This is a genomic window from Micromonospora fluostatini (assembly GCF_050410825.1).
In the GTDB taxonomy this organism is placed as follows: domain Bacteria; phylum Actinomycetota; class Actinomycetes; order Mycobacteriales; family Micromonosporaceae; genus Micromonospora; species Micromonospora rosaria.
Genome location: NZ_CP191251.1, coordinates 6,637,582 through 6,749,946 on the forward strand (window position 1 = coordinate 6,637,582; position 112,365 = coordinate 6,749,946).

Annotated in this window: 112 protein-coding genes, 4 tRNA genes, 1 pseudogene and 1 riboswitch (2 of these 118 cut by a window edge); of the genes and pseudogenes, 93 read left to right on the forward strand and 24 right to left on the reverse strand. The window is 72.3% G+C overall.

From position 1 onward, the window contains the following. Positions 1-430 carry the 3' portion of a hypothetical protein gene (locus tag ACQUFX_RS29650; RefSeq protein WP_428963474.1) on the forward strand. The gene continues 548 nt to the left of window position 1, outside the view, so the window shows 430 of its 978 coding nt (coding positions 549-978); its start codon lies beyond the left edge, outside the window; its stop codon occupies positions 428-430. On the opposite strand, the gene ACQUFX_RS29655 is transcribed toward ACQUFX_RS29650, so the two are convergent. Further along, positions 411-863, reverse strand: coding sequence for a helix-turn-helix domain-containing protein (locus tag ACQUFX_RS29655; RefSeq protein WP_067363892.1), 453 nt, complete (start codon positions 861-863; stop codon positions 411-413). The two genes, ACQUFX_RS29650 and ACQUFX_RS29655, sit on opposite strands and share 20 nt — an antisense overlap. Before the next feature lie 242 nt (positions 864-1,105). On the opposite strand from ACQUFX_RS29655, the gene ACQUFX_RS29660 reads away from it, so the two are divergent. After that, entirely contained in the window at positions 1,106-1,531 is a 426-nt protein-coding gene (locus ACQUFX_RS29660; RefSeq protein ID WP_428963475.1) for a hypothetical protein, read from the forward strand. Here the strand turns inward: ACQUFX_RS29660 and ACQUFX_RS29665 are convergent. The 4 genes from ACQUFX_RS29665 to ACQUFX_RS29680 form a co-directional block, all read right to left on the reverse strand. Beyond that, positions 1,528-2,688: a class I SAM-dependent methyltransferase gene (locus tag ACQUFX_RS29665; RefSeq protein ID WP_428963476.1), complete on the reverse strand. Its 1,161-nt coding sequence runs from the start codon at positions 2,686-2,688 to the stop codon at positions 1,528-1,530. The two genes, ACQUFX_RS29660 and ACQUFX_RS29665, sit on opposite strands and share 4 nt — an antisense overlap. Positions 2,689-2,813: 125 nt before the next feature. Then, positions 2,814-4,481, reverse strand: a complete 1,668-nt coding sequence (locus ACQUFX_RS29670; protein WP_428963477.1) for a DEAD/DEAH box helicase — start codon at positions 4,479-4,481, stop codon at positions 2,814-2,816. 780 nt (positions 4,482-5,261) lie between these two features. Then, on the reverse strand, positions 5,262-5,486 hold the full coding sequence (locus tag ACQUFX_RS29675) for a DUF3107 domain-containing protein (protein WP_067363904.1): 225 nt from the start codon (positions 5,484-5,486) through the stop codon (positions 5,262-5,264). 65 nt (positions 5,487-5,551) lie between these two features. Then, entirely contained in the window at positions 5,552-6,211 is a 660-nt protein-coding gene (locus tag ACQUFX_RS29680) for a TetR/AcrR family transcriptional regulator (protein ID WP_067363907.1), read from the reverse strand. A gap of 147 nt (positions 6,212-6,358) precedes the next feature. Between ACQUFX_RS29680 and ACQUFX_RS29685 the strand changes: the two genes are divergently transcribed. From ACQUFX_RS29685 to ACQUFX_RS29710, 6 genes are all read left to right on the forward strand, one after another. Next, positions 6,359-9,760 (forward strand): hypothetical protein, encoded by a 3,402-nt coding sequence (locus ACQUFX_RS29685; RefSeq protein WP_428963478.1) that lies wholly within the window; start codon positions 6,359-6,361, stop codon positions 9,758-9,760. A gap of 25 nt (positions 9,761-9,785) precedes the next feature. Continuing rightward, positions 9,786-10,760 carry an alpha/beta fold hydrolase gene (locus ACQUFX_RS29690; RefSeq protein WP_428963479.1) on the forward strand — a complete coding sequence of 325 codons (975 nt, stop codon included), beginning with the start codon at positions 9,786-9,788 and terminating at the stop codon, positions 10,758-10,760. Between the two features lie 70 nt (positions 10,761-10,830). Next, on the forward strand, positions 10,831-11,805 hold the full coding sequence (locus ACQUFX_RS29695; protein ID WP_428963480.1) for a DUF3152 domain-containing protein: 975 nt from the start codon (positions 10,831-10,833) through the stop codon (positions 11,803-11,805). 97 nt (positions 11,806-11,902) lie between these two features. Next, positions 11,903-12,763, forward strand: a complete 861-nt coding sequence (locus ACQUFX_RS29700) for a DUF3152 domain-containing protein (protein WP_428963481.1) — start codon at positions 11,903-11,905, stop codon at positions 12,761-12,763. 91 nt (positions 12,764-12,854) lie between these two features. After that, the gene (gene moeZ, locus ACQUFX_RS29705; protein WP_428963482.1) at positions 12,855-14,075 is read left to right on the forward strand and encodes an adenylyltransferase/sulfurtransferase MoeZ; all 1,221 of its coding nucleotides are present in this window, start codon (positions 12,855-12,857) and stop codon (positions 14,073-14,075) included. A 106-nt stretch (positions 14,076-14,181) separates the two neighbouring features. After that, complete coding sequence (locus tag ACQUFX_RS29710; RefSeq protein ID WP_428963483.1) at positions 14,182-15,003, forward strand: prenyltransferase/squalene oxidase repeat-containing protein; 822 nt, start codon at positions 14,182-14,184, stop codon at positions 15,001-15,003. A gap of 89 nt (positions 15,004-15,092) precedes the next feature. Here ACQUFX_RS29710 and ACQUFX_RS29715 read toward each other — a convergent pair whose 3' ends face one another. The 3 genes from ACQUFX_RS29715 to proB form a co-directional block, all read right to left on the reverse strand. Beyond that, positions 15,093-16,109 carry a methyltransferase gene (locus ACQUFX_RS29715; protein WP_428963484.1) on the reverse strand — a complete coding sequence of 339 codons (1,017 nt, stop codon included), beginning with the start codon at positions 16,107-16,109 and terminating at the stop codon, positions 15,093-15,095. A gap of 161 nt (positions 16,110-16,270) precedes the next feature. Further along, a complete protein-coding gene (locus tag ACQUFX_RS29720) occupies positions 16,271-17,515 on the reverse strand; it encodes a glutamate-5-semialdehyde dehydrogenase (protein ID WP_428963485.1) in 1,245 nt (414 codons plus the stop codon). A gap of 85 nt (positions 17,516-17,600) precedes the next feature. Further along, entirely contained in the window at positions 17,601-18,710 is a 1,110-nt protein-coding gene (proB, locus tag ACQUFX_RS29725; RefSeq protein WP_428963486.1) for a glutamate 5-kinase, read from the reverse strand. A gap of 61 nt (positions 18,711-18,771) precedes the next feature. On the opposite strand from proB, the gene ACQUFX_RS29730 reads away from it, so the two are divergent. From ACQUFX_RS29730 to ACQUFX_RS29745, 4 genes are all read left to right on the forward strand, one after another. Next, positions 18,772-19,104, forward strand: a complete 333-nt coding sequence (locus tag ACQUFX_RS29730) for an MGMT family protein (RefSeq protein ID WP_428963487.1) — start codon at positions 18,772-18,774, stop codon at positions 19,102-19,104. 15 nt (positions 19,105-19,119) lie between these two features. Next, positions 19,120-20,511, forward strand: a complete 1,392-nt coding sequence (locus tag ACQUFX_RS29735; protein WP_428963488.1) for an MFS transporter — start codon at positions 19,120-19,122, stop codon at positions 20,509-20,511. Further along, a complete protein-coding gene (locus ACQUFX_RS29740) occupies positions 20,508-22,043 on the forward strand; it encodes a pyridoxal phosphate-dependent decarboxylase family protein (RefSeq protein WP_428963489.1) in 1,536 nt (511 codons plus the stop codon). Before ACQUFX_RS29735 ends, ACQUFX_RS29740 begins: the two co-directional genes overlap by 4 nt. A 69-nt stretch (positions 22,044-22,112) precedes the next feature. Next, positions 22,113-22,691: an NADH-quinone oxidoreductase subunit B gene (locus ACQUFX_RS29745; protein WP_428963490.1), complete on the forward strand. Its 579-nt coding sequence runs from the start codon at positions 22,113-22,115 to the stop codon at positions 22,689-22,691. A gap of 326 nt (positions 22,692-23,017) precedes the next feature. Here ACQUFX_RS29745 and ACQUFX_RS29750 read toward each other — a convergent pair whose 3' ends face one another. After that, positions 23,018-23,227 (reverse strand): helix-turn-helix transcriptional regulator, encoded by a 210-nt coding sequence (locus ACQUFX_RS29750; RefSeq protein WP_083978156.1) that lies wholly within the window; start codon positions 23,225-23,227, stop codon positions 23,018-23,020. Positions 23,228-23,500: 273 nt separating this feature from the next. On the opposite strand from ACQUFX_RS29750, the gene ACQUFX_RS29755 reads away from it, so the two are divergent. From ACQUFX_RS29755 to ACQUFX_RS29765, 3 genes are read left to right on the forward strand one after another with little or no spacing between them, the layout of a single operon-like run. Then, positions 23,501-23,794, forward strand: a complete 294-nt coding sequence (locus ACQUFX_RS29755; RefSeq protein WP_428963491.1) for a hypothetical protein — start codon at positions 23,501-23,503, stop codon at positions 23,792-23,794. Next, complete coding sequence (locus ACQUFX_RS29760; RefSeq protein ID WP_428963492.1) at positions 23,791-24,036, forward strand: flavin reductase; 246 nt, start codon at positions 23,791-23,793, stop codon at positions 24,034-24,036. Before ACQUFX_RS29755 ends, ACQUFX_RS29760 begins: the two co-directional genes overlap by 4 nt. Before the next feature lie 60 nt (positions 24,037-24,096). Continuing rightward, positions 24,097-25,413, forward strand: coding sequence for a DUF2252 domain-containing protein (locus ACQUFX_RS29765; RefSeq protein ID WP_428963493.1), 1,317 nt, complete (start codon positions 24,097-24,099; stop codon positions 25,411-25,413). A 74-nt stretch (positions 25,414-25,487) separates the two neighbouring features. Here ACQUFX_RS29765 and ACQUFX_RS29770 read toward each other — a convergent pair whose 3' ends face one another. The 3 genes from ACQUFX_RS29770 to ACQUFX_RS29780 are packed head-to-tail and all read right to left on the reverse strand — an operon-like array spanning position 25,488 to position 28,126. Next, positions 25,488-26,489: a hypothetical protein gene (locus ACQUFX_RS29770; RefSeq protein ID WP_428963494.1), complete on the reverse strand. Its 1,002-nt coding sequence runs from the start codon at positions 26,487-26,489 to the stop codon at positions 25,488-25,490. Further along, the gene (locus ACQUFX_RS29775) at positions 26,486-27,019 is read right to left on the reverse strand and encodes an RNA polymerase sigma factor (RefSeq protein ID WP_428963495.1); all 534 of its coding nucleotides are present in this window, start codon (positions 27,017-27,019) and stop codon (positions 26,486-26,488) included. The genes ACQUFX_RS29770 and ACQUFX_RS29775 overlap by 4 nt, the downstream gene beginning before the upstream one ends. Before the next feature lie 60 nt (positions 27,020-27,079). Then, complete coding sequence (locus ACQUFX_RS29780; protein WP_428963496.1) at positions 27,080-28,126, reverse strand: glucose 1-dehydrogenase; 1,047 nt, start codon at positions 28,124-28,126, stop codon at positions 27,080-27,082. A 456-nt stretch (positions 28,127-28,582) separates the two neighbouring features. On the opposite strand from ACQUFX_RS29780, the gene ACQUFX_RS29785 reads away from it, so the two are divergent. Beyond that, a complete protein-coding gene (locus tag ACQUFX_RS29785) occupies positions 28,583-29,269 on the forward strand; it encodes an NADH-quinone oxidoreductase subunit C (RefSeq protein WP_428963497.1) in 687 nt (228 codons plus the stop codon). Then, positions 29,269-30,234, forward strand: a complete 966-nt coding sequence (locus ACQUFX_RS29790; RefSeq protein WP_428963498.1) for a complex I subunit 1/NuoH family protein — start codon at positions 29,269-29,271, stop codon at positions 30,232-30,234. Before ACQUFX_RS29785 ends, ACQUFX_RS29790 begins: the two co-directional genes overlap by 1 nt. 112 nt (positions 30,235-30,346) lie before the next feature. Here ACQUFX_RS29790 and ACQUFX_RS29795 read toward each other — a convergent pair whose 3' ends face one another. From ACQUFX_RS29795 to ACQUFX_RS29805, 3 genes are all read right to left on the reverse strand, one after another. Next, positions 30,347-31,573, reverse strand: a complete 1,227-nt coding sequence (locus ACQUFX_RS29795; protein WP_428963499.1) for a S8 family peptidase — start codon at positions 31,571-31,573, stop codon at positions 30,347-30,349. A gap of 343 nt (positions 31,574-31,916) precedes the next feature. Beyond that, positions 31,917-32,957 (reverse strand): glutathione S-transferase family protein, encoded by a 1,041-nt coding sequence (locus ACQUFX_RS29800; RefSeq protein ID WP_428963500.1) that lies wholly within the window; start codon positions 32,955-32,957, stop codon positions 31,917-31,919. 82 nt (positions 32,958-33,039) lie between these two features. Then, positions 33,040-33,753, reverse strand: a complete 714-nt coding sequence (locus tag ACQUFX_RS29805; protein WP_428963501.1) for a CPBP family intramembrane glutamic endopeptidase — start codon at positions 33,751-33,753, stop codon at positions 33,040-33,042. Positions 33,754-33,814: 61 nt separating this feature from the next. Here ACQUFX_RS29805 and ACQUFX_RS29810 point away from each other — a divergent pair, with 61 nt between their 5' ends. Beyond that, positions 33,815-34,405, forward strand: coding sequence for a TetR/AcrR family transcriptional regulator (locus ACQUFX_RS29810; protein WP_428963502.1), 591 nt, complete (start codon positions 33,815-33,817; stop codon positions 34,403-34,405). Between the two features lie 66 nt (positions 34,406-34,471). Here the strand turns inward: ACQUFX_RS29810 and ACQUFX_RS29815 are convergent, their stop codons facing one another. Then, positions 34,472-35,047: a Uma2 family endonuclease gene (locus ACQUFX_RS29815; protein WP_428963503.1), complete on the reverse strand. Its 576-nt coding sequence runs from the start codon at positions 35,045-35,047 to the stop codon at positions 34,472-34,474. Between the two features lie 111 nt (positions 35,048-35,158). Between ACQUFX_RS29815 and ACQUFX_RS29820 the strand changes: the two genes are divergently transcribed. The 8 genes from ACQUFX_RS29820 (at position 35,159) to ACQUFX_RS29855 (ending at position 44,288) form a co-directional block, all read left to right on the forward strand. Then, on the forward strand, positions 35,159-35,905 hold the full coding sequence (locus ACQUFX_RS29820; protein WP_428963504.1) for a NuoI/complex I 23 kDa subunit family protein: 747 nt from the start codon (positions 35,159-35,161) through the stop codon (positions 35,903-35,905). After that, a complete protein-coding gene (locus ACQUFX_RS29825) occupies positions 35,902-36,519 on the forward strand; it encodes an NADH-quinone oxidoreductase subunit J family protein (RefSeq protein WP_428963505.1) in 618 nt (205 codons plus the stop codon). Before ACQUFX_RS29820 ends, ACQUFX_RS29825 begins: the two co-directional genes overlap by 4 nt. 1 nt (position 36,520) lies before the next feature. Next, positions 36,521-36,925 carry an NADH-quinone oxidoreductase subunit NuoK gene (nuoK, locus tag ACQUFX_RS29830; protein WP_428963506.1) on the forward strand — a complete coding sequence of 135 codons (405 nt, stop codon included), beginning with the start codon at positions 36,521-36,523 and terminating at the stop codon, positions 36,923-36,925. Beyond that, positions 36,922-38,862 carry an NADH-quinone oxidoreductase subunit 5 family protein gene (locus ACQUFX_RS29835; protein ID WP_428963507.1) on the forward strand — a complete coding sequence of 647 codons (1,941 nt, stop codon included), beginning with the start codon at positions 36,922-36,924 and terminating at the stop codon, positions 38,860-38,862. The genes nuoK and ACQUFX_RS29835 overlap by 4 nt, the downstream gene beginning before the upstream one ends. Further along, entirely contained in the window at positions 38,859-40,394 is a 1,536-nt protein-coding gene (locus ACQUFX_RS29840) for a complex I subunit 4 family protein (RefSeq protein ID WP_428963508.1), read from the forward strand. The genes ACQUFX_RS29835 and ACQUFX_RS29840 overlap by 4 nt, the downstream gene beginning before the upstream one ends. Next, positions 40,391-41,893, forward strand: coding sequence for an NADH-quinone oxidoreductase subunit N (locus tag ACQUFX_RS29845; protein WP_428963509.1), 1,503 nt, complete (start codon positions 40,391-40,393; stop codon positions 41,891-41,893). The genes ACQUFX_RS29840 and ACQUFX_RS29845 overlap by 4 nt, the downstream gene beginning before the upstream one ends. Positions 41,894-41,983: 90 nt before the next feature. Then, positions 41,984-42,859, forward strand: a complete 876-nt coding sequence (gene htpX / locus ACQUFX_RS29850; protein WP_067359589.1) for a zinc metalloprotease HtpX — start codon at positions 41,984-41,986, stop codon at positions 42,857-42,859. Between the two features lie 154 nt (positions 42,860-43,013). Beyond that, complete coding sequence (locus ACQUFX_RS29855) at positions 43,014-44,288, forward strand: MFS transporter (protein WP_428963510.1); 1,275 nt, start codon at positions 43,014-43,016, stop codon at positions 44,286-44,288. A gap of 86 nt (positions 44,289-44,374) precedes the next feature. Here the strand turns inward: ACQUFX_RS29855 and ACQUFX_RS29860 are convergent, their stop codons facing one another. Both ACQUFX_RS29860 and ACQUFX_RS29865 read right to left on the reverse strand, forming a co-directional pair. Continuing rightward, the gene (locus ACQUFX_RS29860) at positions 44,375-44,908 is read right to left on the reverse strand and encodes an AAA family ATPase (protein WP_428963511.1); all 534 of its coding nucleotides are present in this window, start codon (positions 44,906-44,908) and stop codon (positions 44,375-44,377) included. Between the two features lie 181 nt (positions 44,909-45,089). Next, the gene (locus ACQUFX_RS29865; protein WP_428963512.1) at positions 45,090-45,584 is read right to left on the reverse strand and encodes a YajQ family cyclic di-GMP-binding protein; all 495 of its coding nucleotides are present in this window, start codon (positions 45,582-45,584) and stop codon (positions 45,090-45,092) included. A 149-nt stretch (positions 45,585-45,733) separates the two neighbouring features. On the opposite strand from ACQUFX_RS29865, the gene ACQUFX_RS29870 reads away from it, so the two are divergent. Then, positions 45,734-45,817, forward strand: a tRNA-Tyr gene (locus tag ACQUFX_RS29870). Between the two features lie 321 nt (positions 45,818-46,138). Here the strand turns inward: ACQUFX_RS29870 and ACQUFX_RS29875 are convergent. After that, entirely contained in the window at positions 46,139-46,492 is a 354-nt protein-coding gene (locus ACQUFX_RS29875; RefSeq protein WP_428963513.1) for a hypothetical protein, read from the reverse strand. Between the two features lie 120 nt (positions 46,493-46,612). Between ACQUFX_RS29875 and ACQUFX_RS29880 the strand changes: the two genes are divergently transcribed. From ACQUFX_RS29880 to truA, 55 genes are all read left to right on the forward strand, one after another. Then, positions 46,613-47,092: a hypothetical protein gene (locus ACQUFX_RS29880; RefSeq protein ID WP_428963514.1), complete on the forward strand. Its 480-nt coding sequence runs from the start codon at positions 46,613-46,615 to the stop codon at positions 47,090-47,092. Positions 47,093-47,901: 809 nt separating this feature from the next. After that, positions 47,902-50,430: a putative bifunctional diguanylate cyclase/phosphodiesterase gene (locus ACQUFX_RS29885; protein ID WP_428963515.1), complete on the forward strand. Its 2,529-nt coding sequence runs from the start codon at positions 47,902-47,904 to the stop codon at positions 50,428-50,430. Positions 50,431-50,799: 369 nt separating this feature from the next. Continuing rightward, a tRNA-Thr gene (locus ACQUFX_RS29890) sits at positions 50,800-50,872 on the forward strand. A gap of 26 nt (positions 50,873-50,898) precedes the next feature. Further along, positions 50,899-50,971, forward strand: a tRNA-Met gene (locus ACQUFX_RS29895). A 132-nt stretch (positions 50,972-51,103) separates the two neighbouring features. Further along, a complete protein-coding gene (gene rpmG, locus ACQUFX_RS29900) occupies positions 51,104-51,271 on the forward strand; it encodes a 50S ribosomal protein L33 (protein WP_046567246.1) in 168 nt (55 codons plus the stop codon). Between the two features lie 195 nt (positions 51,272-51,466). Further along, on the forward strand, positions 51,467-51,913 hold the full coding sequence (locus tag ACQUFX_RS29905) for an FAS1-like dehydratase domain-containing protein (protein WP_428963516.1): 447 nt from the start codon (positions 51,467-51,469) through the stop codon (positions 51,911-51,913). Between the two features lies 1 nt (position 51,914). Then, complete coding sequence (locus tag ACQUFX_RS29910) at positions 51,915-52,307, forward strand: MaoC family dehydratase (protein ID WP_067359598.1); 393 nt, start codon at positions 51,915-51,917, stop codon at positions 52,305-52,307. Positions 52,308-52,438: 131 nt separating this feature from the next. Then, a tRNA-Trp gene (locus ACQUFX_RS29915) sits at positions 52,439-52,511 on the forward strand. A 210-nt stretch (positions 52,512-52,721) separates the two neighbouring features. Continuing rightward, the gene (gene secE, locus ACQUFX_RS29920) at positions 52,722-53,138 is read left to right on the forward strand and encodes a preprotein translocase subunit SecE (RefSeq protein ID WP_428967125.1); all 417 of its coding nucleotides are present in this window, start codon (positions 52,722-52,724) and stop codon (positions 53,136-53,138) included. Positions 53,139-53,176: 38 nt separating this feature from the next. Continuing rightward, positions 53,177-53,899: a transcription termination/antitermination protein NusG gene (gene nusG / locus ACQUFX_RS29925; protein ID WP_428963517.1), complete on the forward strand. Its 723-nt coding sequence runs from the start codon at positions 53,177-53,179 to the stop codon at positions 53,897-53,899. Between the two features lie 210 nt (positions 53,900-54,109). After that, entirely contained in the window at positions 54,110-54,541 is a 432-nt protein-coding gene (gene rplK, locus ACQUFX_RS29930; RefSeq protein ID WP_067359601.1) for a 50S ribosomal protein L11, read from the forward strand. An 82-nt stretch (positions 54,542-54,623) separates the two neighbouring features. After that, positions 54,624-55,340 (forward strand): 50S ribosomal protein L1, encoded by a 717-nt coding sequence (gene rplA, locus ACQUFX_RS29935; protein ID WP_067359602.1) that lies wholly within the window; start codon positions 54,624-54,626, stop codon positions 55,338-55,340. Positions 55,341-55,769: 429 nt separating this feature from the next. Next, positions 55,770-56,318 carry a 50S ribosomal protein L10 gene (gene rplJ / locus ACQUFX_RS29940; RefSeq protein WP_428963518.1) on the forward strand — a complete coding sequence of 183 codons (549 nt, stop codon included), beginning with the start codon at positions 55,770-55,772 and terminating at the stop codon, positions 56,316-56,318. A gap of 54 nt (positions 56,319-56,372) precedes the next feature. Next, the gene (gene rplL, locus ACQUFX_RS29945; RefSeq protein WP_428963519.1) at positions 56,373-56,759 is read left to right on the forward strand and encodes a 50S ribosomal protein L7/L12; all 387 of its coding nucleotides are present in this window, start codon (positions 56,373-56,375) and stop codon (positions 56,757-56,759) included. A gap of 572 nt (positions 56,760-57,331) precedes the next feature. Beyond that, a complete protein-coding gene (locus ACQUFX_RS29950) occupies positions 57,332-60,772 on the forward strand; it encodes a DNA-directed RNA polymerase subunit beta (RefSeq protein ID WP_428963520.1) in 3,441 nt (1,146 codons plus the stop codon). Positions 60,773-60,860: 88 nt separating this feature from the next. Further along, positions 60,861-64,748 carry a DNA-directed RNA polymerase subunit beta' gene (locus tag ACQUFX_RS29955; RefSeq protein ID WP_067359606.1) on the forward strand — a complete coding sequence of 1,296 codons (3,888 nt, stop codon included), beginning with the start codon at positions 60,861-60,863 and terminating at the stop codon, positions 64,746-64,748. 135 nt (positions 64,749-64,883) lie between these two features. Beyond that, entirely contained in the window at positions 64,884-65,252 is a 369-nt protein-coding gene (locus ACQUFX_RS29960) for a hypothetical protein (protein ID WP_428963521.1), read from the forward strand. A gap of 655 nt (positions 65,253-65,907) precedes the next feature. Next, positions 65,908-66,258 carry a hypothetical protein gene (locus tag ACQUFX_RS29965; protein WP_428967126.1) on the forward strand — a complete coding sequence of 117 codons (351 nt, stop codon included), beginning with the start codon at positions 65,908-65,910 and terminating at the stop codon, positions 66,256-66,258. A 549-nt stretch (positions 66,259-66,807) separates the two neighbouring features. Then, positions 66,808-67,182, forward strand: coding sequence for a 30S ribosomal protein S12 (gene rpsL / locus ACQUFX_RS29970; protein ID WP_007465318.1), 375 nt, complete (start codon positions 66,808-66,810; stop codon positions 67,180-67,182). 1 nt (position 67,183) lies between these two features. Then, the gene (rpsG, locus tag ACQUFX_RS29975) at positions 67,184-67,654 is read left to right on the forward strand and encodes a 30S ribosomal protein S7 (protein WP_067359608.1); all 471 of its coding nucleotides are present in this window, start codon (positions 67,184-67,186) and stop codon (positions 67,652-67,654) included. A gap of 73 nt (positions 67,655-67,727) precedes the next feature. Beyond that, positions 67,728-69,824 (forward strand): elongation factor G, encoded by a 2,097-nt coding sequence (fusA, locus tag ACQUFX_RS29980; protein ID WP_067359609.1) that lies wholly within the window; start codon positions 67,728-67,730, stop codon positions 69,822-69,824. 223 nt (positions 69,825-70,047) lie between these two features. After that, positions 70,048-71,241 carry an elongation factor Tu gene (gene tuf, locus ACQUFX_RS29985; RefSeq protein ID WP_067359610.1) on the forward strand — a complete coding sequence of 398 codons (1,194 nt, stop codon included), beginning with the start codon at positions 70,048-70,050 and terminating at the stop codon, positions 71,239-71,241. 350 nt (positions 71,242-71,591) lie between these two features. Further along, positions 71,592-71,900, forward strand: a complete 309-nt coding sequence (gene rpsJ, locus ACQUFX_RS29990; protein ID WP_007073037.1) for a 30S ribosomal protein S10 — start codon at positions 71,592-71,594, stop codon at positions 71,898-71,900. A gap of 11 nt (positions 71,901-71,911) precedes the next feature. Next, positions 71,912-72,577, forward strand: coding sequence for a 50S ribosomal protein L3 (gene rplC / locus ACQUFX_RS29995; protein WP_428963522.1), 666 nt, complete (start codon positions 71,912-71,914; stop codon positions 72,575-72,577). Next, positions 72,574-73,224: a 50S ribosomal protein L4 gene (rplD, locus tag ACQUFX_RS30000; RefSeq protein ID WP_067359612.1), complete on the forward strand. Its 651-nt coding sequence runs from the start codon at positions 72,574-72,576 to the stop codon at positions 73,222-73,224. Before rplC ends, rplD begins: the two co-directional genes overlap by 4 nt. After that, positions 73,221-73,523 (forward strand): 50S ribosomal protein L23, encoded by a 303-nt coding sequence (gene rplW / locus ACQUFX_RS30005; RefSeq protein ID WP_428963523.1) that lies wholly within the window; start codon positions 73,221-73,223, stop codon positions 73,521-73,523. The genes rplD and rplW overlap by 4 nt, the downstream gene beginning before the upstream one ends. A 12-nt stretch (positions 73,524-73,535) precedes the next feature. Next, positions 73,536-74,375, forward strand: a complete 840-nt coding sequence (gene rplB, locus ACQUFX_RS30010) for a 50S ribosomal protein L2 (RefSeq protein ID WP_067359614.1) — start codon at positions 73,536-73,538, stop codon at positions 74,373-74,375. A gap of 12 nt (positions 74,376-74,387) precedes the next feature. Further along, on the forward strand, positions 74,388-74,669 hold the full coding sequence (rpsS, locus tag ACQUFX_RS30015; RefSeq protein WP_067359615.1) for a 30S ribosomal protein S19: 282 nt from the start codon (positions 74,388-74,390) through the stop codon (positions 74,667-74,669). A 40-nt stretch (positions 74,670-74,709) separates the two neighbouring features. Further along, positions 74,710-75,168 (forward strand): 50S ribosomal protein L22, encoded by a 459-nt coding sequence (gene rplV / locus ACQUFX_RS30020; protein ID WP_067359616.1) that lies wholly within the window; start codon positions 74,710-74,712, stop codon positions 75,166-75,168. Then, on the forward strand, positions 75,168-76,049 hold the full coding sequence (gene rpsC / locus ACQUFX_RS30025; protein WP_428963524.1) for a 30S ribosomal protein S3: 882 nt from the start codon (positions 75,168-75,170) through the stop codon (positions 76,047-76,049). The genes rplV and rpsC overlap by 1 nt, the downstream gene beginning before the upstream one ends. A gap of 3 nt (positions 76,050-76,052) precedes the next feature. Next, positions 76,053-76,478, forward strand: coding sequence for a 50S ribosomal protein L16 (rplP, locus tag ACQUFX_RS30030; RefSeq protein WP_067359618.1), 426 nt, complete (start codon positions 76,053-76,055; stop codon positions 76,476-76,478). Next, a complete protein-coding gene (rpmC, locus tag ACQUFX_RS30035; RefSeq protein WP_067359619.1) occupies positions 76,478-76,714 on the forward strand; it encodes a 50S ribosomal protein L29 in 237 nt (78 codons plus the stop codon). The genes rplP and rpmC overlap by 1 nt, the downstream gene beginning before the upstream one ends. Next, on the forward strand, positions 76,711-76,995 hold the full coding sequence (gene rpsQ, locus ACQUFX_RS30040; RefSeq protein ID WP_067359620.1) for a 30S ribosomal protein S17: 285 nt from the start codon (positions 76,711-76,713) through the stop codon (positions 76,993-76,995). The genes rpmC and rpsQ overlap by 4 nt, the downstream gene beginning before the upstream one ends. Positions 76,996-77,093: 98 nt before the next feature. Beyond that, positions 77,094-77,462, forward strand: coding sequence for a 50S ribosomal protein L14 (gene rplN, locus ACQUFX_RS30045; RefSeq protein ID WP_007073026.1), 369 nt, complete (start codon positions 77,094-77,096; stop codon positions 77,460-77,462). Then, positions 77,459-77,779, forward strand: a complete 321-nt coding sequence (rplX, locus tag ACQUFX_RS30050; RefSeq protein ID WP_175649074.1) for a 50S ribosomal protein L24 — start codon at positions 77,459-77,461, stop codon at positions 77,777-77,779. Before rplN ends, rplX begins: the two co-directional genes overlap by 4 nt. Continuing rightward, the gene (gene rplE, locus ACQUFX_RS30055; RefSeq protein ID WP_067359621.1) at positions 77,779-78,348 is read left to right on the forward strand and encodes a 50S ribosomal protein L5; all 570 of its coding nucleotides are present in this window, start codon (positions 77,779-77,781) and stop codon (positions 78,346-78,348) included. The genes rplX and rplE overlap by 1 nt, the downstream gene beginning before the upstream one ends. A gap of 1 nt (position 78,349) precedes the next feature. After that, positions 78,350-78,535: a type Z 30S ribosomal protein S14 gene (locus tag ACQUFX_RS30060; protein WP_007073023.1), complete on the forward strand. Its 186-nt coding sequence runs from the start codon at positions 78,350-78,352 to the stop codon at positions 78,533-78,535. A 115-nt stretch (positions 78,536-78,650) separates the two neighbouring features. Beyond that, positions 78,651-79,058, forward strand: a complete 408-nt coding sequence (gene rpsH, locus ACQUFX_RS30065) for a 30S ribosomal protein S8 (RefSeq protein ID WP_018784557.1) — start codon at positions 78,651-78,653, stop codon at positions 79,056-79,058. 16 nt (positions 79,059-79,074) lie between these two features. Next, positions 79,075-79,617 carry a 50S ribosomal protein L6 gene (gene rplF / locus ACQUFX_RS30070; protein WP_067359622.1) on the forward strand — a complete coding sequence of 181 codons (543 nt, stop codon included), beginning with the start codon at positions 79,075-79,077 and terminating at the stop codon, positions 79,615-79,617. A 67-nt stretch (positions 79,618-79,684) separates the two neighbouring features. After that, positions 79,685-80,074: a 50S ribosomal protein L18 gene (rplR, locus tag ACQUFX_RS30075; protein WP_428963525.1), complete on the forward strand. Its 390-nt coding sequence runs from the start codon at positions 79,685-79,687 to the stop codon at positions 80,072-80,074. Between the two features lie 34 nt (positions 80,075-80,108). Further along, positions 80,109-80,723, forward strand: a complete 615-nt coding sequence (gene rpsE, locus ACQUFX_RS30080; protein ID WP_067359624.1) for a 30S ribosomal protein S5 — start codon at positions 80,109-80,111, stop codon at positions 80,721-80,723. Beyond that, on the forward strand, positions 80,723-80,905 hold the full coding sequence (gene rpmD / locus ACQUFX_RS30085) for a 50S ribosomal protein L30 (RefSeq protein ID WP_067359625.1): 183 nt from the start codon (positions 80,723-80,725) through the stop codon (positions 80,903-80,905). Before rpsE ends, rpmD begins: the two co-directional genes overlap by 1 nt. Beyond that, positions 80,905-81,348 carry a 50S ribosomal protein L15 gene (rplO, locus tag ACQUFX_RS30090; protein WP_428963526.1) on the forward strand — a complete coding sequence of 148 codons (444 nt, stop codon included), beginning with the start codon at positions 80,905-80,907 and terminating at the stop codon, positions 81,346-81,348. Before rpmD ends, rplO begins: the two co-directional genes overlap by 1 nt. A 237-nt stretch (positions 81,349-81,585) precedes the next feature. Beyond that, positions 81,586-82,914, forward strand: coding sequence for a preprotein translocase subunit SecY (secY, locus tag ACQUFX_RS30095; RefSeq protein ID WP_428963527.1), 1,329 nt, complete (start codon positions 81,586-81,588; stop codon positions 82,912-82,914). Beyond that, a complete protein-coding gene (locus ACQUFX_RS30100; RefSeq protein WP_428963528.1) occupies positions 82,915-83,568 on the forward strand; it encodes an adenylate kinase in 654 nt (217 codons plus the stop codon). 92 nt (positions 83,569-83,660) lie between these two features. Beyond that, complete coding sequence (gene map, locus ACQUFX_RS30105; RefSeq protein ID WP_067359629.1) at positions 83,661-84,512, forward strand: type I methionyl aminopeptidase; 852 nt, start codon at positions 83,661-83,663, stop codon at positions 84,510-84,512. 77 nt (positions 84,513-84,589) lie between these two features. Further along, positions 84,590-85,537, forward strand: a complete 948-nt coding sequence (locus ACQUFX_RS30110) for a DUF1707 SHOCT-like domain-containing protein (protein WP_428963529.1) — start codon at positions 84,590-84,592, stop codon at positions 85,535-85,537. A 268-nt stretch (positions 85,538-85,805) separates the two neighbouring features. Continuing rightward, the gene (infA, locus tag ACQUFX_RS30115; protein ID WP_007073013.1) at positions 85,806-86,027 is read left to right on the forward strand and encodes a translation initiation factor IF-1; all 222 of its coding nucleotides are present in this window, start codon (positions 85,806-85,808) and stop codon (positions 86,025-86,027) included. A 98-nt stretch (positions 86,028-86,125) separates the two neighbouring features. After that, positions 86,126-86,239: a 50S ribosomal protein L36 gene (gene rpmJ, locus ACQUFX_RS30120; RefSeq protein WP_012184307.1), complete on the forward strand. Its 114-nt coding sequence runs from the start codon at positions 86,126-86,128 to the stop codon at positions 86,237-86,239. A gap of 263 nt (positions 86,240-86,502) precedes the next feature. Then, on the forward strand, positions 86,503-86,883 hold the full coding sequence (rpsM, locus tag ACQUFX_RS30125) for a 30S ribosomal protein S13 (protein WP_007073012.1): 381 nt from the start codon (positions 86,503-86,505) through the stop codon (positions 86,881-86,883). A gap of 18 nt (positions 86,884-86,901) precedes the next feature. Then, the gene (rpsK, locus tag ACQUFX_RS30130) at positions 86,902-87,309 is read left to right on the forward strand and encodes a 30S ribosomal protein S11 (protein WP_007073011.1); all 408 of its coding nucleotides are present in this window, start codon (positions 86,902-86,904) and stop codon (positions 87,307-87,309) included. A gap of 14 nt (positions 87,310-87,323) precedes the next feature. Next, the gene (rpsD, locus tag ACQUFX_RS30135) at positions 87,324-87,950 is read left to right on the forward strand and encodes a 30S ribosomal protein S4 (protein WP_067359631.1); all 627 of its coding nucleotides are present in this window, start codon (positions 87,324-87,326) and stop codon (positions 87,948-87,950) included. A gap of 98 nt (positions 87,951-88,048) precedes the next feature. Next, a complete protein-coding gene (locus ACQUFX_RS30140; protein WP_013735931.1) occupies positions 88,049-89,071 on the forward strand; it encodes a DNA-directed RNA polymerase subunit alpha in 1,023 nt (340 codons plus the stop codon). A 34-nt stretch (positions 89,072-89,105) separates the two neighbouring features. Further along, a complete protein-coding gene (gene rplQ / locus ACQUFX_RS30145) occupies positions 89,106-89,663 on the forward strand; it encodes a 50S ribosomal protein L17 (protein WP_428963530.1) in 558 nt (185 codons plus the stop codon). A gap of 73 nt (positions 89,664-89,736) precedes the next feature. Then, a complete protein-coding gene (gene truA / locus ACQUFX_RS30150) occupies positions 89,737-90,564 on the forward strand; it encodes a tRNA pseudouridine(38-40) synthase TruA (protein WP_428963531.1) in 828 nt (275 codons plus the stop codon). Between the two features lie 30 nt (positions 90,565-90,594). Here the strand turns inward: truA and ACQUFX_RS30155 are convergent, their stop codons facing one another. Then, positions 90,595-91,752: a hypothetical protein gene (locus ACQUFX_RS30155; RefSeq protein WP_428963532.1), complete on the reverse strand. Its 1,158-nt coding sequence runs from the start codon at positions 91,750-91,752 to the stop codon at positions 90,595-90,597. A 307-nt stretch (positions 91,753-92,059) separates the two neighbouring features. Between ACQUFX_RS30155 and ACQUFX_RS30160 the strand changes: the two genes are divergently transcribed. The 3 genes from ACQUFX_RS30160 to ACQUFX_RS30170 all read left to right on the forward strand — a co-directional run bounded on the left by ACQUFX_RS30160 (position 92,060) and on the right by ACQUFX_RS30170 (position 95,407). Next, entirely contained in the window at positions 92,060-92,665 is a 606-nt protein-coding gene (locus ACQUFX_RS30160) for a class I SAM-dependent methyltransferase (RefSeq protein WP_428963533.1), read from the forward strand. Between the two features lie 41 nt (positions 92,666-92,706). Continuing rightward, the gene (locus ACQUFX_RS30165; protein WP_428963534.1) at positions 92,707-94,383 is read left to right on the forward strand and encodes an ATP-binding cassette domain-containing protein; all 1,677 of its coding nucleotides are present in this window, start codon (positions 92,707-92,709) and stop codon (positions 94,381-94,383) included. Positions 94,384-94,462: 79 nt separating this feature from the next. Continuing rightward, on the forward strand, positions 94,463-95,407 hold the full coding sequence (locus ACQUFX_RS30170) for an aldo/keto reductase (RefSeq protein WP_428967127.1): 945 nt from the start codon (positions 94,463-94,465) through the stop codon (positions 95,405-95,407). Positions 95,408-95,546: 139 nt separating this feature from the next. On the opposite strand, the gene ACQUFX_RS30175 is transcribed toward ACQUFX_RS30170, so the two are convergent. Further along, positions 95,547-101,420, reverse strand: a complete 5,874-nt coding sequence (locus tag ACQUFX_RS30175; RefSeq protein WP_428963535.1) for a ThuA domain-containing protein — start codon at positions 101,418-101,420, stop codon at positions 95,547-95,549. Positions 101,421-101,835: 415 nt separating this feature from the next. Beyond that, a riboswitch (TPP riboswitch) is annotated at positions 101,836-101,945 on the forward strand. Between ACQUFX_RS30175 and thiE the strand changes: the two genes are divergently transcribed. From thiE to thiC, 7 genes and pseudogenes are all read left to right on the forward strand, one after another. Beyond that, positions 101,940-102,566, forward strand: coding sequence for a thiamine phosphate synthase (gene thiE / locus ACQUFX_RS30180; RefSeq protein WP_428963536.1), 627 nt, complete (start codon positions 101,940-101,942; stop codon positions 102,564-102,566). (Overlaps the previous riboswitch by 6 nt.) Next, entirely contained in the window at positions 102,560-103,741 is a 1,182-nt protein-coding gene (thiO, locus tag ACQUFX_RS30185; RefSeq protein WP_428963537.1) for a glycine oxidase ThiO, read from the forward strand. Before thiE ends, thiO begins: the two co-directional genes overlap by 7 nt. Further along, positions 103,732-103,932, forward strand: coding sequence for a sulfur carrier protein ThiS (thiS, locus tag ACQUFX_RS30190; RefSeq protein ID WP_067359640.1), 201 nt, complete (start codon positions 103,732-103,734; stop codon positions 103,930-103,932). The genes thiO and thiS overlap by 10 nt, the downstream gene beginning before the upstream one ends. Before the next feature lie 5 nt (positions 103,933-103,937). Continuing rightward, a complete protein-coding gene (locus tag ACQUFX_RS30195) occupies positions 103,938-104,729 on the forward strand; it encodes a thiazole synthase (RefSeq protein WP_428963538.1) in 792 nt (263 codons plus the stop codon). Between the two features lie 44 nt (positions 104,730-104,773). Next, positions 104,774-105,328 (forward strand): annotated as a pseudogene (locus tag ACQUFX_RS30200) (thiamine phosphate synthase); the annotation flags it as partial. A gap of 137 nt (positions 105,329-105,465) precedes the next feature. After that, positions 105,466-106,284, forward strand: coding sequence for a bifunctional hydroxymethylpyrimidine kinase/phosphomethylpyrimidine kinase (gene thiD, locus ACQUFX_RS30205; protein ID WP_428963539.1), 819 nt, complete (start codon positions 105,466-105,468; stop codon positions 106,282-106,284). A 17-nt stretch (positions 106,285-106,301) separates the two neighbouring features. After that, on the forward strand, positions 106,302-107,894 hold the full coding sequence (gene thiC / locus ACQUFX_RS30210; protein ID WP_428963540.1) for a phosphomethylpyrimidine synthase ThiC: 1,593 nt from the start codon (positions 106,302-106,304) through the stop codon (positions 107,892-107,894). 64 nt (positions 107,895-107,958) lie between these two features. Here the strand turns inward: thiC and ACQUFX_RS30215 are convergent, their stop codons facing one another. From ACQUFX_RS30215 to ACQUFX_RS30225, 3 genes are all read right to left on the reverse strand, one after another. After that, complete coding sequence (locus ACQUFX_RS30215) at positions 107,959-110,034, reverse strand: hypothetical protein (protein WP_428963541.1); 2,076 nt, start codon at positions 110,032-110,034, stop codon at positions 107,959-107,961. Positions 110,035-110,249: 215 nt separating this feature from the next. Then, positions 110,250-111,200: an LLM class F420-dependent oxidoreductase gene (locus ACQUFX_RS30220; RefSeq protein WP_428963542.1), complete on the reverse strand. Its 951-nt coding sequence runs from the start codon at positions 111,198-111,200 to the stop codon at positions 110,250-110,252. A gap of 4 nt (positions 111,201-111,204) precedes the next feature. Then, on the reverse strand, positions 111,205-112,026 hold the full coding sequence (locus ACQUFX_RS30225; RefSeq protein ID WP_428963543.1) for an ABC transporter ATP-binding protein: 822 nt from the start codon (positions 112,024-112,026) through the stop codon (positions 111,205-111,207). Between the two features lie 280 nt (positions 112,027-112,306). Between ACQUFX_RS30225 and ACQUFX_RS30230 the strand changes: the two genes are divergently transcribed. After that, a protein-coding gene (locus tag ACQUFX_RS30230; protein ID WP_428963544.1) for an ABC transporter substrate-binding protein crosses the window boundary here: on the forward strand, positions 112,307-112,365 show its 5' portion. The gene runs 973 nt beyond the window's last position; 59 of the gene's 1,032 nt are visible here — the first part of the coding sequence; it begins with the start codon at positions 112,307-112,309; the stop codon falls past the right edge of the window.

Here is a 112,365-nt window from a genome sequence, read left to right on the forward strand (position 1 = left end):
CGCGGACTTCACCGCCCTGGCCGACGACGGCTCGCAGACGGCGGTGACCCTCGGGGTGGACCTGGTCGCGCCCGGCGACTACACGCCCCGCCCCCTGCCCGAGGCGGCCCGGCAGGCCACCGTCGACGGGTTCACCGTCGGGTACGAGGGCGAGCCGACCCCGGGTACGTCCGTGCCGCTGCTGTTCCGGATCCGGGGCGCGGACGGCGGGGCGCCGACGGTGGAGCGCTACCTCGGCGCGTACGGGCACCTGGTGGCGCTGCGCGAGGGGGACCTCGGGTACCTGCACGTGCACCCCGAGCCCCAGCTCGACGGGGACGCGGTGAAGTTCTGGCTGACCGTGCCCGCCCCCGGCCGGTACCGGCTCTACCTGGACTTCCAGGTCGCCGGTGAGGTGCGGACCGCCGAGTTCACGCTGACCGTGGGGTGAGGCCCTCGTCCCGCCCGACGCCGGCCCGCCGGACCGGGCGGTGCGCGAGGTAGCGCAGCAGGTCCCGGATGTGGTGCTTCTCCTCGGCCGGGATGCCGGGGTCGGCCAGCCGCTCCAGGATCACCCGGACGTCCGCCTCCACCGGCGTGTCCTCGCCGCGCCGCCGCCCCACCGGGCCGGCGTCGGGCAGCCCGAGCGCCCGGAACGCCGCGGTGACCGGGAGGTCCAGCGCGGCGCAGAAGCCCCGCACCTTGGCCAGTTCGGGATAGTCCTGCCAGTCGCCGGCCAGCCAGCGGAACACCGTGGACCGGCCTACGCCGGTGTGGTGCGCCAGGTCGGTGACGGTCCAGCCGCGTGTCTCGCGAGCGTCGTCGATGGCACGACGGACGAACCGCGCGAACGCGCTCTGCGGCGAAACCTGTACGGAACCCATCCCTGCGGCGTCTTCCTTCCGGCCGGAGCACCGGACGGTGCGTCTTTCGAGCGTAGTACGGGCCGAAGCCGGGACAACTGACCGATCGAACCTATTGCTCGGGGCGCAGGACACGCTCCTGGTTGCCCGTGGGGGCAGCGGTGGGTAGTTGTGTCGAACCGCCGGGTGACCGCAGGATGGCACCCGACAGGACGCCGGGGCCACCACCAGGCCGGGCGGCGCACACCTGGAAAAGGAGCGAGATGCCCGAGCAGGACCGTTCGCCGCACCGTCCCGGTGCGGTCAGCCTCTTCTTCGTCGCCAAGGCCGGGGTCTTCGCCGCCGGCTTCTGGATCTGGTTGCTGGTGCTGGTGTTGACCCAGGACGGGGCCACCGGCGCGCAGGTGCTCGCCGCCGCCGGGGCGACCACCACCACCCTGGTCGGGGTCGTCCTCGGCGCCCGGCTCGCCCTGCAACGCAACGCCGCGCTCCGACACGCCGACCTCAAGCGGCTGCTGGTCGACATCTCCTGGAACGCCTTCGCGGCGGCCGGGAACGCCGAGACGACCGGGCCGGGGACCGTGGTGCCCTTCCCGACCAGGCCCGGGGAGCACGAGCGGGGGACGGGCCGTGGCCCCGGCGACCGGGTGCCGGTGCGGGACCGCCGCGACGACGATCGCCGCTCCTAGACGCCGCCCCCGTCGGCGGCGGCCAGGAGCGTCGCCAGCCGGGGCGTGAGCTGCCACTGGGCCACCAGGTCGCGGTACTCAGCCCGCTGGGCGGGGGTCGGCCCGGCCCCGGTCCGGCGGGCCCGGATCAGCAGGTTGCGGGGGGTGTGCTGGGAGTCCACGAACTCCACCACCTCGGCCCGGTAGCCGTACTCCCGCAGCAGGCCGGCCCGCAGGGCGTCGGTGAGCACGTCGGCGAAGCGTTCCCGCAGGATGCCCTGCCGGGTCAGCAGGTCGTACGGGTGGGGGGCGGGCCGGGCCCGCAACTGGGCGGCCACGTCGTGGTGGCAGCACGGGGCGGCGAGCACCCAGCGGGCATCCCACCGGACCGCCCGCGCCAGCGCCTCGTCGGTGGCGGTGTCGCAGGCGTGCAGGGCGAGCACCAGGTCGGGAGCGGGTTCCACGACGGCGTCGGCGATCGTACCGGCGACGAAGCTGACCCGGTCGGCCCAGCCGAGGCGCTCGGCCAGGTCGGTGTTGCGGCGGCGCTGGTCCTCCCGGACGTCCACCCCGACCAGCGCCACGTCGAGGCCCCGCCCGGTCAGGTACCGGTACGCGGCGAAGGTCAGGTACGCGTTGCCGCAGCCAAGGTCGACCACGCGCAGCGGACCGGTCAGGTCGTCGGGGAGGGTGGCGGCGAGCGCCCGCAGGAAGGCGTCCACCTGCCGGCGCTTCGCCGCCGAGCCACCGATCTCGGCGAAGATCGGGTCACCGGGGTCGAGCAGGTACTCCTTGACCCGGTCGTGCCCGGCCGGCGCGGTCGCCGTCCGGGTCGCCCCCGCCCGGTGCACCTGCGCCTCGCCGGACTTGGTCACCCGGAGCTGGAGCGTGGCGTCGGTGGTCTCCACGTGCCAGTTGCCGAACGGCTCGGCCAGCAGTGCGTCCACCGCCGCGTCCGCCTCCGGGCCGGGCGCGACGTTGCGGGTGTGCGGCCGGTCCCCGTCGGAGGTGGCGATCTGCAACCGGGGCCCCGCCTTGAGGGTGACCGGTCGCAGCTCGGCGCGGACCACGGCGGGGCGGTGGCCCCGGCGACGGCCGGCGGCGACCGCCCGGGTCAACGCGGGGTCCAACAACAGCGCCCGGACCTCGGTCAGGGCGGCGTCCAACGGTTCCGGCATGGCTCCATCATCCTCGTCCGCCGGTCGGCGTCCGCCGGCCGGGGCTGCGGCGTGTACCCGGTGTCGGGGCACAACGGCGACGTCCCCGTGCCGGGCGGCACGGGGACGTCGGGGTACGGGTGCGGTCAGTCGGCGGTCGCCTCGGCCGGCGTACCGCCGGTGGCGGCGCCACTGCGGCGGCGGCGACGCCGGCGGGGCTTCACCGCGCCCTCGGCGGGCGGCTGGCCGGCGCCGTCGGCGGTGACCACCGGGGCCGACGTACCGCTGTCACCGGTCGCCGCTTCGCCGGCGACCAGCTCACCGGCGCGGCGACGCCGCCGCCGGCGCGGGGTCCGGGTGCCCTCCTCGGCTGAGGAGGTGTCGTCGGTGGCGGTGGTCTCCGGCGCGGTGGACGCGTCGGCGCCACCGCGCCGCCGCCGGCCGCGACCCTCGGCGGGCCGCCGGGACCGACCCCCGTCGCCGCTGCGTCGCCGCCCGCCGCCGAGGTCCTCCTCGACCTCGGCGGAGAGCCCGGCCCGGGTCCGCTCGGCGGTCGGCAGCGTGCCGCTGACCTCGCGGGAGATGTCCAGGTCGGTGTAGAGGTGCGGGGAGGTGTGGTACGTCTCCGGCGGCTCGGGCATGTCCAGCCCGAGGGTCTTGTCGATGATCCGCCAGCGGGGCATGTCGTCCCAGTCGACGAAGGTCACCGCCACCCCGGTCGCGCCGGCCCGGCCGGTCCGCCCGATCCGGTGCGTGTAGGTGTCCTGGTCCTCGGGGCAGTCGTAGTTGACGACGTGGGTGACCCCGCTGACGTCGATGCCCCGCGCCGCCACGTCGGTGGCGACCAGCGTGTCGATCTTGCCGGCGCGGAACGCGCGCAGCGCCCGCTCCCGGGCGCCCTGGCCGAGGTCGCCGTGGACGGCGGCGACGGCGAAGCCCCGGAAGTCGAGGTCCTCGGCGACCCGGTCGGCGGCCCGCTTGGTCCGGGTGAAGATCATGGTCAGCCCGCGTCCCTCCGCCTGGAGGATGCGCGCCACGATCTCGATCTTGTTCATCGAGTGGGTGCGGTAGGCCAGCTGCTTGGTCTGCGGGTTCGGGCCGGTCTCGGCGGTGTGCCCGGCGTGGATGGTCACCGGGTGGCGCAGGAAGCGCCGGGACAGGGCGACGATCGGGTCCGGCATGGTCGCCGAGAAGAGCATCGTCTGCCGGTCCTCCGGCAGCATCGCCAGGATCTTCTCGACGTCGTCGAGGAAGCCCAGGTCGAGCATCCGGTCGGCCTCGTCCAGCACCAGCGCGTGCACCCGGTCCAGCCGGAGGTGCTTCTGCTTGGCGAGGTCGAGCAGCCGGCCCGGGGTGCCGACGAGGATCTCGACGCCCTTGCGCAGCGCCTCGATCTGCGGCTCGTACGCGACGCCGCCGTAGATCGGCAGCACCCGCACGCCCCGGGTCCGCCCGGCGGTGTCGAGGTCCTTGGCGACCTGGAGGCCCAGCTCACGGGTGGGTACGACGACCAGCGCCTGGGGCACGCCGTCGCCCCCCTCGTCGGGGGCGAAGACCCGCTCCAGCAGCGGTACGCCGAAGCCGAGGGTCTTGCCGGTGCCGGTCGGCGCCTGCCCGATCAGGTCGGTGCCGCGCATCGCGATCGGCAGCGCGTACTCCTGGATGGCGAAGGCGCGGGTGATGCCGGCGGCGGCCAGTGCCTCGACCGTCTCCTGGCGGGCGCCGAGCGCCGCGAAGGTCGGCGCCTCGGGGCGCACGGGTACGACGGGAGACAGGTCCTGCCCGTCTGTGTGATCTTGGTTCTGTTCGTTCATGTGGATGTCGGGGTGCCCTCTCGTGGTGCGCCCCGTTCTGTCCTCAGGGCGCTTCGGTGTGGCGCGGGCCACACGGTCGGGGGCCAGAAGTGCCGAACCGGACCGGGCCGCACGCGCGCCGTAGGCAGGACTTCGATCGCATCGGCGCCCACGGCAACTCCTCCATACTACCTGAGCCGCCCGGATCTGGCCTTATCCATGCTGACAAGTCCTTGCGCGCCAAATGAATGTGATACAGCTCACATCAACAGCGCCCGATCCCTCTCCCCATGCCCGCGTACCAGCCCTCCCCTCCATCCCCCGGGGCGCTCCTGCCCCCGCAGCAACCCTGCTCTCACGCGATCTTGCACTTGCGGCCCCTACATGTGCCGCATAAGCCCCCTCTCGGGGGCCGAAAGTGCAAGATCGTCGGGGCGGGGCGGGGCGGGGCGGGGCGGGGCGGGGCGGGGCTCGGTGAGGGGTGGTCGGGGCGCGTGGGTCGGGTGGGCCGCTGCGAGGCGGGGCGGACCTGCGGCACGGCGGGCCGTGGCGGGACTGAACCGGGGGCCGGGTGGGCGGTGGTGGGACGTCGCCCGGGGCCGGGTGGGCCGTGACCCGGCCGGGTCGCGGGGGACTGGGCGCGGCGGGCCGGGGAACGGCAGTCCTGGGCATGGCGGGCCGGGCGGGGCGGGCCGGGCCGGGCGGGGCCCGGAGCGCGGCGGGCGTGTGGGGTGCCGGCGGTTCCGGGTTTTGTTGCGGGTGGGGCGTCGGGGATCGGGGCCCTTGCCGGGCCCCGATCGGTCAACGGACGGTGAACCCCACGGCGCGGGGGGCCGCCTCGGCGATCTCGACGTAGGCGACCTTGCTGACCGGAACGATGATCCGCCGGCCCTTCTCGTCGGTCAGGGACAGCGTTCCGTCGCTCGCGATGGCGTCGGTGACGATCCGCTCGATCTCGGCCGGAGACTGCGCGCTCTCCAGCACCAACTCGCGCGGTGCGTACTGCACGCCGATCTTGACCTCCACTGTGCCTCCTCAACTGGGGCGAAAGAGCCGCCGGAGGAAGGCTATCCGATCCGCGCAGCCGATGTTCAGGCTGACTCACCCTGGGGTCCGGCCGACTCCCCCTGCAAGGGGAAGCTCGCGATCCCCCGCCAGGAGAGCGCGGCGACCAGCGCCTCGGCTTCCGCCTTGGGCAGTTGCCGGCCACGGGCCAGCCAGAACTGGGCGGCGGTCTCGGCCGCGCCGACCAGGCCGGAGGCGAGCAGCTCGGCGTGGGCCCGGCTGACCCCGGTGTCGGAGATGATGGTGTCGGTGATCGCGGCGATGCAGCCCTGCTCGACCCGTTCCACCCGCTGGCGTACGGCCGGGTCGTTGCGCAGGTCCGACTCGAAGACCAGACGGAACGCCTCGCTCTCGTGGTCCACGAAGTCGAAGTACGCCCGGACCGACGCGGAGACCCGCTCCTTGTTGTCGTTCGTCCCCGTCATCGCGTCCTGCACCTTCGCCACGATCGCGTCGCAGTGCGTGTCCAGCAGCGCCAGGTACAGCTCCATCTTGCCGGGGAAGTGCTGGTAGAGCACGGGCTTGGAGACCCCGGCCCGCTCGGCGATGTCGTCCATCGCCGCGGCGTGGTACCCCTGCGCGACGAACACCTCCTGCGCCGCCGCGAGCAGTTGCTTGCGGCGCGCCGAGCGTGGCAGACGCGTGGGTCGGCCGGCCGTCTGGGCACCGTTCCCCAACGCGGTCATGGGAACCTCCGTGTTTCTTCGTACGAGCCGGCATCAATCACCCGAACCGGGCGGGGGTCTGACCCGTCCCGGAATTGGCCCGCCGCTGTAACTTATCGCCACTGTCACCACACGGTAGCCTCAGCGAGGGCGACCAAGGAGCGCGCGGTGAGTGAAACAGGTCAACCCGGTGCCGCCACCCCGGGAGAGCACGGTGACGGGACGGGTCAGCACGACGACCTGGCCCGTTCCGGCGGTGGCTGGGCATCTCCCGCCGCCGCCTGGTCCTCCGGTGGGGGTGCGTCGGGGGTCCGGGAGCCCGCGCCCCGGTGGCAGTCCGAGCCGCCGTCGGGCTGGGCCGCGTCCTCGCCCCGGCACGGTGACCTGCCCGCCCCGCTCTCCGGCCACCCCGACGACGAGCCTCCGGTCGCCCGGGTCAACGGGCACCGGGTGAACGGCCACGACCCGGCCGGACCGGCCGGCCGGCAGGCGCCGGTCAGCGCGCCGCCCGGCACCCGGCAGATGCCGGTGAGCGCCCCGCCGGCCGGTCGGCAGGTGCCGGTGAGCGCCCCGCCCGGACTCCGTGCCGAGCCGCGCCGGGACACCGACGGTGACCGACTGCTCGTGCCGCTCCAGCGGCCCGCGCCGCGGACGGAGCAGCCCGCCACGCCCCCGACCACCCCCGACGAGGAGGACCCCGCGAACGCCCGCCACTCCTCGGACGACGACCTGCCCACCTCCCGGTCGAGCCGCTGGGCGGAGGGCGGACGACCTGCCTCGGCGCCCCCGGTGCCGGGTACGCCGCCCGCCGGGACCGGCCCCGACGATCCGCCTCCGGGCTACGACGGCGCGCCGCACGGTTACGAGGCTGCGGCCCCCGGCTACGACGGGCGGTCCACCGGCTACGACGCACCAGCCGGCGGTTACGGCGCACCGAACGCCGGCTACGACGCACCGGCCCCCGGCTACGAGCCGTCAGGGACCGGTTACGACGCGCCGAACGCCGGCCCCGGCCACGACGGGGCTGGTCCGGGCTACGACGGGCCGGGCGCCGGCCGTGTCGAGTCGGCCGGCGGGGAGGCCGGGTCGCCGGCCAGGTCGGAGCCGCCCCGCTGGGGCGACCCGGGTGCCGACTTCCCGCCCGACCTGCCCGCCGACCGGCGGTCCGGGCAGCCGGGCCGGGGTGGCTCCCCGGAGCGTGACGAGAGTCCCCGGCCGGGGGTCCGGCGGGCCGGACCGGCAGCCGGCGGCCAGCACCCCGAGGCGACGGAACCGTCGACCGAGCCGACGCCGGTCCGCCGGTCCGCCGGTCCGTTGGCAGAGGGCCGGCCGGCCGGGTCGTCCCCGGCCGACGGGAGCGCCGGTCGCGCCGAGGACGACGAACCGAACTGGCCCGGTCCCAACTGGAACCGGCCGAGCTGGAGCGAGGGTTGGGCCCCGCCGTGGGCGCGGGAGGCCGAGGAGCCGGTCAGCCGGCGGGCGCGGGACGCCCGGACCCGGTCGGACCGGCCCGACTGGGCCCCGGACCCGGACCGGTCGCATCCGGCGGGGCCGGAGGCAGAGCGGGCGTACCCGGCGGGGCCGGAGGCAGAGCGGGCGTACCCGGCCGCTGACGGGGACCGCCCCGGTGCCGACGGCCGGCCGGGCCGGGCGTACGAGCACCCGGGCGCGGGACCCTACGAGCCGGCGGCCACCGAGGCGCACCGCCCGTACGAGCAGCCGGCGGAGCCGCCCCGGGCGTACGAGCCGGCGGCGACCGAGACGCACCGTCCCTACGAGCCGGTGCCGGCCGAGGCGCCCCGCCCGTACCAGCCGGCGCGCTCCGAGCCGCCCCGCCCGTACGACCCGCCCAGGTCGGAGTCGGAGCCCTGGTCCGGGTACCCGTCCCTGGCCTCGCGGCTGCGTTCGGTGGAGACCCCGCCGGAGCGGCCGTCCTGGGCGGCCGGTGGGTCGCCGGAGGCCCCGGCCGGGTCGCCGCCCACCGCCGCCACCGACCGGGGGCCGGCCGTCGACCGGCCGGTCCGGCCGTTCCGGCTCCGCCCGGTACCCGACGATCCGGAACCCCTGCCCAGCCGGGACGAGGACCACGCCCCGCGCGGCGAGGACCGCCGTCTGCGCGACGAGCCCGCCCGGCGGCCCGCCGGTGCCGGGCCGGACCTGCGCCCGGTGGGCGCGGAGCCGGGACCGGTCCCCGGCGAGTCCCGGCCACCCGCCGGGGACGCGGCGGGACCGTCCACGACCGAGACGCCGGAGCGCGCGCCGAATTCGGCCGGCCCGGTGGCCGCCCCCGCCACGAGCGGGATCGGGCGCCTCGACCGCACCCTGTCCGCGCCCGCCCCGGCGAGCGCACCCCCCTACGCGGCCCGTCGATCCGCCCCCGAACCGGCACCCGCGGCCCCCCCGGCCGCCGAGGACCGTACGACGGCGATCCTGCCGCAGCGCGTCCCCGCCGAACCGGACGTGCCCGTCGTGCCGGAGCCGCCTGTCGTGGAGCCCACCGAATCCCCCGAACTCGCCCGGATCGCCACCCACCTGCGGCGCGACGACGAGCCCGCCCCGCCCCGGGACCGGCCGGAGGGGTTCGACGTCAACGCGATCCTCGACGCGGTACGCGGCGTCGCCGGGGTCCGTGACGCGTCGCTGCGCCGTACCCCGGCGGGAGCGCACAGCCTGCGTCTCGACCTCTCCGACGGGGCGGACGCGGCCGAGGTGAGCCGGCACGTGGCCCGCCTGCTCCAGGAACGGATGGGGCTGGCCGCCGCCCCGCAGAACGTCCCGGGAATGCCGGGAACGCCGACCGGTCCGCCGCCCCCGGCGGTCCGGCGGCGCACCGCCGAGCCCCGGTCGCCCGAGGGGCGGGCCACCGCCCGTACCCCGGACGCCCGCCGCCCGGTCGGACGCGCCGAGGCCGGCGTGGCACAGGGCGGCGTGGCACAGGGCGGCGTGGCACAGGGCGGCGAGCCGGTCGGCCTCGACCAGCCGCGCCGCCGCCGGCAGACCACCGCCCGCGGCCGGGCCGGGGTGGAGGAGTCCGCCTCGGTCTCCCCGGCGCTCGGCGGCCCGGCCACCGGGAGCCCGGCCACGGTGGGCGCGTCGTACTCCGGTGGGCAGATGACCACGACGGAGACCGCGCCGTCACGGCCCCTGGACACCGGTGGGGTGCCGGGGCCCCGGGTGGTCATCGACCACGTCCAGGTGAGCACCTTCGGCCTCGACGCCACCGTGGAGGTACGCCTGCTCGCGGCCGGCGCGAGCGCGGCCGGCCACGCCACCGGCCCGGCGGTGGACGGGTACGTGCTGCGGTTGTGCGCGGTGGCCGCCGCCGCCGCGGTGGACGAGTTGCTGCGCGGCGACGACCGGACCGCCGACCGGGGCCGGTGCTTCGTCGAGCACGCGGCGGTGGTGCCGTTCGGCAACTGCGAGGTCGCCACCGTGGTCGTGCTGCTGGTCTGCGACGGCTGGGTCGAGCAGCTCGCCGGCTCGGCGCTGGTCTCCGGTGACCCCCGGCAGGCGGTGGTGCGGGCCACCCTCGCCGCCGTCAACCGTCGGCTGGAGGCCCTGCTGGCCTGACCGGTCGCGGGGCAGACTGGATGGCATGAAGCGTGCCACCCTCTGGCCTGACGACCGGCTGCCCGCACACCGGCCCCCGCCGCCGTGGCCCGGCCGCCCGGTACGCCTCGACGGCACGGTGACGTACGTCCGGGAGACCCCGGCCACCGGGCCCGACGCCGAACCGGCGCTGTACCTGCACGGGCTCGGCGGGTCCTCGCAGAACTGGACGGACCTGGCCGGGCTGCTGGCGGACCGGCTCGACGGGCAGGCCATCGACCTGCCCGGGTTCGGGCGCAGCGAGCCGGGGCGGCGGTACACCGTCGCGTCCTTCGCCGACCTGACGGTGCGCTGGATCGAGCACACCGACCGGGGGCCGGTGCACCTGTTCGGCAACTCGCTGGGCGGTGCGGTCGCGGTGCGGGTGGCGGCGCTGCGGCCGGACCTGGTACGCACCCTGACGTTGATCTCCCCGGCGCTGCCCTTCCTCGACTTCCGCCGCTCGTTGCAGGGGCGGATGCTGCCGGTGCTGGCCATCCCGCGCGGGGAGCGGCTGGTCGCCTGGCGGCTGGCCCAACTCGCCCCCGAGGTGATGGCGGAGCAGGTGATGGCGGCGTGCGTGGCCGACCTGAGCCGGATCAGCGAGCAGCGGCGGGCGGAGGCGCTGGAGGAGATCCGGGTCCGGTACGAGGCGGACCACTACGCCGCCGCGTACGTCCGGACGTTCCGGGGCCTGGTCTCCAGTTTCCTGCGGTCGTACCTGCCCGGCCCGGACTCGCTGTGGCGGTTGGCCGGCGCGGTGACCGCGCCGACGCTGGTGGTCGGCGGCCGGCAGGACCGGCTGGTCGATGTCCGGGTGGCCCCGCAGGCGGCCCGGGCCATCCCGGACAGTCGGCTGTTGATGCTCGACGGCGTCGGTCACGTGGCGCAGTTGGAGGTGCCGCGTACGGTCGCCCGCGCGGTCCTGGGGCTGCTCGGCGAGTCGCAGCGGACGAACGGCCGGTCCGACGTGGCACCCTGACCGGGTGCTCTCCGTCACCCGACGTTCCCCCGCTGAACCCGCTCCGACCAGCGGTTCCGGCGCTGGACCGGTGCCGACCGGCGGTTCCGTCCCGGCCCGGCGGAACCGCCGGGCGTTCGCGCCCGTGCGGCTGGTCGGCCTGGCCCTGGCGCTCGGGGCGGCGGTCCTGGTGGTCGTGGACCGGCCCGTGCCGGGTGCCGGGTCGGCGGCGCCCCGCACCGCGACGCCGGACACCGCTGTCGGGTCACCCACGGCGGCGCTGCCCCGCCTGCTCTCGGCACCGCTGCCGCCGCCCGCCGCCCCCGGTCCGTCGGGCGGCGATCTCTCCGGCCCGGCCAGCGGGCGTCCCGCCGGCCCGTCGGAGGGCGGGGTCACCCCGGGCGGGCCGGGCGCGGGGGCGGCACCGGGGTTCGTCGCCGCCCAGGACGCCGGGCCCGTGCTGCGGCTGCCCGGCGCGGCGCCCTCGGCCGGGCGGGGCACCTTCGGGTACGACGGGCGGACCGGGCCGGTGCTCGGCCGCGCCGGTGACCTGCGGCGGTACCGGGTGGCGGTGGAGCGCGGGTCCGGCGAGGAGGTGACCGCCTTCGCCGACGCCGTGCACGCGGCGCTGGCCGGGCCGGGTAGCTGGGTGGACGGTGGCCGGCTGCGGCTGCGGCAGGTCCCCGGCTCCGGCCCGTACGACTTCACGGTGTACCTGGCCACCGCGCGGACCGCCGGCCGGATGTGCGCGGCGGGAGGGGTGGACATCCGGGTGGGTGGCCGCCCGTACACGTCCTGCCGGGCGGTCGGCAGGGTGATCATCAACCTGGACCGGTGGCGGACGTCGGTGCCGCACTACGTCCGGGCCGAGGTGCCGCTCGCGGTGTACCGGACGTACGTGGTCAACCACGAGGTGGGGCACGAGCTGGGGTACCGGCACGAACGCTGCCCCGGTGCCGGCCGTCCGGCCCCGGTGATGATGCAGCAGACGCTCTTCCTGCGGGGCTGTGTCGCCAACCCCTGGCCGTACCGGGACGGGCGACGGTACGCCGGCCCCCGGCTCTGAGGCCGGAACCGGGACGCCGTCCCGGGATAGCCGAACCTTTTTCACGCTTTCGAGGAGATGGAGGCTCGGCGTCCGAAAGGCGTGTGATGCTGGCGTTGTGGATGACACGTCCCCTTCTGTTGGTCCGGCCGGCCGGCGTCGCCGGTGGCGGTTCGCGATCCTGTCCGGGGCGGTGCTGCTCGCGGCGGTGGTGCTCACCGGCCCGTTCGGTGGCCCCGACCACCTCGGGTCGGCCGACCCGACGCCGGAGCACCGCACGGGGCGTGGCCACGGGGGCGGTGCCCGGGACAGCCAGGGTGAGCAGGGCGGCCAGGGGGAACGGGACGGCCGGGGGGAACGGGACGGCCGGGGCGACCAGGGGGAGCGGAGCCCACCGCCGGTGACGCCGACCGCCGGGGCCGGCGGCTTCGTCACCGCCGGGGGCGAGTCGCCGGTGCGGGGTGGCGACGGCCCGGTCCACCGGTACCGGGTGGCCGTCGAGCAGGGCACGGGCCAGGACGTCGCGGCCTTCGCCGCCACGGTCGACGCGGTGCTGGGTGACCCACGGAGCTGGATCGCCTCGGGCACCCTGCGGGTGCAGCGGGTCGCCGACGCGGCCGAGGCGGACTTCACCGTCTACCTGGCCACCCCGGTCACCTCGGAACGGATGTGCGCGCTCGGCGGGCTGAGCACCGAGCGGTACACCTCCTGCCGGCTCCCCGGGCAGGTGATCGTCAACCTGGCCCGCTGGCAGGAGGCGGTACCGGACTACGGTGCCCCGCTGGCGGCCTACCGGGCGTACGTGGTCAACCACGAGGTGGGGCACGAGTTCGGGCTCGGGCACGAGACCTGCCCGGGGCCGGGCCGCCCGGCGCCGGTGATGCAGCAGCAGACGTACGGGCTGGACGGGTGCGTCGCGAACGCCTGGCCGTACCTCGACGGGGCGCGGTACGCCGGTGCCCCGGTACCCGGTATCTGAGCCGGCCGGACGGGCCCGGCGGTTATTCCCGCTCCCGCATGTCGGGCGACGTGTCCCTGCTCATGGCCGAGCCCCGCCCCGGCGAGCAACAATGGCGCGGCACACCCACGCCGATCCCGGGGAGTCCACCGTGTCGTTGCCCCCGCTCGTCGAGCCCGCCGCCGAGCTGACCGTTGACGAGATCCAGCGCTACTCGCGCCACCTGATCATCCCGGATGTCGGGGTGGTGGGGCAGAAGCGGCTGAAGAACGCCCGGGTGCTCTGTGTGGGCGCGGGCGGTCTCGGCTCGCCGGCGCTGCTGTACCTGGCCGCCGCCGGGGTCGGGACGCTCGGCATCATCGACTTCGACACCGTCGACGAGTCCAACCTCCAGCGGCAGATCATCCACGGCGTCTCCGACGTCGGCCGGTCCAAGGCCGAGTCGGCCGCCGCGTCGATCCGCGAGATCAACCCGCTGGTCACCGTCGAGATCCACAACACCGCGCTGGACCGGGAGAACGTCCGGGAGATCTTCTCCCGGTACGACCTGATCGTGGACGGCACCGACAACTTCGCCACCCGGTACATGGTCAACGACGCGGCGGTGCTGCTCGGCAAGCCGTACGTCTGGGGGTCGATCTACCGGTTCGACGGCCAGGCGTCGGTGTTCTGGGCCGAGCACGGCCCCTGCTACCGCTGCCTGTACCCGGAGCCCCCGCCGCCCGGCATGGTCCCCTCCTGCGCCGAGGGCGGCGTGCTCGGCGTGCTCTGCGCCTCCATCGGCTCGATCCAGGTCAACGAGGCGATCAAGCTGCTGGCCGGCATCGGTGAGCCGCTGGTCGGCCGGCTGATGGTCTACGACGCCCTGGAGATGAGCTACCGCAAGATCAAGGTTCGGAAGGACCCGAACTGCGTGCTCTGCGGGGAGAACGCCACCCTGACCGACCTGCTGGAGGACTACGAGGACTTCTGCGGCGCGGTCTCGGTGGAGGCCCAGGAGGCGACGGTCGACTCGACCATCACCGTGGCGGAGCTGAAGGAGTGGCAGGACGCCGGGAAGGACGTCTTCCTGGTCGACGTCCGGGAGCCGAACGAGTACGAGATCGTCTCGATCCCCGGCGCCACGCTGATCCCCAAGGGCGAGATCCTCTCCGGCGAGGCGCTGGCCCGGATCCCGCAGGACAAGCAGGTCGTCCTGCACTGCAAGTCCGGCATCCGGTCCGCCGAGGCGCTCGCCGCGCTGAAGGCCGCCGGGTTCCGGGACGCGGTGCACGTCCAGGGCGGCATCCTGTCCTGGATCAAGCAGGTCGATCCGTCCCTGCCCACGTACTGAGACCGGTAGCGGGGCCCGTTCACCGTCGTCGATCCGGTGAACGGGCCTTTGCCGTTCCCACGAGCTACCGAGGCGTGATCACGTTTGCGCCGGTAGCGTGGCCGGCGTGGTCGACTTGAACGCCGCAGTGGGGTTCGTCGTGGCGCACGGGGACGTGGTGGACCGTGCCCGGCTCTCCTGGCTGCGCACCGGCACCGCCCCGCCACCGGACCTGCTCGACAGCGCGGAGACCGGCCAGCTCCCCGAGGGAGGCTGGCCGGCGGTACGCGACGGGGCCACCGCCTCGGTGGAGGCGACCTGCTTCCGGCTGACCGAACTGGACGACCTCGGCGCGCTCGGCCGTCCGGCCGCCCGCCGGGCACTGGACTGGCTGGTCGCCCGGCAACTGCCCGACGGCTGCTGGGAGGAGGATCCGGCGCTGGCCGACGCCGCCCCCGAGTGGGCCCGGCCGGGCGATCCCGAGGCCCGGCTCTACCTCACCGCCGACGCCGCCTTCTGGCTGACCGTGGCCGGGCTGGACGCGCGGGCCGCCGGGCCGCTCGACGACCGGGTCGGCGGCGCGTACGCCGGGGTGGTGCAGGCCGCCGCCCAGGCCCTCGCCGGCCGGCTCGCGCCCGACGGAAGCTGGCCGTCCTACCTGGCCGCCGGCTGGCTCAGCGCGGCCGTGCTGCACCGCCAACGGATGGTCGACGAGGCGGCCCGGATCCGGGCGGCGCTCGCGGAACGGCTGCCGGAGATGTCCCCGGCCGACGTCGCCTGGATGGCCGCCACCCTGCGCCGGGTCGGCCTGGACGACCTGGACTGGCTGCTGGTCGCGGCCCGCCGCCGGCTCGGCGAGACCCAGCGCGCCGACGGTGGCTGGGAGAGCGACGACGGCCACCACTTCGACGTGCACACCACCCTGGCCGTCCTCCGCGCCTGCCGCTGACCGGGCCGGGGGCGTGCCGGTGCGGGCCGTCCGGGGCCCGGTGAGAAGGACCGGACCCCGGACGGGTGCTCACCGGCGTGCCGGGTGGCTCACGGGCGGCGGGCCACCACCGCGCCGTTGGCCCCCGGCGCGTCGAACGCGATCGTGCGGACGTCGGTGAAGCCGGCGTCGGTCAGCCACGCGCCGTACTCGGCGCCGGAGTAGTTCCGGCCCCCCTCCGTCTCGACCAGCATGTTCAGCCCCATCAGGGCGGCTGACGCCGGCCCGGTCCGCTCGTCGTTGAGCAGCAGTTCGGAGATGACGATCGCCCCGCCGGAGGGCAGGGCGGCGTGGCACTTGGCGAGGATCGACCGGTTCTGCGCCTCGTCCCAGTCGTGCAGGATCATGCTGAGCAGGATCACGTCGTGGCCGTCCGGCAGCGCCGGGTCGGTGAGGAAGTTCCCGCCGGCGGTACCGATCCGGTCGGCGAGGCCGGCTGCGGAGATCTTGGCCTCGGCGAGCGCGCCGACGTGCGGCAGGTCGAAGATGGTCGCCCGGAGCTGCGGGTACCGCCGGCACAGCTCGATCGGGAAGGCGCCCGCGCCGCCGCCCACGTCGAGCAGCCGCCGGTGCGCGCCGAAGTCGTACGCCTCGCCGAGCGCCCGCGCGGTGAAGCTGGAGGTGGAGTACATCGCCTCCCAGAACAGCGTGAGCATGCCCTCGTCGACGTCGCTGAACAGGGAGTCCTGGCTGGCCGGGTCCCAGGTGAGCGGCTTGTCGCTGCGCAGCGCCTCGGTGATCCGGTGCCAGGGCAGGTAGGTGCGCTCGTCGCAGTAGCGCACCTGCCCGCCGAAGTAGTGCGGCTGCCCGGGGACGAGGAAGCGTTCGGCCAGTTCGGTGTTGCGGTACCCGTCGCCGGACCGCTCCAGCAGGCCCAGCGAGGCGCACGCGGCGAGCAGCAGGTCGGCGGGGCGCTCCGGGATGCCGAGTTCCTTCTCGGCCTGCTGGCGGGTGATCACACGTTGCCCGGCGAGGCGGCCGAAGAGGTCGAGTTCCACGGCGGCGGCGAGTGTCTTGAAGGCCCAGTAACCGGTCACGATGCCCATGAGGGGCGTGGGGGTGATCATCGCCATATTTGATCATCAAATGCCGCGAAAAGGTGTCGGCGAATTGACAGCGCTCGGGCCGTGATTCGGGTAGTGGCGCGCCGGGCGGGGGTGGCGTCGGAGGGCTGCGTCGGGAGGGGGCGGCGTCGAAGGGCCGCGCCGCCCCGCCCGGCTGCCGCGGCTCAGCCGCGCAGGTGGCCGTCGCCGGTGACGACGTACTTGGTGCTGGTCAGCTCGGGCAGGCCCATCGGCCCCCGGGCGTGCAGCTTCTGCGTGGAGATGCCGATCTCGGCGCCGAAGCCGAACTCCCCGCCGTCGGTGAACCGGGTCGAGGCGTTCACCATCACCGCCGCCGAGTCGACCCGGGCCACGAACTCCCGGGCCGCCGACTGCGAGTCGGTGACGATCGCCTCGGTGTGCCCGGTGCCGTACCGGTTGACGTGGGCGATGGCGGCGTCGAGCGAGTCGACGACGGCGACCGCGATGTCGGCCGAGAGGTACTCGGTGCCGTAGTCCTCCTCGGTGGCGGCGACCACCGCGTCGGAGTGCGCGGCCACCCGCTCGTCGCCGTGCACGGTGACCCCGGCATCGGCGAACGCGGCCAGCACCGCCGGCAGGAAGGCGTCGGCGACGTCGGCGTGCACCAGCAGCGACTCGGCGGTGTTGCAGGTCGACAGCCGCTGGGTCTTGGCGTTCAGGGTGATCGCGACCGCCTTGGCCAGGTCGGCGGCGGCGTCCACGTACACGTGGCAGTTGCCCACCCCGGTCTCGATCACCGGCACCGTGGACTCCTCGACCACGGTCCTGATCAGCGACGCCCCGCCGCGCGGGATCAGCACGTCGACCAGGCCCCGGGCCCGCATCAGCTCCTTGACCGAGTCCCGGCTGGAGGCGTCGAGCAACTGCACCGCGTCGGCCGGCAGCCCGGCCCCGGCGACCGCGTCGCGCAGCACCGCGACCAGCGCCGCGTTCGAGTGCGCCGCCGAGGAGGAGCCGCGCAGCAGCGCCGCGTTGCCCGACTTGAGGCAGATCCCGGCGGCGTCCACCGTCACGTTCGGGCGGGCCTCGTAGATGATCCCGACCACCCCGAACGGCACCCGGATCTGCCGCAGCTCCAACCCGTTGGGCAGGGTCGAGCCCCGGACCACCTCGCCGACCGGGTCGGGCAGGGCGGCCATCTGCCGCAGCGCCTCGGCGATCCCGGCGACCCGGCCCTCGTCCAGCTTCAGCCGGTCCAGGATGGCCGCGGAGAGGCCGGCCTCGTGCCCGGCCACCAGGTCCGCCGCGTTCGCGGTCAGGATCTCCGGGGTACGCGCCACCAGGGCGTCGGCCATCGCGTGCAGCGCGGCGTCCTTGGCGGTACGCGTCGCGACGGCCAGCGCGCCGGCCGCCTCCCGGGCCCGCCGGGCCTGCTCCGTGACGCTCATCCTGCAACTCCTCAACGTGTTCATCGGGGACGGGTGTTAGGAAGGGGCCCCTGTACAACAGAATGCGTTAACAGGGGGCCCTTCCTTACAGCAGTACCAGGTCGTCGCGGTGGACGACCTCGCGCTCGTACGCCGGGCCGAGGGCGGCGGCGAGGTCGGCGGTGGAGCGGCCGAGCAGGCCGGGCAACTCGATCGCGTCGTAGTTGACCAGGCCCCGGGCGACCGGGGCGCCGGAGGTGTCCACCAGGTCGACCGGGTCGCCGGCGGTGAACGCCCCGTCCACGGCGGTGATCCCGGCGGGCAGCAGCGACTTGCGCCGGCCGACCACGGCCTGCACCGCCCCCGGGTCCAGGTGCAGCCGGCCCCGGGGACTGGTGGCGTGGGCCAGCCAGAAGAGGCGGGCGGTGGGGCGCCGGCGGACCGGGTGGAAGAGGGTGCCGACCGGCTCACCGGCCAGCGCGGCCGGGGCCAGCGGCGCGGCGGTGAGCACCACCGGGATGCCGAAGCCGGTGGCGATCCGGGCCGCCTCGACCTTGGTGACCATGCCGCCGGTGCCGACGCCGGCCCGGCCCGCGCCGCCGACGCTGACCCCGGCCAGGTCCCGCTCGTCGCGGACCTCGGCGATCCGGGTCGACTCGGGCCGGCTCGGGTCGCCGGTCCAGAGGGCGTCGACGTCGGAGAGGAGCACCAGCAGGTCGGCGTGGACCAGGGCGGCGACCAGGGCGGCCAGCCGGTCGTTGTCGCCGAAGCGGATCTCCTCGGTGGCGACCGTGTCGTTCTCGTTGACGATCGGCACCGCCCGCAGGTCGAGCAGCTTGCGCAGGGTCCGGTACGCGTTGCGGTAGTGCGCCCGCCGGGTCACGTCGTCGACGGTGAGCAGCACCTGGCCGACGGTCAGCCCGTGCCGGGCGAAGCTGGCCGCGTACCGGCCGATCAGCAGGCCCTGCCCGACGCTGGCGGCGGCCTGCTGGGTGGCCAGGTCACGCGGGCGGCGGGGCAGGCCGAGCGGGGCGAGCCCGGCGGCGATCGCGCCGGAGGAGACCAGGACCACCTCGCGCCCCTGCGCGGCCCGCCCGCCGAGCGCGTCGACCAGGGCCTCCACCCGGTCGTCGGCCAGCCCGCCCGACGCCGTGGTCAACGAGGATGATCCGATCTTGACGACGATCCGCCGGGCCGTCGTGACTGCTTCCCGCACCCGCCCATTCTGCGTGTTGGCTGTCGGCGCGCCGGCTCGGGCTCCCATATCCTGGCCGGTCGTGACCCCTGAGGAGTACGTGGAGGCGGTGCTCGACCTCGTCGAGCGGATCCCGCCGGGACGGGTGATGTCCTACGGCGCGGTGGCCGACGCCCTCGCCGACCGGTCCGGGCGGAACTCGGCCCGACTGGTCGGCTCGATCATGGCCCGGTACGGCAGCGCGGTGTCCTGGCACCGGGTGGTCACCTCAACGGGGCGGCTGCCGCCGGGTCACGAGGTGCGGGCGCGGGCCCTGCTGCGGGCGGAGCACACCCCGCTGCGCGGGGACCGGGTGGACATCGCGGTGGCCGGCTGGACGCCCGATCCGGAGGATGTGACGCAGCCCATAACATGAGTAAGATTCGGGACCATGCATGCGCCGCCGGTCCGATCCGGCCCACCCGCCGCACCCCCCGGCGCGGGGCCGCTGCCCCGGCAGGTGCACGCCGGGTACGCCCTCGGCTCACTGGCCACCGGCGCCTTCGGCACGGTCCCGGGCCTGCTCCTGCTGCCGTACCTGACCGACACCCTGGGCATCGCGGCCGGCGTGGCCGCCCTGCTGGTGCTCGGGCCGAAGGCGTGGGACGTGCTGCTCAACCCGGTGGTCGGGCGGCTCAGCGACCGGACCCGCTCCCGCTGGGGCGCCCGCCGGCCGTACCTGCTGGTCGGTGGACTGGCGCTGGCGCTCTGCTTCGCCGCGATCTTCGCCGGGCCGTTCGGCACCGGCCCGGCCGCCGGGGCGTACGTGGCGCTGGCGTTCCTCGCCACCGCCACCGCGTTCGCCTTCTTCCAGGTGCCGTACGTGGCGATGCCGGCCGAGCTGACCGGCGACTACGCCGAACGTACCCGGCTGATGACCTGGCGGATCGCGGTCCTCGCGCTGGCCATCCTGGTCTCCGGCGCGCTCGCCCCGATGGTGGTCACCGCCGGCGGCGACGGGCTGGCCGGGTACCGCTGGATGGGGCTCTTCGTCGCCGGCCTGATCGCGGTCGGCGCCCTCGGCGCGTTCGTCGGCACCCGGTCCGCCCCGACCGGCGCCGTCGCGGAGAGCGAGCCGACGCTGCGCGCCCAACTGGCGGTGGCCGGCCAGGCCCGTGCGTTCCGGGCGCTGCTGCTCTGCTTCGTGATCCAGTCCGTCGGGGTGGCGACCATCCTGGCCGGGGTCAACTACTTCGCCGGGCACATCCTGCGCGACCCGGACACCGGGCCCACCGTCCTGTTCGCCTGCTTCGTCGGCCCGGCGCTGCTGGTCATGCCGCTGTGGAGCCGGGTGGGCGCCCGGCTGGGCAAGCTCACCGGCCTGGTCCTCGCCTCGCTGATCTTCGCGGTGGGGGCGTTCGCGCTGGTCGCCGCGCCGGTGCTGCCGGCGGTGGCGACCTACGCGGTGGTCGCGCTGATCGGCTGCGGGTACGCCGGCCAGCAGGTCTTCGCGCTGGCCATGCTCCCCGACTGCATCGCGTACGACACCGCGCGCACCGGGCGGCGGCAGGCCGGCGTCTTCACCGGCCTGTGGACGGCGGGGGAGACCCTGGGCCTGGCCCTCGGCCCCGGCCTGTACGGCCTGGTGCTCCAGGTCTCCGGGTACGTGTCGTCGTCCACCGGCCCGGTGGCGCAGTCCGACCCGGCCCGCCTCGGCATCCTGCTCGGCTTCACCGTGCTCCCCGCGCTCCTGGTCGGCCCGGCCGTCCTCCTGCTGCGGGGTTACCACCTCACCCCGGCCGACGTTGAGCAGGCGGCCGGCCACGGGAAGGGCGACAGATGAGCGAGCGGAGGGGGGCGGTGCGCGGCCCGGTCGGGCCGACGACGGGCGACGGGGAGCGGTCGGCGCTGCCGGCGCACGGGCTGCCCGCCGACCGCGTGCTGGCCGAGGTACGCGCGCTGCGCACGGCGGACCGGGCCACCCACGGCGGTCGGCTCTTCGCCTACGTCTACGACCCGGCGGTACCCGGGCTGGACGACCTGGCCGCCGCCGCGCACGCGGCCAGCGCACACGTCAACGGCCTCGACCCGACCGCCTTCCCGTCCCTGCTGACGATGGAGAACGCGCTGGTCGGCGCGGCGGCCCGACTGCTCGGCGGCGGCCCCGGCACGACCGCTCCGGACGTCGTCGGCAGCGTCACCAGCGGCGGCACCGAGTCGCTGGTCCTGGCCGTGAAGGCGGCCCGGGACGCCCGGTCCGACGTGGCCGCGCCCCGGCTGCTGGTGCCGGTCACCGCGCACGCCGCGTTCGCCAAGGCGGCGCACTACCTGCGGCTGGCGCTGGACACGGTGCCGGTGTCGCCGCGGACGCTGCGCCCGGACCCGGCCGACGTGGCCGCCGCGATCCGCCCGGAGACCGTCCTGGTGGCCTGCTCCGCCCCCTCGTACGCGCACGGCGTCGTCGACCCGGTCGGGGCGGTCGCCGCGGTCGCCGCACAGCGGGGGGTGCGCTGCCACGTGGACGCCTGCTTCGGCGGCTGGACCCTGCCGTACCTGCGCCGCCTCGGCGCGCCGGTGCCCCCGTTCGACTTCGGCGTCGACGGGGTCACCTCGATCTCGGTCGACCTGCACAAGTACGCGTACGCCCCGAAGGGGGTCTCCGTGCTGCTGCACCGCGACGCGGCGCTGCGCGCCCCGCAGTACTTCGCCTTCGCCGGCTGGCCCGGGTACACCATGGTCAACCCGGTGATCTCCTCCACCCGCTCCGGCGGCCCGATCGCCGCCGCGTACGCCACCCTGCGCCACCTCGGCGACGACGGGTACCTGGCGCTCGCGGAGCGGACCCGCACGGCGGTGGCCGGGCTGGCCGACGCGGTCCGGGGCGTCGACGGGCTGCGGCTGCTGGCCGAGCCGGAGTCCACCGTCGTCTGCTTCACCAGCACCGACCCGGAGGTGGACCTGTTCACCCTGGTCGACGAGCTGACCGCGCGCGGCTGGCACACCCAACCCCAGTTCCGGTACGGCGACCTGCCGGCCAGCGTCCACCTGACGGTCACCGCGGCGGTGGCCCCGACGGTGCCCGCGTTCGGCCCGGACCTGGCCGACGCGGTGGCGGCGACGCGGGCCGCCGGCCCGGTCCGGCTCCCCGCCGACCTGCTCGCCCTCGTCGGCACGCTCACCCCGGACGCCCTCACCCCCGACCTGCTCGCCGGCCTCGCCGCCGGCCTCGGACTCGGCGGTGACGCGGGCGGGGCCGGGCCGGTCCTGCCGGAGCGGATGGCCACGGTGAACACGCTGTTGGACGCGGCCCCGCCCGCGCTGCGGGAACGGCTCCTGGCCGGCTTCGTCGGCCTGCTGCAACGCCCCACCTACTGACCGCGTCGGTCTACTGGCCGCGTCGGTTGTGGTTCACTGTCGGGCGGGGACAGCAGAGGGGGTGGGTCCGTGCAACTGCCGCAGGTGCTCGGCGAGCCGATCCGGTTCGTGCTGAACTGGGGTCGCCGCTACTCGCTCTGGGTGTTCAACTTCGGCCTGGCCTGCTGCGCCATCGAGTTTATCGCGACCAGCATGGGCCGCCACGACTTCATCCGGCTCGGCGTGATCCCGTTCGCCCACGGCCCCCGCCAGGCCGACCTGATGGTGGTCTCCGGGACGGTCACCGACAAGATGGCCCCGGCGATCAAGCGGCTCTACGACCAGATGCCCGAGCCGAAGTACGTCATCTCGTTCGGCGCCTGCTCCAACTGCGGCGGCCCCTACTGGGACTCGTACTCGGTGACCAAGGGCGTCGACCAGCTCATCCCGGTGGACGTCTACGTCCCCGGCTGCCCGCCCCGGCCGGAGGCGCTGCTGCACGGCATCCTCCGCCTCCAGGAAAAGATCGCCGCCGAGCAGTCCGGCCTCGGCGGGGTCTCCCGCCCCGACCAGCTCGCCCCGACGGCCGACGTCAGCGCGGTCGAGGCGGCCCCGCCCCGCCCGGTCGACTCCCTCACCGCCCCACCGGTCCGCCCCCCGACGAGCTAGCGGCTGTGACGCTGAGCGGCGTCCAGCGTCCCCTCCCGTCACCACTGTGGGCGCAACTTCAGGGAAATCGTCCCCACCAACACCTCTCGAGACCACCACAACAACGAAGCAGCCCTCGCCAACGCCTGTACGTCTGCGGGCCGGGTGACCCTGCACAGGGGTGAATGCGGTCATATCAGCGCAATGCGCCCCTCGCTGGCCCGCCCAGATCGCCTCAGTAGAAGACCTTGGAAGATTTCGGCCCCCGGAGGGGCCGTTTCGTTCCAAGATCTCTCAGAGCCGACCTCAACCCGCCCGATGCGCCCCAAAAGTCGCCACTTCGTGGGTCAGGTGTCGCCTTCGGTGTCGGCGAGTTCGCGGCGGTGTTCGGTGATCCAGCGCTCGACGTCGTCCGCGAGCCACACCTTGCCCTGTGCCAGTTCGGCGACCGGCTCGGGGAAGTTTCGGCGCATCGTCAACTCGTAGACGCGCTGCCGGCTGATGCCGCCCAGGCGCACGCGGATCTCGTGCGTGCCCATCAGTCGAAGCCGCGTCATGGCCTGACGTTAGAAAGACGACCACCGGTCGCGTGTCAACTGGTCAAGCGACCACTCGTCCCGGGTACTTGACGCACGACTGGTCCTAGCTGATGCTGAGGTCATGCGAACGAACCAACACTCACCACTCGTACCGATCGGTCCCGCCCGCCGGCGGACGTGGCGGTCGTTCTGGCGGCGCTGCTCGTGTGGCCTGCTGGCGCCGTGCCCGGATCGGTTCAGCTCGCGATCGGCCGGGCGGGTGTCGGGCCGGCCCCGGAACGGGGGTCGCTGGTGACGACAGAGCGCCCGATCAGGGCCGGCGACCTGCTGCACCTGACCCGCGCCGCGAGCGTGCAGTTCGTCCGGCCGATCGTGGTACGGGTGATCCGGCACCTGGCCGACCGGCACACGTACCACGGTTGGACCTGGATCGAGGGGTACGAGCTGGACGTCCGGGGCGAGGCGGTCGCCAAGCGCGAGCTGTACGTGCGGCGCGAGGGGTTGCGGTGGGTCACGCCCGGCCCACCCGTCCCGGCTACCCGCCGCCCGGCCCGACGCCCCCGTGGCGCGAAGCTGTCGGTATGAGGGGGCGGGAGCATCTGCCGAGCCGGCCCACCTGGCGTTGCCGGGTCTGCGGGATCGCCTGGCCGTGTTCGGCGGCGAAGCTGCGGCTGCTCGGCGAGTACCGGAGCGACCGGGCGGCGTTGACGAGTCACCTGGCCGCGCTCCAGGTCGAGGCCGCCGAGCACCTCGCCCAGCTCGACGGGGATGTGCCGCCGGTCGACCTGACCGAGCGCTTCGTCGGCTGGACCCACCCCCGGGGCTGAGGGGCGCGCGAGGGCGCGGTTGACGGGTGGGATGGCGCGCAGGGGCTAATCTTGCCGGCCATGAACCACTCAGTTGATCAACGGTCCGCCCACATCATCGACGTCCTCACCGAGGAATTCGGTACGTCGATGGCGCTCGATCCGGCGGCGTTCCGGCGCAAGTTCCGGAAGATGGCCGCCTCCCCGTTCGCGTTCTACCGGGGCAGTGCCGCGCTCTTCTACGCCGACCAGCGTGGCGACTTCGCCGACGACCGGTTCCTCGACGACCGGACCAGCCGGGTGTGGATCCACGGCGACCTGCACGCGGAGAACTTCGGCACGTACATGAACGCCGACGGGCACCTGGTCTTCAACGTCAACGACTTCGACGAGGCGTACGTCGGGCCGTTCACCTGGGATCTGAAGCGGTTCGCCGCCAGCGTGGCCCTGATCGGGTACGCCAAGGCGCTCTCCGACCAGGCGATCAGCGACCTGGTCGCCGGGTTCGCCGAGGCGTACCTGACCGAGTTGGGGGCCATCGCGCGCGGCGGGGACGACGCGATCGGCTCGATCACCCTGGACAACGCCGACGGCGTGCTGCGCCGGGTGCTCCAGGAGGCCCGGCTCAACACCCGGGTCGACCTGCTCAAGCAGCAGACCACGATTGACAACTACGAGCGCCGGTTCGCGCTGCGCGACGGGGTCTTCGAGATCGACGCGGACACCCGCAAGAAGGTCTGCGCGGCCTTCGAGGACTACCTCGGCACGCTGCCCCCCTCCAGCGCCCAGCTCCGCCCGGTCGCCACCCACATCAAGGACGTGGTGCTGCGCAAGGGCGTGGGCATCGGCTCGGCCGGGCTGCCCTCGTACAACCTCCTGCTGGAGGGGCACACCGAGGCGCTGGAGAACGACGTCGTCATCTACATGAAGCAGGCCCAGGTGCCCGCCGTGGCCCGGCACGTCACCGACCAGGGCGTCCGCGAGTACTTCCGGCACCAGGGCCACCGGACGGCCGAGTCGCAGCGCGCGTTGCAGGCGCACGCCGACCCGTGGCTGGGCTACACCGAACTGGACGGGGTGGGCCAACTCGTCGCCGAGGTCTCCCCGTACGCGGCCGACCTGGACTGGGCCGACGTCAACGAGCCCGAGGAACTGGCCGGGGTGCTGGCCGACCTCGGTCGGGCGGTGGCCCGGATGCACTCGGTCGCCGACGACGAGTCCAGCCACGACCTGGTCGACTACTCGACCGAGGAGGCGATCGTGGCGGCGGTGGAGGCCGACCACGCCGGCTTCGTCGGGCACCTGGTGGAGTTCGCCCACGCGTACGGCCTGCGGGCCCGCGAGGACCACCAGCTCTTCGTCGACGTCTTCCGCAACGGCCGTCTCCCCGGCATCTGACCCCGGTGCAAGGAAGGGCCCCTCTTAACGCTTTCTGTTGTACAAGGGGCCCTTCCTCACACCTGTGCCGGGCGTCAGCCGAGCGTGTCCGTGCGGGCTCGGTCGAGGTAGCGGGTCGACCAGTCCACGGCCCCGGTGGGACCGGCCTGGCCGCCGGCGGCCAGCAGCTCGCCGGTCTCCGGCTCGAAGAGCAGGTACTCGCGACCGTGGTCGCCGGGGCTCGGCCGGGGGCCCCGACCCCGGTCGGCCGAGACCACGACGCCGGTCCGGCCCGCCGGGTCCGTCTGCTCACCCCGGCACACCGTTCCGTCCGTCGCGGCGAGCAACCGCAGGACGGCGACCCGGTGCGCGGCGTCCAGGATCCACTGCCGGTTCAGGTCGGCGACGTTGACCAGCACCTGCGACGGGCCGTTCTCCCGGGGCTGGTACAGCGCCTGCGCCAGGGCCGCCGGGTCGGCGGCCGGCAGCGCGGTCAGCTCCAGGTCGCCCGGTCCCAGCTCCGTCGTCTCCGTTCCGGGCCGGGGCCGCATGTCCGGGTTCGCCGCGAAGTACTCCTCCGACTCGGCGTCCTGGTACTCCGGTTCACCACGGACCACGCGGAGCCGTCCCGAGCCGTCCGCCGCGAGCCACCGCTCGGTCTCCCCGGGGTACCGCACCGAGGCGAAGCGCCCGCCGTGCCCCGGCATCTCGACCATCGACCCGCTCGGTGCCGCCACCCGCAGGTACTCGTACCTGCCGGTCCGCCCGTCGTACGAGGTGGCCCGTACCCGGTCGGCGACCGCCGCCAGGCACGGCGCCGCGACGGCCGTGGGCTCCGGCGGCGCGTCGGGGGTGCCCAGGGTGGGCCCGGCGGCCGACGGCCGCAGCGCCGCGACCGCTGCCGTCGCGACCAGGACCAGAGCAAACGCCCCGACGGGTACCAGCAGGGACGCCCGCGACCGGGCCGGTGCGACCGGGGCGTACGAGGTGACGTCCGTGCCGGCGCGGTCCAGCAGCGCCTCCACGTCACCCGGTCCCACCTCGACCCCGCGCGCCGGGTCGGCAGCCGCCAGCATGTCCCGTACCCGCCTGCTCATCGCACCCCTCCCAGCTCGCTGTTGACCGTCGACGCCTGTTCGGGGCGCTCCCGTAACAGTTCGGTGAGTCGCCGTCGGGCCCGGTGCAACCGCACCTTGGCCGTGGCCGGAAGGCAGCCCAGCACCAGCGCCGCCTCGCTCGGCGAGAGTTGCTCCCACCCCACCAGCCGGAGGATCTCCTGATCGTCGTCGGAGAGGCGGCCGAGCGCCGTGCGGACGTCCATCAGCCGTACGACGCCGTCCTGCCGGTCCAGCTCGACCATCTCGGTCAGCTCCGCCGAGGGTGGCACGACGCGCTGGGCCCGCCAGTGGTTGGCCAGCAGGCGACGGGCCACCCCGTAGAGCCAGGGCAGCGTCCGGGCCGGCACCTCCCAGCGCCGTCGCCACGCCACGAGGAACACCTCCTGGGCGAGTTCCTCGGCCGCTGCCATGCCGTCGAGCCGGCGCAGACCGTAGCGGACGACGTCCGGAAAATGTCGTGCGTAGAGCCCGCGGAACCAGTCCGTCCCCCGGTTGTCGGCGTCCCTCATACCCATGTCTGTGTCGCCGGAGCGCGGTCGGTTACCGGTGCCGCGACGACTGTCGGCCGGTCAGCGGGCGAACTCCAGCACCACCTTGATGTCGTCCGGTCCCGGCGTGTACGCGTCGGTGTAGGAGTCCACCGGCACCCGCCGGCTGATCAGCGAGGCGAGCCAGCCCTGGTCGGCGCGGGTCAGCGCCTCGGCGGCCAGGTCCCAGTGCCGCCGGTTGGCGTTCACCGAGCCGAAGACCACGTTGTTCTCCAGGACCAGGGAGCGGTTGAGCGCCCCGGCGTCGAAGTCGATCTTCCGGCCGCCGCTGGAGACCCCGGTCAGGCAGACGATGCCGGTCGGCGCCGCCTTGCACATCGCCTCCAGCACCACCACCGGTGCTCCGGTGCACTCGACCACCACGTCCGGCTCGAAGCCGAACTGGTCGACCGGCTCGCTGTGGTAGGTCGCGCCGAGGGCCGCGGCCAGCGCCGGTTTCGGCCCGGACTCGGTCCGGTCGAGCACGTGTACCTCAAGCCCCCGCTGGCTGGCGAGCAGCGCGGCCAGCAGGCCGATCGGCCCGGCGCCCGTGATCAACGCGGTCCGGGGCTGCCACTCGGCGCGGGCGCCGATCCGGTCGATGTGGTCCCAGGCCTTCGCCACCACGCTGGTCGGTTCGAGCAGCATCCCCACCTCGGCCAGGGCCGAGTCCAGGCCGACGGCGTAGCGGGGCTGCACCCGCCACCGCTCCCGGGCGAACCCGGGCAGCGCCTTGATGCCGTGCTCGGTGTACTGCCCGTTGCGGCACATGTCCCACTCGTCGACCGCGCAGTTCGGACAGGGCACCGGATCGGGGTGCCGGACGATGCCGGCCACCAGGTCGCCCGGTTGCAGCGTGCCGGTGTGGTCCTCCAGTACCCGGCCCAGGGACTCGTGCCCGAGGACCAGGTCCCGCTCGCCGGGCGGGGCCTCGCCGTACGCGCCCTCGATGATCTCGTGGTCGGTGCCGCAGACGCCCACCGCCAGCGCCTGCACCAGGATGGCCCCCTCCTCGCTGCTCGGCTCGGGATGGTCGTCCACCAGCCGCAGCGAACCGGGGACTCCGGGAGTGACGGTCACGGCGCGCACGTCGACGATTCTGCCCCGCCCCGCCCCGGTACGCCGGAGTTCCGGCCCGGGTCACCCGGTCGCCCGACGACGCGCGGCCGGTGGCGACCTGGCAGGGCAGTGGTGTTGCCCTTCCTTTCGAGCTGCCCCGATAGACGGGGCAGCTCGTCGTCCTCGACGCGCTGATGGGGCCCGGCTCGACAGACCACCGGGGTCGACGGGGTCCACGGGAACGAGGGCCGTCGAACGGTGGGGTCGGCCCGGGGCTGCTGGGCCGTTGCTGCATGGCCCGGCGGTCTCACCGGTGGGGCAGATCGAAAGGGCGCGTGTGTCATGTTCCGGGCCGGCGTGCCGTCGTGGTCGTTCCTGGCCGGGGTGGGTCGAGCTGCCTGTCGAGATGACGCAGGAGCGCCGACGATGCGCGTGACGGAACGTAGCCCTGCGGCACGGGGCCGTGTGGGCCATAGGATCAGCGACATGACTCCGGAAGAGGTCGGCCAACGAGTGGTGGCGCTCCTCGCGCCCGTCGACGTCACCGCCTCGGTCTCCGGCGGTCAGGGGTACGCCCGCCCGACGGTCGACGTACCCCTGGCGAGCTGGCGGGACGCGGTGCGCGCGGCCCGGGACGACGCCGAGCTGGGCTGCGACTTCTTCGACTGGCTCTCGGCGGTGGACGAACTGGCCGGCGGGTTCGACGTGGTGGTGCACCTCTGGTCGACCCGGCACCGGCACGGGCTCCTGCTGCGGACCCGGGTACCCCGGGAGACGCCGACGGTCGACTCGGTGGTCGACCTCTATCCCGGCGCGGCCTGGCACGAGCGGGAGACCCACGAGATGTTCGGCCTCGCCTTCACCGGCCACGCCGGACTGCGCCCGCTGCTGCTGCCGCCGGGTTTCGAGGGGCACCCGCTGCGCAAGGAGTTCGTCCTCGCCTCCCGGGTGGCCAAGCCGTGGCCCGGCGCGAAGGAACCGGGCGAGTCGGAGGCGGGTGGCGGTCGCCGCCCGATCCGGCCGCCGGGCGTACCCGCTCCCGGCGAGTGGGGGGTCGTCCCCACGCCGGGTGGGGCGGCCGGCGCGGGTGAGCGCCCCGCACGTCCGCCGCGCCCGCCCCGCGAGCGTCCGCCCCGGGAGCGCCCGGCCGCGCCGGAGGGGGGTGCGGGCTGATGCCGCTCTGGCTGGAACTGCTCATCCGGGTGGGTGGCGTCGTGGTCGCCTTCCTCACCCTGCCGTTGCTGGTCGGGCAGGTCGAGCACAAGGTGATGGCGCACATGCAGGGCCGGCTCGGCCCGATGTACGCCGGTGGCTTCCACGGCTGGGCGCAACTGATCGCCGACGGCGTCAAGTTCGTGCAGAAGGAGGACGTCACGCCCCGGGCGGCGGACCGGGCCGTGTTCCGGCTGGCCCCGGTGGTCGCGCTGGTGCCGTACCTGGTGGTGCTGCTGGTGATCCCGCTCGGGCCGGGCGGGCTGGTCGGGCAGCCGTTGGACGTGGGCCTGTTCTTCGTCCTGGCCGTGGTCGGCATCGGCGTGCTCGCGGTGCTGATGTCCGCCTGGGCGTCGGCCAACAAGTACAGCCTGCTGGGCGGCCTGCGCGGGGCGGCCCAGTTGCTCGGCTACGAACTGCCGCTGGTGCTGGCCGCCGCCTCGGTGGCGATGGCGGCCGGCACGTTGAGCCTGTCCGGCATCGTCGAGGCGTGGCAGCCCTGGTGGCTGCTTTGGCAGGCGCCCGCCATGATCGTGTTCTTCGTGGCCGGGCTGGCCGAGATCCGGCGGCCCCCGTTCGACATGCCGGTCGCCGACTCCGAACTGGTCTTCGGGTACATGACCGAGTACACCGGCCTGCGGTTCGCCTTCTTCCTGCTCGCCGAGTACGCCGGCATCGTGGTGATCGCCGCGCTGACCACCGTGCTCTTCCTCGGCGGCTGGCAGGGGCCGTTCGCCGACGCCCAGCTCGGCTGGCTCTGGACCCTGCTGAAGGTCTTCGCCGTCTCGTTCGTGATCATCTGGGTCCGGGTGTCGTACCCGAGGCTGCGCGAGGACCAGTTGCAGCGTCTCTGCTGGCTGGTCCTCGTCCCGGCGGCGCTGGGCCAACTCGTGCTGACCGCCGCCGTCCGCCTCGCCCTGGTGTAAGGAAGGGCCCCCTGTTAACGCTTCCGGTAGAGGAAGGGCCCCTTCCTGACCGGCGAGCCGGAACGTGTGCCGGCCCGGGGGCGCGCTGCACCCCCGGGCCGGCGTCAGGTGGTTAGGGAGCGGCGTAGAGCAGCCGGTTCGGGGAGCTGGTGCCGGGGCTGGAGACCACACCGGTGGTCGCGGCGGCGATCAGCGCCGCCTTGGCCGTCGCCTGCGTGGCCGTCGGGTTGCCCTGGAGGTAGCGGGCCAGCCAGCCGGCCGCGTGCGGCGCCGCCATCGAGGTGCCCGACCAGCCGTACGCGACGGCGGTGTCCGACGCGATGCCGGCCGAGTTGATGGAGACGCCGGGGGCGAAGACGTCGACGCAGGTGCCGTAGCTGGAGAACGACGCACGGGTGTCGCTTATGTCGGTCGCGGCGACGGTGACGCCCCGGGAGGACCGGGGGCCGTTGGTGCAGGCGTCGGTGTTGAAGTTGTTGGCGATGAAGACAGCGTGCACCCCGGCGTCGATCATGTTCTCGGTCGCGACGCTGGCCGAGGTGCCGTACCCCTGGAGGCTGAAGTTGGCCACCGAGACCGGGTCGGCGTTGGCGGTGATCCAGTCCATGCCCTCGATCAGGTCGGTGCTCCAGCCGCTGTTGTCGCACTGGAGCACCCGGACCGCCTTGAGGGTGGCGGCCTTGGCGACGCCGAAGTCCTCGCCGCCGACGGTGCCGGCGACGTGGGTGCCGTGCCCGTGGCAGTCGTTGGTGCCGTTGCCGTCACCGACCGCGTCGTAGACCCCGCTGGCCCGGGTGCCGAAGTCGTCGTGGGTGGCCCGGATGCCGGAGTCCACCACGTAGACCGTCACCCCGGAGCCGGTCGAGCTGTAGCTGTAGCTGTTGTCCAGCGGCTGGTACCGCTGGTCGATCCGGTCCAGCCCCCAGGACGGCGGGTTGAGCTGCGGGCTCGCCTCGAACAGGCCGCCGGTGATCCGGGTGTCCCGCTCGACGTACGCCACGGCGGGGTCGGCCCGGACCGCGGCGAGGGCGGCCGGGGAGAGCTGCGCCGCGTACCCGTCGAGGACGTGCCCGTAGCGGGCCAGGATGGTGCCGCCGGCCCGCTCGGCGGTGGTGACGGCGCGCGTGGTGCGCGCGGAGCGGGCGTCGCCGGACGGTTTCTCCGAGAGCACCACGATGTACCGGTCCGCTGCGGCCTGCGGCCCGCTCGTCAGCAGCGGGGCGGGCGTCGACCGACCCGGTGCCGCCACGGCGGGCGGGGCGACGGCGGTGACGAGCGCGCCGGTGAGTACCCCGGCCAGGACGCCCAGACGTACCGTTCTGCCACCTAGCTTGCGCAAGCTACGACCTCCTCAGGCGATACGGTCCCGACGGTCGACGTCGTCCCGGTCCGGCCCGTCCCGCAGTGTGCGGGGTCTCGACAGGCAGGTGCCGCGCGACCGGCGGCGACCGGGACGGTGGTCCGACCGTCCTCGTCCGGTGTGGACGAATGGGTCCTCCGCCGGCCCGGTGGGGCTCGGCGGCGAACGCCCTTAATTCGATCATCTTCAATCGACAATCGTGTTAACCGGTGAAGTCTGTCGATGGAAGGATCGTCGGCCGTGGACGAACGGGTAACGCGACACCGCCCCGCCGGGTGCGGTCACCAGGCGGGGCGGTGTGGCGCTGCGGGACGGCGGAGGCTCAGCCCAGCGGGGTGTGGGCCGGGGGCACCTGCTCGGCCGGCGGCGGGGGCGGCGGGGGAGTGCCGTCGCCGAACGGCCGCCCGCCCAGCGCCTCGCGGCCGTGCGGGCTGAGCCAGTCGACCAGGTCCGGGCCGAGCGGCACCACCCCGGTCGGGTTGATGTCCCGGTGCACCTCGTAGTAGTGCCGCTTGATGTGGTCGAAGTCGATGGTGTCACCGAACCCGGGGGTGGCGAACAGGTCCCGGGCGTAAGCCCACAGCACCGGCATCTCGGTCAGCTTCTGCCGGTTGCACTTGAAGTGGCCGTGGTACACCGGGTCGAAGCGGACCAGCGTGGTGAACAGCCGCACGTCCGCCTCGGTGATGGTGTCCCCGACCAGGTAACGCTGGTCGGACAGCCGGTCGCTGAGCCAGTCCAGCCGGTCGAAGAGCCGGTGGTACGCCTGCTCGTACGCCCCCTGGCTGCCGGCGAAGCCGCACCGGTACACCCCGTTGTTGACGTCGGCGAAGACCACCTTGTTGACCTCGTCGATCTCGGTGCGCAGTTCCTCCGGGTAGAGCCGGGGGGCGCCCTCGCGGTGGTACGCCGTCCACTCGGTGGACAGGTCCAGGCTCATCTGCGCGTAGTCGTTGGTGACCACCTGCCCGGTCGGTGTGTCGACGATCGCCGGCACGGTGATCCCCCGGTCGTACCCGGGGAACCGGGCGAAGTACGCCTCGGCCAGCCGCTCGTAGCCCAGCACCGGGTCCCGCCCGTCGGGGTCGAGGTCGAAGGTCCAGCTCCGGGCGTCGTGGGTGGGCCCGGCGACCGCCATCGACAGGGCGTCCTCCAGGCCGAGCAGCCGCCGGACGATGATCAGGCGGTTGGCCCACGGGCAGGCCCGGCTCACCGCCAGCCGGTACCGGCCGGGTTCGACCGGGTAACCGTCCCGCCCGTCGGCGGTGATCCGGGTGGCGATGTACCGCTGGTCGCGGGTGAACTCGCCGCCCGGCTCGACGTACTTGCCGCCGGTCTGCTTCCCGCCGTCGCCCTCGCCCATCTGTCGCCCTCTCCGCCGTCGCCGCGTCCGTTCCGTCCCATCATGGCGGAAGCGTCGCCGTCCGGCTGGGCGACGACCCGGGTCAGGCGGCCTCGGCGAGGAAGGCGAGGACGACCAGGGTGCCGTTGCTCACCGCGTGGGCCAGGATCGGCACCCAGAGGTTCCGGTACCGGTGCAGCAGCCAGGCGAAGAGCAGCCCGGCGAGGAGCGCGCTGACGGTGTTGAACACCCGGGGCAGGTGCATCACCGCGAAGAACCCGGCGGAGAGGGTGATCGCGGCCAGGGCGGGGAGCCGGGCGGCCAGGCCCTGGAAGAAGACGCCCCGGTAGAGGACCTCCTCGTACACCGGGGAGGCGATCGCGCCGAAGAAGAACGCGAAGGCGAACTGGGCGAGCAGGCCGCCGGACGGACTACCGCCCTCCCCGCCCCCGCCGCTCGTCACCGCCGCCGGCAGGGCCACCAGCAGCCCGAGGGTCAGGGCGGCCTTGGCGAGGCCCCACCCGGCCGCCGCGCCGAGGTGCCCGGCCCGGGGGCGGTCCAACCGCAGGGGCCCGCGTACGGCGCCGAACCGGTGGTACGTCACGGCGAGGCCGACCGCCAGTTGGGTGCCGTTGATCAGCAGCCAGGCGATGCTGGTCGCCGCCAGCTCGGAGGCGCCGAGGAGTTCCGGCCCCCGGGCGAGGAGATCCGCCACCGGCGCGTTGGCCAGCCCGAAGCCGACGGCGAGCACGATCACCAGGTCCAGCCAGGTGAAGCGGGTCGAGGTGGTGGGTGGTGGCGTGGTTCGAGTCGTCACCGTCGCAAGATTAGTCGCGTGACCTATTTAGGTCAAGCGACCGATAACATAGGATCGGGCGATGCCGAAGGTCGTTGATCACGAGGAGCGGCGGCGGCTGCTCGGAGCTGCCGCCTGCGTCGTGCTGAGCCGGTCCGGAGTCGCCGGGACCACCGTCCGGGCCGTCGCGGGCGAGGCGGGGATGGCCCTGGCCACCGCGCAGCACTACCTCCCGACCCGGGAACTGATGGTCCGCGCCGCGATGGCGCACCTGGCGGAGCGGGTCGTCGGCCGGGCCCGCGCGCTCCGGTTCGGGCCGACCGCCCTGGCCACGCTCCGGCTCGCCGCGCGGGAACTCGTCCCCCTCGACCCGGAACGGATCTTCGAGGCCCGGGTCTGGCTGATGCTGACCGCCGAGGCGCTGATCGACGAGCAGGTCGCCACGGTCGTCCGGGAGAACGCGGCCGAGCTGCACGGCAACCTGGTACGCCTGATCGACCTGGCCCGCGCGGACGGTAGCGCCGGGGCCGACGTCGACGGGTCCGCCGCCGCGAGCGCCCTGGCCACCCTGCTGGACGGGTTGACCGTCCGACTGCTCTCCGGCGTGCTCACCCCGGACGAGGCCCGGTCCGAGATCGACGCCCACCTCGCCCGCCTCGCCCCGGCCCACTGACCATCACAACGGTGCGGGGCGAGCACCCAGCGGCCGGGCCGGGTCGGGAGGGCCGACCCGCAGGGGTCAGAGGTACCGGGGAGTCAGCCGGGCGACCGACAGGTTCACCGGGAAGGGCTCCCCGGTGTCGACGAACTTCGTCCAGCGTCCGGTCTCGGTGTAGACCTCGTTCACCGGGTCGATCGTGTGGGTGTGCACGACCAACCCGTCCGGCCCGGTCTCGATCCGCCAGTAGTGGGGGATCCCGGCCTGGGCGTACAGCGCCGGTTTCAACACCCGGTCGATGGAGCGCGTGCTCGGCGAGACGATCTCCACGGCGAGGACCACCTCGTGCGCCTCGTACCGGGCCGGCCGGCGCTGCGCCGCCGGGGTGGTGATGACCAGAACGTCCGGGATGAAGGACCGGGTGCGGTTGATCCGTACCTCGACGCCCTGGGTCACCTGGTACTCGTCGGGGCACTCTTCTTCCAGTGCGACACCGAGCCGCATGGCGATGGTCTGGTGGGCGGCGGTGGGGGAGGGGGACACGAGCAACACTCCATCGAGCAGTTCGCGGCGACGACCGTCGCCGGGCAGGGCGTCGAGGTCGTCCGTTGTCCACTCGCCCGACGGCGGTTGGTCGTCGTGCAGTGCGGCGGTCATCGACGGGTACCTTCCTCTTGCGGTGGTGTCCGGTGTGTCGTTCTCCCCAGCCGTACCGTACCGCCGCGAAGAGTCGGGTGGTGGTCGCGCGCGCCGGGCCCACAGGGCAGGATGGTCGACATGAGCGAGCATGGGGACCGCAGTGGGCGCAGCCTGCCCGGGGCCGGCCTGGCGAAGGGGCTGGCCGTCACCCTCAAGACGATGACCCGCCGCTCGACCACCCAGCAGTACCCGGACGTCGCCCCCGACCTGCCACCGCGCAGCCGGGGCGTGATCGCCCTGCTGGAGGAGAACTGCACGGTCTGCATGCTCTGCGCGCGCGAGTGTCCGGACTGGTGCATCTACATCGACTCGCACAAGGAGGAGGTGGCGGTCCCCGGGGCCGCCCGTCCCCGCCAGCGCAACGTCCTCGACCGGTTCGACATCGACTTCTCGCTCTGCATGTACTGCGGCATCTGCGTGGAGGTCTGCCCGTTCGACGCGCTCCACTGGTCTCCCGAGTTCGAGTACGCCGAGTACGACATCAAGGACCTGCTGCACGACAAGGACCACCTCGGCGAGTGGATGGCCACCGTGCCACCGCCACCCGCGCACGACCGGCACGGCGAGCCGGCCAAGGAGGAGACCGCCGCCGCCCGCAAGGCCGCCGCCCCCACCGCGCCGCCCGCCCGACCGGCCGCCCCCCGGGGTACGCCCCCCGCCCGCCCGGCCCCCGACCGGGTCGCACCACCGGCCGGCGACCGCGGTACCCCCGCCGGGGGCCGGCCCGACGAGGGCGGCACCCCCGGCGCGGAGGCCCCCGGCGCGGAGGCGTCTGGTCCAGAGGCCCCCGGCGCGGACGGAGGCGCGGCCCGGTGACCGGCGTCGACGTGCTGCTGCTGGCCCTCGGCGCGGTGGCCGTCGGGGCGGGCGCGCTGGTGGTGGGCACCAGCCACCTGGTGCGGGCCGGCCTGTACCTGGTGGTCTGCCTCGGCGCGCTGGCCGGGATCTACCTGGTGCTCACCGCCGAACTGGTCGCCTGGGTGCAGGTGCTGATCTACGTGGGCGCGGTGGTGGTGCTGCTGCTCTTCGCGGTGATGCTGACCCGGGCCCCGATCGGTGCCTCCGACGACCTGGACCGGCCGGGCTGGCCGGCCGCGCTGATCGGTGGGGGCAGCGGGCTCGGGCTCGCCCTGCTCCTGGTCGACGCGTTCCGCTGGTCGACGGTGGACCTGCCCGAGGCGGGCACCGCCGAGCGCCTCGGTGACCAGATCTTCCGCAGTTGGGTGCTCCCCTTCGAGGTGCTCTCGGTGCTGCTGCTCTCCGCCCTGGTCGGGGCGATCGTGCTGTCCCGGCCCGACATCGGCCGCCCCGCCGGCCGGGACGCGACGGGCGGCGGCGACGGCACAGGCGACGGCGCGGCCGGCGGCGGAGCAGCCGGCCACGGGCCGGCGGCCCCCGACGGCCGGGCGCGCACCGGAACGGGGCGGTGACGTGCGGCCCGTCATCCCGTACGTCACCGCGGCGCTCCTGTTCGGCCTGGGTGTCTACGGCGTGCTGCGCCGCCGTAACGCCGTGCTGGTGCTGATGGCCGTCGAGCTGATGCTGAACGCGGTCAACCTGATCCTGATCACCGCCGACACCACCGCGAAGTCGATGTTCCCGCACGGCGGTCAGGTCTTCGCCCTCTTCGTGATCGTGCTCGCCGCCGCCGAGATCGGCGTCGGGCTGGCCATCGTGCTCCAGCTCTACCGGATGCGGGCCAGCGTCGCGGTCGACGAGGTGCCGCTGACCGAGGAGACCCCGGCGACGGCCCCCGTTCCGGCCGGCACCGTCGCGGCCGGCACCGCTCCGACCGGGCCCGCGCCGGCCGGTACCGATCGGGAGGGGGCGCGGTGACCGGGCTGCTCGGTGTGCTGCTGCCGGCGGTACCCCTGGTCGCCGGCCTCGCCGGCCTCCTGCTGCCGCCCTCCCCCCGGGGCGCGGCCAGCGGCGAGGGGCCGGCCCGGCGGGCCGCCGTCGCGCTCGGCGTGACCGGCGCGGCCGGCGCGCTCGCCGTCGCGGTCGCCCTGCTGGTCACTCTCGACGCCCCGACCGAGGCCGGCACCACCTGGCTGGACCTGGCCGGGCTGCGGATCACCCTCGGGGTACGCCTGGACGGTGCCGCCGCCCTGGTCGCCGTCGCGGTGGCCGCCGTCGCCCTGGCCGTGCAGGTGTACTCGGTCGGCTACCTGCGCCGGGGCCCGCACGACGACCTCGACGTCGACCACCGGTACCCCCCGTACGCGGCCCAGATCAGCCTCTTCACCGCCGCGATGCTGACCGTGGTGGTCGCCGGGGACCTGATCCTGCTGCTGGTCGGCTGGGAGGTGATGGGCATCTGCTCGTACCTGCTCATCGCCCACGACCGGCGGCTGCCCGAGGCCCCGGCCGCCGCGACGAGGGCGTTCCTGGTCACCCGGGTCGGCGACGTCGGCTTCCTGCTCGGCATCGCCCTGCTCGGCGTCTCGGCGGGCAGCTTCCGGATCGCCGACGTGCTCGCCCACGACCACGCCACCGGTACGCTCACCGCCGCCTGCCTGCTGCTGCTCGCCGGGGTGGCCGGCAAGAGCGCCCAGTTCCCGCTGCACACCTGGCTGCCGGACGCGATGGCCGGCCCGACCCCGATCTCCGCGCTGATCCACGCCGCCACCATGGTCGCCGCCGGGGTGTACGCGGTCACCCGACTCTTCCCGCTCTTCGTCGCCGCCCCGGTCGCGCTGGCCGTCCTCGGCGTCATGGCCGCGACGACCCTGCTGCTCGGCGCGTTCGCGGCCACCGCGCAGGACGACCTCAAGCGGGTGCTGGCCTGGTCCACGGTCTCCCAGATCGGCTACATGACCGGGGCGCTCGCGGTCGGTGCCCCCGCCGCCGCGCTGTTCCACCTGCTCACCCACGCCGCGTTCAAGGCGCTGCTCTTCCTCGCCGCCGGTGCGGTGATCCACGCCGTCGGCACCACCCTCATGTCCCGGATGGGCGGGCTGCGCCGCAGCATGCCGGTCACCTTCTGGTGCACCCTGGTCGGGCTCGGCGCGCTGGCCGGGCTGCCGCCGCTGTCCGGGTTCTGGAGCAAGGACGGCGTGCTGGCGGTGGCCCAGACCGCCGCGCTGGACGGCACCGGGCCCGCCCCGGCCTGGGTGGGCTGGCTGGTCTGGTTGGCCGGGCTGCTCGGCGTCGTGGTGACCGCCTGGTACGCCACCCGCCTGCTGCTGCGGACCTTCTTCGGCGAGCTGCGGGAGCCGCTGCTGCACCCGCACGACCCACCGGCGCTGCTGCGCTGGCCGGTGCTGCTGCTGGCGGTCCCGGCGGCGCTGCTCGGGCTGGCCGCGTTCCTGCCCGCCTTCGCCGACCGGCTCGCCGTCCCGGCCGGTCGGCTGGCCGTTCCCGCCGACGGCCCGGCGGAGGAACTGGTGCACCTCGGGCCGGCGCTGCTGCTGCCCACCGTGCTGCTGCTGGCCGGGGCCGGGCTGGCCTGGGCCGGCTGGCGGCGCGACCCGACCGACGATCCGGCCCGCGCGCTGGGTCCGCTGCGGCCGGTCCTCGCGGCCGGCTTCCGGCTCGACGACGTCCAGCACACCCTGGTGGTACGCCCGGTCCGGGCGCTCGGCCGGCTCGCGCGTACCGCTGACGAGACGGTGGTCGACGGCGCGGTGACCGGGACCGGGCGGGCCGCCCGGGGCCTCGGCGGCGGCCTGGCCGCGCTGCACCGGGCCGCGCTGCCCCGGGCGGCGGCCGGCGTGCTGGCCGGCGCGCTGCTGATCGGCCTCGCCGCCGTCCTGATCGGAGTGACCTCATGAGCTTCGGCGAGTTCCTCCTGGTCGCGGTGCTGGCGGTGCCGGCGGTCGGCGCCGTGGCGGTGGCCGCGATCCGCCGGGACCGGGCCGCCCGGCTGGTCGGCACGGTGGTCGCCGGGCTCACCCTGCTGCTGGCGGCGCTGCTGGCCACCGGGGACCGGAGCTGGTTCGCCTGGGCCGCCGGGACGCCGGCGGTCCGCCCCTGGCACCGGCTCGACCTGCCCTGGGTGCCCGGCCTGGACCTGCGCTTCCACCTGGGCGTGGACGGCATCTCCTGGCCGCTGGTGGTGCTCACCGCCCTGCTCACCCTGCTCTGCTGCGGGTACACGCTGTGGCGGGTGCCGCCCGGCGGCAGCGGCCGGGCCCTGGTGGCGCTGCTGCTGGTGGTCGAGGTGGGCATCCTGGGCACCTTCCTCGCCCTCGACCTGGTGCTCTTCTTCCTCTTCTTCGAGGTCGTCCTGCTGCCGATGTACGCGATCATCGCCGGCTGGGGCGGCAGCGCGGTGCCGGGCGGCCCGTCGGCCCGGGACGCGGCGCGGGCGGCGGCGCGCAAGTTCGCCCTCTACACCCTCTTCGGCTCGGTGCTCCTGCTGGTCGGGGTCTACGTCGTGGTGGCTGCCGCCGGCACCGCCGACATCGTCGCGCTGACCGGTGGGGCCGGGCTGTCCCGGGGCACCCAGCTCGCCGCGTTCGTCCTGCTCGGGCTGGCGTTCGCGGTGAAGAGCCCGCTCTGGCCGCTGCACTCGTGGCTGCCCGACGCGCACACCCAGGCCCCCACCGTCGGCAGCGTGGTCCTCGCCGGGGTGCTGCTCAAGATGGGCACGTACGGGCTGATCCGGGTGGCGGTGGGGGTGGCCCCGGAGGGGGCCCGCTGGGCCGCCCCGGTGCTCGGCGCGCTGGCCGTGACGGCGATCCTGGTCGGCTCCCTGGTCTGCCTGGCCCAGACCGAGCTGAAACGGCTGATCGCGTACTCCAGCGTCGGGCACATGGGGTTCGTGCTGCTCGGCATCGCCACGCTCACCGCCACCGGCCTGCAGGCGGCGCTGATCGGCAACGTCGCCCACGGGGTGATCACCGGACTGCTGTTCTTCCTGGCCGGGGCGGTGAAGGACCGGACCGGCACCGGCTCGCTGGCCGAGTTGTCCGGGCTGCGGGAGACCGCGCCCCGGCTCGCCGGGCTGCTCGCCTTCGCCGCGATCGCCTCCCTCGGCCTGCCCGGCCTGGCCGGGTTCTGGGGTGAGGCGCTGGCCGTGGTCGCCGCCGTGCAGGTGGGCGGGGCGTTCTGGACCACCCTGGCCGTGCTGGCCGCGTTCGGCGGGGCGCTCACCGCCGCGTACCTGCTGCGGCTGCTGCGCCGGGTGACCCACGGCCGGCCCAGCCCGGCGGTCGGGCGGGTCACCCCCGGGCTGGCCGGGGCCGAACTGACCGCGTGGGCGCCGCTGGTGCTGCTGGCCCTGGCCGTCGGCCTGGCCCCGACCCTGGTCCTCGGCGTCGCCGACGCCCCGGTGGCCGCCCTGGTGGAGGTGCTGCGATGACCGGGAGCCTCGTCCAGAGCATCGACCACGTGGCGCTGCTGCCGGCGTACCTGGCCGCCGGGACGGCCGTGCTGGTGCTGCTGGCCGACGTCCTGGTGGGCCGGGGCCGGGTGACGCTGGTGGTGGCCGCTCTGGGGGCCGCCGGCACGGCGGTCGGCGCGGCCGTGGTCGGTGCGGGACCGACCCGGCGGACCTTCTGCGTCGGCACCGACTGTTCGTACGTCCTCGGCGACCGGGCCGCCCTGGTGGCCGTGGTCTTCGCCCTGCTCGCCCTCGGTGTGCTGGGGCTCTCCGGCCCGCTGCTGCGCGCCGGTGCCGCCCCGGTGGGGGAGTACGCCTTCCTGCTGGCCTGCTCGATGACCGGCGGGGTGGTGCTCGGCGCGGCCGGCGACCTGATCACGCTGATCGTGGCGCTGGAGACGCTGACCCTGCCGATCTACGTGCTGGTCGGCCTGCGCCGGGGCAGCCTGGCCAGCGCCGAGGCGGCGGTCACCTTCTTCGTGGTGAGCGTGGTCGCCACCACGCTGACCCTGCTCGGCGCCGCCCTGCTGTACGCGGTCACCGGCGGGCTGCACCTGGACCGGCTCGGCGCGCTCTTCGCCGAGCGACCCGACCTGCTCGACCTGCCGCTGGCGAGCGCCGCCGTGACCCTGGTGGTGCTCGGGCTGGCCTTCAAGGTCGCGGCGGTACCGTTCCACGCCTGGGCGCCGGCCACCTACGACGGCGCGTCGGTGCCGGTGGCCGCGTACCTCTCCACGGCGTCGAAGTTCGGTGGCGTGGTGGCCCTGCTCGCCGTGGTGCAGCACGCGTTGCCGGCCACCGTGACCGGGCCGGTGCTCGCCCTGCTCGCCGTGCTGACGATGACCGTGGGGAACCTGGTGGCGCTGCGGCAGCGGCGTACCGTCCGGCTGCTGGCCTGGTCGTCGGTGGCCCAGGCCGGGTACATCCTGGCCCCGCTGGGCGCGCTGGCGCTGGCCGCCGGTCGCGCCGAGGAGGCCCGCACGGCGGCGTACGCGGCGGCGGTGGCGTACGCGGTCTTCTTCGTGGTGTTGGAGCTGGGCGCGTTCGCGGCGGTGGTGGCCCTGCGCCCGGCCGGCGCGGACGGCGGCTCGATCGCGGACCTGCGCGGCGCGGCCCGGCGGCGGCCCTGGGTGGCGGCGGCGTTCGGGCTGGCGCTGGTCGGGCTGGCCGGACTTCCTCCCGGGCTGGCCGGGCTCTTCGCGAAGGTGACCGTGGTCCGGTCGCTGCTGGCCGGCGAGGCGGGCTGGCTCGCCCTGGTGGTGGCGCTGAACGCGGTCGTCGGTCTCGCCTACTACCTGCGGGTGGTCGCCACCCTGTACGCCCCCGACCCGACCACCGCCCTGTCCCCGGCCACCGTCCCGACCTCCGCCGCAGCGCCGGCCCGGATGGTGCTGGCGGTGCTGACGTTGACGACGGTGGTGGCGGTGGTGGTCGGTCTCGCCCCGCAACTGGTGCTGGATCTGGCCGCTCCCAGGTAACTCTCAGTCATTAGACGGACTGTGGTGGGGTACCGGTTTGTTGAACCGGTCAGCGGATCGGGGTCCGGTCCGTGCACCGAAGGAGACAACGTGCACCACAACCGTCTGAAGACCGCCGCGCTGCTCGGCCTGCTCACCTCGCTGATCCTGGCGGTGGGCTACTGGTTCGGCGGCAGTGGCGGACTGGTCATCGCCGTCGTCGTGTCCCTGCTGATGAACGGCGTCAGCTACTTCTTCTCCGACAAGATCGCACTACGCTCGATGGGGGCGCAACCGGTCAGCGAGGCACAGTTCCCCGAGCTGTACCGGATGGTGCGGGAACTGGCCACCCAGGCCGACCAGCCGATGCCCCGGCTCTACGTGAGCCCCACCGCCCAGCCCAACGCGTTCGCCACCGGGCGGAACCCGCAGCACGCGGCGGTCTGCGTCACGCAGGGGATCACCCAGATCCTCGACTACCGTGAGTTGCGGGGCGTGATCGGGCACGAGCTGTCCCACGTCTACAACCGGGACATCCTGATCTCCAGCGTGGCCGCCGGCCTGGCCGGCATCATCACCATGCTGGCGAACCTGGCCCTGTTCATCCCGCTCGGCGGCCGGGACGAGAACGGTCCCAACCCGCTCGTGCTGCTGCTGACGATCATCCTGGGCCCGATCGCGGCCACGGTGATCCAGTTGGCGATCAGCCGGAGCCGGGAGTTCCAGGCGGACGCCTCCGGGGCCGAGCTGACCGGGGACCCGTTGGCCCTGGCCAGCGCCCTCCGCAAGATCCACCGGGGGACCCAGGCCCGGCCCCTGCCCGCCGAGGGGCAGCTCACCAGCACCGCCCACCTGATGATCGACAACCCGTTCAAGAAGGGTGGCGGGGTGGCCGCCCTGTTCGCCACCCACCCGGCGATGGAGGAGCGGGTCCGCCGGCTGGAGCAGCTGGCCGCCAACAGCGGCCCGGTCCGCTTCCAGCGCTGACCCCCGGTCCGTCCCGGTAACCCCGCCCGCCACCCGCGTCCGGTCTCCCACCGGGCGCGGGTGGCCTGGTGTGAGGCAGAAAACCGTTCCCCCGCCGGAAGGTCGGCGTTAGGGTCGTACGGTCTTGCGCTCATTACACACAAGGGGGGCCGTCGTGGCCGCAGTCGGTCGCTACCTGGGCGTGTGGCGGATCCCCGGGGCACCCGTACTGCTGATCACCGGCATCATCGGCCGGCTCGGCATCGGCATGACGCCGCTGGCCCTGCTGCTCGTCGTGGAACAGGTCACCGGGCGGTACTCCCTCGCCGCCGTCGCCGGTGGGATCTACGCGCTCTCCGGGGCCGCGCTCAGCCCGGTCGCCGGCCGGGTCGCCGACCGGCTCGGCCCCACCCCGGTCCTGCTGGTCACCGCCGTCGCCCACCCGCTGGCCCTGGTCGCCCTGCTGCTGACCAGCCGCTCCGGGTCGGGCGCGCTGACCTCCATCTACCTGGCCTCGGCGGTGGCCGGAGCGACGTACCCGCCGCTCACCGCCGCCATCCGGGGCGCCTGGAACGACCTCACCGCCCCGACCACCGGCCGGTACCACCTGCGCAACACCGCCCTCGCCGCCGAGACCACCCTCTTCGAGGTGGTCTTCGTGCTCGGGCCGCTGCTCGTGGCGGCCTTCGTGCTCCTCGCCGACGCCTCCGCCGCACTGCTCGGCGCGGCCGTGGTCACCCTGGTCGGCACGACCGTGGTGGCGCTCGGCCGGGTGATGCGCGGCTGGCGTCCGCACCCGCGCGAGCACCAGGCCCGGGGGCTCGGCCCGCTCGGCGTCCCGGGCTTCCCGGCGCTGCTGGTCTGCGTGGCCAGCCTCGGCGTCGCGTTCGGCGCGGCCGGGGTGACCGTCCCGGCGTACGCCACCGGGCACGCCGGGGGCGGGGACGCCGAGGGGCTGGCCGGGGTGCTGCTCGCCGTCTGGGGCGTGGGCAGCGCCGCCGGGGGCTTCTGGTTCGGCACCCGGGCACCCGCGCGGAACATGACCCGCCAGTTCGCCTGGCTGCTCGCCGGGGTGGCCGGCTCCTTCGCCGTCTTCGCGGTGATGCCGGGCCCGGTCGCGCTGGGCGTGGCCCTGGTCGTCGGGGGCGCGCTGATCGCCCCCGCGCTGACCCTGGAGAACACCCTGGTCGGTCGGATCACCCCGAACGGCATGCTCAACGAGGCGTACACCTGGGTGGTGACCATGTCGGTGGGGGCCAGCGCGGCCGGCGGCGCGATCGCCGGGATGATCGTCGACCACGCCGGCGGCGTGCCCGGCGCGTTCCTCTTCGCCGGGTCGGCGGTCGCCGTCGGGGCCCTGGTCGCCGCGCTGCCCGCCGGCCCCGTCGCCCGCGCCGAGTCCCGTTCCGAGGTACGCCCAGACGGCGTCCTCACCCCCGAGCCGGCCTGAACCCGGTCCGCGCCGTCTGGTGGACACCATCGAGAGCTTGCCGTCGCCTACGAGGCGAATCGGGCGCGCCTTCGCGCAGTACTCGCCTAGGTACCCGGGCTTCCCCCGGTAGCTCGAAGGACGATCTGCCCGGCGGCTTGTGCGGGAGTCAGGTGCGTGGTGTCGACGACCTCGCCTTCAGCATGCAGCCACGTGCGGGCCGCCTCGGCGTAGGGCTGGAGGTACCTGAGGCGGAACGGTGACGGAACGGGGTGTGCTGCCTCGATACGCCGGCGGAGGGTGTCCTGGTCAGCGTGGAGGACGAAGTGCCGCACCGGGATGGCATGGTGGGCGAGGCCCCCGCTGATCTCGCGCCAGTACCGCTCGACCAGGACCGTCATGGGAATCACCAGAGTGCCGCCGGTGTAGTCGAGCACGCGGAGGGCGGTCTCGACGACGAGCTGCCGCCACGGCGGCCAGTGCTGGAAGTTGTCAGTCTCGGGCAGCCCCGGCGTGATGTCCATGAGCGTCTCGCCGACTTTCTCGGCGTCGAACACCCGTGAACCTGGGATCAGCTGCTGCACGAGCGGGCTGGTCGTCGTCTTGCCCGCGCCGTGGGTGCCGTTGAGCCACACGATCACGGGACACACTAACGCGCGTGAGCACCCGGACGGCTCCGGTCGGGTTGACGAGGACCGGGGTCCAGGCCGTCACCAGGGCGTCGGAGGACGGATGTAGGCAACCAACGACGACGACTGGTGACGACTTCTGCCCCGGTAACGAGGCGTAGCCGACCTGACCACCAGGCCGGCCGACACCTGCCTACCGGTAGTTGGTGAACTGGAGGGCGATCCCGAAGTCCTCGGCCTTGAGCAGCGAGATGACGGCCTGGAGGTCGTCCTTCTTCTTGCCGGTCACCCGGAGCTGGTCGCCCTGGATCTGCGCCTGGACGCCCTTCGGCCCCTCGTCCCGGATCTTCTTGCTGATCGCCTTGGCCTTCTCCGACTCGATGCCCTGGACGACCTTGCAGTCGATCTTGAAGATCTTGCCGGACGGCCGAGGGTCGTCGGCGTCCAGCGACTTCAGCGAGATGTTCCGCTTGACCAGCTTCTCCTTGAAGACGTCCAGGGCGGCCCGGACCCGCTCCTCGGTCTCCGCCTGGAGGCCGATCGTCTCCTCACCCGACCAGGTGATCTCGGCGCCTGTGCCCCGGAAGTCGAACCGCGTCGAGAGCTCCCGCTCTGCCTGACGGAGGGCGTTGTCGACCTCCTGCCGGTCGACCTTGCTCACGATGTCGAACGACGGGTTCGCTGCCATGCTCATGCTCCTGCTGTCTGGCGGTCTCGGTACGGACGGTCGCCCGCCGGCCGGCGGGCGGAACCCCCTGACCGTACCCGGTTGCGGTGGGCCCGGAGGGAACCGCTATCCTTGCATCCGCCGCCGCGCACCGCGCGACGGTACGCCCTGGCGGGTTGCCCGAGCGGCCAATGGGAGCGGACTGTAAATCCGTCGCGAAAGCTTCAGAGGTTCGAATCCTCTACCCGCCACCAGGTGCGAGCACGGCCCCCGATCAGCAGAGATGCCGATCGGGGGCCGTTGTCGTTGAGCTGGCCGAGTCCGGCCGTTCACGACTGCGGCGGGCAGATGGTGGGCAGGTCGATCTTGCCGGCTGGGTGGCCCGGTGACGGCTTTCGGGCCGGCGCCGGTGGGGCTGGCTGGGGTCGTGCGGGCCGGGCGGGCGGTGGGCGGCTGAGGAGCTGCGTCCGGTGCGACTCGGCTGCGGTAGCCGCCTCCGCGTCGTCGCCGTCCGCCCCCAACCAGCTCCACGCCGTCGCAATCATCCGATGACAGGCACGGTCGCCGCCGACCGGCTAGCGAAACTCGTGCACCACCTCGATCAGTCCGACGATGTGTGCGTTGAACTCGTCCAGTTCTTCGGCGGGCACCCACAGCTCAAGGATCGTGTTCCCGCCGACCCGGCGGATCGGGTACCGGTTGGCAAAATCCGCGGCCAGTTCGAAGCGGGTCACGTATCCCACGCCGGAGGCGGGCACGTTCCAGTCGCGGGCGATCCGTATTGCGTAGTCCTTGTTCAGGACCGGGTAGAAGATCGGCTGGTCCGGCAGGCGTGGCGGCCAGCGTCGCCACCCCGAGGCGCGGACAAGGTCCAACTCCTCAGGACCGGTCGGGCGCCACGCCACCAGAGTTTTCGTATCGTCGCTCATCTCGACCTCGCCGCAGATGGTGAAGGTGAACCCGGACAGCGCCGATCTGCCTCCGGGAGGGCCGTGGTTCAGCCATTTCCGACTGTCGGGACGAACCGGCGCTGCCGCCGGGTCGGTCTGGTGCTGGCGGTCACCGCGCTCACCCTCGTCGGCTGCGCCGACGCGGTCGACCGGGGCCGGCAGGACGCCAGGGACGCGGCCCTGGCGGATGCGCAACGGTACGTCCGGGACGCCGAGGTCGCCGCGATCAGCCGCAGTGACCTCGGCGACGGATCCGTCCGCTACCTGCGCGGGCGGTTGGCGGAGGCGGGTGCGCAGGTGCTCGGTTCGGGAAGCCTCCCGGGGCAGGCCGAGGCGGGGCCGGTGGTCGGTTGGGTCGACGCCGCGCTCACCCGTACGTCCAGCAACACCGTGTGGGCGGAGGGCGCGACGGTGACGACCTGCGTCCGCTTCGAGGTGTCCTGGTCCGACCGTGCCGGCGCCCGGTACGTCTACCACGGCGGCCCGGCCGACCGCCGGAGCCCAGTGCGCCGCAGCCCGGCCCGGCGGTGTCACGACCGGTCGGGTGGCCGGGCCAGCCGAGCCGGGCGGGCCGGGTAGCGGTCACGGGCTACGGGGTCGCCGCCGGTGACAGGTCCGCCGGGCAGTCCATGACCCGGCCCCGCGTCACCCCGCTCACCAGGGAGTGGGCTATTCGGACAAGCGCGCTGTGCGGTGGCCGAACCGGTTGCGGGGCGGCCGTACCCTTTGGGCGGTTGTGGGTCCGGGTGGGGCCCGAAGTCTCCGGGCTGGCGTTGCTGGCTGCGGCTTCCGGCGATCCGGGCGGACGCCGAGGCGCAGTTGCGCATAATGCGCATTGCGGTCGAATGGTCACCGTTATCAATGATGCAACAGCCGACGGTGAAGGTGCCCCGAGAACAGCGTCCAATGTGGTGCAAGTGCAGCTGCAGATGCGAACGCAGGTGCAGATGCAGGGGTTCGGTGATCCGCGCGGTTCGAGGGTGAGGTCGCAATTTGCAGCTTCTGTAGCAGCCGACGGACCTGCGGTGACAGGCATCTGGGCCGGAGAGGTGGTCAGGGGCGTCGAACGGATGAATTAGTCAGCCGGTGCCCCGGGGAGCGGTCCTCTCCGCTTTTACGCCTGCATGCCGTGTGGCACCATCGTGGAACCTCCGCCTTCTCTGACGGACTCGTGACAGGAGCGAACATGTCTGGTCGAAGGTTGGGCCGTATCATCGGCTCCCTCCTCGCTCTTGCTGCCCTGGGGGTCCTCTCGGGCGCAGTGATGGAAACCCAGAACAGCGTCGAGTGGCACATGCCGTCACCGCATGTGACCGTTCGATAGCCTGTCGGTCAGGTCGGCTCAGGCCGGCTGACTGGATCCCACGGTGAGCGTCAGAGGGGGCGGGATGGCTGAGCGCCGGCCCCGTTCGCGTCGGTCGATCGAGAACGCCTGGTTGGTCACCGGCCCCCTCGCGCTCATCGCGGTCTTCTGCTCGTCCGTCCTGGCCCTGGTCGCCCGACCGGTGGTCGGGGAGTGGTTGACCACCCTGGGAATGCTGGCGGTGATGGTCGCCGCCGCGATGCCCACCATCAACATCGTCGTCCGGCGGCAGGCCCTCGGCCTGCTGCTGGCCGAGATACCCCTGGTGGTGGCCTTCTACCTGCTGCCACCGCTGTCGGTGGTGCTGGCCTACACGGTCGCCACGCTGATCGTGCAGATCCGGCGCAAGCTCGCCCCGGTCAAGTTCTGGTTCAACATCGTCCTCGCGGCGGCCGGGACGTCGTTGGCCGAGACGGTCCTGTTGGCCCTGCCCGAGTTGGACGGGGTCGGCCCGGCGACGTGGGGCACCCTCTTCCTCGCCACCAGCGTGCACACGCTGGTCACCCAGGCGGCCGTGGTCGCCGTGATCGCCGTGGTGCAGGGGTGGCAGGCCGGTCGGCAGCTCATCCGGAGTTCGCCGCCGATCCTGCTGGCCGGGATCATCAACGTGGTGATCGGGCTGCTCATCCTGATCACGCTGGTCACCAACCCGTGGAGCATCGTCCTGCTCGCGGCCTTCGCGTTGGCCCTCGTCCTGGTGTACCGCTCGTACACCCAGTTCCTGCGCCAGCACCGGACGCTGGCCGACCTGTACCAGCTCACCCGGGCGATGACCGAGAGCGGGCACGACGGCACCCTGGTCGACGCCCTGCTCGGCCGGGTCCGGGGCCTGATGCAGGCGGAGTACGCCACCCTCTGGCTCCCGGCGCAGGGGCGCCACCCCGAGTTCCTGCTGACCGCCCGGGAGGACGACACCGGCCTGCTGGACGTCGCCGTCACGCCGGCGGAGTTGCGGGAACGGGCGCTGCGCGAGGCGCGGATGGTCGCCGTGGGCGCCCGGCTGCGCGGCGAGCCCGACCTGCGGGCCTGCCTGCGCGCCGAACGGGTCAAGGACGTCATCATCCTGCCGCTGCGCTCCGGTCAGGTGGTCATCGGCACCCTGGAGGTGGCCAACCGGCTGGGCGACCCGAACCACTTCACCGCCGACGACATCCCCGTCTTCGAGACGGTGGCGGCGCACGCGGCAGTGGCGCTGGAGAACTCCCGGCTGGTCGACCGGCTGCGGCACGACGCATACCACGACGCGCTGACCAAGCTGCCCAACCGGCGTCGGATCACCGCCGCGCTGGACGAGGCGGTGAAGATCCGGGCGCCCGGCGAGGTGGTCGCCGTGCTGCTCTTCGACGTGGACGGGCTGCGGCAGGTCAACGAGACGCTCGGGCACGCCGCCGGGGACAAGGTCCTCGCCGAGGTCGCCGACCGGCTGCGGTCCTGCGCGCCGTCGGCCGCCCTGGTCGGCCGGGCCGGTGGCGACGAGTTCGTGGTCACCCTGCGGCTGGAGAACGTCGAGGCGGCCGTCGAACTGGCCGGCACGCTGCGCGAGCAGATCCGCGACGAGATGGTCTTCGACCCGCTGACCCTCGACGTCGACACCGCGGTGGGGGTCGCGGTGCACCCGGACCACGGCAGTGACGCGGCGACCCTGCTGCAACGGGTGGACCTGGCCGCGATGGCGGCCAAGTCCGTACCGGGCAACGTCCAGGTGTTCAGCCCGGCGCTGGAGTCGCCGTCGCTGCACCGGCTCGGCCTCGCCGGCGACCTGCGACGCGCGCTCGACGAGGGTGAGGTGCAGGTCTACTTCCAGCCGAAGGTCACCCTGCGGGACCGCCGGCTGGTCGGTGTGGAGTGCCTGGCCCGTTGGGAGCACCAGACGCACGGGGCGGTGGCGCCGGAGGACTTCGTCGCGGTGGCCGAGCACACCGGACAGCTCGGCCGGCTGACCGAGCTGGTGCTGCGGGAGGGGCTGCGGCGCAGCCGGGACTGGTCGCACGCCGAGCAGCCCCTCGCCGTCTCGGTCAACCTCGCCGCCCGGACGCTCACCGACCGTGACTTCCCCGAGCGGGTACGCGAACTGCTCACCGAGTACGGCGTGCCGCCGCACCGGCTCACCTTCGAGATCCGGGAGTCCGGGGTGCTCGACGGGACCGACCGGCCGATCCCGACCCTGCGGCGGCTGCGGGATCTCGGCGTACGGCTCTCGCTCGACGACTTCGGCACCGGCGCGACCTCGCTGGCGTACCTGCGGCGGCTGCCGGTGCACGAGGTGAAGGTGGACCGGTCGTTCGTCCAGGGGATGGCGACCGATCCCGGCGACCTGGCCATCGTGAACGCGGTGGTGACCCTCTCCCAGCAGTTCGGCCTCACCGTGGTGGCCGAGGGGGTGGAGAGCGAGCTGACCCTGGAACTGCTCCAGGACATCGGCTGCGAGATCGGCCAGGGCTTCCTGTTCAGCCGCCCGCTGCCGTACGAGCGGTTGGCGGCCTGGTTCAGCGCCCAGGCCGAGCCGGACGCCGTCGGCATCCTGGACCTGCCCCGCCTCCGGGCCGTGACCTGATCCACGGCTGACCCCGCCCGGCCCTCCTGCTGCCCCGTCCCGGCTCCGGTGCGCCTGTCGCCACCTGCCCGGCCGTCCGACGTCCCGGCACGAGCCGCCGGCTGTCCGGCCCCGGATGGCCCCTGGCCCGCCTCGGCCCCTCTCATGCCTGCCGGGGGCCGCTGTCGGCCGGGCGGTGCGGCCTGTGCCGGCTCAGACCAGGGCCGCCCGGGGACGCCCCCGACCACCCCCAGCGCCCTTGCGGATGCCGCTGCGACTGCTCTGACCTGCGGAGACGCGCCCGGTGGCGGTGAGCGGGGGATCCGATTTCACCTCCGGGTCCGGGCCGTGTACTCTTACCCCTGCGCGCCCCACGGGGAGATCGCGCAGGCCCCCTTAGCTCAGTCGGCAGAGCGTCTCCATGGTAAGGAGAAGGTCTACGGTTCGATTCCGTAAGGGGGCTCAACGGGTCCGGCTGGACCCACCCGCGGCGGTGTAGCTCAGATGGCAGAGCAAGCGGCTCATAATCGCTGTGTCGCCGGTTCAAGTCCGGCCACCGCTACTTTCGGCCTCTGGGTACGTTCCCGGTGGTCGTTGGGGCGGGCGCCACAGGCGCCCGCTTTGCGTGTCCGCGTCGTCAACGCGTACGCTGATGCGCTGTAGTTGTGTCCGTTAGCGAGGAAGGCACTCCGCCGTGGCGAAGGCGACCGATGTCCGGCCGAAGATCACTTTGGCGTGTGTGGAGTGCAAGGAGCGCAACTACATCACGCGCAAGAACCGCCGTAACGACCCGGACCGCATCGAGCTGAAGAAGTTCTGCCCCCGGGACGGCAAGCACACGCTGCACCGCGAGACCCGCTGAGTCTGCGCCGGCCCCGAGCCGGCGATCCTCGAACGCCGATCCGGAACGGACGCGCGGCACCGCCGCACGTCCACCCGGGTCGGCGTTTCGTGTTCCCGGCCACCTGCCACCCGCGGCGGCGGTCGGCGCGGCGACCGGCCGACCGGCCCGGTCACGGGTGCGGAGGCCGTGTCGGGCCCGTTGTAGGTTCTCGGCATGCCCATGGACCCGTCCTTCGTCGGCCGGACGTACCCGCCGACCGCCCCCTACCAGGTGGGCCGAGAAAAGATCCGCGAGTTCGCCACGGCGATCGGCGCCGCCGACCCGGCTCACCACGACCCGGTTGCCGCCCGCGCGCTGGGTCACCCCGACGTGGTGGCCCCGCCCACCTTTCCCGTGGTGGTCTCCGAGCGGGCCAGCCAGCGGGTCTTCACCGACCCGGAGCTGGGCGTCGACTTCAGCCGGGTGGTCCACGGCGACCAGCGGTTCGCCTACGTCCGCCCGGTGGTCGCCGGGGACGAGCTGGTCTGCCACCTCACCATCGAGGAGATCACCCAGCGCGGTGGGCACGACTTCCTGACCACCCGTACCGAGGTCGTCACGACGGCCGGCGAGCCGGTGGTCACCATGTGGTCCAAGATCGTCGTACGCGGGGAGGGCTGAGATGGAGCTGCCGGTCAGGACGTACCGGGTGACGCGGGCGGACCTGGTCCGCTACGCGGGCGCGTCGGGCGACTTCAACCCGATCCACTGGAACGACCGGGTGGCCACCTCGGTCGGCCTGCCGGGGGTGATCGCCCACGGGATGTTCACCATGGCGCTGGTCGGCCGGGCGCTGACGGAGTGGGCCGGCACCGCCGACGCGGTGGTCGAGTACGGGGTCCGCTTCGCCCGGCCGGTCGTGGTCCCGAACGACGACGAGGGCACCGAGATCGAGGTGTCGGCGAAGGTCCGGGAGGTCACCGAGGATGGTCTCACCAGGCTCGATGTGACCGCCGTCTGCCAGGGGGAGAAGGTCCTCTCGCAGGCGCGGGCGACGGTGCGGACGCGCGGCTGAGGCGGCTTCGCCACGCGTGTGGGGGAGACCGGTTGGGAAAGTCGTGCTGGTACCCGTACACTGGTCCGCCGTGGGGCATGTGACCCCCGCACGGTCCTGCACGACCGGGTGGGGTGAGCGTTGCCGCACATAGGGGTGTAGCTCAATTGGCAGAGCAGCGGTCTCCAAAACCGCAGGCTGCAGGTTCAAGTCCTGTCACCCCTGCGCCTCAGGCCTGACCGTTCCGTGGGTCGCGCCGCCCCCCAGCGGCGTCCGGCCCGTGGTGGTGGTATCGGCGGGTGGCTCCGAGGCATCGGGGCCCTTCCGGTCGGTCCGCCGGCCGCGGCCCGTCGCGGGACGGTTGGTCCGGCCGGCGTGACCAGCGCCGCGTACGCCACCCGGCGTACGACCCGATTTCCCGCGACGGAGGGCGAAGTGGCCGATAACAAGCGGCGCGGCGAGGACGCCGGCGACGACCGTCTGAACGAGAACGACGACGTCGTCGACGAGACCGCCGGCGACGATGTGGCCGATGCCGACGCCACCGGCGCGGACGAGCCGGTATCGCGCGGTGGCACCGCGACCCGGTCGAAGGCCGCCAAGGCCGAGTCGGCGGACAGCAAGCCGAAGACCAAGGCAGACAGCGGCCGGGTGGGCCTCTTCGGCCGCGTGGCGCGGTTCTTCCGCGAGGTCGTGGCCGAATTGCGTAAGGTCATCTGGCCGACCCGCAAGGAGCTGCTGACCTACACCGCCGTGGTGGTCGTGTTCGTCGCGGTGATGCTGACGATCGTGGCCGGGCTCGACTTCGCCTTCGCGAAGGGTGTGCTGTGGGTCTTCGGCAACCCCAGCTGACCGGCTGACTGAGCCGATAGTGACGGAAGTGAGCGAGCGTGCCTGAGTACGACGAGACCGCCGGAACCACGGACGACCAGTCCACGGTGGCGACGGCGGCCAGTGACGAGTCGGTCGGGGCCGCCAGCGAGCCGGAATTCCCGACCACCGAGCCCGAGCCGGCCGAGGACTACGACCCGGTCGCCGAGCTGCGGCAGAAGCTGCGGTACGCGCCGGGCGACTGGTACGTGGTCCACTCGTACGCCGGTTACGAGAACAAGGTCAAGACCAACCTCGAGACCCGGATCACGTCCCTCGACATGGAGGACTACATCTACCAGGTCGAGGTGCCGACCCGGGAAGAGGTCGAGGTCAAGAACGGCAAGCGGTCCCAGGTCCAGGCCAAGGTCTTCCCGGGCTACATCCTGGTCCGGATGGAGTTGACCGCCGAGTCGTACTCCTGCGTGCGCAACACTCCCGGGGTCACCGGCTTCGTGGGGGCGACCGACCGGGCCGACCGCCCGGCTCCGCTCTCCCTCGACGAGGTGCTCAAGTGGCTGGCCCCGGCGGTCGAGACCGAGCAGAAGAAGGCCAAGCCCGAGGTCAAGGTCCTGGACTTCGAGGTCGGTGACTCGGTCACCGTCACCGACGGCGCGTTCGCCTCGCTGCCGGCCACGATCAGCGAGATCAACGCCGACCAGCAGAAGCTGAAGGTGCTGGTGTCGATCTTCGGCCGGGAGACCCCGGTCGAGCTGAACTTCAACCAGGTCGCCAAGATCTGACCGATCGCCGGCGGCGGGCAGCCGCCGCCGGCGACAGGTGGTTCTCGACCCCCGACGGGCCGTTCCCGGCGGGGGTCGTCGTCCCCGCCGGACCTCTTCCGGAGGGGCCGGGGTGGCTGCGCTACCCTAGAACGTCGCCGTCGTCGCACCGCGCTGACCGTGCGCGCCCGAGGCCGGCGCCTTTCCCAGTTCCAAGCCCCAGGAAGAGACATGCCTCCGAAGAAGAAGCTCGTCAAGACGTTCACGCTTCAGCTCCCGGCGGGCCAGGCCACCCCGGCGCCGCCGGTCGGCCCCGCGCTCGGCCAGCACGGCGTGAACATCATGGAGTTCTGCAAGTCCTACAACGCGCAGACCGAGTCGCAGCGGGGCGACATCGTCCCCGCCGAGATCAGCGTGTACGAGGACCGCTCCTTCACCTTCGTGCTGAAGACCCCGCCCGCCGCCCGGCTGCTGATCAAGGCCGCCGGCGTGCAGAAGGGCTCGGGCGTCCCGCACAAGGAGAAGGTCGGCTCGGTGACCCGCGCCCAGCTCCGGGAGATCGCCGAGAAGAAGATGGCGGACCTCAACGCCAACGACATCGAGCAGGCCGAGAAGATCATCGCCGGCACCGCCCGGTCGATGGGCCTGAACGTCGCCGACTGACGTCGGTCACCTCCCGACCAGACCCGATCGTGGGAGGGCGCGCGGTCGCGCGGCCCGCCAGAGACCACAGGAGTAACCAGAAATGCAGCGCAGCAAGGCGTACCGCAAGGCGGCCGAGGTCATCGACCGCTCGAAGCTCTACACCCCGGCCGAGGCGGTCAAGCTCGCCAAGGAGACCACCAACACCAAGTTCGACGCCACGGTCGAGGTCGCCATGCGCCTCGGCGTCGACCCCCGCAAGGCGGACCAGATGGTCCGGGGCACGGTCAACCTGCCGCACGGCACCGGCAAGACCGCCCGCGTGATCGTCTTCGCCGCCGGCGCGAAGGCCGAGGAGGCCGTCGCGGCGGGCGCGGACGAGGTGGGCACCGACGAGCTGGTCGCCCGGATCCAGGGCGGTTGGCTGGACTTCGACGCCGCCATCGCCACCCCGGACCAGATGGCCAAGATCGGTCGGATCGCGCGGATCCTGGGCCCGCGCGGCCTGATGCCGAACCCGAAGACCGGCACGGTGACCATGGACGTCACCAAGGCGGTCACGGACATCAAGGGCGGCAAGATCGCCTTCCGGGTGGACAAGCACTCGAACCTGCACCTGATCATCGGCAAGGCGTCCTTCTCGGCGTCGCAGCTCGTCGACAACTACGCCGCCGTCCTCGACGAGGTGCTGCGGGCCAAGCCGTCCGCGGCGAAGGGCAAGTACCTCAAGAAGGTCACCCTGACCACCACCATGGGCCCGGGTGTCCCGGTCGACCCCAACGTGGTGAAGAACCTCCAGGAGTCCGGCGCCGAGGGCTGAGCAGCAGTCGACCCGACGGGCCCCGCCACGACCCGACGGGCCCCGCCACGACCCGACGGGCCCCGCCACGACCTGGCGGGGCCCGTCGTGCTGTTCCCGGCCGGTCGGGCGGGGGAGTGACCCGGGGCACGTGGGGGCGATTTGGTGTCCACCGGATACGTCACGTAACCTGACTGAGTTGTTCCACCCAGAGACCGCTGGTCGCCGTGCCTCGGCACGGTCGAAGGTCCCGCGATGACGGGCGGCCCGCGCAGGGCGGTAAGCGAAACTTCGGTGTGTCCCGTGGTCCGCCGACCACGACGATCTGCCGTCTCTCGCCCCGTGCGCCCTGCGCCGGGGCTTTTCGTTTGTCGTGATGCCTCCGCCGCCGTCCCAGGGCCCACCGGCCCGACGACGGCGACCAGCTCCGAGTAACGAGAGAGGAGGGACATGGCGGACAAGCCGATCCGGGCCGACAAGGCCACGGCCGTCGCCGAGCTGACCGAGAGCTTCCGCACCGCGGGGGCGACCGTGCTCACCGAGTACCGTGGTCTGACGGTCTCCCAGCTCACCCAGCTGCGGCGCTCGCTCGGCAAGGAGACTTCCTACACGGTCGCGAAGAACACGCTGGCCAAGCGTGCCGCGACCGACGCGGGCATCTCCGGCCTCGACGAGCTGTTCACCGGTCCTACCGCGCTGACTTTCGTTTCGGGCGACGTCGTCGAGGCGGCGAAGGGGCTTCGCGACTTCGCGAAGGCCAACCCGAAGCTCGTCATCAAGGGCGGTGTCTTCGAGGGCAAGGCCATCACCGCGGCCGAGGTCACGAAGCTCGCCGACCTGGAGTCCCGCGAGGTGCTGCTGGCCAAGCTGGCCGGCGCGATGAAGGGCAACCTGAGCAAGGCCGCGGCCCTGTTCCAGGCTCCGCTCTCCAAGACCGCCCGCGCGGCGGCTGCCCTGGCGGACAAGAAGCGCGAGCAGGAGGGCGCCGAGGCGGCCTGAGGCCGCACGGCGCACCCACGTTCTTAGTAAACCTTTCAGGAAAGGACGCCAGACATGGCGAAGCTCAGCACCGACGAGCTGCTCGACGCGTTCAAGGAGATGACGCTGATCGAGCTCTCCGAGTTCGTGAAGCAGTTCGAGGAGACCTTTGAGGTCACCGCCGCGGCCCCGGTCGCCGTGGCCGCCGCCCCGGGTGCCCCGGGTGGCGCCGCTCCGGCCGAGGAGGAGAAGGACGAGTTCGACGTCGTCCTCGAGGCTGACGGTGGCAAGAAGATCCAGGTCATCAAGGTCGTGCGTGAGCTGACCGGCCTGGGCCTCAAGGAGGCCAAGGACGCGGTCGAGTCCGCGCCGAAGGCGATCCTGGAGAAGGTCAACAAGGAGACCGCCGAGAAGGCCAAGGCCAAGCTCGAGGGCGAGGGCGCCAAGGTCACCCTCAAGTGACCTGAGGCTCCACCAGGCGGGTGCCGGCTCAGTGAGCCGGCGCACACACCGCGTCGCGACGGGCGGCGATCCGGCTACGGGTCGCCGCCCGTCGTCGTTGGCGGGCCCCGGTCGCACCTGCGTGACCAGGGCGTCCGGTGCCGGGGTGGGGTAGCCTGACGGCTACCGACGGGGCGGGCGCGGATGCAAAGAAGTTCTCACCCGTAGGTTCGGCCCTTGACGCGACACCGACCCGACAGGCACGCTGACACACAGCAAGACCTTCCGCGCTTGCAACGGCCACCACTCGGGTAATGGCAGCGGTAGCACCGCCGCAGGACCTGAGCGGCCCGGCAGGAACGCCGCGTTCCGAGCGGCCCGGTGAGACCCGGTTCCAGGGTCCCCGAGGCACGTTCCGCGACGACCTGCGGGGTGGGCTGGACAGCGGTTAGCCTTTCGGCTACACTGCTAGTTTGCGCTGCCTTCCGACTTGACCCCTGTTCGGAATGTCCGATTATGGATAATTCTGACGGGGCCATTGGAGTGCACGCGTACCAGCCGTTCTGCAGCACCGGTCCTCGGAAGGACGCATCTTGGCAGCTTCCCGCCCTGCGAAGACCAGTCGTACGTCGAGCGCTTTCGCGCCCCGCCGAGTCTCTTTCGGCAGGATCACCGAACACCTCGAGGTCCCCAACCTCCTCGCCATCCAGAACGAGTCCTTCGACTGGCTGGTCGGTAACGAGGCTTGGCAGGGCCGGTCGGCGGACGACCCGCACGCACGTTCTGGTCTCGCGGAGATCCTCGACGAGATCAGTCCCATTGAGGACTTCTCCGGCACCATGTCGCTCTCCTTCTCGGCGCCGCGCTTCGACGAGGTGAAGGCCTCGATCGAGGAGTGCAAGGAGAAGGATCTGACCTACTGCGCTCCGCTCTTCGTGACGGCGGAGTTCACCAACAACACCACCGGCGAGATCAAGAGCCAGACGGTGTTCATGGGTGACTTCCCGATGATGACGCCGAAGGGCACCTTCATCATCAACGGCACCGAGCGGGTCGTGGTCAGCCAGCTCGTCCGCTCCCCGGGCGTGTACTTCTCCAAGGAGCCGGACAAGACCTCCGACCGCGACCTCTCCAGCGTCAAGGTCATCCCGAGCCGGGGTGCCTGGCTGGAGTTCGACATCGACAAGCGCGACACCGTCGGCGTCCGGATCGACCGCAAGCGGCGCCAGGCCGTCACCGTGCTGCTCAAGGCCATCGGGTGGTCGGCGGAGCAGATCCGCGAGAAGTTCGGCTGGTCCGAGCTGATGATGACCACGCTCGAGAAGGACCACATCGCCGGGCAGGACGAGGCGCTGCTGGACATCTACCGCAAGCTGCGCCCCGGCGAGCCGCCGACCCGCGAGAACGCCCAGACCCTGCTCGACAACCTCTTCTTCAACCCGAAGCGGTACGACGTCGCCAAGGTCGGTCGGTACAAGTTCAACAAGAAGCTCGAAGTGGGCGTGCCGATCACCACCGGCACCCTGACCGAGGACGACATCGTCGCCACCGTGGAGTACCTCTGCCGGCTGCACGCCGGTGAGGACGGCTACGAGGCCGACGACATCGACCACTTCGGCAACCGGCGCCTGCGGACCGTGGGCGAGCTGATCCAGAACCAGGTCCGGGTCGGCCTCTCCCGGATGGAGCGGGTCGTCCGCGAGCGGATGACCACCCAGGACGTCGAGGCGATCACGCCGCAGACCCTGATCAACATCCGCCCGGTGGTGGCGGCGATCCGGGAGTTCTTCGGCACCTCGCAGCTCTCCCAGTTCATGGACCAAACCAACCCGCTGGCGGGCCTGACCCACCGGCGCCGGCTGAGCGCGCTCGGCCCGGGTGGTCTGTCCCGGGAGCGGGCCGGCTTCGAGGTCCGTGACGTGCACCCGTCCCACTACGGCCGGATGTGCCCGATCGAGACGCCGGAAGGCCCGAACATCGGTCTGATCGGCGCGCTCTCCACCTTCGCCCGGGTCAACCCGTTCGGCTTCATCGAGACGCCGTACCGGAAGGTCGTCGACGGTCGGGTCACCGACCAGATCGACTACCTGACCGCGGACGAGGAGGACCGGTTCGTCAAGGCGCAGGCCAACGCCCCGCTGCGGGCCGACGGCACGTTCGCCGAGGACCGGGTCCTGGTCCGCCGGAAGGGCGGCGAGACCGAGGACGTCGCGCCGGGCGCGGTGGACTACATGGACGTGTCGCCGCGGCAGATGACCTCGGTCGCCACCGCGATGATCCCGTTCCTGGAGCACGACGACGCCAACCGCGCCCTGATGGGCGCGAACATGCAGCGCCAGGCGGTGCCGCTGGTCAAGGCCGAGTCGCCGCTGGTCGGTACGGGCATGGAGTACCGTGCCGCGGTCGACGCCGGTGACGTGGTGGTCGCCGAGGTCGGTGGGGTGATCGAGGACCTCTGCGCCGACTACATCACCATCCACCAGGACGACGGCCACCGCCGGACGTACCTGCTGCACAAGTTCCGCCGCTCCAACGCCGGCTCCTGCGTCAACCAGAAGCCGGTGGTCTTCGAGGGCGACCGGGTCGAGGCCGGCCAGGTCATCGCCGACGGTCCGTGCACCGACGACGGCGAGATGGCGCTCGGGCGCAACCTGCTCGTGGCGTTCATGACCTGGGAGGGCCACAACTACGAGGACGCGATCATCCTGTCGCAGCGCCTCGTGCAGCAGGACGTGCTCACCTCGATCCACATCGAGGAGCACGAGGTCGACGCCCGGGACACCAAGCTCGGCCCGGAGGAGATCACCCGCGACATCCCGAACGTCAGCGAGGAGATGCTCGCCGACCTCGACGAGCGCGGCATCATCCGGATCGGCGCCGAGGTCGTCCCCGGCGACATCCTGGTCGGCAAGGTCACCCCGAAGGGCGAGACCGAGCTGACCCCGGAGGAGCGGCTGCTCCGCGCGATCTTCGGTGAGAAGGCGCGTGAGGTCCGGGACACCTCGCTGAAGGTGCCGCACGGTGAGACCGGCACGGTCATCGGCGTGCGGACCTTCTCCCGCGAGGACGGCGACGAGCTGCCGCCGGGCGTCAACGAGCTGGTCCGGGTCTACGTCGCCCAGAAGCGGAAGATCCAGGACGGCGACAAGCTCGCCGGCCGGCACGGCAACAAGGGCGTCATCTCCAAGATCCTGCCGGTCGAGGACATGCCGTTCCTGGAGGACGGCACCCCGGTCGACATCGTGCTGAACCCGCTCGGTGTGCCCTCCCGGATGAACATCGGCCAGGTCCTGGAGACCCACCTCGGGTGGGTGGCCAAGACCGGCTGGAGCGTGGACGGCGACGACGCGGAGTGGAAGCGCCAGCTCCGCTCGATCGACGCGCACGAGTCCGAGCCGGACACCAACGTGGCCACGCCGGTCTTCGACGGTGCCCGCGAGGAGGAGATCTCCGGCCTGCTCGCCTCGACCCTGCCCAACCGGGACGGCAAGCAGCTCATCGGCTCCAGCGGTAAGGCCCGGCTCTTCGACGGTCGCTCCGGCGAGCCGCTGCCGGACCCGATCGCGGTCGGTTACATCTACATCCTGAAGCTCAACCACCTGGTCGACGACAAGATCCACGCCCGGTCGACCGGTCCGTACTCGATGATCACGCAGCAGCCGCTGGGTGGTAAGGCGCAGTTCGGTGGCCAGCGCTTCGGTGAGATGGAGTGCTGGGCCATGCAGGCGTACGGTGCCGCGTACGCGCTGCAGGAACTGCTCACCATCAAGTCCGACGACGTCCTCGGCCGGGTGAAGGTCTACGAGGCCATCGTCAAGGGCGAGAACATTCCGGAGCCGGGCATCCCGGAGTCGTTCAAGGTGCTGCTCAAGGAGCTCCAGTCGCTCTGCCTCAACGTCGAAGTGCTCTCCAGCGACGGTGTCGCCCTGGAGATGCGCGAGACCGACGACGAGGTGTTCCGGGCGGCGGAGGAGCTCGGCATCGACCTCTCCCGCCGCCCCAACGAGGGTGTGAGCAGCGTCGACGAAGTCTGATCGGGCCGGGTGCGGCGGTGGTTCCCCGTCGCCGCACCCGCTCCGCCGAACCACTCAACCGAGCTGACTTGATGTGAGGGATAACCAAGTGCTCGACGTCAACTTCTTCGACGAGCTCCGGATCGGGCTCGCCACCGCCGACGACATCCGTCAGTGGTCGCACGGCGAGGTCAAGAAGCCTGAGACGATCAACTACCGCACCCTCAAGCCGGAAAAGGACGGGCTCTTCTGCGAGAAGATCTTCGGTCCGCAGCGGGACTGGGAGTGCTACTGCGGCAAGTACAAGCGGGTCCGGTTCAAGGGCATCATCTGTGAGCGCTGTGGCGTCGAGGTGACCCGGTCCAAGGTCCGCCGGGAGCGGATGGGGCACATCGAGCTCGCGGCTCCGGTCACTCACATCTGGTACTTCAAGGGCGTCCCGAGCCGGCTCGGCTACCTGCTCGACCTGGCCCCCAAGGACCTCGAAAAGATCATCTACTTCGCCTCGTACGTCGTGACGAGCGTGGACGCCGAGGCGCGTCACCGTGACCTCTCGACGATCGAGAACGAGATCCTCGCCGAGAAGCGCCAGTCGGAGAACAGCCGCGACTCGGAGATCGAGAAGCGGGCCGCCAAGCTCGAGGCCGACCTGGCCGAGCTGGAGGCCGAGGGTGCCAAGGCGGACGTGCGGCGCAAGGTCAAGGAGGGCGGAGAGCGCGAGATGCGCCAGATCCGCGACCGGGCCCAGCGCGAGATCGACCGTCTCGACGAGGTGCTGGACACCTTCCGCAAGCTGGACTCCAAGCAGCTCGTCACCGACGAACTGCTCTACCGGGAGCTGCGCGACCGGTTCGGCGAGTACTTCACCGGCGGGATGGGTGCCGAGGCGATCAAGGCGCTGGTCCAGAACATGGACCTGGACGCCGAGGCGGAGAACCTGCGGGAGACCATCCGGACCGGCAAGGGGCAGCGGAAGATCCGCGCGCTCAAGCGGCTCAAGGTCGTCGCGGCGTTCCTGAACACCCGCAACTCGCCGCTCGGCATGGTGCTGGACTGCGTCCCGGTCATCCCGCCGGACCTGCGGCCGATGGTGCAGCTCGACGGTGGCCGGTTCGCCACCTCCGACCTGAACGACCTGTACCGCCGGGTGATCAACCGGAACAACCGGCTCAAGCGGCTGATCGACCTCGGGGCTCCCGAGATCATCGTCAACAACGAGAAGCGGATGCTCCAGGAGGCCGTCGACGCGCTGTTCGACAACGGCCGTCGGGGTCGCCCGGTCACCGGTCCCGGTAACCGGCCGCTGAAGTCGCTCTCCGACATGCTCAAGGGCAAGCAGGGCCGGTTCCGGCAGAACCTGCTCGGCAAGCGCGTCGACTACTCCGGCCGGTCGGTCATCGTGGTCGGCCCGAAGCTGAAGCTGCACCAGTGCGGTCTGCCCAAGCAGATGGCGCTGGAGCTGTTCAAGCCGTTCGTGATGAAGCGGCTGGTGGACCTCAACCACGCCCAGAACATCAAGTCCGCCAAGCGGATGGTCGAGCGGCAGCGGCCGGTCGTGTGGGACGTGCTGGAAGAGGTCATCGGCGAGCACCCGGTCCTGCTGAACCGGGCGCCCACCCTGCACCGGCTGGGCATCCAGGCCTTCGAGCCGCAGCTCGTCGAGGGCAAGGCGATCCAGATCCACCCGCTGGTCTGCACCGCGTTCAACGCCGACTTCGACGGTGACCAGATGGCGGTGCACGTGCCGCTGTCGGCCGAGGCCCAGGCCGAGGCGCGGATCCTGATGCTGTCGTCGAACAACATCCTCAAGCCGGCCGACGGCAAGCCGGTCACCATGCCCACCCAGGACATGGTCATCGGCCTGTACCACCTCACCCACCGCACCGAGGGCGAGCGGGGCGAGGGCCGGGCGTTCAGCTCGGACGCCGAGGCCCGGATGGCGTTCGACAACGGCGAACTGCACCTCCAGGCACCGGTGCGGATCCGCCTGCGCGGGCTGGTCGGGGTCGACAACGGCGCCGGCGCCGAGCCGTGGGTCGCGCCGGAGGAGTGGGTCGAGGGTGAGCCGCTCACCGTCGAGACCACCCTGGGCCGGGTGCTGTTCAACGAGACGCTGCCGCAGGGCTACCGCTTCGTGAACTACGAGATCCGCAAGGGTCAGCTCTCCGCGATCGTCAACGACCTCGCCGAGCGTTTCCCGAAGGTGGCCCTGGCGGCCACCCTGGACGGCCTCAAGGAGGCCGGCTTCCACTGGGCCACCTGGTCCGGCGTCACCATCGGTATGGAGGACGTCATCGCTCCGCCGCGCAAGCGGGAGATCCTGGAGCGGTACGAGAAGGAGGCCGACCGGATCGACAAGCAGTACCAGCGTGGTCTGATGACCGCCGAGGAGCGTCGCGGCGAGCTCATCGAGATCTGGACCAAGGCGACCAACGAGGTCGCCAAGGAGATGGACACCGCGCTGCCGCAGGAGAACCCGCTGTGGAAGATGATCAACTCGGGTGCCCGCGGTAACCTGCTCCAGCTCCGGCAGATCGCCGCGATCCGTGGTCTGGTGGCCAACCCCAAGGGTGAGATCATCCCGCGTCCGATCAAGGCGTCGTACCGGGAGGGTCTGTCCGTCCTGGAGTACTTCATCTCCACGCACGGCGCCCGTAAGGGTCTCGCGGACACCGCGCTGCGGACCGCCGACTCGGGTTACCTGACCCGGCGTCTGGTGGACGTGTCGCAGGACGTCATCATCCGCGAGGAGGACTGCGGCACCGACCGGGCGATCCCGATGCAGGTGGGTCAGCGTCTTGACGGCAAGCTGGTGGTGCACGAGCACGCCGAGACCAGCGTGCACGCCCGTACCCTGGCCGACGACATCAAGGGGCCGGACGGCACCGTCGTCGCCGAGCGGGGCATGGACATCAACTCGATCCTGGTGGACGCGATCGTGGGCGCCGGGGCGGAGACGATCCGGGTCCGCAGCGTGCTCACCTGCGAGTCGAAGCTCGGGGTCTGTGGTGCCTGCTACGGCCGGTCGCTGCCGACCGGCAAGACCGTGGACGTCGGCGAGGCGGTCGGCATCATCGCCGCCCAGTCGATCGGTGAGCCGGGTACCCAGCTCACGATGCGTACCTTCCACACCGGTGGTGTCGCGGGTGAGGACATCACCCAGGGTCTGCCGCGTGTGCAGGAGATCTTCGAGGCCCGGATCCCGAAGGGCAAGGCGCCCATCGCCGACACCCCGGGTCGGGTCCGGATCGAGGACGCCGAGCGGTCCCGGAAGATCATCGTGGTGCCGGACGACGGCAGCGACGAGATCGTCTACGACAAGATCTCCAAGCGGGTCCGGCTGCGGACCCACGACGGGGACCACGTCGAGGTCGGCGAGAAGCTCACCGAGGGCACCATCGACCCGCACGAGCTGCTGCGCATCCTCGGCCCGCGCGCGGTCCAGGTCCACCTGACCCAGGAGGTCCAGGAGGTCTACCGCTCGCAGGGTGTGCTCATCCACGACAAGCACATCGAGATCATCATCCGCCAGATGCTCAAGCGGGTGACGGTCATCGACTCCGGCTCGACCGAGTTCCTGCCGGGTGTGCTGGTCGACCGGGCCCTGTTCGAGTCGGAGAACCGCCGGCTCGTCGGGGAGGGCGGGGAGCCCGCCGCCGGTCGTCCGGTGCTGATGGGTATCACCAAGGCCTCGCTGGCCACCGACTCCTGGCTGTCGGCGGCCTCCTTCCAGGAGACCACCCGGGTGCTGACGGACGCGGCGATCCACGCCCGCAGCGACTCGCTGATCGGCCTCAAGGAGAACGTGATCATCGGTAAGCTCATCCCGGCCGGTACGGGCATCAGCAAGTACCGCAACGTCCGGGTCGAGCCGACCGAGGAGGCGAAGGCCAAGGTCTACTCGATGACCGGGTACCCGGAGACCGACTACGGCTTCGGGCCGGCCAGCGGGCAGGCAGTGCCGCTGGACGACTTCGACTTCGGGTCGTACCGCTGATCGGCTGACGCGTGACGAGGCCCCCGGCATCCGCCGGGGGCCTCGCCGTTTCCCGGCCGGCTCGTGGGTCCGCTCCGGTGGCCCGGCCGGGCCACCCGGACGTGGCGGGGGAGCGGGCGGGGCATGATGGGGAGCATGACGACCGCACCCGGGCAGGTGTCCGTCGGGCACCAGCCGCCGCGTCACCCGCTCGACCCCGAGCCCGTCCGCTCGACCAAGGCGCGGGCGGTCTTCGCGCTGGGGCTGATCGGGCTCCTCACCGGCCCGTTCGTCGGGGGTGTGGTCCCGGCGACGGTGGCGCTGGCCCTGGCCCGCCAGGCCCGGCGCGAGGCGTACGCCTCCGGGGGGTTCCTGACCGGCGCGGCCTGGCTGCGGCGGGGCGAGCGGCTGGCCTGGACGGGGCTGGTGCTGGTCGCGGCGAGCGTGGTGGCGGCGGTGATCTTCGGGGTGGTGCACCTGGCCGAGGCACCGACCGGGCACGACTTCGCGCCGAACATGGACTGACCACCCGGGTGACGGGCCGTCCGCCGGGACGGGGCGGCGGCGCTCGCGGCGGTAGCCTGACCGGTGACCGTCGCCCGGCGGCGGCCGTACTTTCCGACAGGAGGACCGCGTGACGGAACCGGCGTGGCCGTCCGGAGCCGAGCCGTGGCGGCAGCCCGCCGGCCCGACCGACGGGCCCTCGGCCGAGGTGAGCGAGTGGGCCCGCCCGGCACCCACCCCGGCGCAGCCGGCCCCGCCCGGCACCGCTGCGGCCCCGTCGGGTCCGCCCGCCCCGGGGACGTTCCAGCCGGGGGCCCCGGTCGCGGGACCGGTCCCGTCGGGTCCGCCGGCCCCGGGGGCGGTTGCGCCGGGTCCGGCGGCCCAGCCGGGTCCGGCGGCCCAGCCGGGTCCGGCGGCCGGCGACGCGGACCGGCCGGCCGGGCAGCCGCCTGCGGTCGGCTCCGGGCCGTCGTCCGCCGCTCCGGCGGCCGGGTCGGCCGGACAGCCCGGTCCGGTGCCGTACCCGTCGTCCCCGCCGCCCGTGGACCGGTGGCCCACGCCGCCGCAGGCGGGCTGGTCGGCGGGGCACGGCGGGGCCGGGTCGCCACCGCCCCCGCCGGCGGACGCGGTCACCCGGCCGAAGCGGGTCGACCCGGTACCGGGTACGCCGTTCGGTGTGGTGCACCTGGCCGTGCCGCCGGTCACCTCCGGGCTGGCGGTGGGATCGCTGGTGGCCGGGATCGCCGCGATCCTGGTGGCGCTGCTGGTCGGCTGTCTCGGCGCCGCCGCGAACTCGGTGGGGGGCGCCTGGGCGGCCGGCGCGTTCGCGCTGCTGGGTGTCCTGGTGGGGGCCGGCGCGGTGGTGGCCGGGCTGCTCGGCCTGCGCCAGATCCGCCGGCCGCCGGCACCACCCGCGGTGCACTTCGCCGGGCGCGGCCTCGCGCTTGCCGGGATCAGTTGTGGTGCGGCCGGCGTGGTGCTCAACCTGCTCGGCCTGGCGGTGGGGCTGCTCGTGACGTACGCCTGACCGGCCGGTCCCGGCGGCCCCCGGCCGGCCGCCGGGGGGCGCTGGCCAGGCCGGGGCTCCTCGCGGGGGCGCTGAGCCGGCAGCGGTGCAAGCGGCTACACTTGACGGTGTAGGTGCCCATCGCGGGTGGGCGGGGACGACGATCGACCGGCGACCGAGATCGACCGGCGGCCGTACCACCGATAGCCGGGTGGGCGGTGCCGGGGCCGGTTCCGTTTTGACCTGTGCGCCTGTGGTAGGTACTCTTTCCCCTCGTGCCCGGGCATGCCCGGGCAACTCGTGTGTGCGCTGGACCCGGTTCCGACCGGCGAATCGCGCGGCGACACGACAACGGCACATACCCGGCCGGCGGGCGATCCGCGTGGCCGACACCATCCGGTGCGCGTGCGAGCGTCGGCACCGGGACCGTGAGCCGGGCGACACGCCCGACCGCGGGTGCCGGGGCTACCGAGAGGTGGCCCTGGCCGGAAGGTAGGAGAGCTGTCCACCAGGGCGGCTAACGAGCAGACGGCGCGGCCGCGACGCGGCCGAAGGGAGCGGAGAAACCCGGTGCCCACCATTCAGCAACTGGTCCGTAAGGGCCGCCAGGCCAAGACGACCAAGACCAAGACGCCCGCGCTGAAGGGCAGCCCGCAGCGGCGCGGCGTGTGCACCCGTGTGTACACCACGACCCCGAAGAAGCCGAACTCGGCGCTCCGCAAGGTCGCTCGTGTCAAGCTCAGCAGCCAGATCGAGGTGACCGCCTACATCCCGGGCGTGGGTCACAACCTGCAGGAGCACTCGATCGTGCTCGTTCGCGGCGGCCGGGTGAAGGACCTGCCCGGTGTGCGGTACAAGATCGTCCGCGGTTCGCTGGACACCCAGGGTGTCCGTAACCGCAAGCAGGCGCGCAGCCGCTACGGCGCGAAGAAGGAGAAGAGCTGACATGCCGCGTAAGGGACCCGCTCCGCGGAAGCCGCTGGTCGCTGACCCGGTGTACAACTCGCCGCTGGTCACCCAGCTGGTGAACAAGATCCTGCTGCGCGGCAAGCGCCAGCTCGCCGAGCGCATCGTGTACGCGGCCCTGGAGGGCTGCCGCGAGAAGTCCGGCACCGACCCGGTCGTCACGCTGAAGCGTGCGATGGACAACGTCAAGCCGACCCTCGAGGTGCGCAGCCGCCGGGTCGGTGGCGCCACCTACCAGGTGCCGGTCGAGGTCCGTCCGGCCCGGGCGACCACCCTCGGGCTGCGCTGGCTGGTCAGCTACAGCCGGGCCCGCCGGGAGAAGACGATGGTCGAGCGGCTGATGAACGAGCTGCTGGACGCCAGCAACGGTCTGGGTGCCGCCGTCAAGCGGCGCGAGGACACCCACAAGATGGCCGAGTCCAACAAGGCCTTCGCGCACTACCGCTGGTAACACCTGGGTTCCGGCGCCGTCAGGCGCCGGAACCGCAGCCAGTTTGTCGGGACGACGATAAGTAGGGAATGAAGTGGCCGCCGCAGACGCGCTCGCCAACGTACGCAACATCGGCATCATGGCGCACATCGATGCCGGTAAGACCACGACCACTGAGCGGATCCTCTTCTACACCGGCATCACGTACAAGATCGGTGAGGTCCACGAGGGCGCCGCCGTCATGGACTGGATGGAGCAGGAGCAGGAGCGGGGGATCACCATCACCTCCGCCGCCACCAAGTGTGAGTGGAAGGGCCACACGATCCAGATCATCGACACGCCCGGCCACGTTGACTTCACGGTCGAGGTCGAGCGGTCGCTGCGGGTCCTGGACGGGGCGGTCGCCGTCTACGACGGTGTCGCCGGCGTGGAGCCCCAGACGGAGAACGTCTGGCGCCAGGCCGACAAGTACGACGTCCCCCGGATGTGCTTCGTCAACAAGCTCGACCGGACCGGCGCCGACTTCTTCCGCTGCGTGCAGATGATGATCGACCGGCTCAACGCCACCCCGCTGGTGCTCCAGATCCCGATCGGGCTCGAGGGCGACCACATCGGCGTCGTCGACCTGGTCAACATGCGCGCCCTCACCTGGCGTGGCGAGACCCAGAAGGGTGAGGACTACGCGATCGAGGAGATCCCGGCCGACCTGGCCGACTCCGCGGCCGAGTGGCGCGAGAAGCTGATGGAGACCCTGGCCGACGTCGACGACGCGGTCATGGAGAAGTACCTGGAGGGCGAGGAGATCTCCACCGAGGAGATCAAGGCCGCCATCCGGCGGGCCACCATCGCCAGCAAGGCCAACCCGGTGCTCTGCGGCTCGGCGTTCAAGAACAAGGGCGTGCAGCCCATGCTCGACGCCGTCATCGACTACCTGCCGTCGCCGCTGGACATCCCGGCGATCGAGGGTACCGCCACCGACGGCGAGACCCCGATGCAGCGCAAGCCGTCGACCTCCGAGCCCTTCTCCGGCCTGGCCTTCAAGATCCAGACCGACAAGCACCTCGGCAAGCTCACCTACGTCCGGGTCTACTCCGGCGTGGTCGAGTCCGGGTCCCAGGTGGTCAACTCCACCAAGGACCGCAAGGAGCGGATCGGCAAGATCTACCAGATGCACGCCAACAAGCGGGAGGAGCGCAGCTCCGCCAAGGCTGGCGACATCATCGCGGTGCAGGGTCTGAAGCAGACCACCACCGGTGACACCCTCTGCGACCCGGCGAACCCGGTCATCCTGGAGTCGATGACCTTCCCCGAGCCGGTCATCGAGGTGGCCATCGAGCCGAAGACCAAGGCCGACCAGGAGAAGCTCAGCACCGCCATCCAGCGGCTGGCCGAGGAGGACCCGACCTTCCGCGTCAAGCTGGACGACCAGACCGGTCAGACGGTCATCTCCGGCATGGGCGAGCTGCACCTGGACATCCTGGTCGACCGGATGCGCCGCGAGTTCAACGTCGAGGCGAACATCGGTAAGCCGCAGGTGGCGTACCGCGAGACCATCCGCCGCAAGGTGGAGAAGGTCGAGTACACCCACAAGAAGCAGACCGGTGGTTCCGGCCAGTACGCCCGGGTCATCATCAGCCTGGAGCCGCTGCCGCTGGGCAACGACGCCCCGACCTACGAGTTCGCGAACGCCGTCACCGGTGGCCGCATCCCCCGGGAGTTCATCCCCTCGGTGGACGCGGGCGCCCAGGACGCCATGCAGTACGGCATCCTGGCCGGCTTCCCGCTGGTCGGCGTCAAGCTGACGCTGGTCGACGGTCAGTACCACGAGGTCGACTCGTCCGAGATGGCGTTCAAGATCGCCGGCTCGATGGCGATGAAGGAGGCGGCCCGCAAGGCCGACCCCGCGCTGCTCGAGCCGATGATGGCTGTTGAGGTCACCACTCCCGAGGAGAACATGGGTGACGTCATCGGCGACCTCAACTCCCGCCGTGGCATCATCCAGGCGATGGAGGAGCGCAGCGGCGCCCGCGTCGTCCGGGCCCTGGTGCCGTTGTCGGAGATGTTCGGCTACGTCGGCGACCTGCGGTCGAAGACCCAGGGCCGGGCTAGCTACAGCATGCAGTTCGACTCCTACGCCGAGGTCCCGCAGGGCGTCGCGAAGGAGATCATCGCCAAGGCCACGGGTGAGTGACGCTCACCGGGGCATGATCTGATGAGCCGTCGGTGGTCGTGGGCCCAGACCTGCGTCCGCGACCACCGCGGTCGAATTGCGTGAGACCGGGCCTGTAGGCTTCATCGCCGCAGAACCCACCAAGGCTCTCCGGCCGTCACGGTCGGAAAGGCTGTCGACAGAGTCCTGAGCGCCAAACGGCGTGCCGGGCGTACGAACCAAGAAAGTCCACAGGAGGACACCAGTGGCGAAGGCGAAGTTCGAGCGGACTAAGCCGCACGTCAACATCGGCACCATTGGTCACATCGACCACGGTAAGACGACGCTGACGGCGGCCATCACCAAGGTCCTGCACGACCAGTACCCGGACCTCAACCCGTACACGCCGTTCGACGAGATCGACAAGGCGCCGGAGGAGAAGGCCCGCGGTATCACGATCTCGATCGCGCACGTCGAGTACCAGACCGAGGCGCGGCACTACGCGCACGTCGACTGCCCCGGGCACGCCGACTACATCAAGAACATGATCACCGGTGCCGCGCAGATGGACGGCGCGATCCTGGTGGTGGCGGCGACCGACGGCCCGATGCCGCAGACCCGCGAGCACGTGCTGCTGGCCCGTCAGGTCGGTGTGCCGTACATCGTCGTGGCGCTCAACAAGAGCGACATGGTCGACGACGAGGAGCTCCTGGAGCTCGTCGAGCTTGAGGTCCGTGAGCTGCTCTCGGCCCAGGAGTACCCGGGTGACGACCTGCCGGTCGTCAAGGTCTCCGCGCTGAAGGCGCTCGAGGGCGACCCGGTCTGGACCGAGAAGCTGCTCGAGCTGATGAGCGCGGTCGACACCGCGATCCCGCAGCCGGAGCGCGAGACCGAGAAGCCGTTCCTCATGCCCGTCGAGGACGTCTTCACCATCACCGGTCGGGGCACCGTGGTCACCGGTCGCGTCGAGCGTGGCGTGCTGCTCCCGAACGAGGACGTCGAGGTCGTCGGCATCCGCGAGAAGGGCTTCAAGACCAAGGTCACCGCGATCGAGATGTTCCGGAAGACCCTGGACGACGCCCGCGCAGGCGAGAACGTCGGTCTGCTGCTCCGGGGCACCAAGCGCGAGGACGTCGAGCGCGGCATGGTGGTCATCAAGCCGGGCACCACGACCCCGCACACCGAGTTCGAGGCGACCGTCTACATCCTCTCCAAGGAGGAGGGTGGCCGGCACACCCCGTTCTTCCAGAACTACCGGCCGCAGTTCTACTTCCGGACCACGGACGTCACCGGTGTCGTCACCCTCCCCGAGGGCACCGAGATGGTCATGCCGGGTGACAACACCTCGATGTCGGTGAAGCTGATCCAGCCCATCGCCATGGAGGACAACCTCAAGTTCGCGATCCGCGAGGGTGGCCGCACCGTCGGCGCCGGGTTCGTCACCAAGATCATCAAGTGAGCTAGGTAACCCCGATTAGCGTTGCCGCCGGCTGTGCGGCATACTAGTCAGGTTGCGTAACGACGGTTCACCGTCTGAGTTCGTCATTTTGTGGCGAATCGCCGGGCGGAGGGACAGTCGGGCGTAGGGTGGTGGCGACCATGTCGCCACCACCCTCGCACGGCGTTCAGGTCGCGGTAGTGCGATCGGCGCCTTGACCCACGCGCGGTCATGATCGCTCCGGAGTCCCGGGGCGGAGCCTGGCCACTGGGCGCGACACGCCCGACCGCGGGGGTCGGCGAAGAGGGTCCGTGCCAGCCGGTACGGGCACCCGCAACACAGCGGCATCGAGAGAAGGAACAGAAGCCACCATGGCGGGACAGAAGATCCGCATCCGGCTCAAGGCCTATGACCACGAGGTCGTCGACTCCTCGGCTCGGAAGATCGTCGAGACGGTGACGCGTACCGGGGCGCAGGTCGCGGGCCCGGTGCCGCTGCCCACGGAGATCAACCGTTTCTGCGTCATCCGCTCGCCGCACAAGTACAAGGACTCGCGCGAGCACTTCGAGATGCGTACGCACAAGCGGCTGATCGACATCATCGACCCGACCCCGAAGACGGTCGACTCGCTCATGCGCCTCGACCTGCCGGCTGGCGTCGACATCGAGATCAAGCTGTAGGGACCGGACAAATGGACAGGCAAGTAAAGGGGATCCTGGGCGCGAAGCTCGGCATGACCCAGGTCTGGGACAACAACCGTGTTGTGCCGGTGACCGTGGTTCAGGCCGGCCCCTGCGTCATCAGCCAGGTTCGTAACGCCGACAAGGACGGCTACTCCGCGGTCCAGCTGGCGTACGGCGCGATCGACCCGCGCAAGGTCAAGAAGCCGGTCGCCGGGCACTACGCCAAGGCGGACGTGGCGCCGCGCCGGCACATCGTCGAGCTGCGCACCTCCGACGCCGCCGAGTACACGCTCGGCCAGGAGGTCACGGTCGACGAGTTCCCGGCCGGGGTCTCGATCGACGTGACCGGCCGCACCAAGGGCAAGGGCTTCGCCGGCCCGATGAAGCGGCACGGCTTCCACGGCCTGCGCGCCAGCCACGGTGTCGAGCGCAAGCACCGTTCGCCGGGCTCCATCGGCGCCTGCGCCACCCCGGGTCGGGTCTTCAAGGGCACCCGGATGGCCGGCCGGATGGGTGGCGTGCGGTACACCGTGCAGAACCTGACCGTCCAGGCGGTCGACACCGAGAACAACCTCCTGCTCGTCCGCGGTGCCATTCCCGGCCCGAAGGGCGCGCTGGTCCTGGTCCGCACGGCGGCCAAGACCAAGGCGAAGAAGGGCGGTGCGGCCAAGTGACCACCGTTGACGTCCTCACCGTCGAAGGCGGCAAGAGCAGCTCCGTCGAGCTGCCGGCCGACATCTTCGACGTCCAGGCGAACGTCGCGCTGATGCACCAGGTCGTGGTGGCCCAGCTCGCGGCGGCCCGTCAGGGTACGCACAAGACCAAGACCCGGGGCGAGGTCGCCGGCGGCGGCAAGAAGCCCTACAAGCAGAAGGGCACCGGTCGCGCCCGGCAGGGCTCGATCCGCGCGCCGCAGTTCGCCGGCGGTGGCGTGGTGCACGGTCCCGTGCCGCGCGACTACAGCCAGCGGACCCCGAAGAAGATGAAGGCCGCCGCCCTGCGGGGCGCCCTGTCGGACCGGGCCCGCGCCGGGCAGGTGCACGTCGTCGAGGCGTTCCTCTCGGGCGACAAGCCGTCGACCAAGGCGGCGCTGGCCACCCTGGCCAAGCTGACCACGGCCAAGCGCGTCCTGGTGGTGCTGACCAGCGCCGACGAGCTGAACTGGCTGTCCCTGCGCAACGTGCCGCAGGCGCACCTGATCGAGGCCGGCCAGCTCAACACGTACGACGTGCTGGTGGCCGACGACGTGGTCTTCACGAAGGACGCCCTGGACGAGTTCCTCGGTGTTCCCGCCGAGACCACCGAGGAGGGTGGCAAGTGAGCACCATCGCCGATCCGCGCGACATCATCGTGGCGCCGGTCGTCTCGGAGAAGAGCTACAGCGAGCTGAACCGGAACTGGTACACCTTCCTGGTGCACCCGGACGCCAACAAGACCCAGATCAAGATCGCGATCCAGCAGATCTTCGGCGTGCGCGTCCTGACGGTCAACACGCTCAACCGCGAGGGCAAGCGCAAGCGGACCCGGACGGGATGGGGCCAGCGCAAGTCCACCAAGCGGGCGCTGGTGAAGCTGGCTGACGGTGACCGTATCGAGGCCTTCGGCGGCCCGGTCAGCTGAGGGGTGTAGACAATGGCTATCCGTAAGTACAAGCCGACGACGCCGGGCCGTCGTGGCTCCAGCGTCTCGGACTTCGCCGAGATCACCCGGTCCACGCCGGAGAAGTCGCTGCTGGTTCCGCTGCCGAAGAAGGGTGGACGCAACGTCCACGGGCGGATCACCGCGCGGCACCAGGGTGGTGGCCACAAGCGCCAGTACCGTCTGATCGACTTCAAGCGGGTCGACAAGGACGGCGTGCCGGCGAAGGTCGCCCACATCGAGTACGACCCGAACCGCACCGCGCGGATCGCGCTGCTGCACTACGCCGACGGCGAGAAGCGCTACATCCTCGCGCCGAAGGACCTGAAGCAGGGCGACACCGTCGAGTCGGGTCCGGGCGCGGACATCAAGCCGGGCAACAACCTGGCGCTGCGCAACATCCCGGTCGGTAGCACCGTGCACGCGGTGGAGCTGCGGCCCGGCGGTGGCGCGAAGCTGGCCCGCTCGGCCGGCGCCGGCATCCAGCTCCTCGGCCGCGAGGGCGCGTACGCGACCCTGCGGATGCCGTCGGGCGAGATCCGGCGGGTCGACGTGCGCTGCCGCGCCAGCATCGGCGAGATCGGCAACGCCGACCAGTCGAACATCAACTGGGGCAAGGCCGGCCGGATGCGGTGGAAGGGCAAGCGCCCGACCGTCCGTGGTGTCGCCATGAACCCGGTCGACCACCCGCACGGTGGTGGTGAGGGCAAGACCTCCGGTGGTCGCCACCCGGTGAACCCGCAGGGTAAGCCCGAGGGCCGTACCCGTCGCAAGGGCCAGCCGAGCGACCGGCTGATCGTCCGCCGCCGCTACGCCACGCGTAAGCGCGGCTGAGGGAGATAGAAGATGCCTCGCAGCCTGAAGAAGGGCCCGTTCATCGACGACCACCTGCTCAAGAAGGTGGAGACGCAGAACGAGAAGGGCTCGAAGAACGTCATCAAGACCTGGTCGCGGCGCTCGACGATCATCCCGGACATGCTCGGGCACACGATCGCGGTGCACGACGGTCGCAAGCACGTCCCGGTGTTCGTGACCGAGGCGATGGTCGGGCACAAGCTCGGCGAGTTCGCGCTGACCCGCACGTTCAAGGGTCACGAGAAGGACGACCGGAAGAGCCGCCGGCGCTGACGCCGCGGGCATACGGATAGAGGATCAAGGGGTTACAGCGATGCCAGGAAAGGGCGACGCTCCGGTGCTTCCGGGCGCGCGGGCGGTTGCGCGGTACGTGCGCATCTCGCCGACTAAGGCGCGTCGGGTGGTCAACCTCGTCCGCGGCCTGCCCGCGAAGGAGGCGCTCACGGTGCTGCAGTTCGCGCCGCAGGCTGCGAGTGAGCAGGTGTACAAGGTGCTCGCGAGCGCGATCGCCAACGCGGAGAACAACGAGCGGCTGGACCCCGACGCGTTGCTCGTCAGCGAGGCGTTCGTGGATGAGGGCCCGACCATGAAGCGGTTCCAGCCGCGGGCGCAGGGCCGGGCGTACCGGATTCGCAAGCGCACCTGCCACATCACCGTGGCGGTCGAGGCGGTCGCGCCGGCCGCGCCGAAGAAGGCGGCGGCGAAGAAGGCCGCCCCGGCGAAGCCGGCCGAGGCCGCCGAGACGCAGAGCAAGACGGAGGGCGCCGAGTAATGGGTCAGAAGGTTCACCCGCACGGGTTCCGGCTCGGCATCTCGACCGACTGGAAGTCCCGCTGGTTCGCGGACAAGCTCTACAAGGACTACATCGGCGAGGACGTGAAGATCCGCCGCATGATGTCCAGTGGGCTGGAGCGGGCCGGCATCTCCAAGGTCGACATCGAGCGCACCCGGGACCGGGTCCGGGTCGACATCCACACCGCCCGGCCGGGCATCGTCATCGGCCGGAAGGGTGCGGAGGCCGACAAGATCCGTGGCAACCTCGAGAAGCTCACCGGCAAGCAGGTGCAGCTCAACATCATCGAGGTGAAGAGCCCGGAGTCGGACGCGCAGCTGGTCGCCCAGGGCGTGGCCGAGCAGCTCTCCAGCCGGGTCAGCTTCCGTCGGGCGATGCGCAAGGCGATGCAGTCCGCGATGAAGAACCCGGTCTGCAAGGGCATCCGGGTGCAGGTCTCGGGTCGTCTCGGTGGCGCCGAGATGAGCCGGACCGAGTTCTACCGCGAGGGCCGGGTTCCGCTGCACACGCTGCGGGCCAACATCGAGTACGGCTTCTTCGAGGCCCGTACCACCTTCGGCCGCATCGGCGTGAAGGTCTGGATCTACAAGGGCGACGCGGTGCCGGGCCGGGAGGCTCCGGCCGAGGCGCCGTCGCGCCCCCGCCGTGAGCGTGGCGACCGCCCCGAGCGGCCGCGCCGTGGTCGTTCCGGTTCCTCCGGCACGACCGCCGGTGGCACCGAGGCCGGTCGGGCTGCCGCGACCACCGTCGCGCAGCAGGCCGAGACGCCGAGTGGCGAGCCGGTGGACGCAGGCGCTGTCGCGTCGGCCGCTGCCGGTGCCAACGCCGTTCAGCCGGCAGAAAAGCAGCAGGAGGGCTGACAGATGCTGATGCCGCGCAAGCCCCCGAAGGGCTTCCGCAAGCCGCACCACCCGGACCGCAGTGGCGCGTCCAAGGGTGGTAACCGGGTGGTGTTCGGCGAGTTCGGGATCCAGGCTCTCGAGCCGGCGTACGTGACCAACCGCCAGATCGAGTCGGCGCGTATCGCGATGACCCGCCACATCAAGCGTGGCGGCAAGGTCTGGATCTCGGTCTTCCCGGACCAGGCCCTGACCAAGAAGCCGGCCGAAACCCGGATGGGTTCCGGTAAGGGCTCGCCCGAGTGGTGGGTCGCCAACGTCAAGCCGGGTCGGATCCTCTTCGAGATGTCCTTCCCGAACGAGCAGATCGCGCGAGAGGCGATGCGCCGCGCGATCCACAAGCTCCCGATGAAGTGCCGCATTGTGACGCGCGAAGTGGGTGAGTCCTGATGGCAGCGGGCGTTAAGGCCGCCGAGCTGCGTGAGCTCTCCGAGGAGGAGCTGGTCACGAAGCTGCGTGAGGCCAAGGCGGAGCTGTTCAACCTCCGCGTGCAGGCCGCGACCGGGCAGCTTGACAACAACCGGCGGCTGCAGGTCATCCGTCGGGAGATCGCCCGGATCTACACGATCATGCGTGAGCGCGAGCTGGGACTCTCTGCTGCGCCGGATGAGGTGACTGCGTCATGAGCGAGACCGAGAACACCACCACCGAGGCCGTGCGGGCCCGCCGCAAGGTCCGGGAGGGCCTCGTGGTCAGCGACAAGATGGAAAAGACCGTCGTCGTCGAGGTCGAGGACCGGGTCAAGCACGCGCTGTACGGCAAGATCATGCGCCGTACCAGCAAGCTGAAGGTGCACGACGAGCAGAACAGCGCCGGCATCGGTGACCGGGTCCTGATCATGGAGACCCGGCCGCTGTCCGCCACCAAGCGGTGGCGGCTCGTGGAGATCCTGGAAAAGGCCAAGTAGCGAAGGCTCGAGCTCGCCCGGCGTCGGTCGGGCGCAGGTTCCGCCAGGCTCCCGGCCGCGCGAGCGGCTGCGAGAACCGGCAGACATAGGAGATAGACGTGATTCAGCAGGAGTCGCGACTGCGCGTCGCCGACAACACGGGTGCTCGGGAGATCCTGTGCATCCGGGTTCTCGGCGGCTCCGGTCGGCGCTACGCGAGCATCGGCGACGTCATCGTGGCCACGGTGAAGGACGCGATCCCGGGTGCCGGTGTGAAGAAGGGCGACGTCGTCAAGGCCGTCGTCGTCCGCACCGCCAAGGAGAAGCGGCGGCCGGACGGCTCGTACATCCGCTTCGACGAGAACGCCGCCGTCATCATCAAGGACGGTGGGGACCCGCGCGGTACCCGCATCTTCGGCCCGGTTGGTCGGGAGCTGCGGGACAAGCGGTTCATGAAGATCATTTCCCTCGCGCCGGAGGTGTTGTGACCGTGAAGGTCAAGAAGGGCGACACGGTCGTCGTCATCGCCGGCAAGGACAAGGGTGCCAAGGGCAAGGTCATCGCGGCCTACCCGCGGCAGGACAAGGTCCTGGTCGAGGGCGTGAACCGGGTCAAGAAGCACACCCGCATCAGCACCACCCAGCGCGGCGCCAAGACCGGTGGCATCGTCACCCAGGAGGCCCCCATCCACATCTCCAACGTGATGGTTCTGGACTCCGACGGGAAGCCGACCCGGGTCGGTTACCGGATCGACGACAACGGCCAGAAGGTCCGCATCGCGCGTAGCACCGGTAAGGACCTCTGATGACCACGGCTACCGAAACCAAGACCCTGCCGCGCCTCAAGGAGCGGTACCGCAACGAGATCGTGGCGCAGCTGCAGGAGCAGCACAACTACGGCAACCCCATGCAGGTGCCGCGGTTGGTCAAGATCGTCGTCAACATGGGTGTCGGCGAGGCCGCCCGGGACGCCAAGCTGATCGACGGCGCGGTGCGTGACCTGGCCACCATCACCGGCCAGAAGCCGCAGGTGCGGCGGGCGACCAAGTCCATCGCGCAGTTCAAGCTGCGTGAGGGCATGCCGATCGGCGCGAAGGTGACCCTGCGCGGCGACCGGATGTGGGAGTTCCTGGACCGGCTGCTCTCCATCGCGCTGCCGCGTATCCGCGACTTCCGCGGTCTGGACGGGCGCAAGCTCGACGGCCACGGCAACTACACGTTCGGTCTGACCGAGCAGTCGGTGTTCCACGAGATCGACCAGGACAAGATCGATCGGCAGCGGGGCATGGACATCACGGTGGTCACCACCGCCACGACCGACGACGAGGGCCGGGCGCTGCTCAAGTTCCTGGGCTTCCCGTTCAAGGAGAACTGAGATGGCCAAGAAGGCGCTGATCCTCAAGGCGGCCGCGAAGCCGAAGTTCTCGGTTCGCGCGTACACCCGCTGCCAGCGGTGCGGGCGTCCGAAGGCGGTCTACCGCAAGTTCGGTCTCTGCCGGGTCTGCATCCGGGAGATGGCCCACCGCGGTGAACTGCCGGGCGTGTCCAAGGCTTCCTGGTAAGGGCTACGGTGCCCCGGCGCCGGCCGGGGCCCTCGCACCGATCGAGTATTGCTCTTCGCCGTAGGCCCGGGGCCGGAAGCCCCGGGAACCCCGGCGAGAAAGGCTGACGAAATCCATGACGATGACCGACCCGATCGCAGACATGCTCACGCGTCTGCGTAACGCCAACCAGGCGTACCACGACCGGGTGACGATGCCGTACTCCAAGATCAAGGCGAACATCGCCGAGGTCCTGAAGTCCGAGGGCTACATCGCCACCTGGTCGGTCGAGGAGCCCGAGGAGGGCGCCGTCGGCAAGCGACTGGTCGTCGAGCTGAAGTACGGCCAGAACCGGGAGCGGAGCCTGGCCGGCATCAAGCGCGTGTCCAAGCCCGGTCTGCGGGTGTACGCCAAGTCGGACGGGCTCCCCCGGGTGCTCGGCGGGCTGGGCGTGGCGATCATTTCGACGTCCCAGGGGCTGCTCACCGACCGGCAGGCCCGCAAGCGGAGCGTTGGCGGGGAAGTCCTCGCCTTCGTCTGGTAACGGGAGACAGGTAGAAATGTCGCGTATTGGACGTAAGTCGATCCCGGTGCCAGCCGGCGTCGACATCACGATCAACGGGCAGACCGTGACGGTCAAGGGCCCGAAGGGCGAGCTGAGCCACACGCTCGCCGAGCCGATCACGGCGGAGCGGGGCGAGGACGGCCACGTGCACGTCAACCGGCCCAACGACGAGCGCAAGGCCAAGGAGCTGCACGGCCTGAGCCGTACCCTGGTCAACAACATGATCGTCGGCGTCACCGAGGGCTACAAGAAGAGCCTGGAGATCGCCGGCACCGGGTACCGGGTCACCGCCAAGGGCAAGGACCTGGAGTTCGCGCTCGGGTTCTCGCACCCGGTGCTGGTGCAGGCCCCCGACGGCATCACCTTCACGGTGGAGAAGCCGACCCTGTTCCACGTGGCCGGCATCGACAAGCAGCTCGTCGGTGAGGTCGCCGCGAACATCCGGAAGATCCGCAAGCCGGAGCCCTACAAGGGCAAGGGTGTGAAGTACCAGGGCGAGGTCATCCGCCGTAAGGCCGGTAAGGCGGGCAAGAAGTGATCGCGGCCGTCAACACCGGGGCGAGGTCATCCGCCGGCCGCGAGGCCGTGAGAAAGGCAGGTAAGAAGTGAGCGCCACGCTGCTCAAGCGCCGCCGCGGCGTTGCCGCCAAGCGCGCCGTCGGGCGTGCGCGTCGGCACTTCCGGGTCCGCAAGAACATCAGCGGCACCGCCGAGCGTCCCCGCCTGGTCGTCACCCGCTCGCTGCGCCACATCGTGGCCCAGGTCGTGGACGACACCCAGGGCCACACCCTGGCGTCGGCCTCGACCCTGGACGCCTCGCTGCGCGGCGTCGAGGGCGACAAGAGCGCCCTGGCCGGCAAGGTCGGTGCGCTGCTCGCCGAGCGGGCCAAGGCCGCCGGCATCTCGAAGGTCGTCTTCGACCGCGGTGGCAACCGGTACGCGGGGCGGGTAGCCGCGCTGGCCGACGCCGCCCGCGAAGCCGGGCTCGATTTCTAAGAAACCCCGTCACGAGAGAGAAGGAAGGCTGCTGATGCCAGGTCAACAGCGCCGTGGCGGCGGGTCCGGTGGCAACGAGGGTGGTCGCCGCGACAACCGCCGTGAGGGCGGCCGCGGAAACGCGCCCGTCGAGAAGACCCCGCACCTCGAGCGGGTCGTCGCGATCAACCGCGTCGCCAAGGTCGTGAAGGGTGGTCGTCGCTTCAGCTTCACCGCCCTGGTGATCGTGGGCGACGGCGACGGCACCGTCGGTGTGGGCTACGGAAAGGCCAAGGAGGTGCCCGCGGCGATCGCCAAGGGTGTCGAGGAGGCCAAGAAGCACTTCTTCAAGGTGCCGCGGATCGGCGCCTCGATCCCGCACCCGGTGCAGGGTGAGGACGCCGCGGGCGTGGTGCTGCTCAAGCCGGCCTCCGCCGGTACGGGTGTCATCGCCGGTGGTCCGGTGCGTGCCGTGCTGGAGTGCGCGGGCATCCACGACGTGCTCTCCAAGAGCCTCGGCTCCTCCAACCCGATCAACATCGTGCACGCCACGGTGGCGGCGCTGAAGGGGCTGGAGTCCCCGGAGGCCGTCGCGGCCCGTCGTGGTCTGCCGGTCGAGGACGTCGCGCCGGCCGCCATGCTGGCGTCGCGGGCGGGGGTGGCGTCCTGATGGCACGCCTGAAGGTCACCCAGGTCCGGTCCGAGATCGGGACCAAGCACAACCAGCGTGAGTCGCTGCGGTCGCTCGGTCTCAAGCGGATCAACGACGTGGTGGTCAAGGAGGACCGGCCGGAGATCCGTGGCATGATCTTCACGGTCAACCACCTCGTGAAGGTCGAGGAGGTCGAGTAATGACGATCAAGGTCCACCACCTGCGCCCGGCGCCGGGGTCCAAGACCGCGAAGACCCGGGTGGGTCGCGGTGAGGGCTCCAAGGGCAAGACCGCCGGTCGCGGTACCAAGGGCTCCAAGGCCCGCAAGAACATCTCGGCGGCGTTCGAGGGTGGGCAGATGCCCATCCACATGCGCCTGCCGAAGATGAAGGGCTTCAAGAACAAGTTCAAGGTGGTCTTCCAGGTGGTCAACCTGGACCGGCTCGCCGAGCTGTTCCCGAACGGCGGCCAGGTCGGCCCGGCCGAGCTGGTCGAGGCCGGCGCGGTCCGCAAGGGCCATCCGGTCAAGGTGCTCGGCACCGGAGACCTCGGTGGGGTGGCGCTCCAGGTGTCGGCGCAGGCGTTCAGCGCGTCGGCCAAGGAGAAGATCACCGCCGCCGGTGGCACGGTCACCGAGCTGTAGGACCCGCACACGGCATGGCGCCCGTCCAGTTGGACACAACTGGCGGGCGCCATGGTGCACCAAGGCCATGTGCGCCAGGTAACATCGGAATTGATTTATGTAGCCAGGCACACCTGCCCACAAGGGCGTAGGACTGTTAGAGTCCTGTGCCAGCTATGGATATCGGGCACATGAGCCCGGCACCCACCCCGCCCCGCCAGGGTTCACCGGCGGCCCGCCTCGCGCAGGAGGAAGAAGTTGCTGTCCGCCTTTCTCAGTGCGTTCCGTACGCCTGACCTGCGCAAGAAGCTGCTGTTCACAGTCGGCATCATCGCGATCTACCGGCTCGGCGCCACGCTGCCCAGCCCAGGTGTCTCGTACGGCAACGTCCAGCGCTGCCTCGACGCCATGGAGGGTGGTTCGACAGGTGTCCTGAACCTGATCAACCTCTTCTCCGGTGGCGCGTTGCTGCAGCTCTCGGTCTTCGCGCTGGGCATCATGCCCTACATCACCGCGTCGATCATCCTGCAACTGCTGACCGTGGTGATCCCCCGGCTGGAGCAGCTCCGCAAGGAGGGCCAGGCCGGTCAGGCGAAGATCACCCAGTACACCCGCTACCTGACCCTGGGCCTCGGTGTCCTCCAGGCGTCGGCGTTCGTGGCGCTGGCCCGCTCCGGGCAGCTCTTCAACAACCAGTGCGACCAGTGGCCGGTCATCCCCGAGGGCACCGGCATCCCGGACTGGCTGACCCTGACCGTCCTGGTCATGACGATGACCGCCGGCACCGGCGTGGTCATGTGGCTGGGTGAGCTGATCACCGACCGCGGCGTCGGCAACGGCATGTCCGTCCTGATCTTCACCTCGATCGCCGCCCGCCTCCCCAGCGAGGGCTGGCAGATCAAGCAGACCCAGGGTTGGGGCAAGTTCTTCCTGGTCATCGCCCTGGTCCTGGTGGTCATCACCGCGGTCACCTTCATCGAGCAGGCGCAGCGCCGGATCCCGGTCCAGTACGCCAAGCGGATGATCGGCCGGCGGATGTACGGCGGCACCTCCACCTACATCCCGCTGAAGGTCAACCAGGCGGGTGTCATCCCGGTCATCTTCGGCTCCTCGCTGCTCTACCTGCCGCAGCTGGCGCTCCAGTTCTTCGACCAGACCAACCCGGGCCAGACCCAGGCGTGGATCCAGAACAACCTGGTCGACCCGACCAGCCCGATCTACATCTCGGTCTACTTCCTGCTGATCATCTTCTTCACGTACTTCTACGTCTCGATCACGTTCAACCCGACCGAGGTCGCGGACAACATGAAGAAGTACGGCGGCTTCGTGCCGGGCATCCGCCCCGGCAAGCCGACCGCCGACTACCTGGACTTCATCCTCAGCCGGATCACCCTGCCTGGCGCGCTCTACCTGGCGATCATCTCGATCCTGCCGAACTTCTTCTTCATCTGGCTGGACAGCGAGCAGTACGTCAACTTCCCGTTCGGCGGTACCGCTGTGCTGATCATGGTCGGTGTCGGTCTGGAGACCGTGAAGCAGATCGAGAGCCAACTGATGCAGCGGAACTACGAAGGGTTCCTGCGGTAGATGCGACTCGTTCTGGTTGGCCCGCCGGGGGCGGGCAAGGGCACACAGGCGGAGTTCATCGCCGCGCACCTCTCCGTGCCGAAGATCTCGACGGGGGACATCTTCCGGGCCAACGTCACCCAGGGCACCCCCCTGGGTGTGGAGGCCAAGCGGTACATGGACGCCGGCAAGCTGGTTCCGGACGAGGTGACCATCAACATGGTCCGGGACCGGCTCGCCGAGCCGGACGCCGCCGAGGGGTTCCTGCTCGACGGGTTCCCCCGGACCACGCCGCAGGCCGCCGCGCTGGACAAGCTTCTCGCCGACCTGGGCACCGCGCTGGACCTGGTGCTGGAGCTGGTGGTCGACGACGACGAGGTGATCCGGCGGCTCTCCGGCCGGCGCACCTGCCGGGGCTGCGGGAAGATCTGGCACGTCGAGTTCGACGCGACCCTGCGCGAGGGCGTCTGCGACCGGTGCGGCGCCGAGCTGTTCCAGCGTGACGACGACAAGCCGGAGACCATCGGGGCCCGGCTGCGGGAGTACGCCGAGAAGACCGCCCCGCTGGTGGACTACTACGGCGCGCAGAGCAAGCTGGTCGGCATCGACGCCACCGGGCCGGTCGAGGACGTCACCGTCCGGGCGATCGACGCGCTGCGCTCGTACGGCGGCTGAGCGCCCGCCCGTCCCCGCGCGGCTCTAGAGTGCGAGATGCGGGTACGGGCGACGTACGCCGCTGTCTCGGTAACGAAAGGTAGAACTCCGCCATGCGCCGTCACCAGCTGGACATCCAGCTGAAGACCCCCGAGCAGGTCGAGAAGATGCGGGCCGCCGGGCTGGTGGTCGCCGAGGCCCTGCGCCGGATGCGGGAGGCGGTGGCCCCCGGGGTGAGCACCGCCGACCTGGACGCGATCGCCGAGTCGACGATCCGCGAGGCCGGGGCGACCCCGTCCTTCAAGGGCTACCACGGCTTCCCGGCCTCGATCTGCTCCTCGGTCAACGAGCAGATCGTGCACGCCATCCCCGCCCCCGACCAGGTGCTCCGGGAGGGGGACCTGATCTCGATCGACTGCGGCGCGGTGCTGGACGGGTGGCACGGGGACGCGGCGATCACGGTCGGGGTCGGCGAGGTCGACCCGGCGCTGCTGCGGATGGCCTCGGTCGCCGAGGACGCGATGTGGGCCGGGATCGCCGCGGCGGCCCGGGGCGCGGCCAGCGGGCGGGGCCGGCTCACCGACATCTCCTACGCGGTGGAGACCGCGGTCCGCAAGGGCGGCCGGTACGGCATCGTTGACGGGTACGGCGGCCACGGCATCGGTACCGAGATGCACCAGGACCCGCACGTGCTCAACCACGGCCGGCCGGGCAAGGGCCCCCGACTGGTGGCCGGGATGGCGCTCGCCATCGAGCCGATGATCACCATGGGCTCGCCGCGGACGGAGGAACTGGCCGACGGCTGGACGGTGGTGACCCGGGACGGGTCGGTGGCGGCCCATGTCGAGCACTCGATGGCGCTGTTGCCGGACGGGGTGTGGGTGCTGACCGCCGTCGACGGTGGCCGGGCCCGGCTCGGCGACCTGGTGACCGCCCGGCAGCCCGTGGACACCCCCGCCACCTGATCCGGGTCGGCTCCAGGGCCCGTACCCGCTCATACGCCGGGGGCGGTGCCTGGCGGGTGGGTGGCATGCTTGTCGTCATGGACGGACGCGACGGGATGCGGGCTGCGGACGCGGACCGTGAGGTGGTGGCCGGCCGGCTGCGGGTGGCGCTCGACGAGGGGCGACTGGACCTGCACGAGTACGACGAGCGCCTCCAGCGGGCGTACAGCGCGAAGACGTACGGCGACCTGGACGCCGTGGTGGCCGACCTGCCGGCCCCGGCGACGGGCGGCAGCGAGGTGGCCGTGCCCCCGCCGGCCGACCCGGCGGTTCCCGCCACGGCTGCGGTGACCCGGTCGCCGACCACCCGGTGGCTGGCGGAGAACTGGGAGCCGTACCTCACGACGGTCGGCGTCGTGGTGGCGGTCTGGGGCGTGATCGCCGTGCTGGGCGCCGGCTGGCACTACTTCTGGCCGGGCTGGGTGGCCGGGCCGTGGGGCGCCGTGCTGCTGGTGCACACCGTGGTCGGGCTGGCCACCGGGGAGCCGGCGCGCTGGGCGGCCGAGCAGGAGCGCAAGCGGCTGCGCAAGGCCGAGAAGCGGGAACGCAAGCGCGAGGTGAAGGCGGCCGGCACGGACCGCGACCTCGCCGCCGGACCGGTCCCGACGACCGGCACCGAACCGGTCGTCCGGGGCGGTGGCGCCGCATCGGGGACGTCGGGGCGCACACCCGACTCCGGGACGGCGGAGCCCACCGCCGGGCCGGCGGCGTCCGCCGGGGCCGACGGCCACCGGGGCGCCGACACCGGCGCGGCCGACCGACAGCCCGTCCCGGTGCAGAACCGGACGACCCGGAACGATCCGGCGACCCGGACTGAGCCGCCGGCCCGGAACGAGCCGCCGGCGCAGAACGGTCCGGGGGGCCGGCCGGAGTCGCCGGACCTGCCGGCCGGTCTGTCGGAGGTCCGGGACGATCCGCCGGAGCTGCGGGACGACCGGGCGGACGGGCGGGGACGGCGCGCGGCGGACGACGGTCTCCGCGCCTGAGCGCCGCCCGGGCAACGTCTGGGCACCGCCGATTCCTCCGATCCGGTGACGAGCGGGGTGGCCGGTTTGGCGACCGCCGGTGGGCGGGCGTACACTTTCTGATCGGCGCACAGCGTCCACTCCGGCATGCCCACCCTGCGCTTCGGTGGGGCCGGAGCCGCGGCTGGTCCGGGCCAGGAGATCATGATCCTTCGTAGGGTCGTGGTCCGGGGTCCGGGTAAGGCGTTGTGGGCCGTCCGGAGCAACCGACGTCAGGACAGCGGAGGACATGCCGAAAAAAGACGGAGCCATCGAGATCGAGGGTCGGGTCATCGAGCCCCTGCCGAACGCCATGTTCCGGGTGGAGCTCGCGAACGGCCACAAGGTGTTGGCTCACATCAGCGGCAAGATGCGGCAGCACTACATCCGTATCCTGCCGGAGGACCGGGTCGTCGTCGAACTGTCGCCGTACGACCTGACCCGCGGGCGCATCGTCTACCGCTACAAGTAACCGAACCTGACGGCGGGCCGGGGACGTCCCGTGTCCGTCTTCGACGTCCGGGTCGCGTGTGAACGCGGCTTCCGGGCCAGATGGGAAGTAAGGCAACCGTGAAGGTCAAGCCGAGCGTCAAGAGGATCTGCAACAAGTGCCGGGTGATCCGCCGGCACGGCCGGGTCATGGTCATCTGCACCGACCCGCGCCACAAGCAGCGCCAGGGCTGATCAGCCCGACCGGTCGGTGACCCGGCCGGTCGAGTTGTCGTCCGGGCCGCAGATCCAGCCAACACCTCACCAGCTCGCCCCAGCCCCGAGCGGTACGCACGGCGTACCTTCTCGTGGTTGACCCCCGGTCGGAGGCCGGGGCCCGCTCGGGCAGCGGCCGACCCCGGTCGCCGGCGCACCTGCGTCGGAAGGACGGGACGGCCGGTAGCGGGATGGGACGGGTCCACACCTCCGCCAGAACACCACGAGGAGCACGCCCGCACATGGCACGTCTAGTCGGCGTCGACCTCCCCCGCGAGAAGCGGATGGAGATCGCGCTCACCTACATCTTCGGCGTGGGTCGGACCCGCGCCCTGGAGACGCTCGCCGCCACCGGCATCTCGCCGGACAAGCGCGCCCGGGACCTCACGGACGAGGAGCTGGTCCAGCTCCGCGACCACATCGAGGCCAACTACAAGGTTGAAGGCGACCTGCGCCGCGAGGTCGCCGCCGACATCCGCCGCAAGGTCGAGATCGGCTGCTACGCCGGTATCCGGCACCGCCGGGGTCTGCCCGTGCGTGGCCAGCGGACGCGGACCAACGCGCGTACCCGCAAGGGCCCGAAGCGGACCGTCGCCGGCAAGAAGAAGCCCGGCAAGAAGTAATTAGGAGCGCACAGACTTATGCCACCGAAGGCTCGTGCCGGAGCCGCAGTCAAGAAGGTCCGGCGCAAGGAACGCAAGAACGTCGCCCACGGGCAGGCGCACATCAAGAGCACCTTCAACAACACCATCGTCTCCATCACGGACCCGACCGGTGCCGTCATCTCCTGGGCCTCCGCGGGCCAGGTCGGCTTCAAGGGTTCGCGCAAGTCGACCCCGTTCGCCGCGCAGTTGGCCGCCGAGGCCGCCGCGCGCCGGGCGATGGAGCACGGCATGCGCAAGGTCGACGTGTTCGTCAAGGGCCCCGGCTCCGGCCGGGAGACCGCGATCCGTTCGCTGCAGGCCGTCGGGCTGGAGGTCGGGCAGATCTCCGACGTCACCCCGCAGCCGCACAACGGGTGCCGTCCGCCGAAGCGTCGCCGGGTCTGAGAGGTTAGAGAGAGATGGCTCGTTACACCGGTGCTGACTGCCGCCGTTGCCGGCGGGAGAAGATGAAGCTGTTCCTCAAGGGCAGCAAGTGCGATGGCCCGAAGTGCCCCTTCGAGTCCCGGCCGTTCCCGCCCGGGCAGCACGGGCGGGGTCGCACCAAGGAGACGGAGTACCTGCTCCAGCTCCGTGAGAAGCAGAAGGCCCGCCGGATCTACGGCGTGCTGGAGAAGCAGTTCCACGGTTACTACGTGGAGGCCGTGGCCAAGCAGGCCAAGACCGGTGAGGTGCTGCTCCAGATCCTCGAGTCGCGGCTGGACAACGTCGTGTACCGGGCCGGCTTCGCCAAGTCCCGGGACATGGCCCGGCAGCTCGTGAAGCACGGTCACCTCACGGTGAACGGCAAGAAGGTCGACATCCCGTCGTACCGCGTCAAGGAGCACGACATCATCGAGGTTCGGGCCAAGAGCAAGGAGCTCACCCCGTTCATCGTGGCGCAGGCCGAGGCCGGCTCGCGGACCGTTCCGGCCTGGCTGGAGGTCATCCCGAGCAACATGAAGATCCTCGTGCACTCGCTCCCGGCCCGGCAGGTCATCGACACCCAGGTCCAGGAGCAGCTGATCGTCGAGCTCTACTCCAAGTAGTCGCGAGCTCGTTGCGGTGGCCCGCCCTTCCCGGGCGGGCCACCGGAGGCATTCAGGTGGGCGTCATATGGCGGGCGCCCCGGAAGAGAAGAGAAGGCATGCTCATCAGCCAGCGACCGACCCTCTCCGAGGAGTCGATCAACGAGACCCGGTCCCGGTTCACCATCGAGCCGCTGGAGCCGGGCTTCGGCTACACCCTCGGCAACTCGCTGCGGCGTACGCTGCTGTCGTCCATCCCGGGCGCGGCGGTGACCTCGATCAAGATCGACGGGGTGCTGCACGAGTTCACCACGATCCCCGGGGTCAAGGAGGACGTGGTCGAGCTCGTCATGAACATCAAGGAGCTGTGCGTCAGCTCCGAGCACGACGAGCCGGTCAGCATGTACCTGCGCAAGCAGGGCCCGGGCGACGTGACCGCGGGGGACATCCAGCCCCCGGCCGGCGTCTCGGTGCACAACCCGGACCTCAAGCTCGCCACCCTCAACGGCAAGGGCCGGCTCGACATGGAGCTGACCGTCGAGCGGGGTCGCGGCTACGTCACGGCGGCCCAGAACAAGCAGGCGGGTGCCGAGATCGGCCGGATCCCGGTCGACTCGATCTACTCGCCGGTGCTCAAGGTGACGTACCGCGTCGAGGCGACCCGGGTCGAGCAGCGGACCGACTTCGACCGGTTGATCATCGACGTCGAGACCAAGCCGTCGATGGGCCCGCGTACCGCGCTGGCCTCCGCCGGTTCGACGCTGGTGGAGCTCTTCGGCCTGGCCCGGGAGCTGGACGAGACCGCCGAGGGTATCGACATCGGCCCCTCCCCGCAGGACGCGCAGCTCGCGGCGGACCTCGCTCTGCCGATCGAGGAGCTGGACCTCACCGTCCGGTCCTACAACTGCCTCAAGCGCGAGGGCATCAACAGTGTCGGTGAGCTGATCGGGCGCACCGAGGCCGACCTTCTCGACATCCGCAACTTCGGCCAGAAGTCGATCGACGAGGTCAAGATGAAGCTGGCCGGGATGGGCCTGGGGCTGAAGGACTCGGCTCCCAACTTCGACCCGGCGCACGTCGTGGACGCCTTCGGTGAGGCCGACTACGACACCGACGACTACCGCGAGACCGAGCAGCTCTAGTCCCGGCTGCCGCCACACCTGAGGAGCACCAAGCATGCCCACGCCCACCAAGGGCCCCCGCCTCGGCGGCAGCCCCGCGCACGAGCGGCTGATGCTGGCCAACCTGGCCACCGCGCTGTTCCAGCACGGCAAGATCAAGACCACCGAGACGAAGGCCCGTCGCCTGCGTCCGATCGCCGAGCGGCTGATCACCAAGGCGAAGCGCGGTGACCTGGCCTCCCGGCGTCGGGTGCTGGGCGTCGTCAAGGACAAGGACGTGGTCTTCGCCCTGTTCGACCAGATCGCGCCCCGGTACGCCAACCGCAACGGTGGCTACACCCGGATCGTGAAGACCGGGCCGCGCAAGGGCGACAACGCCCCCATGGCGGTCATCGAGCTGGTCGAGGAGCTGCAGGTCGCCGAGCCGAAGGCGAACAAGAAGACCGCCGCCCGCAAGGCCGCCCAGCAGGACAAGGTCGAGGCCCTGGCCCCGGCCGAGGAGACCCCGGCCACCGCCGCGGGCGACCAGGACGCCGAGGCTCCGGTCTCGGCTTCCGGCGAGACCGCCGCTGCCCGCGCGGACAGCGACGAGGCCACCGAGAACAAGGCCTGATCCCACAGGCAGCGTCGTCGGGCCCGGCACCCTCTCGGGGGTGTCGGGCCCGACCCGTGAGGCGGAGGTACGAGTGGACGAGCGGACCCGGCTGCGGCTGGACGTCTCGTACGACGGCACGGACTTCTCCGGGTGGGCCGCCCAGCCGACCCGGCGCACCGTCGCCGGGGTGCTCACCGACACCCTGGACCTGGTCCTCGGTGCGGGGACCGCGACCGGGCTGACGGTGGCCGGCCGGACCGACGCCGGGGTGCACGCCACCGGCCAGGTCTGCCACCTCGACCTGCCCACCGGCGTGTGGCGGGAGCACGACGGGCGGCTGCTGCGCCGGCTGGCCCGGCTGCTCCCCACCGACGTGCGGGTACGGGCGATGACGGAGGTGCCGGCGGACTTCGACGCCCGCTTCTCGGCCACCTTCCGCCGGTACGAGTACCGGGTCACCGACGCGGTGTACGGGGCGCAGCCGCTGCGCCGGCACGAGATCCTGGCCTGGCCGAAGCCGCTCGACCCGGACCTGCTCAACGCCGCGGCGGCGGGGCTGGTGGGGGAGCACGACTTCGCCGCGTACTGCCGGCGCAAGGAGAACGCGACCACGCTGCGGGAGGTGTCCCGGCTGGACTGGCGGCGTGACCCGGACGGCATCCTGGTCGCCACCGTGCAGGCCGACGCGTTCTGTCAGGCGATGGTCCGCAGCCTGGTCGGCGCGATGCTGGTCGCCGGGGACGGGCGCCGGCCGGTGGACTGGCCGGGGACCCTGCTCACCCGGCGGGAGCGGGCCAGCGAGGTGACCGTGGCCCCCGCGCACGGGCTGACCCTGGTCGCGGTCGGCTATCCGGACGACCCGGCCGAGTACGCCCGCCGCGCCGACCTCACCCGCCGCCTGCGGGTGCCCACCGCGTAGGTCGGTACCGGTCCCGGGTGGCGGGTGCGCTCAGTCGTCCTGTCGGGTACGGGAGCCGTCGTCGCGCTGGCCGGCGTGGGGGGCGGCCTGGTCCACGTCACCGGCCTCGTCGCCCGTCCGGTCGCCGTTCGCGCCGGTGGTCGGCTGGCCGGCCGTCCCGCCGTTCGCGCGCCGTTCCAGCACCTCCTGGTCGAGGTGCAGTTCGATGAGGTCGAAGAGGACGTCGCGGACGGCCTGGTCGTCGGCGGAGATGGGGGCCCCGTCGGCGCGGACCACCAGGCTGTACGCCAGGTAGTGGCCACGTACCTGCCAGCCGACCCGGGCGGGTGCGCTGGTCAGGGCGGCGGTGTCGTCGCCGGCCGGCAGGCCCCGGAACCGGCCCTGCCGCTCGTCGAGGAGGTCCCGGATGCGGTCGCGCGCCCGCTCGGCGTTGGTCAGGTCGGGCAGGTTGAGCAGGCCGGCGGTGGCCAGGTACGTCCCGTCGGGGGAGCGCAGGGTGGCCCGGACGACCTGGCTGCACCCGAGCCGGACCAGCAGGTCCGCAACCTCACCGGTGGCGGCGGTCGCGCAGCTTCCACTGGACTGCGTCTTCAGCACCCGGTATTTCGACTGGGCGGGGCCGATGGTCAGCTCCTTTTTCGGGAAGACCTCCCGGCCGGTCAGGGGCGCCTGGTCGGTGTCGCGGGAGTCGATGTCCTGCCGCTCGGTGGCGACCGGCGGGGAGGTGACCGCCGCCCCGGCCGGGTCGACCGGGGTCTGCGGGGCCCGGTCGACGAAGAGGGCGGCAGCGGCCAGCCCGGTCAGCGCGAACAGCGCCAGCACGGCCGCGCCGCCGACCAGGACCTGCCAGTTGCGGCCGGTGCCGCCGGGGGGCCGGTGCCGGTGGGCCGGGCCCAGGGCCCGCCCCGGCGGGTACCCGTCGTCGTGCTCGGAGGCGCGCATCGGCGCCGGCTCGGCGACGTGCCGGACCCGGGGCGGTGCCGGCTCCGCCACGGCGTGCGCCTCGGCCGGGACGGGCCGGGCGCTGGCGGAGCGCACCGGCCGGACCGGCTGGGGCAGCGACGGGGTGGGGAACCGCGATGGCGACGGCCCGGTGCGGGCCGGCCGGTCGGACACCACCGACAGGTCGGTCCCCGGGCGTGGGGAATCGAACTGGCTGTCCTCACCGGACTCGTACCGATAGACCATGGTGCCTAGATTAGGAGCTAATGTCCCTTTAGGGGATAATTCGGGGAAATCAAGCCTCCACGCGGTCGAAATCCGGCTCCGGTGCCCTCGCCCCCTCCGGATGCGAAGCCCTCTCCGGTCCCACCCTCGCCGGGTGGCCGGCGGGCGGTCACACCGTGCCTAACCGGCAGATGCCGGGCCAGGATGCGCGGGGTATCGGCGAGGCGCGGTGCCGCCGGGGCGGGTCCGACCCGAGTGCCGGGCCGAAACCGCGGGTGCTGCCGAGCCGTCGGCGGCGGGGCTGCGGGCCGGTGCGAGAATGCCGGACGTGACCGGGGACCACTACTTCACCGCCGAGCCCACGGCCGCCGCCGCGCCACGGGAGGTCGAGTTCTCCGTCGCCGGGCGGGACTGGACCCTCGCCTCGGCCGCCGGGGTCTTCTCCGCCGACCGGCTCGACCCCGGTACGACGGTCCTGCTGCGCAAGGCCGACCTGCCGACCGCCGCCACCACCGGCGCGCTGCTCGACCTCGGCTGCGGCTTCGGCCCGATCGCCTGCGTGCTGGCCACCTCGGCACCGGCGACCACCGTCTGGGCGGTCGACGTCAACGAGCGGGCCCGGGGCCTCACCGCCGCGAACGCGGCCCGGGTCGGCGTGGCCGACCGGGTCCGGGTGGCCGCGCCGGACGACGTGCCGCCGGAGGTCACCTTCGCCCAACTCTGGTCCAACCCGCCGATCCGGATCGGCAAGGCCGAGTTGCACGCGCTGCTGCTGCGCTGGCTGCCCCGGCTCGCCCCGGACGGGGTCGGCTGGCTGGTGGTCGCCCGGCACCTCGGCGGCGACTCGCTCCAGCGCTGGCTGGTCGAGCAGGGCTGGCGGGTCGAGCGGCACGCCAGCCAGAAGGGGTACCGGGTGCTGCGGGTCACCCGGTAATTGGTTGTCGCCGGGCGGGTGCTCTCGGGCAGGATGCCGACGTGGGATATGTGGACGTGGCAGCGGTCGGGCACGTCCTGCCCGACGGCCGCGAGTTGCTGCGCGACGTGTCGTTCCGGGTGGGCGAGGGCGCCAAGATCGCCCTGGTCGGGCCGAACGGCGCGGGGAAGACGACGCTGCTGCGGATGGTCGCCGGTGACCTGCCGGTGCGCGCCGGGAGCGTCGCCCGTTCCGGCGGACTCGGCGTCATGCGCCAGTTCATCGGCATGATCGGCGACGAGTCGACCCTCGCCGACCTGGCCCTGGGCCTCGTTCCGCCCGCCCTGCGCGACGCCGGCCGCCGGCTCGCCGACACCGAGGCGGCGATGCGCGCGGCCGAGGCGCGCGGCACGGACAGCGCCGCCGCCGGCAAGGCCCAACTGGCGTACGCGAACGCGCTCGCCGTCTGGGGTGAGGTCGGCGGGTACGACGCCGAGGTGCTCTTCGACACCGTCGCCACGGTGGTGCTCGACCGCCCGTGGGACGCCGTACGGGACCGGCCGGTGCGGACCCTCTCCGGCGGCCAGCAGAAACGCTTCGCCCTGGAGTTGCTGCTGCGCGGCACCGACGAGGTGCTGCTGCTGGACGAGCCGGACAACTTCCTCGACGTGCCCGGCAAGCGCTGGCTGGAGGGGCGGCTACGGGAGTCGACCAAGTCGGTGCTCTACGTCTCGCACGACCGGGAACTGCTGGCCCGTACCGCCGACCGGGTGGTCACGGTGGAGGGCGGCAGCGCCTGGGTGCACCCGGGCGGCTTCACGAGCTGGCACGAGGCCCGGGTGGCCCGGCACGCCCGCCTCGACGAGCAGCGCCGCCGCTGGGACGAGGAGCACCAGAAACTGCGCGAGCTGATGCTGATGTACAAGCAGAAGGCCGCGTACAACGACGGGCTGGCGTCCCGGTACCAGGCGGCGCAGACCCGGCTGCGCAAGTTCGAGGAGGCCGGGCCGCCGCCCGTACCCCCGAAGGAGCAGGACATCCGGATGCGGCTGGCCGGCGGGCGGACCGGCAAGCGCGCGGTGATCTGCGAACAGCTCGAACTCGACGGCCTGACCTACCCGTTCGACCTGGAACTCTGGTACGGCGACCGGGTCGCGGTGCTCGGCGCCAACGGCACCGGCAAGTCGCACTTCCTGCGGCTGCTGGCCCGGGGCGGCAGCGACCCGGACCCGGCCACCGGCCCGGTCGACGGGGCCGCCGCGCTCGCCCCGGTGGCGCACGACGGGGTGGCCCGGCTCGGCGCGCGGGTCCGCCCCGGGCACTTCTCGCAGACCCACGACCGGCCCGAGCTGACGGACCGGACGCTTGTCGAGATCCTCTGGCGGGGCGACGAGCACCGGGCCGGGATGGACCGGCACGCCGCGATGGCCGCGCTGAGCCGGTACGAGCTGGCCGGCCAGGGCGACCAGCGGTTCGGCGCCCTCTCCGGCGGCCAGCAGGCGCGGTTCCTGGTGCTGCTGCTGGAGTTGTCCGGGGCGACCCTGCTGCTGCTCGACGAGCCGACCGACAACCTCGACCTGGCCAGCGCCGAGGCGCTGGAGGCGGGGCTGGCGGCCTTCGCCGGCACCGTCGTCGCGGTGACCCACGACCGCTGGTTCACCCGCTCCTTCGACCGTTTCGTGCTGTTCCGCGGCGACGGCGACGTGGTGGAGACCCCCGAACCGGTCTGGGGGGTGTAAGGAAGGGCCCCTTGTTAACGCGTAACGGTGTAGAGGGGCCCCTTCCTCACCGCTCGCCTAGGCTGGGGCGGTGACTGAGATGACCTACCGCCGGCTGGGCGACTCCGGACTCGTGGTCTCCACGGTCGGCGTCGGCTGCAACAACTTCGGCCGCAAGCTCGACCTGGACGGTACCCGCGCGGTGGTCGACGCCGCGCTCGACGCCGGGATCACCCTCTTCGACACCGCCGACATCTACGGCGAGCCGCAGGGCAACTCCGAGGAACTGCTCGGGCAGGTGCTCAAGGGACGCCGTGACGACGTGGTGCTGGCGACCAAGTTCGGCATGGACATGCGCGGGGCGAACGGCCCGGACTTCGGCGCCCGGGGCGCCCGGCGGTACGTCGCGCGGGCGGTGGAGGCGTCGCTGCGCCGGCTCGGCACCGACCACATCGACCTGTACCAGATGCACGAGCCGGACCCGGGCACCCCGATCGAGGAGACCCTGGCGGCGCTGGACGACCTGGTCCGCGCCGGCAAGGTGCGGTACCTGGGCAACTCGAACTTCACCGGCTGGCAGATCGCCGACGCCGACTGGACCGCCCGGACCGGCGGCACGAGCCGGTTCGTCAGCGCGCAGAACCAGTACAGCCTGTTGGAACGGGACGTCGAGGCGGAGGTGGTGCCGGCCTGCGAGCGGTTCGGGCTCGGCCTGCTGCCGTTCTTCCCGCTCGCCGACGGGCTGCTCACCGGCAAGTACCGCCGGGGCGAGACGCCCCCGGCCGGCAGCCGCCTCGCCGGCAGCGGCCGGTACGCGCAGCGCCTGGCCGCCGCCGACTGGGACACCATCGAGGCGATCGAGGCGTTCGCCGCCGAGCGGGACCTCTCCCTGCTCCAGGTGGCCATCGGCGGGCTGGCCGCCCAACCGGCGGTCACCTCGGTGATCGCCGGCGCGACCACCCCCGAGCAGGTCCGCGCCAACGCGGCGGCCGGCACCTGGCAGCCCACCCCCGACGACCTCACCGCCCTGCGCGCCTTCCTCTGACCGCCCCACCCGGCCCCGGCCCGACACCACCGGCCGACGGGCCGGGGGCGTGTCCCGAGGTACGCGCGGGACGGCTGCGTGGGAAAGAGCGGGTGCCCGCCCGCCGCCAGGAACGGCGACGGACGGGCACCCGGTTCGGTCAGAGCTGGCCGCTCGGGGCGATCCGGGTCGGATCGTCGTCGAGCCGGCCGGTGCCGTCGACCTTCTTGCCGTCGTTCGCCTTCACGCCGGCCTTGCTGGCCGTGCCGCCGAGCCGGACGATCATGGCGTCGGCGTCCCGGACCAGGACCTCCCGGATCTCAGCCTCGGTGACCAGCTCGGGGTCGGCCGCGAGCGCCCGGAACGCGGTGAGCTGCTGCACCGCCCGCTTGTCGTTGCCGGCCGCCTCCGAGGTCCGGACCGCCGTCAGCTTGTTGGTCAGCTTCCGGTGGGCCAGGTTGGACAGCCGCCCGGTCGACGAGAACCGGTCGATCAGGTTCTGCATGTCGCGGAACGAGGTGGTGACGAAGAACCGGACCGTCGAGGTGGTCTTGTTGCCCGCCTTGTCGGTCGCGGTCACGGTCAGCTCGTGCAGGCCGAGCGGCAGCTCGTACATGGCCTGCAGGGTGCCGCTGGCGTACGGCTGACCGTTGAGCGTGCCCACCACCGACTGGATGCCGGAGGTCGGGTCGACGGCCTGCCAGGTGATCCGCACGTCCTGGCTGTCGCCGTAGAGCTGGCCGTCGGCGATTCCGGACACCAGCAGCGTCGGCTTGGTGCCGTCGATGCGGACCACCGCCGACTTCAGCGTCTCGACGTTGCCGGCGCTGTCGGTGGCCCGGTAGAGCAGCTCGTGCTGCCCGTCACCGCTGATCTCGATCGGGTCGGTGTACGGCGTCCAGTCGCCGCCGCCCAGCGACCACTCCAGCAGCTTCACCCCGGAACCGGCGTCGGTCGAGGTGAGCACCACCGGGACCGTACCGTCGTGCCAGCCCTCGTCGTTCGCCGGAGCGAACGCCGCGGTGCTGACCGGCGCGGTGGTGTCGATCCGGACGGTGACCGACTTCGTCTCCTCGACGTTGCCGGCCTCGTCCGTGGAGCGGAACCGCAGCTCGTGCTCCCCGTCACCGGTGATCTCCACCGGGGCGGTGTACGCGGTCCACGCGGTGGCCGGGCCGAGCTGGTACTCGGTGCGGTCCACCCCGCTGCCACCGGCCTCGTCGGTCGCGGTCAGGGTGACCGTGGTCGCCGCGGTGTGCCAGCCGTCGACCGGGGTGCCGGCGACCTCGGCCGTGGTGACCGGGGCGGTGCCGTCGACCTGTCCGGTGGTGAGCCGGAAGTAGTCGAACGACGCCGTCTTGCGGGCGGTCTGGTTGCCCCCGAGGGTGAACAGACCCACCTTCGGGGTGGCCCCCACGACGGTGCTGGTCAGCTCGCCCAGGGACGTCCATTCCTCCCCGTCGGCCGAGTACGACGCGGTGTACGTGTCACCGGTGCGGGCCAGCCGCAGGTGCCACACCGAACCGGTCAGGTTCTCGACGTTCGGCTGCGGGTTCTGCACCGCCCCGCCGACCTCGCTGCGGAACTCGAGCCGCCGGGTGACCGGCTGGCCGGGCGAGTTGTCCACGATGTAGTCGAACTTGAGGTAGTTGTCGTCGTCCGCGTACACCAGCAGACCCGCCTGCTGGTACTGCTCGTCCAGCAGGCTGCCGTCGACCTTCGTCTCCACGGTCCAGTCGCCCGAGGGCGCGGTCTGCAGGACGAAGTTCGTCGGCCCGGTGTTGTCGGTGCCGTAGATGTCACCGTTCGGCACGTCGATGCGCAGCGCGCCGTCGGTCACCCGGTACGCGGTCGCGTCCTCCCGGACGATCGCGTTCCACCGGCACTTGTCCAGCGCGTTCCCGGTGAACTCGTCCGACGGGGCCACCGGCTCGGCCGGGGTGTCCGGCGTGAACTGGAACCAGTCGAACTCGGCGTTCACCACCGGGGCGGTGGTGCCCCCGTTGAGGGCGAAGAGGCCGATCTGCGGGTTGGTGATCCCGGCCAGGGCGGCTGCCCGGCCGACCGGGGTGAAGGTCTGCCCGTCGGTCGAGAAGGCCGCGGTCAGGTTCGTGCCGTCGCTGGTCAGCCGCAGGTGGATGGTGTCACCGGCGGGGGCGGCGGTGGCGTCGGCCCCCTCGTTGCGCGGCGACCCGGCGGTCTCCCGGATGAACTCCACCTTGCGGTTGCCGCCGAAGAGCAGGTCCACCTTGGCGTAGTTGTCGTCGTCGCCGTACAGGATCAGACCTGCCTGCTGGTAGTCGGCGGTGACCGGCACGGTGACCTTCGTGGTGGCCTGCCAGGCCCCGGCGGGCACCGGCTGGAGGACCAGGTTGGTCGCGTCGTTGCGGTCCCCGTACAGGTCACCCACACCGGTGGGCAGGCGCAGGACACCCCCGGAGACCGAGTACGACTGGTTCTCCCGGACCACGGTCTGCCACCGCTCCCGGTCCAGTCCGGTACCGCCGAAGTCGTCCGAGCGGAGCCCGAAGCAGGAGGTGGTGGGTGCGTCCACCTTCACCTGGACGGTGGCGTACCCCTTGGCCCCGCGCTTGTCGGTCACCGTCAGGGTGGCGGTGAAGGTGCCCGGGGCGGTGTACGTGTGCTCGGCGTTCAGGGTGTCCGCCGTGCCGCCGTCACCGAAGTCCCAGGCGTACGTGAACGGGGTGTCGTCCTCGGGGTCGGTGGCGGTGCCGGCGAAGGCCACGGTCAGCGGCGCGGTGCCGCTGGTCGGGGTGGCCGTGGCGGTCACCGTCGGCGGCGTGTTGTCGGTGACGCCCTTGCCGAGGAAGTCCATCCAGTTGACGTTGAACAGGCTGCTCGTGGCCCCGGCCGGGGACCGGGCCACGAAGTACAGCGTGCCCCGGGCGTCGGCGTCCGCCGGTACCGGCGCGGTGACGTCGGTGTACGTCTGCCACGCCCCGGTCACCGGTACGTCGACGGAGGTGAGCAGCGGGCCGTCGGCGGCTCCGGCGCGTACCTCGATCCGTCCTCCGGCGCTCTGCGAGGCGACCCGGATCCGGATCGCGTCGATCCCGGTCAGGCTGGCCGGTTGGACCGACCACCAGTCGCCGTCCTCGATCCAGCCGATGTTCTGGCCGCCACCGGCGGTGTCCCCGGTGGTCTCCTTCTGCACGCCCGGGTCGCCGCCGCCGATGCTGCCGGCGACCCGACCGGTGGCCGTGTGGTACTCGGCCTGCTTGCGCTTGGGCTGGAGGATCTCCAGCGCCCGGCCGGTGAGCGGCTCGGCCCCGCCGACGCCGCCCTTGTCGGTGTAGGTCGCCTCCAGCACGGTGAAGACGTTCGCCTCCGCGCCGTGGCCGGCGGCGAGCTGGGTCTGCACCGTGCCGGTGCAGCCGGTGAGCTGGTCCAGCGGGTGGGCGTGCTCGTCGTGGCCGAGGAGGACCTGGAGGTTGACCTTGGTGCAGTCGATCTCGCCGTCCTCCGGGTCGGTCACCTTGATGGTGTACTTGACCTGGTCACCCCATTCGAAGAAGCCGCCGTCCGGCGGGAACTCGATGGTGACGGTCGGCGCGGTGTTGCCGACGGTGACCGGGACGTTCGCCACGGCGGTACGGCCCTTGACGTTGGTCACGGTGAGCTGGGCGTTGTAGTTGCCCGCCTCGGCGTACGTGTGGGTGGGGTTGGCCTCGGTGGAGGAGTTCCCGTCGCCGAAGGTCCAAGCGTAGGTCAGCGCGCCGCCGTCGGGGTCCCGGGAGCCCTCGCTGGAGAAGGTGACCGTCAGCGGCGCCGCGCCGGAGGTCGGGTCGGCGCTGGCCTGGGCGATCGGGGCCCGGTCACCGGCGACGTAGTCGATCCGGTAGACCCCGGAGTTGTCGTTGTTGCCGCCGAAGCCGCTGCCCCACTCGATCAGGTACAGCGCACCGTCCGGGCCGAACTCGAAGTCCATCGGCCGGACGAAGGACATCCCGGTGAGCAGTTGGTTGATGTCGACCAGGGACTTGCCGTCCTTGGTGACCTGCATGGTGTACATCTTCGACTGGTTCCACTCGCCGAAGATGGCCTTGCCGTCGTAGTACTTCGGCCACTTGCGGTCCGAGGTGCTGTCGGCGTCGTACCGGTAGACCGGGCCGCCCATGGGCGCGCCGCCGCCGCCGATCTCGGGGAAGCGGGGGTTGCCGCCGTAGCCGTAGTCGACGGTGGCCGGGATGGCCGCCGGCAGGGTGGTCAGGCCGGTGTTGTTGGGCGAGTTGTTCACCGGGGCGGCGCAGTCGAACTTCGCCCCGCTCGGCCCGGACGGGAACTGGTAGTCGTTGTAGGCCTGGTTGGTCCCGGTGCAGTACGGCCAGCCGTAGTTGCCGGGCCGGTCGACGATGTTCCACTCCACCAGGCCCTCGGGGCCCCGGTTCGGGTTGGCCGAGCCGGCGTCCGGCCCGTAGTCGGCCACGTAGAGCGTGTCCGTGGCCGGGTCGATGCCCATCCGGAACGGGTTACGGAAGCCCATCCCGTAGATCTCGGGGCGGGTCTTCTCGGTGCCCGGCGGGAAGAGGTTCCCCTCCGGGATGGTGTACGTCCCGTCGTCCTCGGGGTGGATTCGGAGCACCTTGCCGCGCAGGTCGTTGGTGTTGCCGGAGGTCCGCTGGGCGTCGTAGTCCTGGCGTCCCGGCCGCTCGTCGATCGGCGTGAAGGCGCTGGACTCGAAGGGGTTGGTGTTGTCCCCGGTGGCCAGGTACAGGTTGCCGGCCGAGTCGAACGCCATCGTGCCGCCCGCGTGGCAGCAGGTGTTGCGCTGGGTGGTGACCTCCAGCACGACCTTCTCGCTGGCCAGGGCGATGCTGTCTCCGCTGACGGTGAACCGCGACAGGTAGTTGCGGGGGCCGCCGCCGTTGGGCGCGTAGTAGAGGTACACCCAGTTGTTGGTGGCGAAGTCCGGGTCCAGCCGGATGCCGATCAGGCCGTCCTCGTTACCGGTGAAGACGTCCAGGTCGATCGCGGTGACGGTGTTGCCGGTGTCGGGCTTGACGATCTGCACCCGGCCGTCCCGCTCGATGTAGAAGACCCGCCCGTCGGGGGCGACGTCCAGCTCCATCGGGTTGCTGGTGTTGCTGTCCAGCGTGACCTTCTCGAAGCTCGACGTCTGGGAGGCGGCGCAGTCGGAGTCGACCACCCCGGCGGCGGTCTGGATGCCCCCGAGCAGGTGCTCCAGGAACTCCGGCTCGGCGAACGACTCGTTGGTGTGGCCACCACCGGTGTACCAGGCCCGGCCGCCGTCGTACTCCTGGCACCAGGCGATCGGGTGGTCGTGGCCCATCGCCCCGGCGCCCGGGTTGTAGCTCGTCTCGTTCAGGCTGGCCAGGACGTGCACCTGCGAGCGCGGGTTCGAGCGGAAGTTGTACCACTCGTCGTAGCGTTCCCAGCGCTCCGGCAGGTGCTCGGTGGAGTCGTGGGCGTGGTCCTCGACCTTGACGGTGGCCGTCTGGTTGGCCGGGTGGTTGGCGAAGTAGGCGCCGACCAGCTTGCCGTACCACTCCCAGCTGTACTCGGTGTCGGAGGCGGCGTGCACGCCGGCGTACCCGCCACCGCCCTGGATGTAGCGCTCGAACGCGGCCTGCTGCCCGCCGTCGAGGACGTCCCCGGTGGTGGAGAGCCAGACGACGGCCTTGTACTTCGCCAGGTTCGCGTCGGTGAACGCGGCTCCGTCCTCGGTGGTGTCGACGGTGAACCCGTTCGCCGCACCGAGTTGCTGGATGGCCGCGATACCGGCCGGGATGGAGCCGTGCCGGAACCCGGCGGTCTTCGAGAAGACCAGGATCGAGTACGGCTCGGCGGCGGCGGTCCGCGCGGCCGGCGCCGGTGCGGGCTTCGGTGCCGGCTGGGCCAGCGCGGCCGGGGCCGCCTGGGCGAGCGCGGCCGTGGGCGCGGTGGTGGGGGCGGCCTGGGCGGGCGCGCCGATCATGGTGGTGGTGAGGGTGAGGGTGATCAGGGCCGCGGGAAGGGCGCCGCGCGGCGGTCTGATGCGGCGGGATAGGGACACGAGGTCTCCTCTGTCCGTACTGGACGACGGCGTACAGGGGCGGCTCGCCGAAGACCGCCCCGATATCGACTCGGACACACGCTGACGAGGAGACGCCGATCCCCCGGCAGCATTCTGTCGAACCAATAAACAAATTAGTGCCAATATGTGAGTGTCCGGCAAGATGCGGAGCGGTAACGGTTCCGTAACGCCACCCCGCAATAGGTGCGAGCCCCCCAAACCGGAACCCCCACCCGCCCCGTCCCCGCCTGTCGCCGCCGTCGTCTCTTTCGGCGATCATGCGGTTGCCGCCCCGGCAAATGCCGCACATGCCGCGTCACGCGGGCCTGAACTGCGTGATCGCGGTGGATGGACGGGGTGGGGCGGGGGCCGGGCGGGGCTTGGCGGATCCGGGGATTCGTCGTACGGTGGCACGCAACCAACCCACGGGAGCCCGGTGCACCGGGCTGAGAGGGGGGCTAGGAGCCCCCGACCGTCGAACCTGATCCGGGTAATGCCGGCGCAGGGAGGAGAGTTGCCGTGCCGTCCCTGGGACGACTGCATCTGGTCACCGACACCCGACCCGGGCGGGATCCGCTCGCCGTGGTCCGGGCCGCGCTCGGCGTCGCCGGCCCCGACCTGGTCGTCCAGGTACGGGTCGAGGACGCCGCCACCGACCGCGAGGCGTACGACCTGGCCGGCCGGGTCGTCGCGCTCTGCGCCCCGTACCGGGCCACCTGCCTGGTCAACGACCGGCTGCACGTGGCGCTCGCGGTGGGCGCCGACGGCGGGCACGTCGGCGCGGACGACCTGCCCGTCGACGCCGCCCGTCGGGTGCTCGGCCCGGACGCGGTGCTCGGCGCCACCGCCCGGGAGCCGGTGACCGCCCGTGCCGCCGTCGACGCCGGGGCCGGGTACCTGGGCGTCGGCCCGTGCCACCACACCTCGACCAAGGACGGCCTGCCCGACCCGATCGGCCCGGCCGGGATCCGCGCGGTCGCCGACGCGGTCGACGTACCGGTGATCGCCATCGGCGGGGTGACCGCGGCGACCGTGCCGGCGCTGCGCGCCGCCGGGGCGTACGGGGTGGCGGTGGTCGGCGCGCTCTCCACCGCCGCCGATCCGGCGCGGGCCACCGCTGAGCTGCTCCGGGAGCTGACGTGTTAGCAGGGGGCCCCTCTACTACCGAAAGCGTTAACAGGGGGCCCTTCCTTACACCGGAGGTGGCGGTGGTGGGGGGCGGGGTGATCGGGCTGGCGATCGCCTGGCGGTGCGCGCGGCGGGGGCTGCGGGTCGTCGTGCACGATCCGGCTCCCGGGTCGGGTGCGTCGGGCGTCGCCGCCGGGATGCTCTCCCCGGTCGTCGAGGCGCACTTCGGCGAGGACGAGCTGACCGGGCTGCTCGCCGACTCGGCGGCCCGCTGGCCGGGGTTCGCCGCCGAGCTGACCGAGGCCGCCGGCACGCCGATCGGGTACCGCACCGACGGCACCCTGGTCGTCGGGCTGACCGGCGACGACCTGGCCGAGGCGCGTCGACTCTGGACGTACCAGCAGGGTCTGGGGTTGCCGATCACGCCGCTGCGCCCGTCGCAGGTGCGCGACCGCGAACCGGCGCTCACCCTGCGGCTGCGCGGCGGCGCGTTCGCCGCCACCGACCACCAGGTCGACCCGCGCCGGCTGGTCACGGCGCTGCGCACGGCGGCCGAGCGGGCCGGGGCGCGGCTGGTCGGCACCCCGGTCACCGACCTGTCCGAGGTGGTCGCGCCGGTCACCGTCGTGGCGGCCGGCTGCGGCGCCGCCGCCCTCACCGGGCTGCCGGTGCGGCCGGTGAAGGGGCAGATCCTCCGGCTCCGCGCGCCCGACGGCGGTCCGCCGGGCTTCCGCCACGTCATCCGGGGGTACGCCGACGGCGAGCCGGTCTACCTGGTGCCCCGCGCCGACGGGGAGGTGGTGGTCGGCGCGACCGTCGAGGAGCGCTCGGACACCGCCGTCTCCGCCGGTGCCGTGCTGCGGTTGCTGCGCGCCGCCGTCGACCTGGTCCCCGACCTGGCCGAGTACGACCTGGTCGAGGCGGTCGCCGGGCTGCGCCCGGGTACGCCGGACAACGCCCCGGTCCTCGGTCCGCTGCCCGGCCGCCCCGGCGTCATCGTCGCCACCGGACACCACCGGCACGGCATCGTGCTGGCCCCGGTCACCGCCGACCTGATCGCCGACCTGGTGGTGACCGGCACCCCCGATCCGCTCCTGGCCCCCTTCGGCGCCGACCGCTTCACCTGCGGCGCGGCCCGGCCGGGAAGCACGGGTCGCAGCAAGCAGTCGATCGAGGAGGACGGGTGGACGTGACGGTGAACGGTGTCGAACGGACGGTCGCCGCCGGGGCGAGCGTGGCCGACCTGGTCCGGGAGGTCACCCCACAGCAGCGCGGCGTGGCCGTCGCGGTCAACGGCGAGGTGGTGCCCCGGACCGGCTGGCCGGCCACCGCGTTGCGGCCGGGGGACCGGGTCGAGGTGCTCAGCGCGGCGCAGGGCGGGTGACCGGGATGACCACCACGAGCCCCGACGATGGCTTCACCGTGGGCGGGGAGACGTTCGGCTCCCGGCTGATCCTCGGCACCGGTGGGGCGGCCAACCTGCACGTGCTGGAGCAGGCCGTCCGGGCCTCCGGCACCGGGCTGGTCACCCTGGCGCTGCGCCGGGTGGACACCGCGCCGGGGACCTCCGGCGGCCTGCTGGACCTGCTGGACCGGTGCGGCGTCCGGCTGCTGCCGAACACCGCCGGCTGCTACACCGCCGCCGAGGCGGTCAAGGTGGCCCACCTGGCCCGGGACGCCTTCGACACCGACTGGGTCAAGCTGGAGGTGATCGGCGACGAGCGGACGCTGCTGCCCGACGGGGTGGAACTGCTCCGCGCCGCCGAGGAACTGGTCGCGGACGGGTTCACCGTGCTGCCGTACACCAGCGACGATCCGGTGCTGGCCCGGCGGCTGGCCGACGTGGGCTGCGCGGCGGTGATGCCGGCCGGCGCCCCGATCGGCTCCGGGCTGGGCGTCGGCAACCCGCACCACATCCGGCTGATCCGGCAGAGCGTCGAGGTGCCGGTGATCCTCGACGCCGGCATCGGCACCGCCTCGGACGCGGCGCTGGCCATGGAACTCGGCTGCGACGCGGTGCTGCTGGCCAGCGCGGTCACCCGGGCCGTCGACCCGGTGGCGATGGCCACCGCGATGCGGTACGCGGTCGAGGCCGGGCGGCTGGCGTACGGCGCGGGCCGGATCGCCCGCCGGTTCCACGCCCTCGCCTCCACCCCGGACGAGGGCAGGCCGGACCTGTGATTACCGTGGCACCGTCCGGCGTGGTGGTGCTCACCGACCGGCGGATGGCCCGGGAGGCGCTGGACCGGGTGGTGGCGCGGGCGGTGGCCGGCGGCGTCCGCTGGGTGGTGCTGCGGGAGCGGGACCTGCCCGACGCCGAGCGGGCCGCCCTCGCCGCCGACCTGCGCGCGATCCTCGCCGACGTTGGCGGCACGCTCGTCGTGGCCGGTCCCGACCCGCTCGGCGGTGACGCCGTGCACCTGCCCGCCGCCGGCCCGTACCCGCCGCCGGCCGTGCGGCTCGTCGGGCGGTCCTGTCACGACGCGGCCGAGCTGGGGCGGCTCACCACGGAGGACTACGTGACCCTGTCGCCGGTCTGGCCCACCCGCAGCAAACCCGGCCACGGCCCACCCCTGCACCCGGCGGGCCTGGCCGCGCTGGTCGGGCGCAGCCCGGTACCGGCCCTGGCGCTCGGTGGGGTGACCACACCCGAGCAGGTGACGGCCTGCGTCGGGGCGGGCGCGGTGGGGGTGGCGGTGCTGGGCGCGGTGATGCGCGCCGGTGACCCGGGCGAGGTGGCCGCCGCGCTCACCGCCGCCGCGCTCACCGCCGCCGGAACGGCCGGCCGGACCTGTCACGGGGAGGTCCGGCCGGCGCCCCCGACGACGCACCGGACGACACCGGGCGAACGAGAGCCGCACCAGGCGGTCCCGGGCGGACCGGAGCCGCACCAGGCGGCCCCGAGCGGAGGAGAACAGTGACCCCCACGACCGTGCTCACCATCGCCGGCTCGGACTCCGGCGGCGGTGCCGGCATCCAGGCCGACCTCAAGGTCTTCGGCGCCCTCGGGGCGTACGGGACCAGCGTGCTGACCGCGGTCACCGCGCAGAACACCCGGGGCGTCGACGCGGTCCTGGCGCTGCCCCCGCGTACCGTCACCGAGCAGCTCGAGGCGGTGCTGGCCGACTTCGCCGTGCGGGCGGTGAAGACCGGGGTGCTCGGTACCCCCGCCGTCGCCGACGCGATCGCCGAGGTGGCGAAGGCGGGGCGACTGCCGCACCTGGTGGTCGACCCGGTGCTGGTGGCGACCAGCGGGCACGCGCTGGGCGTGGTGGCCGCGGTCGAGCGGCTGCTGCCGTACGCCGAGGTGGCGACGCCGAACTGCGCGGAGGCCGCCGCCCTCACCGGAGCGCCGGTGACCACGGTCGAGGAGATGGTCGCGGCGGCCGAGACGCTCGCCGCCGCCGGGCCGGCGCACGTGGTGGTGACCGGCGGCGACGTCGACGCGGACGGCGAGTCGGTCGACGTGCTGGCCGGCGGCGGCCGGACCACCCTGCTGCGCGGGCCCCGGGTGGCGACCCGCAACAACCACGGCACCGGCTGCTCGTTCTCGGCGGCGGTCGCGGTCCGACTGGCCCTCGGCGACCCGGTGCCGCTGGCGGTCGACACCGCCAAGGAGTACGTCGCCCGCGCGCTGACCGGCGGGCGGGACTGGAAGCTGGGCGCGGGGGCCGGCCCGCTGGACCACTTCGGCTGGTCGCCGGAGCGGCCGGTCCCGTCGGCGCGTCCCGCGTGATCGACAGGGAGGCTGTCATGCAGGCACGTCGCAAGGTGTACGTCGAGGGCTCGCGGCCGGACGTCCGGGTGCCCTTCGCCGAGGTGGACCTGACCGGGGACAACCCGCCGGTCCGGCTGTACGACACCTCGGGGCCGGGCTCCGACCCGGAGGTGGGGCTGCCGGCGCTGCGCGGTCCGTGGATCGCCGAGCGGGGGGACGTCGCCCCGGTCCGCGGGGCGGGCACCCCGCTGGCGGGTACCGACGGGAGGCGGCCCACCCAGCTCGCGTACGCGCGGGCCGGGGTCGTCACCCCGGAGATGGAGTTCGTGGCGATCCGGGAGCAGACGACGCCGGAGTTCGTCCGGGACGAGATCGCCGCCGGTCGGGCGGTGCTGCCGCTGAACGTCAACCACCCCGAGTGCGAGCCGGCGATCATCGGCAAGGCGTTCCTGGTGAAGGTCAACGCCAACATCGGCACCTCGGCGGTGACCTCCTCGGTCGCCGAGGAGGTGGAGAAGCTGACCTGGGCCACCCGCTGGGGCGCGGACACCGTGATGGACCTGTCCACCGGCAAGCGGATCCACGAGACCCGCGAGGCGATCGTGCGCAACTCGCCGGTGCCGATCGGGACGGTGCCGATCTACCAGGCGCTGGAGAAGGTCGGCGGTGACCCGGTGAAACTGAGCTGGGAGGTGTTCCGGCAGACCGTCATCGAGCAGGCCGAGCAGGGCGTGGACTACATGACGGTGCACGCCGGGGTGCTGCTGCCGTACGTGCCGATGGCCGTGGACCGGGTCACCGGGATCGTCTCCCGGGGCGGCTCGATCATGGCGGCCTGGTGCCTGGCGCACCACGAGGAGAACTTCCTCTACACCCACTTCCGGGAACTCTGCGAGATCCTGGCCCGCTACGACGTGACCTTCTCCCTCGGTGACGGGCTGCGGCCGGGGTCCATCGCGGACGCCAACGACGAGGCCCAGTTCGCCGAGCTGCGGACGCTGGGCGAGTTGACCAGCATCGCCTGGGAGTACGACGTGCAGGTGATGATCGAGGGCCCCGGGCACGTGCCGATGCACAAGATCAAGGAGAACGTGGACCTCCAGCAGGAGTGGTGCCACGAGGCCCCGTTCTACACGCTCGGCCCGCTGACCACGGACATCGCGCCCGCGTACGACCACATCACCTCGGCGATCGGGGCGGCGATGATCGGCATGTTCGGCACCGCGATGCTCTGCTACGTCACGCCGAAGGAGCACCTCGGGCTGCCGGACCGGGACGACGTGAAGGCGGGTGTGATCGCGTACAAGATCGCGGCGCACGCGGCCGACCTGGCCAAGGGGCACCCCGGGGCGCAGGCCTGGGACGACGCGCTGTCCAAGGCGCGGTTCGAGTTCCGCTGGGAGGACCAGTTCAACCTGTCGCTGGACCCGGAGACGGCACGGTCGTACCACGACGCGACGCTGCCCGCCGAGCCGGCGAAGACGGCCCACTTCTGCTCGATGTGCGGGCCGAAGTTCTGCTCCATGAAGATCACCCAGGAGCTGAAGGAGTACGCGGCGCGGGGGATGCAGGACAAGTCGGCGGAGTTCGTCTCCGCCGGCGGCCGGGTCTACCTTCCACAGGCCTGACCGCGCAGGGCGGGCCTGGTCGTCCGCACGGCGGGTCCGGTCCGGCCGGCCCGGCAGTGCTGGGTCAGTCGCGGTGGTGCCGGCCGGGGGAGCGCAGCGACCGGGGGCCGACCTCCTGCTCCGGGCCGGGCCGGCCCAGCCCGGTGACCCAGTCGACGTACTCCTCGTCGTGTTCCGGCACCGGCTCCGAGCGGTCGCGTCCCCGGTCGGTCGCGGCCGGGTCGTCCTGCTCGGGCCGGTTCCGGTTGCGCCGGAACAGTCCACGCCGGAGGGTGAACCGGCCGGCGCCCGCCTCGGCGGTGGGCGTCCGGTCGGGCTCCTCCGGGGCGTCGGCCCCGGGGGCCGCCTCCGTGGCCGCGGCCGGCTCCGGCTGGTCGTCCTCGTCCCAGGCGGGTTCCGGGTCGGTGCGGCGGGGCGGGGCGAAGGCGTTCCAACTCGGCACGTTGGCGAGGTCGGGCAGCGGGAGCCGGTCGTGCCGGGTCGGCGCGGGCTCGGGGAAGGCGGCGCCGATCCCGGCGCCGTAGGGCCCGCTGTCCCCGGCCATCCCCCTCTCCGGTACGTCGAACCGGACCGCACCGACCTCGGCGGCGGTGCCACCCACCGGCGCGCCGCCCGCACCCGGGCCGTCGGACGTCGCGCCGGTGTAGGTCGTGCCGCTGTGCGTCGCGCTCTCCGGCGTCGTGGGCTCCGGGGCCATATCCTCCGGGGCCACAGCCTCCGGGGTCGTGGCCGGCGGGATCATCGTGGCCTCCGGAGCCGTGGTGGCGGGCGTCGTGCCGGCCACGGTCGGCGGGGCGGTGGTGGCGGGGAGGGGCGCGGGCCGGGTACCGGCGGTGGGTCGTGGCGTGGGAGTGTCGGTGCTGGTCACCGGCCACTCCCAGTGCGCGGGCGGGGGCACCGGGGGGCCGGTGGACCCGTCCGCCGGTGGTACGCCGCCCGTGGCGTCCTCGCCCGTTGCTGCCCGGTCCACCTGCGCGCCACCCACGAGACCCCCGCCGACCTCTCCTCCGGTGACCGGTACCGCGTCCACCGGTTCGCCTCCGACCGATTCCCCACCCACCGGCCCGGTGCCGGCCGTCCCGGTCGGGGACGGCGCACCGTCCGCCGACCGGTCGGTGGTCCCGACACCGCCCTCGCCGGGCAGCCCGGTTCCGGAGGGCAGGGGGAGGAGAATATCGGTCGGTTCGACGGCCCGGACGGTCCGGGCGGGGGTGGCCGGGGGTGCGGTGGCCGTCCGCCGGCCGGTCACCGCCCGGACGACCGACGGCCAGCCGGCACCGGTGGGCCAGCCGGGGACCGGCCACCGCCAGACGGTGGCGGCGGTGGCGCCGAGCGCGCCGGTGGCGACCGCGATCAGGGCACCGGCGTACGGGGCCGCCTGGTAGCGGTCCACCCCGACGCCGGGACCGGCGGCCAGGTACGTGAACGCGACGAGCGCCGGGCCGGCCACCCCGGACACGCCGGTCACCACGGGTGGGTGGCCGTGCCGACGGGCCAGGGTGCCGGTGACCGCACCGGCGAGCAGGGCCACGAGGGGCAGGAGCAGCACGGCCAGGCGCTGGGCGACGTCGGGGTCGAGCCAGGCCGGCTCCAGCACCCCGAGCCGTACCGTGGGCAGCGGACCGGTGCCGAGGATCGACGGCGTGACCGAGAGCAGCGCGAGCAGCCAGCCGGTGCCGGTGAGCAGCGCGACGTTCCAGCCCAGCGGCGGGTACAGCGGTACGGCGAGCGCGGCGCCGGCCCCGACCACCGCGCCGAGCAGGGCGCAGAGCGCGACGGCCCAGACCGGGTCGACCGCGCCGAGGTCCGCCGCGCGGGCCGGGCGCATGCACAGCGGTGCCACGACGGTCGCGCCGAGGCCGGCGGCACCGGCGACCGCGAGCTGCACCGCCGGGCCGACCGGCAGCCGGTCGCGGTGGGCCAGCCGGTCGGCCACCACGGCCCCGGTGGTGGCGGCGACCGCCGCGAACCAGCCCGCCCAGACGAGTTGGGCCGGCCAGCGGTCGGCCGCCGCACCGGTGTAGTCGCCGGTGAAACGGAGGATGCCGAACGCGTAGCCGATGCCGAGTTGGCCGGCGCCGGCCAGCGCACTCACCCCGAGTGCGGTGGGCAACAACCGGCCCCAGGTCCGAAACGCCATGTCCGGCACGTTACGGCCCGATGCATCCGATCGCCACCTTCGCCCAGCGTGCCGCGGCGACGCGCCCTCGGCGGGTCTACGTGAGTTGGACCAGGCGGGGAAGATATGTCGTGTCCCCGACACCGGTGAGCAGAGGTGTCAGACCCGGGCCCGTCCGTTCCCGTCGACGATCTCCTGGCCCACCGGGCCGGGTCCGAGGTCCCGGCTGATGCCGGTCACCCGGTTCCGTTCACCTGGGGGAGCACCTCGCTGGCGATGAGTTCCAGGTGGTCGAGGTCGGCGAGGTCGATCAGGCGCAGGTGGACCCGGGTGGTGCCGATCGCGGCGAACTCGCCGAGCCGGTCGACCAGTTGCGCGGGGGAGCCGACCACCGGATCCTCCGGCGGCAGCGCGGTCTTGACGTGCAGCGGAGCGGCCCGTCGCTGCGACTCGGCGTCGGTGCGCCCGATGGCGACCACGACGCCGGCGGAGAGCACCAGCGGGGCGCGGTCGGAGTCGGTGCGGCCGAACCGGTCACAGGCTTCCAGCACCCGGTCGTACATGTCGGCGGTGTCGGCGACGGTCCGGAACGGCATGTTGAACTCGTCGGCGAACCGGGCGGCCAGCTCCGGGGTGCGCTTCGGCCCGCTGCCGCCGATGATGATCGGCGGTCCGGGCGCCTGCACCGGCTTCGGCAGGGCGGGAGAGTCCCGCAGTTCGTAGTGGTCGCCGACGTAGGTGAAGGTCTCGCCCGGCGGGGTCCGCCACAGCCCGGTGATCACGTCGAGCTGCTCGGAGAGCCGGTCGAAGCGCTCACCGACGGCCGGGAACGGGATGCCGTACGAGGCGTGCTCCCGCTCGTACCAGCCGGCGCCGATGCCCAGGTCGACCCGGCCGCCGCTCATCTGGTCGACCTGGGCCACCAGCACCGCGAGCGGGCCGGGCAGCCGGAAGGTGGCCGAGGTGACCAGCGTGCCGAGCCGGATCCGGCTGGTCTCCCGGGCCAGCCCGGCCAGGGTGACCCAGGCGTCGGTCGGGCCGGGCAGGCCCGGATCGGCACCCAGCGCCTGATAATGGTCGGCCCGGAGGAAGCCCTCGAACCCGCCCGCCTCGGCGAGCCGGGCGAAGCGCAACTGGTCGTCGTAGGTCGCGCCGCGGTGCGGCTCGGTGAAGACGGTCAGCCGCATGGTGTCATGCCCCCAGGCCTGTGGCTGTCAGGGCGCCGGCGCCCACGGCGACCGGCTGGGGAGCATCCGGCGCGTGCCGCTCCATCAACAGTTCGTGCAGGTCCGCGCTGACCCGGGCGACGTCGGCCAGGTGCGCGTTGCGGCCCAGCGAGCGCGGCCGGGGGATGTCCACCTCGACCACCTTGCGGATCCGGCCGGGGCGGGGGCTGAGCACCACCACCCGGTCGGCCAGCAGCACCGCCTCGTCGATCGAGTGGGTGACGAAGACGATCGTCGCCTTGGTCTCCATGTGTACCCGCTGCAACTCCCCGGACAGTTCCTCGCGGGTGAGCGCGTCGAGCGCGGAGAACGGCTCGTCCATCAGCATCACCCGGGGCTCGCCGATCAGCGACCGGCACAGCGACACCCGCTGCTGCATGCCGCCGGAGAGCTCGTGCGGCAGGCGCTTCTCGAAGCCGGCCAGCCCGGCCATGTCGAGCAGCTGTCGGGCCCGGTCGCGGTACTTCGCCCGGCTCCAGCCGAAGAACTCCACCGGCAGCAGGACGTTGTCCAGGACCGTGCGCCACGGCAGCAGTGCCGGCTTCTGGAACAGCATGGCGATGTCCCGGCGTGGTCTGGTGATCGGGGTGCCACCTACAGTGATCTCGCCGCCGGTCGCCGGCAGGAGGCCGGCGACCATTCGGAGCAGAGTGGACTTGCCGCAACCGGACCGGCCGAGGACGGCGACGAACTCGCCCTCCGCGACGTGCAGGTCGATGCCGCGCAGGGCTTCGACGTGGCCGGTGCGTCCGTGGAAGGTTCGAGATACCCCAGAGAGTCGGATCATCCCCGGCTCGCCTCCTTGAGCTGCCATGAGCTGCGATGTTCTCGGGTCGGGCCAGGGTAGCGAAGGAGTGTTCACTACGAACAGTCCGGGGTGGATTTCTGTTTGTTTTCGTTCCGCAACGTGATGTGACTGGTGACCATCAGGTACAAGTCTCGTACGCTGTGCCCGCGAAGAATCCCCTCCTACGGTGGCGCCGATCTCCCCCTGGATCGGCGTCGGCGCAGTTCGACGACCCTCCCGGGTGGCTGAATCCCCCGGTGGGAAAGGACATGGTGCACTGATGAGAAGGCTGACCCGTACGGTCGCCGCTGCCACGCTGGCCACCGCCCTCGCCCTGGT

Bases quoted from the DNA above. Each gene is read 5' to 3' on its own strand.
- ACQUFX_RS29670 (WP_428963477.1), bottom strand. From the start codon at position 4,481: ATGAACGAACAGAACCAAGATCACACAGACGGGCAGGACCTGTCTCCC.
- ACQUFX_RS29760 (WP_428963492.1), top strand. From the start codon at position 23,791: ATGAGGGGGCGGGAGCATCTGCCGAGCCGGCCCACCTGGCGTTGCCGG.
- infA (WP_007073013.1), top strand. From the start codon at position 85,806: ATGCCGAAAAAAGACGGAGCCATCGAGATCGAGGGTCGGGTCATCGAG.
- ACQUFX_RS29820 (WP_428963504.1), top strand. From the start codon at position 35,159: ATGGTCGACATGAGCGAGCATGGGGACCGCAGTGGGCGCAGCCTGCCC.
- ACQUFX_RS29790 (WP_428963498.1), top strand. From the start codon at position 29,269: ATGCCGCTCTGGCTGGAACTGCTCATCCGGGTGGGTGGCGTCGTGGTC.
- ACQUFX_RS29810 (WP_428963502.1), top strand. From the start codon at position 33,815: ATGCCGAAGGTCGTTGATCACGAGGAGCGGCGGCGGCTGCTCGGAGCT.
- rplA (WP_067359602.1), top strand. From the start codon at position 54,624: ATGCAGCGCAGCAAGGCGTACCGCAAGGCGGCCGAGGTCATCGACCGC.
- ACQUFX_RS30060 (WP_007073023.1), top strand. From the start codon at position 78,350: ATGGCCAAGAAGGCGCTGATCCTCAAGGCGGCCGCGAAGCCGAAGTTC.
- rplF (WP_067359622.1), top strand. From the start codon at position 79,075: ATGTCGCGTATTGGACGTAAGTCGATCCCGGTGCCAGCCGGCGTCGAC.
- ACQUFX_RS29905 (WP_428963516.1), top strand. From the start codon at position 51,467: ATGCCCATGGACCCGTCCTTCGTCGGCCGGACGTACCCGCCGACCGCC.
- ACQUFX_RS29740 (WP_428963489.1), top strand. From the start codon at position 20,508: ATGAGCGAGCGGAGGGGGGCGGTGCGCGGCCCGGTCGGGCCGACGACG.
- rplP (WP_067359618.1), top strand. From the start codon at position 76,053: ATGCTGATGCCGCGCAAGCCCCCGAAGGGCTTCCGCAAGCCGCACCAC.
- ACQUFX_RS29765 (WP_428963493.1), top strand. From the start codon at position 24,097: ATGAACCACTCAGTTGATCAACGGTCCGCCCACATCATCGACGTCCTC.
- ACQUFX_RS30195 (WP_428963538.1), top strand. From the start codon at position 103,938: ATGACCACCACGAGCCCCGACGATGGCTTCACCGTGGGCGGGGAGACG.
- rplO (WP_428963526.1), top strand. From the start codon at position 80,905: ATGACGATCAAGGTCCACCACCTGCGCCCGGCGCCGGGGTCCAAGACC.
- ACQUFX_RS29750 (WP_083978156.1), bottom strand. From the start codon at position 23,227: ATGACGCGGCTTCGACTGATGGGCACGCACGAGATCCGCGTGCGCCTG.
- rpsJ (WP_007073037.1), top strand. From the start codon at position 71,592: ATGGCGGGACAGAAGATCCGCATCCGGCTCAAGGCCTATGACCACGAG.
- ACQUFX_RS29690 (WP_428963479.1), top strand. From the start codon at position 9,786: ATGAAGCGTGCCACCCTCTGGCCTGACGACCGGCTGCCCGCACACCGG.
- ACQUFX_RS29800 (WP_428963500.1), bottom strand. From the start codon at position 32,957: ATGGGCGAGGGCGACGGCGGGAAGCAGACCGGCGGCAAGTACGTCGAG.
- ACQUFX_RS30215 (WP_428963541.1), bottom strand. From the start codon at position 110,034: ATGGCGTTTCGGACCTGGGGCCGGTTGTTGCCCACCGCACTCGGGGTG.
- rpsG (WP_067359608.1), top strand. From the start codon at position 67,184: ATGCCGCGTAAGGGACCCGCTCCGCGGAAGCCGCTGGTCGCTGACCCG.
- rplQ (WP_428963530.1), top strand. From the start codon at position 89,106: ATGCCCACGCCCACCAAGGGCCCCCGCCTCGGCGGCAGCCCCGCGCAC.
- ACQUFX_RS29665 (WP_428963476.1), bottom strand. From the start codon at position 2,688: ATGCCGGAACCGTTGGACGCCGCCCTGACCGAGGTCCGGGCGCTGTTG.
- ACQUFX_RS30170 (WP_428967127.1), top strand. From the start codon at position 94,463: ATGACCTACCGCCGGCTGGGCGACTCCGGACTCGTGGTCTCCACGGTC.
- rplL (WP_428963519.1), top strand. From the start codon at position 56,373: ATGGCGAAGCTCAGCACCGACGAGCTGCTCGACGCGTTCAAGGAGATG.
- rpsC (WP_428963524.1), top strand. From the start codon at position 75,168: ATGGGTCAGAAGGTTCACCCGCACGGGTTCCGGCTCGGCATCTCGACC.
- rpsQ (WP_067359620.1), top strand. From the start codon at position 76,711: ATGAGCGAGACCGAGAACACCACCACCGAGGCCGTGCGGGCCCGCCGC.
- rplE (WP_067359621.1), top strand. From the start codon at position 77,779: ATGACCACGGCTACCGAAACCAAGACCCTGCCGCGCCTCAAGGAGCGG.
- rpmD (WP_067359625.1), top strand. From the start codon at position 80,723: ATGGCACGCCTGAAGGTCACCCAGGTCCGGTCCGAGATCGGGACCAAG.
- moeZ (WP_428963482.1), top strand. From the start codon at position 12,855: ATGGCGCGGCACACCCACGCCGATCCCGGGGAGTCCACCGTGTCGTTG.
- map (WP_067359629.1), top strand. From the start codon at position 83,661: ATGCGCCGTCACCAGCTGGACATCCAGCTGAAGACCCCCGAGCAGGTC.
- ACQUFX_RS29840 (WP_428963508.1), top strand. From the start codon at position 38,859: ATGAGCTTCGGCGAGTTCCTCCTGGTCGCGGTGCTGGCGGTGCCGGCG.
- ACQUFX_RS29845 (WP_428963509.1), top strand. From the start codon at position 40,391: ATGACCGGGAGCCTCGTCCAGAGCATCGACCACGTGGCGCTGCTGCCG.
- rplK (WP_067359601.1), top strand. From the start codon at position 54,110: ATGCCTCCGAAGAAGAAGCTCGTCAAGACGTTCACGCTTCAGCTCCCG.
- rpsM (WP_007073012.1), top strand. From the start codon at position 86,503: ATGGCACGTCTAGTCGGCGTCGACCTCCCCCGCGAGAAGCGGATGGAG.
- ACQUFX_RS29865 (WP_428963512.1), bottom strand. From the start codon at position 45,584: ATGGCAGCGAACCCGTCGTTCGACATCGTGAGCAAGGTCGACCGGCAG.
- ACQUFX_RS30155 (WP_428963532.1), bottom strand. From the start codon at position 91,752: ATGGTCTATCGGTACGAGTCCGGTGAGGACAGCCAGTTCGATTCCCCA.
- ACQUFX_RS29785 (WP_428963497.1), top strand. From the start codon at position 28,583: ATGACTCCGGAAGAGGTCGGCCAACGAGTGGTGGCGCTCCTCGCGCCC.
- ACQUFX_RS30225 (WP_428963543.1), bottom strand. From the start codon at position 112,026: ATGATCCGACTCTCTGGGGTATCTCGAACCTTCCACGGACGCACCGGC.
- ACQUFX_RS29680 (WP_067363907.1), bottom strand. From the start codon at position 6,211: ATGACCGCGTTGGGGAACGGTGCCCAGACGGCCGGCCGACCCACGCGT.
- thiC (WP_428963540.1), top strand. From the start codon at position 106,302: ATGCAGGCACGTCGCAAGGTGTACGTCGAGGGCTCGCGGCCGGACGTC.
- ACQUFX_RS29770 (WP_428963494.1), bottom strand. From the start codon at position 26,489: ATGAGCAGGCGGGTACGGGACATGCTGGCGGCTGCCGACCCGGCGCGC.
- ACQUFX_RS29885 (WP_428963515.1), top strand. From the start codon at position 47,902: ATGGCTGAGCGCCGGCCCCGTTCGCGTCGGTCGATCGAGAACGCCTGG.
- rplV (WP_067359616.1), top strand. From the start codon at position 74,710: ATGCCAGGAAAGGGCGACGCTCCGGTGCTTCCGGGCGCGCGGGCGGTT.
- ACQUFX_RS30110 (WP_428963529.1), top strand. From the start codon at position 84,590: ATGGACGGACGCGACGGGATGCGGGCTGCGGACGCGGACCGTGAGGTG.
- rplJ (WP_428963518.1), top strand. From the start codon at position 55,770: ATGGCGGACAAGCCGATCCGGGCCGACAAGGCCACGGCCGTCGCCGAG.
- rpmC (WP_067359619.1), top strand. From the start codon at position 76,478: ATGGCAGCGGGCGTTAAGGCCGCCGAGCTGCGTGAGCTCTCCGAGGAG.
- rpsE (WP_067359624.1), top strand. From the start codon at position 80,109: ATGCCAGGTCAACAGCGCCGTGGCGGCGGGTCCGGTGGCAACGAGGGT.
- rpsK (WP_007073011.1), top strand. From the start codon at position 86,902: ATGCCACCGAAGGCTCGTGCCGGAGCCGCAGTCAAGAAGGTCCGGCGC.
- rplB (WP_067359614.1), top strand. From the start codon at position 73,536: ATGGCTATCCGTAAGTACAAGCCGACGACGCCGGGCCGTCGTGGCTCC.
- rpsH (WP_018784557.1), top strand. From the start codon at position 78,651: ATGACGATGACCGACCCGATCGCAGACATGCTCACGCGTCTGCGTAAC.
- ACQUFX_RS29815 (WP_428963503.1), bottom strand. From the start codon at position 35,047: ATGACCGCCGCACTGCACGACGACCAACCGCCGTCGGGCGAGTGGACA.
- ACQUFX_RS29875 (WP_428963513.1), bottom strand. From the start codon at position 46,492: ATGAGCGACGATACGAAAACTCTGGTGGCGTGGCGCCCGACCGGTCCT.
- ACQUFX_RS29735 (WP_428963488.1), top strand. From the start codon at position 19,120: ATGCATGCGCCGCCGGTCCGATCCGGCCCACCCGCCGCACCCCCCGGC.
- ACQUFX_RS29715 (WP_428963484.1), bottom strand. From the start codon at position 16,109: ATGATCACCCCCACGCCCCTCATGGGCATCGTGACCGGTTACTGGGCC.
- ACQUFX_RS30100 (WP_428963528.1), top strand. From the start codon at position 82,915: ATGCGACTCGTTCTGGTTGGCCCGCCGGGGGCGGGCAAGGGCACACAG.
- ACQUFX_RS29775 (WP_428963495.1), bottom strand. From the start codon at position 27,019: ATGAGGGACGCCGACAACCGGGGGACGGACTGGTTCCGCGGGCTCTAC.
- ACQUFX_RS29655 (WP_067363892.1), bottom strand. From the start codon at position 863: ATGGGTTCCGTACAGGTTTCGCCGCAGAGCGCGTTCGCGCGGTTCGTC.
- ACQUFX_RS29960 (WP_428963521.1), top strand. From the start codon at position 64,884: ATGACGACCGCACCCGGGCAGGTGTCCGTCGGGCACCAGCCGCCGCGT.
- rplC (WP_428963522.1), top strand. From the start codon at position 71,912: ATGGACAGGCAAGTAAAGGGGATCCTGGGCGCGAAGCTCGGCATGACC.
- ACQUFX_RS29720 (WP_428963485.1), bottom strand. From the start codon at position 17,515: ATGAGCGTCACGGAGCAGGCCCGGCGGGCCCGGGAGGCGGCCGGCGCG.
- rpsD (WP_067359631.1), top strand. From the start codon at position 87,324: ATGGCTCGTTACACCGGTGCTGACTGCCGCCGTTGCCGGCGGGAGAAG.
- ACQUFX_RS30140 (WP_013735931.1), top strand. From the start codon at position 88,049: ATGCTCATCAGCCAGCGACCGACCCTCTCCGAGGAGTCGATCAACGAG.
- rpsS (WP_067359615.1), top strand. From the start codon at position 74,388: ATGCCTCGCAGCCTGAAGAAGGGCCCGTTCATCGACGACCACCTGCTC.
- ACQUFX_RS30220 (WP_428963542.1), bottom strand. From the start codon at position 111,200: ATGCGGCTGACCGTCTTCACCGAGCCGCACCGCGGCGCGACCTACGAC.
- ACQUFX_RS29660 (WP_428963475.1), top strand. From the start codon at position 1,106: ATGCCCGAGCAGGACCGTTCGCCGCACCGTCCCGGTGCGGTCAGCCTC.
- ACQUFX_RS29910 (WP_067359598.1), top strand. From the start codon at position 51,915: ATGGAGCTGCCGGTCAGGACGTACCGGGTGACGCGGGCGGACCTGGTC.